The sequence below is a fragment of the Arthrobacter sp. TMN-50 genome (genome assembly GCF_054511125.1).
On the sequence record NZ_JBTNDG010000001.1, the window covers coordinates 288358 to 401927 of the forward strand.

Here is a 113570-nt window from a genome sequence, read left to right on the forward strand (position 1 = left end):
AGGGTGCTGATCACTCCAGGGACGTCTAATCCCCAGTGCAGTGGCGCTGCTCCGTTGAATTTCTCAATGACTTCGTCACGGGTCGGTGTAACAGGCCGCGGCTCCGCGGGTGGGGTCGATGGCAATGGATCGGGAGTGGGCGACGGTGTTTCCGTCAGCGCTGCGCTGGTAGTAGGTGGAGGGCTGGATGCCTGCGTTTGCGGAACTTTAGCTGCGCACCCGACCACGGTCATTCCGAGACTGGCAAGGATCAGCGCCCTACGCCCAGCGTCGAATTCCATCTGGCCTCCCTACTCGCGCAGCACCAAGACCAGGTTCGCCTGACCAATTTAGGGCCGGTCTGACCCCTCGGAACCCTGCCCCTGAGCGCCCTGCTCCTGGCTTCCCCCTGACGTGGCACCGTTATCCGGCTGGGTCACCCGGACACCATACTGGGGGCGCCCGTCCGGGAGGTCGCGAAACTGGCCGCGCCGCGGTCCGGAGTCTGAATCCTGCCCCGAGGTGTTTCCGCCCTGGTTGTTGATGCTTCCCGGAGCCGCCGCGGGCTCGGTGGTGCCGGATTGTTGGGTGTCCCGAATTGGCTGGGCGAGCGGATCCTGCCAGGCCGGCTGGCGTTCGGGCTGCTGACCGGGGGTTTGGGGACCTCCAGTGGGAGGCCCGGCAGGGGGTGCTGCCGGTGCCTGCCAACCCTGGGCGGGCCCGCCCGGATGCTGGGCCTGGCCGTTCATCGGCAGCCGCTGCAGCATGCGGCGGGCCTCATTGACCGATTCGGGCTCAACGATCACGTCGTAGCTCGTCGCGATGACCTGGCTGGTTGAGGTGAAGTCCCGCTTGCCGCGCTGGAACGCGTAGGTGATGACCCCGAACAGCAGCCAGAACACTGCGCCAAGCGCCATTGCCGTGACAATGGGGAGGTACGCACCGCCGTCGCCGAACAGGGTCAAGATCAGACCCACGAAAAACCCGAACCAGGCGCCGGTAGCCGCACTCGCCAGAGCCACCCGGGGGTAGCTGAGCCGTCCGGTAACCCGCTCGACAGTCTTTAGCTCGCTGCCGATGATGGATACCTTCTGGACCGGGAACTTGCTATCGGCAAGGTAATCCACTGCCTTCTGAGCGTCCAAATAAGCACTGTACCGTCCGACCGTCTCGCCTTTGGGCAGGATGCGGCCTTCATCCCGTGACGCCGTTCGACCAAGCACGTTTGTCATGGTCCCATTCTCGCCCACTTTGATCGGCCTGTGGGGACGTATCGCTCGCAGTGAACGAGACACCGGATTCGGCCACCCATCGAATAACACAGAACCAGCCGTTCCGAAGTAGCCTAGGCAGGTGAGCACTAACCCCACTCGCGTCTTCGTGGCGCGCCTGCTGGGCCTTGACGTCTTCGACCCCCTGGGCGACCGTCTGGGCCGACTCCGTGACGCCGTGGTCCTCGACCTTGGCCCCACCACGGCCCCCCAGGCCGTCGGCCTGGTCGTCGAGGTGCCAGGCAAGCGGCGGGTCTTCGTTCCCATGACCAGGGTCACCTCAATCGACTCCACCCAGATCATCTGTACCGGCCTAGTCAACCTGCGCCGCTTCGAGCAGCGCGGCGCCGAGATGCTCGTGGTCGGCGGCCTTTTTGACCGCAAGGTCACCCTCCGCGACGGCAGTGGCGAAGCGGTGATCGAGGACATCGCCATCGAAATGGATCGTGCCGGCGACTGGCACGTTTCACAGGTCTTCATCCGTCGCGGTGCGTCGTCGTCGGCCCTGCGCGGCCTCCGCCGCGGGGAACGCCTCATCGTCAACTGGCTCGACGCTTACCATGGCGACGCCGCTGAGCCGCAGGGGGCATCACAGTTCGTCGCCCAGCACGAGGACTTGAAGCCAGCAGACTTCGCCGACGCCCTGCACGAGATGAGCGACAAACGCCGAACCGAGATTGCCGGGGCACTGCAGGACGATCGGCTCGCTGACATTCTGCAGGAACTTCCCGACGACGACCAGGTGCAGATCATCTCCTCGCTCCACCGCGAGCGCGCCGCCGACGTGCTCGAGGAAATGGACCCGGACGACGCCGCCGACCTGCTCAATGAACTCCCCGAGGCCCAGAAAGAAGATCTACTGGCACTGATGGAACCCGAGGACGCCGATGACGTCCGGCGGCTCCTGCAGTACGACGAGGACACGGCCGGATCCATGATGACCACCGTCCCCGTCATCCTGCCTCCCGAAGCTACGGTGGCCGAGGCTCTCGCCCACGTCCGGCGCGAGGAGCTCACCCCCGCGCTGGCATCGTCAATCTTCGTGTGCCGCCCCCCGCTGGAGACACCGACGGGACGGTACCTCGGCGTCGTCCACATCCAGCAGCTGCTGCGGTTCCCGCCGCCGGAGCAGCTGGGCAACATTGTGGATACCGATCTGGAACCCGTAGGAGACCAGGCGAACATCAGCGAGGTGGCACGCATCCTCGCTACCTACAACCTGAACTCCCTCCCGGTGGTCAACGCCGAGGGACGGTTGGTCGGTGCTGTGACCGTCGACGACGTCCTGGACCACCTCCTGCCCGATGACTGGCGGGCTGCGAACGACTACCCGGGGCTGACGAAGGGAGCAACCAATGGCTGAGCGGATCAAGACCACTGCAACAGGGCTCGATACGCCCCGCGAGAGCCGTAAGCGGTGGCTGCCACGGCTCCGGCCCAACCCCGACCGGTTTGGCAGCGCCACCGAAAACTTCGCCCGGTTCATGGGCACCCCCCAGTTCCTGTTCTATATGACCGTGTTCGTTGCGCTCTGGCTCGCATGGAACTCGTGGGCACCGGGCGGGTTGCGTTTCGACAGTGCCGCCATCGGCTTCACTCTGCTGACCCTGATGCTGTCGCTTCAGGCCTCCTACGCGGCTCCCCTGCTGCTCCTGGCCCAGAACCGGCAAGATGACCGCGACCGGGTGTCCCTGCGGGAAGACCGGCATCGCGCCGAACGGAACCTCTCCGACACCGAATACCTGACCCGCGAAATCGCCGAGCTGCGCATCGCCCTCCGGGAGGTTGCCACCCGCGACTACGTCAGGTCGGAGTTGCGCTCGGTCCTGGAGGAGATCCTCGACACCGCCGAGGACAAGGACTCGACCCCCACCCCCACCCGGAAAGCACGCCGCAAGGGCGGCGAACCGACTGCTTCCCTTCCGAAAGTCCAGCTCAACCGGCCCGAGCGACTGTGACGTTGCGGGAAGACGTCGACCAGGCCCTGGCAACAGTGATCGATCCCGAACTGCGCCAACCGATCACCGAGCTGGGCATGGTCGCCAGCGTGGAGATCGACGACGGCGCAGTGACAGTCCAGGTGCTCCTCACCATCGCCGGGTGCCCGCTCCGCGCCACCATCACCCGCGATGTCGATGCCGCCGTCGGGGGCCTCCCCGGGGTCACCTCGGTAACGGTGCAGCTCGGGGTGATGACCCAGGAGCAGCGGGACCGGCTCAAAGAGCAGCTCAAGGGCCCTGCAGGCGCCAAAGGCATACCTTTCAATGACGAAGGCTCACTGACAAGGGTCTACGCGGTGGCCAGCGGGAAAGGCGGCGTCGGCAAATCCAGTGTGACAGTCAATCTTGCCGTCGCCATGGCCGCCCAGGGGCTCAGGGTGGGAATCGTCGACGCAGACGTGTACGGCTTTTCGGTACCGTCCCTGCTGGGTATCAGCCAGCCGCCGACCCGCGTCGATGAGATGATCCTTCCGCCGGTCGCCTACGACGTCAAGGTCATCTCCATTGGCATGTTCATCAGCGGCAACCAACCGGTCGCCTGGCGGGGGCCGATGCTCCATCGCGCGCTTGAACAGTTCCTCAGCGACGTTCATTTCGGTGACCTCGACGTCCTGTTTCTCGACCTGCCGCCTGGGACGGGGGACATCGCGATCTCCGTTGCCCAGCTGCTGCCCTCCTCGGAGCTGTTGGTCGTCACCACCCCTCAGACTGCGGCGGCCGACGTGGCCGAACGGGCTGGCACCCTCGCCAGCCAGACGGGGCAAAAGGTGACGGGAGTCATCGAGAACATGTCGTGGCTCGAGTTACCCGACGGAGAGCGGATGGAGCTCTTCGGGACGGGCGGCGGGCCGGCACTCGCGGGCCGACTGACCGAGGCTATGGGGTATCCGGTTCCGCTGCTGGGCAGCATTCCCCTGGAAATCGCACTCAGGGAAGGCGGCGATAGCGGGTCACCGATCGTGGCCGGGTCCAGCGACTCGACTGCGACACGGGAGCTCCGGAACATCGCGGGAACCCTGGCCCGCCGTCCGCGTGGCCTGGACAGTCTCCGGCTGAAGGTCAGTCCCAGCTAAGTCAGCCGATATCGCAGATGGTTGGGGGCTAGGTGGCTTCCAGATCGAACGGCGCCAACTGCCCGGCACCCAGATGAGGTGAGGATGCCACCGAGGGCACCGGTCGGGCGCTGGCTGGAGTGGCCGCCGGATTGGGTGTTGAGGCTGCGGGTGCCCCACCGCTGACCGGTTTGAACGCCTCCTGCACGTCGTCAATCAGGGCTTCCTTAATGATCCGGCGGGGGTCGTACTGGCGGGGATCAAGTTTGCGCCAATCCACATCATCAAGTTCCGGGCCCACCTCTTCGCGCAGCTGTTCCCGGGCGCCGGTCGCCATCCGGCGAAGGTCCTTGACCAACCGGCCCAGCTGCGCCGCATATTCCGGCAGCCGTTCCGGACCGAGAACCATGACGGCGATCACAGCCAGCAGCAAAAACTCGAGCCCGTTGATTCCTAACACGGAAGAAGACTACCGTTCCGCGCCGGCAGGAACTATTTGACTCACCGGTCCGAGGCTGGCTGCGCCAGTTTGTTGAGCCCGCGGAGGATCCTGCTCATGGGGTCGTCGGCGATCGGTTCGGTGGAGGCCAGCTGTGAGTGCTCGGCGAGCACCAGCTGGTTCACAGCCTGCGGGAGCTGGGCTGCTGGCAGACTCGAGATGACCGTGTAGGTCACGGATTGCGAATCGAGGACCACCTGCCACGAGTGGCCGGGATGCACCCAGATCTGGCGCTGCATTCCTCCGATTCGCTCGAAACCGTCGGCGACAACCGTGTTTTCCGTTTCGGCGTTGATGGGGGGCGATGTTATGGGTTCCCGCCCGTCGCCCAGTTTGCGTTGCTCGTAGATGGTGACGGTGTCGGCGCCGTCGTCGAGCACCAGCTTCAGCGCCGGGCGGCCGGCGACAGTGATGGCTTCAGCGCTCGCTACGGTGAAGCCCATCGCCGCCAGGTCGGGACAGTACCACCCATCGACCCTGAGCTTTTCGAGCTGGCTGTCATCAAGAAGTGAAGGAGTCTCGGGTGCCACCGACTGCCACCCAGCCATCAGGGACCCGTTCTGGCCGCTATTGACGAGGACATCGTTTTCTGATTCCGCGCCCAAAGCATAGGCACCCGTCAGCGTGGCGAGTGCCACCACTGCCAAGCCACCGGTGACGGCCATCGGCGTCCGGTGCCGTGAGGCGAACCCGGTCGGCCGATGCTCCGGCCTGTGCTGATGATTGATGAAGCTCAGGTCTGCCGGGCGGGAGTGGGGCCGGTCGGCGGTAGCTATGATCCGGTCGAACAAGTCGGCATCGGGGCGGGGAACTGCCGAATTTTGCAACTGGCTTCGGACGCGACGGTTCGCCTGTACGGTGGCCCAGCAGGAGGAACAGCGGGTGAGGTGCCGCTCCACCGCCCGACGGCGACCGGACGGCAACTCCCCGTCGACGAAATCAGCCAGCTGCCGCTTTGGATGTCGCATGGCTGCTAACGGGCACCCGCAATCCGGGGCAGTTTCAGGCGGGTGGTCTTGGCCGCGGAGAGCGCCGGGTCCCGATGGGCCAGTTTCTCTCTCAGCATGGTGCGGCCGCGGTGGATTCTGGAGCGGACGGTTCCCAGCTTAACGCCCAGGGCTTCTGCGACCTCGTTGTAGGCGAGGCCCTCCAGGTCACACAGGACCACAGCGGCCCGGAAATCAGGGGGAAGTTCTTCGAGTGCCGCCTGAACGTCAATGTCGAGGTTATTGAATTCAAAGCTGCGCTCAGGCCCAGGATGGTTACTCGGAAGACGGCTTTCGGCTTCGTCGGTCAGGCCATCGAACCTGATCCGGGTCTTGCGGCGTGCCTGGTCAAGGAACAGGTTGGTGGTGATGCGGTGCAGCCACCCGTCGAGGGTGCCCGGCTTGAAGTTTGCCAGTGACCGGAACACCCTGACAAAGACTTCCTGGGTGAGATCCTCGGCGTCGAACTTGTTGCCGGTCAAACGGTAAGCGAGGCGGTATACCTTCGGTGAGTGGACCACCACCACTTCTTCCCAGGACGGCGCGACCCAGGGTACGTCAGCATCTGCTGATCCGTCGGTCGCGGTTGAAGCGGCCACCGGTGTATGCGAAGTGGTCATCTTCTTCTCCTCCCACTGTGAGACGGGTTATCCCATCTCCCAGGTATTCGCGGCCACTGACGCGCCGGATGCCTGGAGCAAAAATACTGCCTTACCAAGCTGGGAGATCGCTGGATAGCTGGAGCGTTGCGGCCGGCGGAGCAGCCGTGCGGCCGCTCGGTTTCCCGACCCGCAACCAAGCCGCTTCCAATAGGGCGCTGGGCCTATACCCAGTAGGCTGGGTACGGAAACTGACGGCACGCAAGGATGTGGCTGTGCCGGTGTCACCTTCCCGGTGGCCACATGACATGAACGAAAAGACTGAGCGGTAGATATATGAGCGCGGACAAACAGAGCAGCTGGTCATACGCTGAGGGGCTCCCCGATGAGGATGAAGTGCTCCTACGCGCGCGCGACCGGTCCTACGAGTTAGGCGTCACCCCGGTGAGCACAGGGGTGGCAGCGGCTCTGACCGTCCTGGCGGCGTCATCGAAGGCCCAGACCGTCGTGGAAATTGGCGCTGGCGCGGGCGTGTCAGGCGTGTGCATCCTGCGCGGGTTGGGACCGCAGTCGGTCCTCACCACCATTGATTCCGACGTCGACCATCTGCGTGCGGCCCGGGAAGCTTACGCTGAGGCCGGGGTACCGGGAAACCGGACCCGGACGATTTCCGGCCGCGCTGCTGACGTGTTGCCGCGCCTGACGGACGCCGCCTACGACCTTGTCTTCATCGACGCGGACAAGGCCGGTCTCCCCCTGTACGCGCAGCAGGCCATCCGGCTGTTGAAACCGGGTGGCATGCTGATGCTGAACGATGCCTTGGACCAGGACCGGGTTGCCGACCCTGCCATCCGTGAGGAGTCGACCAACATTCTGCGTCAGGTTGGCCGGATTGTCCGCGATCACGATCAGTTGGTGTCCGCGCTGCTTCCCACCGGTCAGGGCCTGCTGCTCGCCGTTAAGATGCCGATCCCCCGCTGATTCCGGGGGGACCGGCGTCCGGTCTCGGGGTGTTCCGGGTGGCGGTCAACTATTCGGTAACGGTGAGGAGGCAGTCCTTGAGATTGCCGGCTTCCTCCGCGTTGAGTTCAACCACGAGCCGCCCGCCGCCATCGATCGGGACCCGCATGATCAGGCTGCGGCCCTCTTTGGTGACTTCCATCGGCCCATCGCCGGTCCGCGGTTTCATGGCAGCCATAAAGAGAATCCCTTCAAGTGTGCGCGCCCGGGATCCCCGGCCGCCCGTCAACGAAAATAAACGTCAGTTGCACGACGGCATGCTGGCCCCCGCGCATTGATCCACTTCCATTATCCCGTACAAGGGCGGACTGGGCGAATCGCGATGCGCTGTGGGTCACATCGAGCCTCGTAGCCAGCAGTCCCGCAGATGGTCGTTGACAAACCCCGTGGCCTGCAGCATTGCGTAACCGGTGGTGGGTCCGACAAACCGGAATCCGTGCCCACGCAAGGTCTTGGCCAGGGCCACCGACTCGGGCACCACCGCGGGCACATCGGTCAATTTTACCGGCGCCGGCCCGGACGCCGGACGATGCGACTCAAGGATGGAGGCGAGGCTTTCCCCGGTCGGCAGGTGCAGCAGGGCGCTCGCGTTATTGATGGTGGCGAGGATTTTTGCCCGGTTGCGAACGATTCCCGCATCCTGGAGCAGCCGTTCGACGTCGTCGTCATCGAACCCCGCAACCACTGAGGGATCGAACTGCCTGAATGCGGCGCGGAAAGCCTCCCGCTTGCGCAGGATGGTGATCCAGCTCAACCCGGACTGGAAGGCTTCGAGGCTGAGCCGTTCGAACAAGGCCGCCTCGCCTGTCACGGGGCGACCCCATTCCTCGTCGTGGTACGTCCGGTAGTCGGCACTCGAACTGGCCCAGTCGCAGCGCACCAACCCGTCCTCCCCACGGATTCCCCCCGCGCCGGTCACGGCCGGTCCTGGCAAGTTCGGCGGAGTTCGGCGATCGTCGCGTCCCGATCCGCGAGCGCTGCGGCCAGTGCCTCGAGCACCTCGTCCACCTGGTCCATCCGGTACCCACGGAGCGCCAGCGCAAAACGGATTTCGGCGACGTCGGCCGCTTCCGGGTCGGCCGGCAGCAACACTGCCGGCAACGACGGGGTCGGTTCGACCAGTCCGGTCAGTGGTCCCGACGCCGGCTTGTGGTGCGTCGTCCGGTCAGCCGCTGGCTGCCGCCCCATCACGGCGAAGGCCGAGGCGCCGAGCACCACTATTGCCACCAACACCAGGAAGATACTCACGGGATTAATCGTGCCAGAAAACTGTCATGGTGAGCGGTGGGATGCGGTGTCCGCCAGCACCAGGCGGACAGCCTCCGCCGGATCATCCACCAGGTGCACCAGATCCAGGTCTTTGGCGGAAATCATCCCGTTGGCGAGCAGACTGCCCCGCACCCACTCCCACAGCGGTGCCCAGAATTTGGTGCCGATCAGCACAATGGGGAAAGAGGTGACCTTCTGCGTCTGCACCAGCGTCATGGCCTCGAATAGTTCGTCAAGGGTGCCGAATCCTCCCGGCAGGACGATAAAACCCTGGGCGTACTTGACGAACATGGTCTTGCGGGCAAAGAAATACCTGAAGTTGATGCCAAGATCCACCCACTCGTTCATCCCCTGTTCGAAGGGCAGCTCGATACCGAGGCCTACTGACACCCCGCCAGCCTCGCAGGCCCCCTTGTTTGCTGCCTCCATCGCGCCCGGTCCGCCACCAGTGATCACCGCGTAGTTCGCTTCCACCAGGCGGCGGCCCACCTCCTCACCGATCGCGTAGAACGGAGAATCCCGTGGGGTGCGTGCCGAGCCGAACACACTGATCGCCGGGCCAAGCTCTGCGAGCGTGCCGAATCCTTCGACGAACTCGCTCTGGATGCGGAGGACCCGCCAGGGGTCGGTTTTGGTGAAATGGTTCCCGCTGCCGGAGTCCAGCAGGTACCTGTCGGATTGGGGTTCCTTGGTCTGCCCGCGGCGCAGCTCCACCTGCCCTCGTCGTCGGGACGGAGTGTGGTGGGCGCCGCTGCGTGCTGGACCGGAAGCGAACTCGTCTGTAGGCATCTCCCGAGCCTATCCGGCCTTCGCAACCCCTCTGGTCTTGGTTGCTCTTCCGTCACGATTTAACCATTCGGGGCGGCGATGCCTTGCCAGCGTCGATTCGTTCGCTAGATTCATGTCTATGACCAGTGATTTCGAAGCAAACTCGTCCGCGTCCGCTGCGCCATCATCTGAGACGCCACTTGTTTTGCTGAAGAACGTCAACAAGCACTTCGGCGACCTACATGTGCTGCAAAACATCAATCTTGAGGTTGCCCGGGGCGAGGTGGTGGTAGTGATCGGCCCGTCCGGTTCCGGCAAATCAACCCTCTGCCGCGCCATCAACCGCCTGGAAACTATCGACGACGGGGAGATCCGCATCGACGGCGTCAAACTTCCCGCTGAAGGCAAGGAGCTCGCCAAGCTGCGGGCCGACGTCGGGATGGTGTTCCAGTCCTTCAACCTGTTTGCCCACAAATCCATCCTCGAGAACGTGACGCTGGGCCCGGTCAAGGTCAAGGGCATGAAGAGCGCTGCCGCCAAAGACCTGGCGATGTCCCTGTTGAAGCGGGTGGGGGTCGATAACCAGGCCCAGAAACTGCCGGCTCAACTCTCCGGCGGCCAGCAGCAGCGGGTGGCAATCGCCCGCGCGCTGGCCATGCAGCCGAAGGTGATGCTGTTCGATGAGCCCACCTCGGCCCTCGACCCAGAAATGATTAACGAAGTTCTCGATGCCATGGTTACCCTGGCCAAGGAGGGCATGACCATGATCGTGGTGACCCACGAAATGGGCTTTGCCCGCAAGGCGGCTGACCGCGTGATTTTCATGGCCGACGGCCAGATCGTCGAGGAGGCCACCCCCGAAGAGTTCTTCACCAATCCCCAGAGCGCCCGCGCGAAGGATTTCCTCGGCAAGATCCTCGCGCACTAGCTCCGGTTTCCCACAAATTTTTCAGCAAGTTAGACGAACGCAAGGAGAAATCATGCGCAAGACCCGATACGCAGCAGCCGCCATGGCTGCCGCAGCAGCACTCACGCTTTCCGCCTGTGGCGGCGGCGATGAAAGCGGCGATACCGCTTCTGAAGCAGGCTCCGACAGCATCCGCATCGGCATCAAGTTCGACCAGCCAGGTCTGGGCTTCGATGAGGGCGGCGAGTACAGCGGCTTCGACGTCGACGTCGCCAAGTATGTGGCAGCAGAACTGGGCTACGAAGAAGACCAGATCGAATGGGTTGAGGCCCCCTCGGCAAACCGCGAGAACCTCCTGTCCACTGAAGAGGTGGACATGATTTTCGCTACCTACTCCATCACAGACGAGCGCAAGGAGACCGTCGACTTCGCCGGACCGTACTTCGTCGCTGGGCAGGACCTTCTGGTGCGCGCCGACGACGAGGAGATCACCGGGCCGGAGTCCCTCGCCGGCAAGAACCTTTGCTCGGTTGCTGGTTCCACTTCCGCTGCACGCATCAACGAAGAGTTCGGTGCTGACGCCAACCTGGTTGAGCAGCCCGGCTACGCGGAGTGCGTTTCCCTCATGGGCGGCGGTCAGATCGACGCCGTCACCACCGACGACATCATCCTGGCCGGCCTCGCCTCCCAGGAAGCCAACGCCGGTCAGTTCAAGGTTGTCGGCAACCCGTTCTCCGAAGAGAACTACGGAGTTGGCCTCACCAAGGGCAGCGACCTGTGTGAAGACATCAACGCCGCGATCGTCAAGATGATCGACGACGGTTCCTGGGAAGAAGCCATCACCTCCAACACCGAGGGCGCTGACTACACGTTCAACGCCGAACTGAACCCACCAGAACCTGCCGCCTGCGCCTAGGCTCTAACCGTTTCATGCCTTGGTGGGGCGGCCTCGCGGCTGCTCCACCAAGGCATTTCACCACCCCGAAAGAGGTGAACCATGGATAATTTCCTATCGCTCTTCGAGACGTACGACGTCGTTGGAGCGTTCTGGGTCAATATCCAGCTGACGTTTTGGGCTGCTATCTGGTCGTTCATTTTGGGTACCATCCTTGCGCTGATGCGCATCTCACCGATCGCGAGCCTGCAGTGGTTCGGTGCCGCGTATGTGAATATCTTCCGGAATACACCGCTCACGGTGATCATTGCGTTTGGCATCCTCGGGCTGTGGGGTCAGCTGAACGTTGTCCTCGCCGAAGATTTTGAACTGAACTTCCTCCGCCTGGCCATCCTTGGGCTGAGCATTTACCACGCGGCGTTCGTCTGCGAAGCGATCCGCAGTGGTGTGAATACGGTTCCGCTCGGGCAGGCAGAAGCCGCCCGCGCCATTGGGCTCAGCTTTCTGCCAGCGGCCCGCCTGATCATCCTCCCCCAGGCCCTCCGCGGGGCAGTTGCGCCGCTGGGTAACGTACTGATCGCCTTGACGAAGAACTCGACGGTGGCGTTTGCGGGATCGGTGATTGAGTCGTCGAACCTGATGAAGGAAATGATCGAGTTCCGCGGCGACCTGGTGATCCCCATCTTCTTTGTCTTCGCCCTGGGCTTCGTGATCATAGTGGTACCCATCGGTCTATTGACTACGTGGTTGTCTAGGAAACTGGCGGTGGCACGATGAGCGCGCAACAGGTCCTTTTCGATGCGCCAGGACCCAAGGGCAAACGGCGCATCCTGATCGGCAACATCGCCGGCGTTTTGCTGGTGATCGGCTTGCTCGGCTGGGTGGTGGCAGCCCTCGCCGGCCAAGGACAGTTCGAGCCCGCCAAGTGGACGCCGTTCCTTGAGTTGCGGACCTGGGAGTTCTTCATCCTGCCGGGACTGCTCAGCACCCTGAAGGCGGCGGCGGTGGCCGTGGTCACGTCCATCCTTTTCGGCCTGCTGTTCGGTGTCGGCCGCCTGTCCCACATCGCACCGGTGCGTTGGTTTGCCGGTCTCGTGGTCGAATTCCTGCGCGCGGTCCCCGTCCTGCTGATGATGATCTTCCTCTGGCTCGCGCTGGCGCAGGTCGACTTCATTGAGGACCCGATCTTCGTCGCAGTTGTGACAGCACTCACCCTGTACAACGGGTCAGTGATCGCCGAACTGGTCCGGTCCGGTGTGCATGGTCTTCCCAGGGGCCAGCGCGAAGCGGGCATGGCGATCGGCATGACGCCCGGCCAGTCGCTGCGGAGTATCGAAATCCCGCAGGCTCTGGTCGCGATGCTGCCGGCAATGGTCAGCCAGTTTGTGGTGATCCTCAAGGACTCGGCCCTCGGCTACATCATCGGCTACGCGGAGCTGCTCCAGTTCTCGCGCCGCCTCGGTGTCGGTGAAGGAAACCTGCTGCAGTCCCTGCTGATCGCGGCGTTGATCTTCATCCTGATCAACTTCGCCCTGTCCTTGGCTGCCAACAAGCTCTCCACCCTGCTGAGCTTCAGGACCGGCCGCAAGCTCAAGCCGGCCGGGGACCCGGAGCTGAGCGCAGCTACCCCGGTCAAGTAGCGCAGCCCGTCGCCGCCGCTGGTGCCGATGCGGCCTGGCAGGGACGGGGTACAACAGGAGGGCGGCGTTGGTGACCGGCTCCCGCCGGTTTGGTGGGTAATCTGGACTCGGGGTGCTCAACGATCCGATCACGACGCCGGTCGCCGCCCTCAGTGCGGCGGGTACCGGGTGCGTGCCAGCGGTGTCGGTGGGTACCGGGGTGGGTGCGCTGAGTAAGGGCTAGCTGAGCCAGGTCGTCAGGGCCCGCAGGCACTCCCTGATTTCGTCGGCGTTGACGTGCTCGTCGTCGGAATGCGCCAGCAGTGGGTCGCCGGGCCCGAAGTTCACGGCCGGGATGCCCAGCTCACTGAAGCGGGCGACGTCGGTCCAGCCGTACTTCGGTTTCGGCTGGGCGCCGACCGCGGCGACAAAGTCGGCCGCTGCTGGATGGTGCAGGCCGGGGCGGGCTCCCGCTGCAGCATCAGTGCGCTCAACGTCGTAGCCCTCCAGCACCGCCCGGACGTAAGCCTCGGCGTCGTCGGGCGACTTATCCGGCGCGAACCGGTAGTTGACCTCAACAACAGTCCGGTCCGGAATGACGTTGCCTGCCGTCCCACCGTTGATCATCACGGCGTTGAGGCTCTCGCGGTAGGCCAGCCCGTCCACGTCCACGGTGAGTGGTTCGTGGTCGCGCAGCCGGGCCAGGATGTCGGCTGCCGCGTGGATGGCGTTCTCCCCCATCCAGGCGCGCGCCGAGTGTGCTGCCCTGCCGGTGGTGGTGACGTTGAAGCGAGCGGTACCGTTGCAGCCACCTTCCACTGTGCCGTCGGTGGGTTCCAACAGCACCGCGAAGTCCGCGGCCAGCCAGTCCGGGAACCTGACGACCAACCGGCCCAGGCCGCTCAACGACGCTTCCACTTCCTCATGATCGTAGAACACGTAGGTAATATCCCGGGCAGGCCCGGTGAGGGCAGCGGCAAGCGCCAACTGAACCGCCACCCCGCCCTTCATATCGGTGGCACCTCGGCCGTAGAGTACGTCCCCCTCCCACGTGCTGGGCACAGTCCCCCGGGAGCCTGGGGCGCCGGGCAGGGGCACCGTATCCAGGTGGCCAGCAAGAATGACCCGTTCGGCGCGGCCGAGTGAGGTCCGCGCGACGATGGAATCGCCGTCGCGCACTACCTCAAGGTGGGGGCAGCCCTGCAAGGCGGTTTCGACGGCATCGGCGAGAGTTTCCTCGTTACCGGAGACACTTTCTATGTCGAGTAGTGATGCTGTCAGGAGAGCAACGTCGGCGGAAAGGTCAAGGCTGAGGGGAAGGGGTGCGGTCATGGATCCAGCCTATCGCTCGGTAGACTTGAGCCCATGACTGAACGAGCCACAGCCCTCACACCAGCCCATTCTGGCCCCCGCTCGGCCCACGGACTTGGTCTCGCCACGATCGACGCCAACGGGACGATCCTCGATGTGTGGTTCCCCCGGCCCGAACTCGGCGCCTCGTCCCAGGAAGATCTGAGGGCTTCCCTCGATGCCTTAGCCGGAGCCGACGAACTGCGCGGCACCAGTCAGCAGGTCATCGAAGTGCACGGGGACCTCGATGCTCCCCCGGCCGACGCCGCCGACGCCTACTTGCGCCTCCACCTCCTGTCCCACCGCCTCGCCGCACCGAATACCTTGAATCTCGACGGCGTCTTCGGGCTCCTAGCCAATGTGGTGTGGACCAACTTCGGCCCGTGCCCGGTCCAGGATTTCGAGACCACCCGTCTGCGGCTCCGCGCCCGCGGCCCAGTGGTCGTGTATGCGGTGGACAAGTTCCCGCGCATGGTGGACTACGTGGTGCCGGCAGGTGTCCGGATTGCCGACGCCGACCGGGTGCGGCTGGGTGCCCATCTGGCCGCAGGCACCACGGTGATGCATGAGGGTTTCGTCAACTTCAACGCCGGCACCCTCGGAGAGTCGATGGTTGAGGGCCGGATCTCTGCCGGCGTTGTCGTCGGCAACGGTTCAGACATCGGAGGCGGCGCCTCAATCATGGGAACCCTGTCCGGCGGCGGTAAGGAACGCGTCGCCATCGGCGAGCGGTGCCTCCTCGGTGCCCAGGCAGGCATTGGAATTTCCCTCGGCGATGACTGCGTCGTTGAAGCGGGCCTGTACATCACGGCTGGTACAAAGGTCACGCTCCCTGACGCACGAGTGGTCAAGGCCGTTGAGCTGTCCGGCGAGTCCTACCTGCTCTTCCTCCGCAACTCGGCGACCGGCGTCGTCGAGGCCCGTCCCCGCAGCGGCCACGGGATCGCCTTGAACTCAGTCTTGCACGCGAACTAGGGAGCTATGGCGTACACGAAGGCCGAGGCACGAAGGCATAGGCGGGTGAAGACGACCCTCGTTCTCGTGACTCTGGTAACCGTGCTCACTGGAGGCATTTATCTGGCCGTCAACCAGGTGAATTCCTCTGAGGTCCTGATCCGGGAGCGATGTACCGCCGTCGTCGGCGGTGACACCCACGAGCTTGGCCTTGAGCAGGCAGAAAATGCGTCGCTGATCGCCGGGGTGGCGGTAGCGCGAGGCCTTCCCGCGCGCGCCGCGTCGATCGCCCTGGCCACAGCGGTACAGGAATCCGGCCTACGTAACCTTGACTACGGTGACCAGGCCGGTCCGGATTCCCGTGGGCTCTTCCAGCAGCGTCCCTCGCAGGGCTGGGGCACCGACGATCAGGTACAGGACCCGCTGTACGCGGCCGGCGCCTTTTACGACGCGCTCGTGAAGGTGCCGGGCTACGAGTCGCTGCCCATCACCGAGGCGGCGCAAGCGGTGCAGCGCAGCGCGCTCCCTGATGCCTACGCCGACCACGAAGCGGCGGGGCGTGCATTCGCCTCGGCCCTGACCGGCAACTCCCCGGCCTCGCTGAACTGCGTCCTGCGCGGCGCTGATCAGACCGGCGACCCGGCCGCAGCCCAGGCAGCCGCCGAGCGGGTGTTCGGGCCGCTGGGAACGGCCGTGACCGACGAAGGGGGCCTCTCGTTTGAGGCCACCGGCACCCGTGGCTGGGCCACCGCCCAGTGGGCGGTAGCCAACGCGAAGGTGCTCCATATCGAGTCGGTGGCATTCGGCGGGCTGCAGTGGACCAGAGCAGGTCGCGGCTGGGACGCCGCTGAGACCGCCACCGGCACCCTGGTCATCCGGCTCGCCGGGGACCCCACAGCACCACCGGCAGCCTAAGCGAGCAGTTCCACCACCGGGCGTACGTAGCTGGCGAACGTCTGCTCGTCGTCGGGAAGCTCCTGACTCATGAGCAACGTGCCGGGCTCGACGAACCAGGCTCGCGGTTCGCTGAGCGGAAGCTCGACCACCTGCAGCGTGAACGCCCGGGCGTCCCTGCCCAACTCAAGCTCGCGCTCCTGGATCAGCTGCTCAAACGGATCCCGTGGCCTTGACCGGCCGCGACGCCGGGCCAGCGCCGTGTATTCGGCGACCCTGGCACCGGACCAATCCATCGCTGAGCCATAGTGCGCGTGGGCCAGGAGCTGCAGGGCTGGCAGTGACTCCAGTTCCGGGAAGTCCGGCGGCGTCGCCGCCGGTGGGGGGTCATTGCCCAGCAACTGGCGCCACCAGGTTTCCCATTCGATCCGCAGTACAGTCAGTCCCCCGGCCTCGTGCACCAGCTGGCCCGGATCGGCCCGCGGCACCGGCGGGGTCATCGGGGACACCAGCGGGACCCCCGCGGCGTCCAGTCCAAAGTCCAACCCCGCGGAATCCCGCAAGTACAGCGAAAACAGCATCACCGGGGAGGTGCCCACCACAATCTGCCACCCAGAACCACCGGAGGGCGTCATCCGATCAACCTTTCCGTCGAATCCGGCCCGGGCGTCCCGGGAAGGGTTCGGCTTACTCCTCAAGGGTAGACCGATCTCCCGCGACCCTCCAGCCGCGGACACCGCCAATCCGCAGCCAACAAACTAGGCTTGTCCTATGAAAATTCTGGTTACTGGCGGCAGCGGTTTCATCGGCTCCCATACGACGCTTGCCCTACTCGAAGCTGGCCACCAGGTGGTGGTGGTCGACAACCTGATGAACTCCTCCGAGACCGCGCTCCATCGCGTGAGGGAGCTGAGCGGGCAGGATCTGACCTTCCACAAGGTCGATCTCCTGGACGAGCGAGCGCTGACGGGGGTGTTCGACGCCGAGGCGGTCGACGCGGTCGTTCATTTCGCGGGGTTGAAGGCCGTGGGCGAGTCGGTGGCCCAGCCGTTGCATTACTACCACAACAACGTGGGCGGCACGCTGAACCTGCTCCGGGTGATGGATGCGGCCCAGGTGAGAACCCTGGTCTTCAGCTCCTCGGCAACCGTGTACGGGGCGTCCGAAGAGGTGCCGCTGATTGAGAAGATGCCCTTGGACGCCGTCAACCCCTACGGGCGCACCAAAGAACAGATTGAGGACATCCTGACCGATCTCGGTGCCGCTGACGGCCGCTGGAACATTGCCTTGCTCAGGTATTTCAACCCGGTTGGCGCCCATGAGTCGGGGCGGATTGGTGAGGACCCGACCGGGATTCCCAACAACCTGCTGCCCTTCGTGGCCCAGGTGGCGGTGGGCCGCCGGGAGAAGGTGATGGTCTTCGGCAACGACTACCCCACCCCCGATGGCACAGGCATCCGCGATTACATTCACGTGGTCGATCTGGCCGCCGGGCACCTGGCCGCCCTGGATTACCTCACCACCCACGCCGGCGTACACCGCTGGAATCTGGGCACCGGCAACGGGTCATCGGTGCTCGAAGTGCTCGCCGCGTTCTCGGCGGCGGCCGGGCATGATGTCCCCTACGAGTTCGCCGACCGCCGCCCCGGCGACGCGGCGGTGAGCTATGCCGACCCGTCGGCGGCGCTGGCTGACCTCGGCTGGTCGGCGCACCGATCGCTGCAGCAGATGTGCGAGGATCACTGGCGCTGGCAGAAGCACAACCCTCAGGGCTACGCGAACTAGCAAGTTGCCTGACGACGACGGCCGGTCACCTGCGCAGGTGACCGGCCGTAGTCGTCAACGGTGGTGCAGGCTAACGCGCTGGGTAGTTGCGCTCTGCTTCTCCTGTGTAGAGCTGGCGGGGGCGGCCGATCTTGGTCTGCGGGTCCTGCATCATCTCGCGCCACTGGGCAATCCAGCCCGGCAGGCGCCCAATGGCGAACAGCACAGTGAACATCTTCTCCGGGAAGCCCATCGCCTTGTAGATCAGGCCGGTGTAAAAATCCACGTTCGGGTACAGTTTCCGCTCAATGAAGTAGTCATCGGCGAGGGCCTTTTCTTCGAGACGCATCGCAATGTCGAGCAGTTCGTCGTTTCCGCCGAGCTTTCCGAGAATATCGTGGGCGGTGGCCTTGACGATGGTGGCGCGGGGGTCGTAGTTCTTGTAAACGCGGTGCCCGAAGCCCATCAGCTTCACGCCATCTTCCTTGTTTTTGACCTTTTCCATGAAGTCTTCGGGCTTCATACCCTTGCCCTGAATGTCCCGCAACATGTTCAGGACCGCTTCGTTGGCGCCGCCGTGGAGCGGACCGAACAGGGCGTTGATGCCCGCCGAAACCGAAGCGAACATGTTGGCGTGGGAACTACCGACCAGGCGCACTGTGGAGGTGGAGCAGTTCTGCTCATGATCGGCGTGCAGGATGAGCAGCAGGTCGAGTGCCTTGACCATCATCGGGTCCAGGTCGTATGGCTCGGCCGGCAGCCCGAAAGAAAGCCTGAGGAAGTTCTCGACCAGGTTCATCGAGTTGTCCGGGTAGAGCATGGGCTGCCCGATGGATTTCTTGTGCGCGTAGGCAGCGATGACCGGTAGCTTGGCCATCAGCCGGAAGGTGGAGAGCTCCACCTGTTCGTCGTCGAACGGGTCAAGTGAGTCCTGGTAGAACGTGGACAGCGCCGACACTGCCGAGGACAAGACCGGCATGGGGTGCGCGTCGCGGGGAAACCCGCCGAAGAAGCCTTTCAGCTCCTCGTGCAGCAGGGTGTGGCGGCGGATCCGGTCGTCGAAGGCTGCCAGTTCGGTGGGGGTAGGAAGGTTCCCGTAGATCAGCAGATAGGAGACCTCGAGGAAACTGGAGTGCTGGGCCAACTGGTCGATTGGGTAGCCACGGTAGCGCAGGATGCCCTGGTCGCCGTCAATGTACGTGATGGCCGACGTAGTGGCGGCAGTGTTCATGAAGCCCGGGTCGAAGGTGACGGCGCCGGTCTGCTTGAGCAGCTTCGAGACGTCGTAACCCTTGTTGCCTTCAGCGGCGTTGACCATCGGAAGGCTGAGTTTACCTCCGTCATAGTGCAACGATGCACCGTTCTGCTCGGTCATTGAACTCTCCTCCAGAAGTGGTGGCATGCATTGGCTGACGACGCCGTCGCACCTTCAGCTAAAACGCTACCGGTAGGGGTACCCCGAGCGCTAATCGGCCACCGGCGGACGCGGGCCATCCACTTATCGGCCTGCGGAGAGCCGTTCAACTGCCACATCGATACGTTCATCCGTCCCCGTCAACGCCACCCGGATGAAGCCGCGGCCGGCGTCGCCGTAAAAAGTGCCCGGCCCGACAATGATTCCGAGCGTGGCGAACCGTTCAACAGTGGTCCAGGTGTCTTCGTCGGCAGTGGCCCACAGGTAGAGGCCGGCTACCGAGTCTTCAATCCGCAACCCGAAGTCCTGCAGCGCGGGGATCAGCCGATCCCGGCGCCGCCGGTAGAGGTCCTTCTGGACCTGCACGTGCCCGTCGTCGTTTAACGCGGCGCGCATGGCCGCCTGAACGGGGAAGGGCACGATCATTCCGGCGTGTTTGCGGGAGTTCACCATGTTGGCGATCAGGTCGCTGTCGCCGGCGGTGAAAGCGGCCCGGTAGCCGGCCATGTTGGATTGTTTACTCAGCGAATAGACGGCCAGCAGGTTAGTGTGACTGCCACCATTCACGCGTGGATCCAATACGCTGGGCACCGCTTCACCGCCGCGCGCGCTGTCCCAGTCGCCCCAGCCTAGTTCGGCATAGCATTCATCCGAGGCGACAACGGCGCCGAGCGTCCGGGCGTCCGCCACGATTGCTCCCAGGTCGGCCACCGATAGCACCCGACCGGTCGGATTCGCTGGCGAATTCACCCAGACCAGGCGCACTCGCGATCGGGTGTCCTCGTCAAGGGCGGACAGGTCGTCAGCTGCCACGGCTGTGGCCCCTGCCAGCACCGCACCTATGTCATAGGTGGGGTAGGCGACGGTGGGGCGAACGACGACGTCACCCTCCCCCAGCCCGAGGAGGGTGGGAAGCCAGGCGACGAGTTCCTTGGACCCGACCGTGGGCAGGACGTCCTTCGGATCCAGGCCCGAGACCCCGCGGCGGCGGGAAAACCAGTCGCTGACCGCCGCCCTGAGCTCATCGGTGCCGTGGGTGGTGGGGTAGCCCGGGGCGTCGGCCGCGGCGGTCAACGCCTGCTGAATGACGGCCGGTGTGGGGTCCACGGGCGTGCCGATGGACAGGTTGACGGCGCCGCCGGGGTGTCGGTTCGCCTGTGCCACGTAAGGTGCCATGGCGTCCCACGGATAGTCCGGCAGCGCGATACCGAACTGGCGGTCGCCGTCGTAAGCGGTCATGCGTCCTGGTTCTGGGGCGGAAGCGCGGCGATGATGGGGTGGTCCTTACCGATATTGCCGAGCTTTGCGGCGCCGCCAGGCGATCCAATGTCGTCGAAGAACTCGACGTTGGCTTTGTAGTATTCGGCCCACTGGTCCGGGGTGTCATCCTCGTAGTAGATGGCCTCCACCGGGCAGACAGGTTCGCACGCGCCGCAGTCGACGCATTCATCCGGATGGATGTAGAGGGACCGTTCGCCTTCGTAGATGCAATCTACCGGGCATTCCTCGATGCAGGCCTTGTCCTTTAAATCCACGCACGGCTGTGCGATTACGTAGGTCACTTCCCACGCCTTTCCAGTTGGGGCTTTCGTTCCGTTTCCAGCTTAACCCAACCGTCCGGTGCAAGCGCATCGGGCGGTTGCGGTGACCTATGACCCCCGCCACTCCTAGCCCTGCCACTACGCTGGTCGAATGGACTCCCCCGCACAGCAGTTGATTGCCCTCCCCGTGGGCACTCGCGTGGTGGTGAGATATCGCGTCGATGGTGGGCTCACCGATGCCCTCGGCGAGCTGGTGCAGGTCGACCAGGAGACCTGCACGGTGCGGACCCGCCGGCACGGCGACGTCGTCGTACGCCTGGACCTGGTGACGGCTGCCAAACCCGTCCCTCCCCCGCCCGCGCGGCGGCCCCGGCGGTTCTAGCCCCCTATCCGCCAGCCGCAATTTCCCGCTGGAACTGCCCAGTCACTGGGAAGGTCTAGACAGTCCCAGCGGACGGGACTGATCAGTGGGAGCGTGTGCGGCGAGTGCCAGCCCGACCAACCGCAGGAACTCTTCCGGGTGATCGACGAGCAATGAGTAGGAGGCATGGAGTATCGGAACCCGGCCTATCATCAGAATGTTTCCGCGACGCCGATCCTCTTCGAAATCTGCTGTCCCGCTATGGTACCGACGGCCATCGGCCTCGACCCCCAGCACTTTCTCTACAACCAGGTCGATCCGTCCGACCCCCTTGATGTAGACCTGCGATTGGAAGCTGTACCCGGCACGCCGAAGGTGGTACTTGGCGACCGTTTCCAGAATTGATTGGGAAAACGGGTCAATTTGGTCGATGACTTTTCGGAGAGGAACGTCCCTCCGGCCTGCTGCCCGTTGCCGAAGTGCAGGGATACTCACTGCGCCCAGAACTACGGCGGATTCGACGATGCAGAGAGCATCCAACTCGGGAAGACAGCGCATGCACTGCACACAGATGTCCAGAGCCGTCAACGGTTTTGCCGAGCGGTGGACCTTGAACGTTCCGTGCAGCGCGTTTCCGTGATCGACACTGACATGAATCAGGGATGGTGGGCGGAGAATCCACAACCCGCGGTGCATCGCTTCGCTAACGCAGGCCAGGTCGGCGCCGGCGCACAGTGCGGTCAAGAGGGCCTGGTTTGCGTCAGGGAGGCAGTAGACACCCCGGCTTGGCTTTGCCAGCCGGCCAGCTGCGATTGCCGCGCTCAGCTGGTGAGAACTCACACCGTTGGACACAAGGTCCTTGCGCCGGGCAACCCCACCGCGGGAAGTCAGTAGGCTAAAAAGATCCATAGGTGACATGGTGCCCGAGCACGAGTATCCGACATCCGTTTAGCCGTGAGGATGTGGACAATTCCACTCGCCACCTTCGACTATCCCACCAGGCGCGTCCAGCCACTGGGAATGTCTAGACAATCCCGCTGGCTCCGCGTGGTCACTGGGATCTTGCGACGCGGGGCTACTGGGAAACCTCGTCGGGGAGCTTCTTCATTCCGAGGAACCCTCCGCCCAGCACCGGAATCGACGCCACAATGGTTCCGCCGACCCCGATCCACATGGTGGGAACGACGCCGAGCTGCTCACCAAGGACCCCGGCGAGGAGCCCGGCAATGGGCATGACGCCCCACACCACGAACCGAATCGACGCGTTCATCCGGCCGAGCAGCCGCGGCGGGCAGACCCGCTGGCGCATGCTGACCTGCATGATGTTGTACGCCAGGGCGCAGAAGGTCATTCCCGCTTCACCGGCAATCAGCAAAGCCAGGGCGGTTGGCTTCGACGGCGCGAGCGCAGCCAGCGGAACCAGCACCAGGAACGCGCTGCCAGTCAATGATGCCAAGGGAATGATGGTACCTTCGCCGATCCGCGCGGCAATCCAGGGGGTGGCGAAGGCACCGAAGAAACCGCCCACGGCGGCAACCGACAGAATCAGGCCCAGCGCTGCAGCCCCCAGGTCAAGGTCCCGCAGGATCAGTAGCGGCAACAGGGTGAAAACGAGCGACGCGAAGAAGTTGACGCCAGCTGTGCAGGCTGCGACCCGCCGGATCAGTTGGTGTCGCCAGACGAAGGTCAGACCTTCCCTGATTTCGACGGCGAGAGGGCGGCGGTCCACCACGGGCGTCTGCTGCTCCTGGTCCCGGGTCCGGGCGAGGAATACCGCTGACAGCAGGTAGCCTGCCGACTGGCCAATCACCAGCAGCGGCGCGCTGAACATCTGCAGCAACCCACCACCCACCGCCGGCCCGCCCAGGCGGGAGATCTGGGCAGTGGATTCCAGTTTCGAGTTTGCGCTGGGCACTTGGTCGCTGTTCACCAGCACGGGAACGTAGCTCTGGTAGGCCACGTCGAAGAAGACCGTTGCGATGCCCACGACCCCAGCCACCACGCACAGGTGCCAGATGGTGAGTACATCCATCCACCAGAGGAAGGGTATGGCCAGCATCGCCACCATCCGCACCAGGTCGGCCCCGATCATCACCCGGCGTTTGAGCCACCGGTCCACCCAGGCACCGGCCGGTAACCCGACTATCAGGAATGCCGCGGTTCCGCTGGCGTTGAGGACGCCGACCTCGAATTCGGACGCCCCCAGCAGAAGAACGGCGATGACCGGAAGGGCCAGATGACCCAGCTGGGTTCCGAATTGGCTGATGGTCTGCCCCGCCCAGAACCGAAGAAAGTTCCGGTCGCGCAGCAGGGACGGCGGCGGGGATACAAGCTCGGTGGTCACCGTCACAGTTTGAGGGTAGTGATTGATTGATGTCAATCACTACCCCCGTCTGACGTATCATTTAGGGATGGATACAGATGAGGATGTACAGGCGCGCGGCCGGGCGCTGAGCTCTCCCGTTCGGCTGCGGATCCTCCGGTTGTGCCTGCATAAGGGCAGAACCAACAAGGAAATCGCCGAGCTCCTTGACCTCAACCCGGCCACCGCACTGCACCATGTAAGGACTCTTTTGGCGACAGGGTTCCTCGCTGCCGAAGAACCCCGCACCGGGAACCGTGGCGCCAAGGAAATCCCCTACCGGGCTACTGGCCTATCCTGGCGCAGCCGGATTCCGAATGCCGCCCCAGTGCTGGTGGAAACGTTCCTGCAGGAAATTGACGGGCTGAGCCCCTCAGAAATTGATGTCTGGCGACTCGGTGTCCGCCTGAACGAAACAAACCGTTCCGAAATGATGCGTCGGATCCGCGAAATCCTTGAAGAATACGCGATCCGCGATTCGGACCTTGACGGCACAGCGACGTCCATCATGCTGGCGCACCACCTGGACCGCAGCGCAGACTAGCGCCGGTCTAGCTAGCGCGGACGGCCCGCCGGGGTCGCAGCACCCACCAGGACAGCATCGACGCGAGCACTGTCACGATCGCCAACCCAAACACCCAAATGCTTCCCGCAATAGCTGTGGGCAGCGGCGGGCTCATCCCCAGATCGGTCAGCACGAGGGGCTGATCCTCGCTGGCGGCGAACAACCCCACCACCAGGTAGGCAGTACCGCCCACGACGGGGCTCAGATACACGTTGCGGGCCCATAGGGCGGCGAATACCGCTGCACTCCCGGCCAGCAGCACTGCAGCTGCAGCACCGATCGGAAGCGTAACCCCCGGCATCTCCCACACCTGGCTATGCAACGCCGTCCCCAGGATGGCGACCACCAGGCCCAGCACCACTGACATCGCCAACGCCCACCAGAGAGACGACACCCTGGAATCGTGCGTTGCGCCGCGATCGGAGTGAGACCCCACCACGGCCTCCCCCGGACCGACGACGGCGGCAGGGCGCCGGGCGTCGTCGTCAGTCAGTTCCGGTGGAGTGTTCCGCATAGCTGTCGGAGACTAGACGCGTGCCCGTGAACGAGCCGCGCGCATCCGCTCGTTGGCGTCCAGGATCAGCTTGCGGATCCTGATCGACTCAGGCGTGACCTCGACGCACTCGTCTTCGCGGGCGAATTCCAGCGACTCCTCAAGGGTGAGCTTGCGGGGAGGGGTCAGGTTCTCGAAAGTGTCCGAGGAGGCTGCACGCATGTTGGTGAGCTTCTTTTCCTTGGTGATGTTCACGTCCATGTCGTCGGCGCGTGAGTTCTCGCCAACAATCATGCCCTGGTACACCTCGGAGGTTGGCTCCACGAAGAAGGAGCCGCGTTCCTGCAGGTTGATCATGGCGAACGGGGTAACGACTCCGGCGCGGTCCGCGATCATCGAACCGTTGGTGCGGTACTCGATGTCCCCGGCCCAGGGCTCGTAGCCCTCGGAGTAGGAAGCAGCGATGCCGGCGCCGCGGGTGTCCGTGAGGAACTTGGTGCGGAAACCGATCAGGCCACGGGCGGGGACGATGAATTCCATCCGGACCCAACCGGTGCCGTGGTTGGACATGTTGGTCATCCGGCCCTTGCGGGTCGCGAGGATCTGGGTGACAGCACCCAGGTATTCCTCGGGCACGTCGATGGTCATGTGCTCCATCGGCTCGTGCACCTTGCCATCGACCATGCGGGTGACAACCTGTGGCTTGCCGACCGTCAGTTCGAAACCTTCACGACGCATCTGCTCGACGAGGATTGCCAGTGCCAGCTCGCCACGGCCCTGTACTTCCCAGGCGTCGGGACGCTCAGTGGCCAGGACCTTCAGCGACACGTTACCGATCAGTTCACGGTCCAAACGATCCTTCACCTGGCGTGCGGTGACCTTGGCACCCTTGACCCGGCCTGCGAGGGGCGAGGTGTTGATACCGATGGTGACCGAGATGGCAGGATCATCGACGGTGATCAATGGCAGTGGCTGAGGGTTGTCGATGTCGGTCAGGGTTTCACCGATGGTGATGTCCTCGATGCCGGCGACGGCGACGATCTCGCCCGGTCCGGCGGAGTCGGTCGGAACTCGGTCAAGGGCACGGGTGGCCAGCAGTTCGGTGATCTTGACTGACTTCATCTCGCCGTTCTGGCGGGCCCAGGCCACGGTCTGCCCCTTGCGCAGGGTGCCATTGAAGATTCGCAGCAGGGCGAGACGGCCCAGGAACGGCGACGCGTCAAGGTTGGTCACGTGAGCCTGGAGCACGCCGTCCGGATTGTACCGGGGAGCGGGGATGTGCTCGATGATGGTCTGGAACAGTGGCTCCAGGTTGTCGTTCGAGGGAACTGTGCCGTCGGCGGGCTGCTCGAGTGAGGCGGCACCTTCGCGGGCTGCAGCGTAAACCACTGGCACGTTCAAAACCGAGTCGAGGTCCAGGTCGGGCACCTCGTCGGCGAGGTCCGAGGCGAGGCCCAGGAGGAGGTCCATTGATTCGCTGACCACTTCGTCGATCCGCGAGTCGGGGCGGTCAGTCTTGTTGACCAGCAGCACCACGGGAAGCTTCGCGGCCAGGGCCTTGCGGAGCACGAAGCGGGTCTGGGGCAGTGGGCCTTCAGAGGCATCCACCAGCAGGACGACGCCGTCGACCATGGAGAGACCGCGTTCCACTTCGCCACCGAAGTCGGCGTGGCCCGGGGTATCGATCACGTTGATGGTGATGGTTTCACCCTTGGCTGAGGGTCCGTCGTAGAACACAGTGGTGTTCTTGGCGAGGATGGTGATGCCCTTTTCGCGCTCAAGGTCGCCCGAGTCCATGACCCGGTCTGCCACGTCGCCGTGGGCGGCGAAGGAATTGGTCTGCCGGAGCATGGCATCAACCAGGGTGGTCTTTCCGTGGTCAACGTGGGCCACGATGGCAACGTTGCGGAGGTCGCTGCGAACAGCTGTGTTGCCTGTGGTTTCAGACATGCGTAATGACTCAATTCAGTAATCTTGAGGGGAATCTAGCGTTATGAGGACGGCGCCTGCTTTTATCAGTCTAAGCTCTCCGGAAAAAATGGCCTAACGCGGGACCTATTCCAGATCAAGATCGCAGGTCTTCGGCGTGTTTGCGGGGGACGCACAACGGCGGTTCACTCCCTGGGAGTGAACCGCCGTTGTAACCAGAGGGGCAGGCTATTTTTCTAGTGCGCTAGGACTTTTTCGAGCGAGAGAGCTTCCAGCGTCGTGGTGAACTGGTGCCCGTTGGCCCGGAGGCCTCTTCCAGATGGTAGTCCGCCAGCTGATCCTGGATCTGCTGGTCAACCCGATCGGACATGTGCTCGTTCACCTGGTCTGCAACAGCAATGCGCGCCTGGCGCCGCTGACCGCGCAGGACCTGCTGGTGCTCCTCATGGAAGGCCTTGGCCGTGGCCACGCACATGAGGATCATCACCACGCTGAACGGCAAAGCGGTCAGGATGGCGGCGGTCTGGATCGATGCCAGCCCGTCATCACCGACCAGGAGCAGGGCAATCGCCACAGCGGCGGCGGCCACAGCCCAGAAGGCTCGAACCCAGTGCTTGGGATCGGGATGCCCACCGGTGGAGATCATGCTCATGACCAGCGCGCCGGAGTCCGCCGAGGTAATGAAGAAGATCGCGATCAGGATAATTGCGCCGATCAGCAGGATCGGCCCACCGGGCAGTTCCGTGAGAAGCCCGAAGAGCGCATTGTTGGTGTCCACCGCTCCGTCTTCGCCAACCAGGCCACCGTTTCCGAAGAGCTCGCGGTAGAGGGCGGACCCGCCCAAGACTGAGAACCAGAGGAAAGTGAGCAGGGTAGGAACCAGCAACACGCCTGCAACGAATTCGCGGACCGTGCGGCCCTTGGAAATCCGGGCAATGAAGATGCCTACGAACGGGGCCCAGGAAATCCACCAGCCCCAGTAGAAGGTGGTCCAGGCTGATTGCCAGGCTTCGCCGTCGGCCCCGGCGAAGGCCAGGGTGTCAAAGGTCAAGCCAACGACGTTCTGCAGATAGTTACCGATTGACTGAACGAACTCACGGAGCAGGAACAAGGTGGGGCCCGTGAACAGGATGAAGAGCAGCAGCACGCCGGCAAGCACCAGGTTGGTGTTGGAGAGCCATTTCATGCCCTTGCCCACACCGGAGATGACCGACACGAGTGTCAGCGCCGTGATGCACAGGATCAATCCGATCTGGGTGAACTTGGTTGCCTCGACGATGTTCGCAGTATCGAGGCCAGCCGACATCTGAAGCACGCCGAGTCCCAGTGAGGTGGCAACGCCGAACAGGGTGCCGACCAGTGCGACGACGTCGATAGCGTCGCCCCACTTGCCCTTAACCTTGTCACCCAGGAGCGGTTCAAGTGTCCAGCGAATGGAGATGGGGCGGCCACGGCGGTGCACCGCATACGCGATGGAGAGACCTACCACGACGTAGATGCTCCACGCGTGAAGGCCCCAGTGGAGGAAGGTCTGGGTCAAGGCCTGCTGGGCCAGCTCAATGCCGGTTCCTTCGGCACCCGGCGGCGGCGAGGCGAAATGGTTCAATGGTTCGGCGACGCCCCAGAAGACCAGGCCGATCCCCATACCGGCCGCAAATAGCAGAGCGAACCAGGACATCAAGGAAAACTCTGGCCGGTCTTCGTCCTTGCCGAGCCGAATGTCACCGAAGCGGCTCAACCCCACCCAGAGGGAAAAGACCACGAACATCGCCACGATAGCGACGTAGTACCAGCCGAAACTGCTGATGACATTGGTCTGGATGGCCCCGAAGACTTCGGCAGCGGTGGAGGGAAGGATGAGTGCGAAGCCCACGAACACCACGATGAGCGCAGCGGCGGGAATGAACACATTCTTCGCGAGCTTGGAAGGCGCGATCGATGCCCCTTCCGTTGCGGGGCTTTTTGGATCGCCGGGTGGACTGTCGGTTGCCGGATTTCCGGACCTGAGGGACATTCGGGTAACTCCTCAAAGATTTCGATAAACTTCGGAATAGCTATTGACACATTGTCAAATTGGCAGTAGTACTTACCCCAGCCTACAGAAGTCAGCCCGCCAATGCACAAGAACCGACTTAACCAACTGACGACGACGGCCCTCCCCCAGCGAGAGGTGGGCCGCCGTCGTCAGTTGGTCGGAGGGCTGTATTACTCGGCTGACGCGAGCAGTTTCGCTCGCAACTCGCGACGTTCCCGCTGCTTCTCCGGGTTGGGCAGGGGCACTGCTGCAAGCAGCCGCTGGGTGTACGGATCCTGCGGTCGTCGAAGGATCTGATCCCGGGTACCCTGCTCTACAATCTTGCCGCGCCGCATGACACAGATCCGGTCCGACATAAGGTCGACCACGGCGAGGTCGTGCGTCACGAACAGGCACGCGAACCCGAGTTCCAGCTGCAGGTTTTTGAGCAGCTCCAGCACTGTGGCCTGCACCGATACGTCGAGGGCTGAGGTCGGTTCATCGGCCACCAGGAGTTTAGGCTTCAGGGACAGAGCACGGGCAATGCCGACGCGCTGTTTCTGGCCACCCGAGAGCTCGTGTGGATACCGGTTGCGGTAGGCACGCGGTAGTTCAACCTGATCCAGCAGTGTCTCGATCCGCTTCTGCAGATCGGCCCCCTTGGCTACCTTCGCGAGGAACATCGGTTCACCGATGCTCTCACCCAGAGGCAAGCGGGGGTTCAGGGAGGAAGATGGGTCCTGGAAGACCATTCCCACGTTGCGCCGCAGGTCAAAGAGCTCCTTGCGGCTGGCATTGGAGATTTCCTTGCCCGTGACAGTCAAGGACCCTTCGGCAACCGGCAGCAGACCGACAGCGGCACGGCCGATCGTCGTCTTACCCGAACCGGATTCGCCAACCAGTCCCAGCACCTCCCCCGGGTAGATCGCCAGATTCGCGCCTTCGACTGCACGAAATGCCGGCACCCGACCCTGCTTGGGGTACTCGATAGCCACATCCTTTAGCTGCAGGACCGCCGCACCCCGGCTGCTGTCAGCAGCACGTTCGGCCTCCTCTAGCCTCGCCTGGTTGGTGCGCTCGCGGCGCATCAGCTCGTCGTGGTCGACCGCCCGGAGCTCGGTTTGCGTTGCGGCGGCCAGGGCGGCGGTGATGTCAACCTCTTCGGCGTCGTCTCCGCCCTGACCCAGGTGTGGCACTGCTGCGAGCAGTTTGCGGGTGTACTCGTGCTGGGGGTTGTGGAAAATCTGGGCTGCCGTGCCCGCCTCAACGATCCTGCCCTTACTCATTACCACAATGTGGTCGGCGAGGTCGGCGACCACCCCCATATCGTGGGTGATCAGCACGATCGCGCTATTGAGTTTGCTGCGCAGGTTTCGCATCAAGTCAAGGATTTCGGCCTGCACTGTGACGTCAAGCGCCGTCGTAGGTTCGTCAGCGATCAGCAGCTTCGGGTCACAGGAGAGCGACTGGGCGATCATTGCGCGCTGTCGCTGTCCGCCGGAAAGTTGGTGAGGATAGGATTTGAAGGCCTTGTCTGGGTCAGGGAGCTCGACCATGTCTAGCAGCTTCAACGCCCGCTCTTTGGCTTCCTCCGGCGAGATTTCGTTGTGCAGGCGGAGCGTTTCGACAATCTGGAACCCAATCGTGTAGACCGGGTTCATTGCTGTCATGGGCTCCTGGAAAATGACCGCTACGTCCCGGCCACGGATCTGGCGCAGCTTGCTTCCGGTCAGGCCGAGGATTTCCCTGCCGTTGAGCTTGACGCTGCCGGTAGTACGACTGTTTTCCGGCAGCAACCCCAGCAGCGACATGGAACTGGCGCTTTTGCCCGAGCCGGATTCACCGACGATGGCAAGTACCTCACCAGCCCTGACCTCGTAGTTGAGGTCAATGGCAGCTGGCACCCAGACCTTGTCGACGCCATAGTCGACGCTCAAGCCTGCGACCTGAAGCACGGGAACGTCGCCCCGTGGTGTCTGCCCTGAATCCGAATTTTCGATGACGCCGTCGGTCATGATTCTGCTTTCCTTCCGCCCGTGGCTTGCCACATTTTGGTGATTAGTGAACTGGCCCGGGATCCTGAAACTATGTGGGTATGAGTAGCCCTACCAATGCAGCCAACCGGATCGTGTTTAGACCCCGGTTTGGCAAGTGGTTTGCGGGCCTGACCTGGGTGCTGGCCGCGATTGGCATCGTACTGTCGGTTGTCGGCGACGGTGTCGACGGTCTGGTCTCCGCCTGGCCGCTGCTTGCCTTGGCCTTTTTTGGCTGGCTGTTGTTCTGGTACCCCTCGGTAGTGATCGACGACGACGGAGTCACCCTCAACAACCCGCTGCGGTCCGTTTCGGTGCCGTGGGCCGCGTTGATTCACGTCGACACTAAGTTTGCGCTCACGCTGGTTACTGTCCGCGGCAGCCACACGGCCTGGGCGGCACCCGCACCCGGGGTGTGGGGTACCCACCGCGGAAAGCCTGAGCACGTCCAGGGCCTCCCCGAATCCAGTTACGGTCCCGCCCAGTCCGTCAGACCAGGAGATTTGAAAAACACTGACTCCGGAGCCGCAGCGTTTCTGGTGCGGACCCACTGGGCGGCGCTGGTCGAGCGCAACCTGCTGGATGTTGATGCCACCGAAACCACTGCGGTCGCCACGCGTTTCCACTGGATCGCCATCGGCTGCGCGGTCGTCCTGACTGCGGCGAATGTGATCGCCTTCTCCGTGGTCTAACCTGTGCCTCGGCACTTTAGGCCTCGGGCCGGTTGGGGTCGGAAATATCGCCGGAGTGCACTGCCTTCTTGGCGTTGAACTTCTTCTGGCGAGGGTCAAACGCATCCCTGAGACCATCGCCGATGAAGTTGATCGACAGACAGATCAGGATGATGAACAGGCCCGGCCACCAGAACAACCACGGTCGGGTATTGAACGCCTGCTGATTGTCGCTGATCAGGCTACCCAAGGAAATATCTGGAGCCCTTACACCCAGACCAAGGAAGGAGAGCGCGGATTCCAACAGAATCGCTGACGCCATCACCAGCGTGGTGTTGACGATGATCACCCCTACCGCGTTGGGAAGGATGTGCTTGAAAATGATCCTGGTATCAGATGCTCCGGCGATCCGGGCTGCGTCAACGAATTCACGCTCCCGCAGCGACAGAAATTCACCGCGAACCAGACGGGCAAGGCCGGTCCAGATGATCAAACCGACGAAGACGCCCAGCAGGATCACACCCGCACTGCCACCCAACACGTTCCGCAGGAATGTGCCGCTGCCGGTGAGGTTATTGCCAACACTGCCCAAGACGGCGGCGAGGATGATCAGGGGAATCACGATGATGACGTCGGTGAAGCGCATCAAAACGGCTTCAACCCAGCCGCGGAAGTACCCTGACACCCCGCCGATGATGACGCCGAGGATTCCTCCGAGGATACCGATGATGAACATGATCAGGAGGGAAAGCTGGGTGCCTCGCATGGTCATGGCAAAGAGGTCACGCCCCACGCGGTCCTGACCGAACGGATGGTCACCGAAGTCGAACGGCAACACCCAGGAGGGCGACCCGGTCGGCGTCGCCAAGGGCGGCGTGTCGGTGTAGCTCCACTTCCACCAACCCGGGATTCCGGCATAGCCGATCGAACTGAACGCCAGGATAACGACCAACACGAAGACGACCATGCTGATGACGGCCGCCGTGTTACCGAAGAAGCGCTTCCGGACGATCTGACCCTGGCTGAGGCCTATTGAACCATCTTTGGATTTCTTAGGCTTTACTTCTGCTGTGCTGCTCATGCTTTTACCCTCACTCGTGGGTCAAGTACCGAGTAGGCCAGGTCAGCAACCAGGTTGAAGACCAATGCCAGTATGCCGGTGATCAGGAAGACTCCCATGATGGGATTTGGGTCGACATTCCCGAGTGCCCCAACGAAGAGTTGCCCCATACCGCTGAAGGCGAAGACCTGCTCGGTGATGATCGCGCCACCGATCAGTCCGCCAATGTCGAAGGCGACCAGGGTCGCCAAAGGGATCAGAGCGTTGCGGAAAGCATGCCGCATCACCACGGTCCGCTCACCCAGACCCTTGGCGCGGGCCGTGCGGATGTAGTCCTGGTTCATGATCTCCAGCATGGACGCCCTTGAGTAACGGCTATAGCCAGCCAGGGAGATGAGCATCAGCGCAATCGTCGGTAGCAGGAGGTGGGTAAACGTGTCGATCCCCATGATCCAGAAATCGCCCTCAAGATTGGGGGTGGATGAACCAAGGGTTGCAATCGGCCTGCCACGGATCCTGTTGTTGTCTGAGTACAGGGGCCAGGACTGCATGAACCGGTCGAGCAGGATGGTGAATCCCATCAGGAATGCGGTCAGTCCGGCAGCGTTCATGCTCTGTCGGCGGTCGTAGCCGCCCATGACATAGCCGACGGTCACACCGACGAGCACCGTTGCTATGGCTAGCAGTACGATCATCAGCGGCGTCGCGAGATCGAGGAGAGGCTGGACGGCGAAGTAGGCGATCAACCCGATACCGACGGTGATCAGCGCCGAGTAGAGTGCCTTTCGGTTCTTGAGGCCAGCGGTCAGCAGGGTCACCCCGTAGGCGATTCCGACGCCGGCGATGGCAATGACGACAGGGCCGAACCCCGGCTGCAGGAACCAGCCGGTCAGATCCAGGAAAAAGAGGATCACTGCAGCGAAAGCAAACCCTGCCGCCGCTGCCGTGAGTCGCTTTTTGATCGTCCCCCGAGCCACCAGATACCAGACGAACGCGCTGACCAGGCTGGTGATAAGAATGGCAGTCAAGGGGATGTTGGGATCCGCGAGAAAGGTGTTAAAGCCAATGGCTCCGTATTCCTTCAGTAGGACCGCCACCCAGAAAATGGGGAGAGAGAAGAACAGGAAAGCCATGAAGGTCACCCCGTAGTCCAGCCCGCTGTATTGACGCAGCGCGGTGATGATGCCGAGGGAGATGCCGATCAAGATCGCGAGGACTGTGGCACCGGTGACCAACAGGATGGTCTGGCCCATGGCCCGGCCCAACAGTTGCGTCACTTCAATTCCTGCGATACTGCTGCCAAGGTCGCAGGTTGCGGCGAAGGGGATGAGGCAGCTTGCCGCCCCGCCGAGCCATTCGAAGTATCGAATCGGTGCGGGGACGTCCAGACTGAGTAGGTCCGTCCGTAATTGGATGAGTGTTTCCTTATTCGGTACGTTGCTCTCACGCAAATCCCGCAGGGGATCGCCTGACACTGCCGTCAGCAGGTACACGATAAAGGAAGCGCCCAACAGGATGAGAACGGCGGCAACTAAGCGGCGGACGATGTAGGTCACCATAGTTTTTAAGACCTCAATGTTAAGGTTCCGGGGATCACCCGGCGTTGTGGCAAAAGTGTAATGCACCTAACAGCCAGCAGGTATTTGGGGGATCTCAATCGCTTTGACCCGGAGGCGCGACTGAGAAGACTGTCTAGGCGCTAGAAAGCGCTGGAGCCAAATAGTCCGGCCCCAGCGCTTTCGTGTCTAGCGCATTAGGTCGTGGGTAGTGCTGCGTTACTCAGCGACTGTCCATTCCCAGAAGTTCCACCAGATACCCTCTTGGGTCGGGCTGAAGCCCGGACCTTCGATGGTGTCGGATGCAGCGTTGATGCCGATGGACTGGAAGAGCGGCAAACCAAAGCCTGTCTCGAACAGAATCGAATCGACAGCGATCTGAAGTTCCTGCTGCTTGGCTTCGTCTGTGGTGATGATCAGTTCGTCCATTGCGGTCTGCGCTTCTTCATCACAGAAACCGCTGTAGTTTGATCCGGAGTCGCAGCCGTACAGCTGGGGTACGCCCGTAACGCCGACGCCGACGCTCTGCCAGCCGAAGATGGTCGCGTCGTAGGTACCGGTACCGAGGGCGTTGCCCCATTCATTTCCGGGCAGGCCGCCGTCAACGATCTTAAAACCAGCCTGCGTGGCGCTCTCGGCGATCAGGGTGTAGGCATCGACGCGGTTCGGGTTCTCAGTGTTGTACATGATGCGTACTTCCGGGGTGGCACCGTCAAGCAGCTCTTTGGCCCCTTCGATGTCAACTTCGTCGTACTCAGCAGAGCCGTTTTCGGGAACTGCTGCCTCGTAGCCCGGGGTGCCGACATCGAAAATGTGCGAATCCCTGTGGCTGGCTTCGGGATCCAGCGCGGCGATGGTCGATTCGACGATCGCGTCACGTGGGACCGTCTTCATGAACGCCTTGCGGACGTTCTCGTCAGCGAAGACGCCACTGTAGTTAAGGTCGAGGTGGTCAAAGGAGAGCTCGTCGCCCTTGAAAATGTTGATGCCCTCGATGGCTTCGAGTGAGGTCAGGGTGTCGGCTGAAGCCTGAGGCTGGATGACATCGACGTCACCGTTCTGCAGACCCTGGACCTGTGCTGTCGCATCGCCGATGTAGCGAATGGTGATTTCGTCGAGCTGGGTTTCAGGACCCCAGGCATAGTCCTCGTTCTTCACCAAAGTAATCGACTGGTCAGGAACCATCGAGTCAACAATGTACGGTCCACTGGACAGATACATTGCAGGATCGTCGGGGAGGGTGGTGGTGTCGAACGAGGTATTCCAGATGTCGGCCACGGCCTGGATTTCTGGGCGATCCTGGGGATCCTCGGGATCGCCCTCTGGAGTACTTTGGATCAGCTCGATGAGCGCGGCCTCGTCTGCCAGGCCTCCTTGAGTTGCCACAACGTGGGCAGGCGAGTCGAGAAGGTTGAAGGCGATCTCCCAGTCCGCATAGGGCTCGGTGTACTCGATAGTGATGGACCTGCCATCTTCACTCAGTTCGGGAAGGACTGAGAGATCGAGTCCGGCAGTGCTGGCAGCCGAGAAATAGGTGGTACCGGTGGTTTCGTCTTCCTCGCCGCCCTCAACTGGCGCTTCATCGTCGAAGTACCCGGAGCTGATCGCCCAGGAGAGCATCAGGTCGCCGCCGTCGATGGGCTCGCCGTCGGACCAGGCAACACCCTCGTTGACGGTATAGGTCACCGTCAGGGGATCTTCGGAGACTATCTCGTAGGATCCGAAGTCTTCGTTCCGGATCACTTCAAGCTGATCGTCGATGTAATAGAAACCTGACTTGGTGAGGTACGCGACCTTGTTGTTGATGTCCACGTTGCCGGTGGCGCTGTCCGAGTTGAACGAGGTAAACGGGTTTACCTCGGCGACGCTGACAATCCCGCCGCCCGAGGCTCCCGGGTCCCCGCTAGCGTCTGGGTCAGCTGTGCCGTCGCCGCTATCAGTGCTGGCACAGGCGCTGAGTGCGAGTGCAGCAATTGCCGCGACTCCCACCGCTTTGGAAGTACGTCCGAAACGCATTCCGCCTCCTATTTCATGTTCTGGAAAAGAGCCCAATGTGGTTTTACAAAGGGCTGGCACACCATTCTTTGAGGAGTGGCGTGCCTCACATGTGTTGAATCCTAGGGGCAAACTGTTACAGAGAGGTGACATCGGGCTCATCGCAACCGTGTTGTTACCGAGATGCAACCAAATTTGATTTCTGCGTCCGCGGAGGGCCTCCAGGCAGACAGTGCCTACAGCTGCTTTGCGGCAGGACGTCAGCCGTCCGCCGGCTTCCACGGCCCCCACTGCTCGGCGCCGGGGACATCACCGCGGGTCCACCACTGCGTCCGGTACACCTCGCCCTCGAAGATCACGCGACGGCCCTCGGTATAAACCTCTTCCTTGTCCCAGGCCACGGGTTTGGCCTCCGCAGCCTCCTCGACAGACAGTGAGGGTGCAGCTGCCGGCGCAGCGCCCGGCGCCCGCGTGACTGGCGCCGCAGTTGGTGTACTGGGTGATTGGACCGCGGTCTCGGGCATCAGCCGGTCACGGGCCGCACCCTCGGGAGCTTCCCGCAACTTATCGGACAGCTCGGCGAAGAGCGAGCCGTCCCGGTTGCCCGCCAGATCCCACCACATGCCACCGCCGAGCCCCTTCTCCCTGATGTAATCGCTCTTGAGACGCACAGTTTCAGGGTTGTCATAGCTCCACCACTGGTCGCCGTCGAACCGCCAGGCCGCCGCAAGCTTCGGGTCGGTAAATTCCTTACCGACCTCGAGCAGTTCGTCGTAGTCCTCAAGACCGGGCTCCTCGCCGCCCGGCGCGGGTCCGGTCGCCGCACCCCACGGCTCCGCGGAGTCAGCACCCACCCAGCCCCTGCCGAACGCAGCGAGGCCGAGCCCGAGCTGGGCAGGATCGATTCCGGCATCGAGATAGGCACTCACTGCCTGGTCCACCGAAAAACGCTCACCGTCTGAGCGTGGATCTTCCGGATCGTCAAGGAGGTTTCCCTGATGGCCGGTGAGCCCCGGCTCCCACGTTCCCCAGAGGTCGTAGCCCTGGATGTTTCCGAAGTCCAGGTATTCGAACAGTTCAGGCTCGTTCCAGCCGCCGGCCTCGATCACCTCCGGATTCGCAGGAAGGAAGGCGCTCAGGGAATAGGAGGCTCCCGTGCTGGCCCCATAGGCGTCGAGTTGCTCCCGGAATTCCTGCAGCAGCAGCCGGAAGTTCTCGGCGTCGTTCTCGGCATCCACCCCATTCCCCTCGAGCCCGTTGTCGCTGCCGGGCCACTCCCAGTCGATGTCGATGCCGTCGAAGATACCGGCTGCAGCCCCGCTCCCTCCCCTGCCCTCGATCAGCGGAAGGTTTCCCTTGATGTACAGGTCGATGCAGGACGCAACGAGTGCCTTGCGGGATTCATCGGTTGCCGCGGCGCGTGAGAAGTTCTTCGACCAGGTCCACCCGCCAAGTGAGATCACCGCACGCAGCCCCGGGTTGGCAGCCTTCAGCTGCCGGAGCTGATTGAAGGATCCGGCCAGCGGCTGCTCTGCCGTGTCGCCGGTGCCGGCGATGGAGCCGGCGGCGTCGTAGGCCATGCCGTAGTCCGCCCATGCATCGGAGGCGCCGTCGGAACCGTCCGGACCGCTTCCTTGAGCCTTGTTGGCTTCGAAGCAGGTGAGCGTCTCGTGGTGGATGTTACCGAAGGCGTAATTGATGTGGCTCAGATTTCCAGCAGCGCCCGAATCCTGAAGAGTCTTCATGGAGTATTGACGCCCATAGACTCCCCACTGAGGGAAGTAGCCGACGCTCCGGTAGCCGTTGATTCGGGCCGGGGTGGTGGCGGGATCCTCGGCGCCGGTCTCCTCCGAGGGGTCCTGAAATGAGCAGGAGGCAATGCCACTGATTCCCAGCAGAGCCACGACCGCCAGGACGCCGATCCGCTGTGTCGGGCGCAGGCGCACTCGTTTCATTCTTTCCTCCGGCATGTGGGACCAGCGCCGGCAGGCAGCGGCCTCTCTAGGCTACGGTATGAAGCTTGCGGCGGCTGGATCCGAGTGGAAGGTTCGGCCTAATGGCGCGATGTACTCATGTTTCAATCCTGACTTCAGCCTCCCTCAGCAACTCAGGCGTCCACGTCGGCCAGACTGGGGTGCCGATGAGCACGCCGTGCTCAATCAAAGCACACGGACGAAATGGCTTGCGTGCGCTGCTGTTGTCGAGCACTTTGGTCACATCGGCGATCCGGATCGCCCCGCAGAGGAGCCCCCACAGACGCTCGTACCGTTCTCGGATCTTCTGCTCAGGCACCTCGTGTCCGCCGCGACGCACGCGCTCAAGGACGCGCTGGACGGTGAGCTCCACCGGGACGATGATCACATGAAGGTACACGAGGTATCCGGCATCTACGGCGTCTGAGACAAGATGAACCTTACTAGGGTGTGAAAACACAGTCTCCGAGATGAAAGACTTGCCGTCGGCGATCCGCTCGCGACGCTGCGCTTCGGCGATCTGCGCGGCCTCGGAGGCATGCGCGGCCTGTGCTTCGGGCCACAGCGAAGCGGCGATCTCGTCGGCATTGATAAACGGCAGGCCGGTCGCTGGCTTCAGGACATCACGAACATAGCTGAACTGCCCGGCACCGTTGGCTCCAGCCAGCAGATGCAGCAGCGGCATCAGCCGCGAGCCGGGTGAATGAGGAGGTTGCCGTCGTCGTCGACCTCTGAGTACGACTCGCCTGCGGCGGCGAACTGCGCCGCGTAGTCCAACTCATCTCGCCGCGCCGTCATGCGACTGACCCATTCCTCTCGGACAATGGCCTGTTCCTGCTCTCCGAGCGAGTCGTATGAACCCGTGCCTGCGAGGACCTGACTGATCGCACGATGGTTCACCCGCGGCGACATCTCCAACTCACGTCCGATGCGTGCCCAATGGGCAATCTGCTGAGGCACAGTTCGCGACGTAACGAGCGTCGCTGCAAGGGCGGACTCGTATACGTCCGTCGGAAGCCGGGTGGGCTGGCTTGTCCTAGTCATAGCTCATTGTAGCACCGTGCTACAGCTACGCTCAGCGACTGTAAACGTCGCGACGGTGGCCGACCGTGATCACGGCAACGACAAGAACGTTGTCGTCGACGGTGTAGATGATGCGGTAGTTCCCTACCCTGACTCGGAGCCCGGGTCGCCCCTGAAGCAACTTGGCCCCTGGTGGCCGCGGATCCTCCCCAAGAAGCGCAATCGCCCCGCGAATGCGGTCACGATCCTGATGATCGATGCGCCTCAGAGCACGAACTGCAGCAGGGCGCAGCTCGATTTGGTAGCTCATGTCCAGCCTAAATCTGCCTTCACCTGAGCCCAGGGGATATTTGGACCTTCCTCAGCTATTGCCTGGTCGAACGCAACAACATCTTCGGCGTCTTCGAGCGCCTCAAGCATCCGCTCATACTGCTCGGGGCTGACGACCACGGCGGCGCGCTGACCGCGCCGCTCGATAAATACGGCTTCGCTCTTCGACCGGGCAATGACGTCAGAAAGATGGTTGCGTGCATCCGCGACGCTGACAGTAGACATGTCTTCATTGTACATTTTGGTGACATTGATGTACATGAAGCAGCGAGTGGCCAGACTACGACGTCGGACAGCCCGTCCGACTGAAGAAAGCCCGCAAGAATTTATTTAGACGTTGAAGCGGAACTCGACCACGTTCCGTAGTCGAATAACCTCAGCGCATTTTCGCCGCTACGCCCGCGGCAGAGCCCGGCGTAGCGGCACGGTGATGGGCAGTGTCGGGTCGGCGTTGGCGGGTCTGGTCGTTGTTGCTGAGGTTGGCCTGGAGCTCATCCTGCCGTGCTCGGTGACCACTCAGCCGGCTGCTGCGATGCGTTGCACGAAGTCGTTCGCCCAGACGATGGCCTCTTCGGCGGTCGGCAGCAGGTCCAGGCCTTCAACTGCTTCCGCGTAAAGAGTGTCCCAATGTTCACCCGCGACGATAAGCGGCGGCCATGCCTGTTGCCGCCGGTAGTCGAAGAGCCGGATGCACGTCGCCGCGACCTGTCCGAGGTCGAGATCTTCGCCCTTGTCGAGGAGTTGGAGGTCAGCGAGGTCGCGGGCACGTTCACTGCCCTCAGCGGAAGCGGCGTGAAGCTTCTGTGCAACCTGATGGTCTGCGCGCATGACCGGCACCGGCTTCGGCGCTTCGAGGCCAACCTCGGTGAATAGCCCGGCCAGCTCGTCGGCGAGTTGGAACTCGGGTTTGTCGGCGTCGCCGATCTCGTTGTGACCAAGCTCGAACTTTACTGTGCACCACGGTCTGCCCCGATAGTCGAGCTTCACCTCGAAGGGCTGCATGACGTACGTCCTCGGAATGGCTGGCGGCCGGGGCGCGGCTTTCTCGACCAACCGACCGGTGAATCCGGCCCAGCCTTCCGCCAGTGCATTCTCGAACCCGATACGGAATTGAGTCAGCTTCTGAACCCGAGCGGCGTCGAGGTCCTTGGTGAACCGCGTCCCGCGCCCGTAACGCAGCGCCATCGCGCTTCCACCCTTGACTGCTCCCCCGGGGAGCATCTGGCCAACGACGACCAACGCCATACTGACCCTGCGACGCTGGGCCAATCCGTCGTCACCCTCAAGGTTGCGGATGCGCTGCTCCAAGGCGCGCACGCTCGTCGGCGTGCCGGTGTACTTCACGACTGCAGTCCTTTCCTCACTAGCTGCCACTCGGTGGTCGTCAACAGTCCTTCCGCCCGCGCCTGCTTAGTGGCATCCAATAGGCGTTCGGTCTCGATACGCCCACGGCACTCAAGGAGGGCATCGGCAACGGGTTGAGACTCAAGGCCCTCATAGAATGTCGTATGCACGTCGCCTCTTACCTGCGTCAGCTCAACGAATGTGGGCAGCTTCGGGCGCGCGCGCCGGCGAACTGCCACCTTGATCTGTCGAGGGTTCACATCGGCGAACCCGAACAGGGCCAAAACTGACTCACCATGGAGGTATGCACCCTCACCAGCGCGTAGGAGCGCCTCGGCGAACTGGTCGTACCGGCTAGGAGGAACATCCGGTACGCGGTACAGCCCGTACGCGACGTGCTCTAAGCCGCCTCGGGCAGCCAACTTGGGAAGCTCAACCGCCGGAACACCTTCCTCGACGGCTTCCCTAGTGGTCACATAACCGTAGTGATCGAGCGCTATCTCACGCACGATCTCCCGGTACTTAACCTCGGTAGCCACGTCACAACTATACCGAAGACGGTAGTGTTGTGACAAACACTTCGGTCCTCGCCCGCGCCCTGAGGCGGAACTCAGCTACACAGTGAATCTATATTCCACCACGTTCCGTAGCCAAATAACCTTTGAAGTCGCCGTAACGACCGACGTGCTCCGACCGCGGCCGCCGTTCCCGGGAAGCCGCGCGACTCTGCCGCGTCGCGTCACATGCGCCGGAAGCCATCCATCCTCTCGTGCAGGATGCGGATGACGTCGACGTGGTCCGCGCCGGGAACGTAAAAGACCACATGGCTGCCGATCGCGTAGCTCCGATATCCCGTGCGAATCTCGTCCCGAGCACGCCCGCGGCGAGGGTCGGCGGCGATGCGCTCGATCGCGCCTTGCAGCTCACGGATGTACTTCTCCGCCTGTCGGGTGTCCCAGCGCTCCTCGGTGAAGTCCCAGATCGACGAGAGGTCTCGCTGCGCGGCCGGCGTGAGCCGGCATTCACTCACGACATCTTCGCGGCAACGAAGGCGTCGAAGTCAAAGGCCTCCGCCTCGCCGCTAGCTTCGCCGGCCATGAGCGCGGCACGCAGCGCAGCGAGCTGGAGCTCCTGGTCTTCTAGCAGTCGCAGGCTGGCGCGGACTACCTCGCTCGCTGAGCGATACCGGCCGGCGTCGACCTGTTCGGCGAGGAAGTTCGCGAAGTGGTCGTCCAGGCTGATCGATGTGTTCGTTGCCATTAGGTCATCATACCAAGAATTGGTAATTTTGCGGTGAGACCACGTGTTCTGACGTCAGTTCTGCGCAAGGTTCCAGATGCGACTACACATTGAAGCGGAATTCAACCACGTCGCCGTCGGCCATCACGTATTCCTTGCCCTCAATCCGGACCTTGCCGCGGGACTTGGCCTCGGCCATGGACCCGGCTTCGACGAGGTCGGAGAAGGAGACTACCTCGGCTTTGATGAAGCCGCGCTGGAAATCGGTGTGGATAACACCGGCCGCCTCCGGCGCGGTGGCTCCCTTGGTGATGGTCCAGGCCCTGGTTTCCTTGGGTCCGGCCGTCAGGTAGGTCTGCAGGCCGAGGGTATGGAAGCCGACGTGCGCCAGTTGATCGAGACCGGATTCGCTTTGCCCATTCATTTCGAGCATTTCGCGGGCTTCTTCCTCATCGAGCTCCACGAGATCGGATTCGAGTTTGGCATCGAGGAAAATGCAGTCGGCTGGGGCAACAAGTTCGCGGAGTTCTGCTTGGCGTTCCCCGTTGCCCAGCACCGAGTCGTCAGCGTTGAAGACGTAGATGAAGGGCTTCGCGGTGAGCAGGCTCAACTCGCGAAGGTGCTCCATTTCCAGCTTGTCGCTCGCCACCGACGCGAAAATGGTGTCACCACGCTCCAGCACCGACTGCGCCGCAACCATGGCGGCGAGCTGCGCAGGTTCGCGCTTCTTGATCTTGACTTCCTTCTCGACCCTGGGAATTGCTTTCTCGAGGGTCTGGAGGTCAGCAAGGATCAACTCAGTATTGATGGTTTCCATGTCGGAGCGGGCATCGACCTTGCCATCGACGTGAATGACGTCCGGATCGTCGAAGACCCGGATGACCTGGGCAATGGCCTCGGCCTCACGGATGTTAGCCAGGAACTGGTTGCCCAGCCCCTCCCCCTCCGAGGCACCCTTGACGATACCGGCGATGTCCACGAAGGAAACGGTGGCGGGCAGTATCCGCTGCGACCCAAAAACTCCGGCCAGCTGTTCCAGCCGAGCATCGGGCAGGCTGACCACCCCCACGTTGGGTTCGATGGTCGCGAACGGATAGTTAGCCGCGAGCACATTGTTGCGGGTGAGCGCATTGAAAAGGGTTGATTTGCCGACGTTGGGCAGTCCGACGATGCCAATAGTAAGAGCCACGGAAATAGAGTCTACCGTTCACCCCCGCTTCCACCGCGCCGCCGGTGGTCAACCAAAATGTCGGTCGGGACTGACATGGTGGTGCCATGGACGGATTCATCGTGGTTGTGGTTATTTTGGCAATACTTATTGGTGGCATTCTTGGGGCTGCCGGCATGGCATGGGCCGCGCGGCCGAGGGTCCAGCGCCTCACCGAGGAACTTGACGACGTCGGCGAGCGGCTGGGCAGCACCAGCGCTGCGTTGGCCACCGCCTCAGCGGAAAATCGGATGCTCGTGACGCAGAATCGCGAGCTCACGAATCGCTCAACCGGTGACCAGTCGGTGCTGCAGGCCCTTGCCCCGGTTGCGGACAAACTGAATCACCTGCAGTCCCAGGTCGGGATCCTTGAACGCGATCGGGTTGAGCAGTTCGGACAGCTCGCCGAGCAGCTCCGCGAGGCTCGGCACTCGGATGCCCAGCTCCTCTCCACCACGCATTCGCTCACCGCTGCGCTGCGGAGTAACAGTGCACGGGGGCAATGGGGCGAGGTGCAGTTACGGCGGGTCGTCGAGGCAGCGGGCATGCTGCCTCGCGTCGATTTTCTTGAGCAAGCTACGATCACGCTGAACGCCGGCGCGAAAGATACGTCCGCCCGGCCGGACATGATCGTGCAATTGCCCGGTGGGAAGCAACTGGTGGTGGACGCGAAGGTGCCGTTGGCCGCTTTCCTCGACGCACAGGAGCTACCCGAGGGACCTGATCAGGGCAACTCTCCCAATCGGCGGGATGCGTTGCTACAACAGCATGCCAAGGCCCTCCGTGCCCACATCGATGCACTCGCCCGGAAACGGTATTGGCAGGGCGTAGACAACACCCCCGAACTGGTGGTGTGCTTCATTCCCGTGGAGTCGGTGTTGTCCTCGGCTTTGCATGCTGACCCCGGCCTCCTCGACTACGCCTTTACCCGCAATGTTGCCCTGGCATCCCCGGTATCGCTGCTGACCATCCTTAAAGGTGCGGCGTATAGCTGGCGCCAGGATGTTCTGACCGAGCATGCCAAAGAACTGTTCGAGCTATCCCGGCAACTCTATGATCGGCTCGGCACCATGGGCGAGCATGTGACGAAGCTGGGGAACTCCCTCAAGACCTCGGTAGAGAAGTACAACTCGTTTGTCGGGACGCTCGAATCCAGGGTGTTGCCAACCGCCCGGCGGATCAACGAGTTCGATTCAGCGTCACTAGCCTCGGCTCACCCATCGGAGACGTCGAACCCGTTGCGGGTCTCACCGGTGGAATCTACCCCCCGGTTGCTCAGCGCGGCCGAGCTACTCAACCCGAAAAACGAGGAATCCGACGACGATCGGCGAAGCGCCTAGCCGGACCAGCGACGTTGCGATGAGCCATCCGTCAGCGGTTGGGACGGGGGCCCCTGCCTCCGATTCCGCTGGTGGAATCTCCCATGGCTTTCAGCGTGGCGCGGATTTCCTTAGGCAGGGAGAAAATGATGTCTTCCTCCGCCGTCACCACTTCCTCGACGTCGCCATACCCGTACTCGGCGAGGAGGCGGAGCACATCCTGGACCAGGTTTTCGGGAACCGACGCACCGGAGGTCACGCCAACCGTTGCAACACCCTCGAACCAGCTTTCGTCCACCTCATTGGCGAAATCCACCCGGTAGGAGGCCTTGGCGCCGTATTCAAGCGCCACTTCTACCAGTCGAACAGAATTGGATGAGTTGGCCGACCCCACAACGATCACCAGGTCGGAACTCGGTGAGATCTTCTTGATCGCAGCCTGGCGGTTCGAGGTGGCGTAACAGATATCGTCGCTCGGCGGGTCCTGCAGGGTGGGAAACCGTTCCTTGAGAAGGTTGACCGTCAGCATCGTCTCATCCACGCTGAGCGTCGTTTGAGACAGCCAGATCACCCTGTCTGGATCACGCACCGTTACCTTGTCCACGTCCTCGGGACCGTTGACGATCTGGATGTGCTCGGGGGCTTCGCCAGCGGTCCCCTCAACTTCCTCGTGACCCTCGTGGCCGATCAGGAGAATATCGAAATCGTCCCTTGCGAACCGGACTGCTTCCTTATGAACCTTGGTGACCAGTGGGCAGGTAGCGTCGATCGTGCGCAGTCCGCGGTCCTCTGCGGACTGGATGACCGCTGGTGACACCCCATGGGCCGAAAAGACAACCAAGGCACCCTCAGGTACCTCGTCGTTTTCCTCGACGAAGATTGCTCCCTTTTCCTCAAGTGTGGTGACCACATGCAAGTTATGGACAATCTGCTTGCGCACGTACACGGGAGCACCGTAGTGCTCGAGCGCCTTCTCGACGGCGATCACTGCCCGATCCACCCCGGCACAATAACCACGGGGGGCAGCGAGCAGAACCTTACGTCCACCGAGGACGGGCTGCGCGGCGTCTATCTCCGCAGGCGAGCGCCGCCTTCGAGGTACTGAAGGCATGGGCACTGAAACTGCTGTGCTGGTCATCCCCCAATGCTAACGGCTGGAAGCCGTTCACCCCGAGGCGGCCGGCGGCTATCCGCTCAGAGCTAAGCCGCCCTCGTCCGCAGCACGCCACCGATCAGTCTTGCGGCTACGCCGATCACGAACAGCACCACCCCGACACCAACCACAGCCAAACAGAGCGGCTCGACGTTCGCCATGGACCGAGCCACCAGCCCGTCCTGAAAAAGCCCGGCAATCGAGCCGTCGGGTGTTCCACTTTCGGCCCGCACCCGATCCAGAATGCCGGGCACCGCACCTACGCCCGCCCAGTACAGCCCACCGAGTACTGCTGTCCCGAGACCCAGAAGGGCAAGGGTGGTGCCCCGCCGGTGGGCGAGCGCCAGCGCTAGCAAAGCGCTCACCCCGGCCCCGATCGCCAGCCCCGGCCACAGGCCGGAAACTGCCGTCAACTGCCCTAGGGATGCCTGGTGCGCGGGTGATCCAACCTCCACGAGAGTCTGCTCCGGCACCGGCACTTCCATACCAAACCCTGAACCCACCGCCTGAATGACGAGCGCAACCACTGGCGCCAGATCAAGCCTCAGTGGCTGGGGCGACTCCACACCGGTTGAGAGGGAGGCATCGGTGGGGAAACTCAGGTCATGGGATCGGCGAAGGGACTCGTCCCACGCTGCGGGATAGCCAGGTAACGCTGTCACGTTAGCTGCTGCGTCAGCTATCAGCGGCTCAATAATTCCTGCAACGGCAGGAGGGAGCCCGACATTGGCTATGGCTTCGTCAGCCAGAGCCGAGGTCAACTGGGCCTGAAAATCGGGATCAGCTCCGAGTGGTCCCGCCAATTCGACGAAGCCATCCGCCTGGACAATATTCCTGTCGATCCAGACTCCCGGTAGGGTCGCCCCAGCCAGCACGAGCGCAATGAGCGCAAAGATTGCCGAACCAATAGTCCGCATTGTTAGCCCCCGACTCGTTGTGAAAGAAGTATCGATTATGCCTTCACCCGCTGGACTATTCCTCCACACCGGGTCCGCGTGGACCCAATCGGGGGCGCAAGCTGATAAACATTAAGGGAACACGGCGGGTCCGCCTTGCAGTGTTCCCGCCACAAGTTGGGAGTGTCAACTGATGAATAATGACGGCGCAGCGCAGCCGCGCAACGCCTCCAACGGTCTGCGCGTGCAGGATCAGGACCTGATTGACGCGGGCCGAGCCCACCCCACCACGCTTCCGGCTACTGCGGCCGAAACGTCGGCCGAACGTCCCTGGCCACTTCACCTCCTCTCCGAGAAGCTGAAGGCCCATCTCGAGCGCGCCCCCGCCGCCTGGGTTGAAGGTCAGGTCATCGAGGTCAACCACAGGTCCACCATGTGCTTTATGACGCTGCGCGATGTTGACGCCGAGGTGTCGCTGCCCTTGACGATCCGGGCCAATGTGCTCTCCCGCCTTGAACTTCCGCTTGAGCATGGTTCGCGGGTGGTCGCTCAGCTGAAACCTGACTTCTGGCTCAAGACCGGACGGCTGTCCATGCAGACTTGGCAGATTCGACAGGTGGGCCTGGGAGACCTGTTGGCGCGCATCGAACGGCTTCGACAGTCGCTCGCCGCCGAGGGACTGTTCGCCGCACGGCTGCGCAAGCCCCTGCCGCTTCTCCCCCACCGGATCGGATTGATCACCGGTCGCGGGTCCGACGCCATGAAGGACGTCCTCCGCAATGCCAGTCTCCGCTGGCCAGCAGTCGAATTCGAGATCCGGGAAGTTGCTGTGCAGGGGGTGGGTTGCGTGGGCCAGGTGACGGCTGCTCTGGCCGAACTGGACGCTTTGCCCACCGTCGACGTCATTATCATCACCCGCGGCGGCGGCTCGTTGGAGGACCTGCTGCCGTTCAGCAGCGAAGAGATGGTTCGGGCAGTCTCAGCAGCGCGCACTCCCGTGGTCAGCGCCATCGGGCATGAGGCCGACCGACCCCTGATCGATGAGGTGGCTGACCTTCGCGCGTCCACCCCCACCGATGCCGCTAAGCGGGTAGTTCCCGACGTCGCCGAGGAATTCCAGCGGATTCGGCAGTCCCGGATGCAACTCTCGCGGGTCATCGACACCCTCGTTTCACGGGAGACGGAGCGGCTGGCCCATCTGCGGTCGCGGCCCGTGCTGGCGCAGCCCGAGGGAATGGTGTCGGTGCGGGTGGACGACGTCGAACGGTTGCGTGGGCGCGCGCGCCTTGCCGTCACCTCGGCGGTCGCACGCGACGTCGACCGGGTGCACCACCTGCGCACCCAGATCCGGTCCTTGTCGCCCCAAAACACCCTCGACCGCGGCTACGCGGTCGTCCAGTTGGAGGACGGATCCATCGCCCGGGACGCTGCCGCAACACCAACCGGAGCTCTCCTGAAAATCCGCCTGGCACGCGGCGAACTCGCCGCCTCGGCCCTCGCCGCAACCCACACCGCCCGGTCCACCCACCCTAAGGAAACCCCATGAGCCAGCCCCCAGGACCCACGACCGGAGACCAGGCGGCAGAGCCTGACGTCAGCGGGTTGTCCTACGAACAGGCGCGGGAGCAACTGGTGTCAGTGGTCAGCCAACTAGAGGCTGGCGGCGTGACCCTGGAGCGCTCCCTGGCCCTCTGGGAAAGGGGCGAAGCGCTGGCCGATCACTGCGAATCGTGGCTGGAGGGGGCCAAGAAGCGTCTCGCCGCGGCGCGGGACAAGGCCGAACAGGCAGGCTAACGGGATGCTCGCGAGCGGCCGGTCACGACTGCGCCAGCCGTACTTTCTCCGCCGCCACGTCGAAGGCGGCGGGCGGCCAACTAAGCTGCATCTCCTGGAGTGCGTCGATGATCAGCTGTTGCACCGCGATGCGGGCGTACCATTTCCGGTCCGCTGGGACCACATACCACGGCGCCTCTGGGGTGGCAGTACGTTCAATGGCTAGCTGGTAGGCCATCTGGTAATCGGCCCACAGTCCGCGTTCGTCGAGGTCGCTAACGTTGTATTTCCAGTGCTTGTCCTCCCGCTCGAGGCGGTCGGTCAGCCGCTTCTTCTGCTCTTCCGGACTGATATGGAGCATGACCTTGATGATGCGGGTTCCCGAGGCGATCAGGGACGCTTCGAAGTCGCGGATAGCGCCGTACCGTTCCTCTATCACCTTCGGTTCGGCCAGCCCGCGCACACGCTGGATGAGGACATCCTCATAATGGGACCGGTCGAAGACACCGATCATTCCCGGCCCAGGGAGTTGCTTTTTGATGCGCCACAGGAAATCGTGGCGTTTCTCCGCAGGGGTAGGGGTCTTGAACGCGTGATGCTTGACGCCCTGAGGGTCGACTGCGCCGACCACGTGGCGGACAATCCCACCCTTTCCTGCAGTGTCCATTGCCTGCAGGACTACCAGAAGCGAGATCTCGCTGCCAAACCTACTTTCGGCAAACAGTTTCGTCTGCAGCTCCGAGAGCTGGGCGCGCTCCTCGGCCAGCTTGATCTGCCCCATCTTCTTGCCGCCTGAGAACCCGGGGGTTGATCGGGGCAGGATCGACGCGAGATCAACGTCCGGCCCGGCAAGTAGTGTCTCAGTGGGGCTAGTCGTGAATGCTGAAGTAGACGGCACGGTGTCCTTCCAGGAGCGAGCTAGGGCTTGTAGGTACTCAGGAACTCAGCGAGCCGACCAATGGCATCCTCGAGGTCGGCGACGTTGGGTAGGGTGACCATCCGGAAATGGTCGGGGTTGATCCAGTTGAAGGCCCGGCCATGCGAGATCAGGATCTTTTGCTGCTTCAGCAGGTCAAGGGCAAACTGTTCGTCATCCTTGATCGGATACATCTCCGGGTCGAGCCTTGGAAACAGGTACAGGGCTCCCTGCGCCAGCTCGCAGCTCACCCCGGGAATATCGTTCAACAGCTGGTAGGCCTTGTCGCGCTGCTGTTTCAGTCGGCCCCCGGGCAAAATCAGGTCGTTGATACTCTGGTGCCCGCCCAGCGCAGTCTGGATTGCGTGTTGAGCAGGAACGTTGGCGCACAACCTCATGTTGGCCAGCAGGTTGATTCCCTCGATGTAGTCAGCTGCCTGGTGCTTGGGTCCGGTGATGGCCATCCAGCCACTGCGGAACCCGGCAATCCGGTAGGCCTTCGACAATCCGCTGAACGTCAGGCACAGGACGTCTTCCCCAGTGACAGTTGCCGCGTTGATGTGGACTGCGTCGTCGTACAGGATTTTCTCGTAGATCTCATCGGCGAAGATGATGAGCCCATGTTCGCGGGCCAGCTTCACCATCCCGTCGATGATGGAGCGGGGGTAGACGGCGCCCGTCGGGTTATTGGGGTTGATCAGCACAATTCCCTTGGTGCGGCTGGTGATCTTTGACGCCAGGTCCTCAAGGTCGGGCCACCAATGGTTGTCCTCGTCGCAGAGGTAATGCACGGCTGTCCCGCCGGCCAGGGACACTGACGCGGTCCACAGCGGGTAGTCCGGCGTAGGCACCAATACCTCGTCGCCGTTGTTGAGCAGGGCCTGCAGCGATAGGGTGATCAGCTCGCTGACCCCGTTGCCGAGGTATACGTCGTCGACGTCCATGTGGGTGAGACCGCGACTCTGGTAGTACTGCACCACAGCGGTCCGGGCGGAAAATATCCCGCGGGAGTCGCTGTAGCCCTGGGCCTTGGGCAGGTGGCGGATCATATCCACCAGAATGGCCTCCGGCGCTTCGAAACCGAAGGGCGCAGGATTACCGATGTTGAGCTTGAGAATCCGGTGGCCCTCGGCCTCCATGAACTTGGCGTGGTCGAGCAGCGGTCCCCTGATGTCGTAGAGAACGTTTCGGAGCTTGGTTGACTGCTTGAATTCTGCCATTTACACAGGATGCCACAGCCGAGCGGCGGGAGACGTGATTAGCGCCCGGCGGCGCCCGCCGCTCCGCTGTTCGGGACGGCCAATCGACTACCGATCCTCATCGTTGATGCCCCATCGCCAGGGCAATATCGACCAGACCCACCCGATCAAGGTCCGGCAGCTCCTCAAGATCCACCCAGGCAGCCCGATCGGTGGATCCATTCGCCTCGTGCCGCAGGAATCCTTCAACGGTGTGCGCCCGATAAACCACCCGCAGAGCATGCATCGGCCGGGTGGAGTTGGTCAGGCGATCGGACGCTGAAATGTGCAGGCTGTCTATTCCCAGCAGTTCATCCAGCGCGGCGGTGTAGCCGGTTTCCTCGAAAATTTCCCTGACTGCCGCGGTGGGCGCATCCTCGCCGAGTTCCAGACCGCCCCCGGGCAGCGTCCACCCGGTAGCGCCCGAGTCATTCCAGTGCGCCAGGAGAATCTTGCCGTCGTTGATAATCAGCCCGTAGGCTCCGACCCTTGTGTCCCAGGCAGCAGTCATGGCGCCAAGTCTAGCCAGCCGGTCAGGCAGCATGAACCCATACTTGACGTGGCACCGAAAAAGTTAACTACTTAACAGTATGGATCTTCGACAATCGACTGTCTTCAAGCTTCACCGGGCGACAACCCTGGTGAATAGGGTGTCGGATGAGTACCTCCACGCCCGCCACGGAGTCCGCTATGCACCGTTCCTGGTCCTGCTTGCCCTCCGTATCGCTGGCCCCTCCCCCCAGCAGGCCATCGCCCAATCGCTCGACGTGAGCCGGGCTTCAATCACGCAGCGCGTCCAACAGTTGAAGCAGCTGGGTCTAGTGGATGTCACTATCAGCACCAAGGATCAGCGGGCTAACGTAGTTGCCCTGACGATCTCTGGCCGACGCCTGACCGATGCGGCATGGCATGGGCTCGAAACGACGCTCGACGGCGTCGACGAGGGTCTCGACGACGCCGTCCTGCGGCGTCAGCTCGACCGTTTGATTGCCAACTGCACCGCGGCGCTGGATGACCACGCCAACTGAGCAAAGGATCCTCTGATGTTCCCCTCCCCCATTATCGCGGCGCCCATGGCCGGCGGGGTATCAACCCCGGCACTGGTCAGTGCAGTTGCGCGGGTTGGTGGCTTCGGCTTCCTGGCAGCCGGGTACAAATCGGCGGACGGCATGCGCGCAGAGATTGCTGCGGTTCGGGCCAGCGGCCTGCCCTTCGGGGTTAACCTCTTTGTGCCCGGCCCTCCGGCCAGCAACAGTGATGAGCTGCAGGCCTACCGAGACACCCTCCGCCCCCTTGCGGACCGTTATGGGGTGCCTCTCCCCGAACCCCGCTACGACGATGATGCCTGGGACTCCAAGATCGATTCACTGCTGGCCGAGCCGGTACCCTTCGTGAGCCTGACATTCGGCCTTCCCGACCGCTCGGTGATCAGAGCCCTCCAGGACCGCGGCACGGTGGTGATCGCAACAGTGACCCGCCTGCGGGAACTCCTTATCGCCCAGGACCGCGAGGTGGACGCCGCGGTCATCCAGCATGCCTCGGCTGGGGGACACAGCGCCGTTTTCGACGCTGGCACCGGCCCAGACGATTCCACCGTCGACGTCGCAGCCCTGACGGCTGACCTTATTCGACATGCGACCGTCCCGCTCATGGCCGCGGGCGGATTGACTGGTGGATCGGATATCCGACAGGTGCTCGCGTCCGGAGCGATCGCGGTGCAGCTGGGCACGTTGTTCGTGCGCACGCACGAGAGCGGCGCACGTCAGCCACATAAGGACGCGCTCGGGTCTCCAGACTTTCCTCGGACCGCGATTACCCGGGCGTTCAGTGGACGTCCGGCGAGGGGTCTGCAGAACCGGTTTATCAGGGAACATCGCGATGCCCCGCTGGGATACCCCGAGCTGCACCATGTGACAGCACCCCTGCGCGCCGCGGCAGGTGCAGCGAGGGACCCGGACGCTATGGCACTGTGGGCGGGCACCGGGTATCGCTCGGCCCCCGCGATCGGGGCGGCCGAGCTGGTTGGCCAGCTGTTGGCTGGGCTGGACCGCTAGGGTGGAGGTCAACCGCCGTCGTTCACAAGGAAGTGGCTTGCCCATGGCCGAAGACGCCGCACCTGAGTCATTCGCCCCCATCGCGCTTGCGCGGGACGCCCTGGTGCTTGATCAGACCGACCAACTGATCCTCAGAGAGCTGGTCGCTGACGCCAGGATGACCAACGCGCAACTCGCCGAACGGATTGGCGTAGCCCCCTCCACCGCTCTGCTGCGGACCCGCGCTCTCGTGGAGCGCGGCGTGATCAGTGGCTACCATGCACAGCTCGACTTCGCGGCGGTTGGCAGGGCGGTGCAGGCTATGGTCTCGGTACAGCTCAAGGGCCATAACCGCGAGGAGATCGATCGATTCACAGCGCGGGTTCCGAATTTGCCCGAGGTAGTGTCGACCTTCCATGTGGCGGGATCCGTGGACTATCTGTTGCACCTAGCGGTGCCCAGCACCGATGTCCTCAGGGACTGGGTCCTGGATCATCTGACGACCGATCCGGTGGTGGGACATACCGAGACCACCCTCGTGTTTGACCACCTGCCGGGCAATACCGGGGTGCTTCCGTAGCCTGGTGACTCGTGGAGCACCCCGCCGCGCAGCAAGGGAGCTGACGGTTGGGTTATAGCCGATTGATTGACCGCATCGCGGGGGAAGCGAATGTGCGGCGCAGGCTTACCGCTGCCAGCGTCAGGGAGGCGAGCGCTATCAGGCCAGCGAACCCTGCCACCGATAGATCTAGTCCCCACACCTGCACGGCCGCCCCCAGGCCAATTACCGGAAGGGCGCTTCCCAGGTATGTCATGACATACAGGGTGCTGATGATCTGCGCGTGCTGCGAGGTTTCCACCTGCAGGGATACCTCGTTAAAGACAATACGGAACGCCACGCCCTGCCCCGCGCCAGCGGCCACGCACGCCAGCACCAGGAGCGGCACGCTATTGAAGGCGCCAGCTACTGGGATCAGCGCGACCGCCACACCCAGCAGCGTCAATCCGCATCCTACGATGTGCCTGCCCCGGACCTTCATCAACTGACTGAGCGCAGACGCCGCCAGAACCAGAGCTGACAGCAGACCGATCAACGGTCGGGAATCAATCCCAGCCAGCGAGGCAAAGTAGGTGGGAGCCAGGCTGAGAGTGAATCCAAAAACGGCGAAGCTGAGAAACCCTACCGCTGAGGCGGCCCAAAAGGCTCGCCCTGCTGCCCTCGACACCGCGGGACGGCGTGGCCTCAACACGCTCAGCCGGGAAGCCTCCGAGGCTGAATGAATGGCCGGCCGTGCCTTCAGCGTCAACAGGGGAATCAAGAGCACTAGCAGCACCGCCGAATAAAGGGTGAACGGTGTGCGAGTGGGATCCGGGAGGAGGGACAACACACCACCAATCACCGGACCCGCCGCAACACCGCCGGCTGAAGCCAGGAGCGTAAACCGCGAGGCCCAATCCGGTCGATGAGGCAACAGATCGCGCAGCGCAGCCGAACTGGCACCCGTCGCCAAGGCCACCGCCGCACCCTGCAGACAGCGTCCCAGCACAAGCGTGGGCAAGGAGGAAGCAGCGGCAAAGACGCTGGCACCGGCAAACCCGATCACGATGGCGAGCACCAGGGCGGCGCGCCGACCCACGTGATCCGACCAATGGCCCACCAGGAGTAGGCCAATCACCAGCGTCACCACATAGGCAGAAAAGGCCACAGTGACCTCCAGTGGAGAGATGCCAAGTTCGACCTGCAGCAAAGGGTAAAGCGGCGTCGCGAGGTTCGCACCGATCAGCAACGTCGAGATCACCACCGCAGCAAGAATCAGCCGGCTCCTCACCGACGCATCCCAACTCCAGCGCGGCTTGTCGGATGGCTTCATCCGCAGCTCGCTGAGCACACTCACGCTAACTCCAGACAGTAGAACAAACAGCGCATATTTCCCTTATTCTCCGGCTTAGCGGTTAATGAGGATTACCTGAGAGAGTAAAATTGAACGAAATAGTCAATTTACTGTTCCGTTTTTGAAGGGAAGTGCTCGCGATGAGTAAGTTGGACCTCGTCGACCTCCGGCTCCTTCTGGAGCTAGTCCGCGATCCACGGGCTCAGATCGGGGAACTCAGCGACCTCCTCGGGGTGGCCCGCAACACTGCCCAATCACGGATTCGACGTCTGCTCCGCTCCGGAACTCTCAGGTCGAGCGGCCGGGAGCTCGATCTGGAGGCCCTCAGCTACGACGTCGCCGCCTTTGTCACCATCGAAGTGGCACACCGCGAACTCGACGGCGTCATCTCGGGCCTCCGCCGCCTCCATCAGGTGCTCGAGGTGCATGAGATTTCCGGACGGGGCGATATCTGGTGCCGGGTCACCGCGACCGACACCCATCATCTGCAATCCGCGTTGCGATCGATTCTCCGCATCAAGGGTGTAATCCGCACCGAGACGGTCCTTGCCTTGCACGAGCACATTCCTTATCGCACTGAACCGCTGCTGCGGATCCTCGCCGGGGAACTGTAATTTTTGGCCCAACTCTCATGTGCGTCTCATCTCCAGGGGGGATACTGAGACCATGAAGTCCTCGGTGCTCCCCGCCTGGTTGGTGGGTGCGGTGTGCGCCGGGGGTTTGGCAGCCGCCGGCGCGGGACTGGTTGGTGCCCTGCACGATCCCGTCCCCGAAGACCTCGGATCCTCGGTGGTCGAGATTTCCCCCTCCTCGCCGCCCCCGGCGCCAACCACCCCGTCGCCGTCGCCGTCGGACACTGCAGAGGCCGCGGACGACGGCGCCTCGTCTGATCCGGCTCCCCCACCAACATCGGATGCTCCCGCACCCCCGGAAGTCGTCCCCGCACCACTGCCGATTCCCGGCGGCGGTGACGACGGCTCCGACGACCTCCTGGATGACGACGGGGGCTTCTACGAAGGCTGGGATGACAACGGCGGTGACGACAACGGCGGTGACGACAACGGCGGTGACGACGACAGTGGTGACGGCGGCGGTGGCGATGGGGACGACTAAGCCGTTGCGCAGCCCAGGCGCGGACGTTCTTCGACCCTCATCCGACCAGCAGCCGCAAGCACCGGCCAGTCAGCCGCAACCCGCCTCCCGGTTTCCCCGCGCGGCCTTCGCGCTCAAAGCCGATCAGCCATCGACACCCGAGAGCCGGGACACCGCGGCGCCCTCTCCCCGGCGGGGGCAGCGCATGTGGGCGCGGATCATCTCAGCGCTGCGGGGTTATTGGACGGTCAGGACTCGGGTACTCGGCGCTGTGCTCGCGTTGTCTGCCCTGGGTTTGTTGGTGGCGGGCTCCGCCGCATACGCATTGCAACGTAGCGATATCAATGCCGATATGGATGATTCACTGGAACGCAACTTTCTCGAATTCGAGTCCCTCCTGGATACCGGCATTGACCCGACGACGCGCGAGGACTTCACCGAGGCCGAAGAGCTCATCTACGTTGCCATGCAGCGCACCCTCCCAGCGCCAAACGAAGGCATGTTGGGCATGCGAAACGGTGACGTGGTACTGCTCGCCAATCCTGCAGTGCAGCTTCGGCTTGAGGAGGACCGGGAACTGGTCGACTATATAGCCACCCAGGCGGACCAGTCGCGGGTGCGTGTCTCAAGCATTTCCACGGCCGAAACTACGTACCGTGCACTGATCGTCCCCATTCAGTTGTCGGCTGATTCCTCCCCCAGCCAATATGTTCTAGCCTTCGACGCGCGGGCCGAGCACAGGCAACTCAACCAGACCTTTGCTGCTTTTGCCCTGATCAGTTTCGGTACCCTGGTCTTCATCGGCGTAGTTGGCTGGCTGTTGGTCGGCAACCTTCTCCTGCCGATCCGACTGCTGCGTGACACCGCGCAACGCATCGGAGATTCGGACCTTTCGGAACGGATACCCGTGTCGGGCAACGACGATCTGTCGGAGCTTACCCGGACCGTCAACGCAATGCTTGAACGGCTCGAAGGGTCCTTTACCTCACAGCGTCAGCTTCTCGACGACGTCGGCCACGAACTGCGAACACCCATCACCATTGTGCAGGGACACCTCGAACTACAGGACTCCGGCGATCCCACCGATGTCGCCACAGTGCGTGGAATAGCCTTGGATGAACTGGATCGGATGCGGCTATTGGTGGATGATCTGGTCACGCTCGCCGGGATCACCCGGCCTGGATTTGTGCGCCAGGACCTGGTAGCTGTCGGACGTCTGACTGACGAGGTGCTGGATAAGGCGCGCCCCCTGGGATCCCGACGTTGGACCATCGATGCCCGGGCCGAATCCACCTGCCTCCTCGACTCCCGGCGAATTACCCAGGCGTGGCTGCAGCTCGTCGTCAACGCAGTGAAATTCTCGGGCGACGGGTCGACCATTGCAGTGGGCTCACGGCTGGACCCCAACGGCTTGGCGCTCTGGGTGCGAGATGAGGGAATCGGAGTTCCGGTGGAGGATCAGGGCCGAATTTTTGACCGGTTTGCGCGGGGCGCGCATGGTCGGCGGACCGAAGGTTCAGGTCTTGGCTTGACGATCGTCAATGCCATTGTCGGCGCCCATGGCGGTACGGTCCGCCTGGAATCCGTCCGCGGTAGAGGGTCCACATTCACCATGGTGCTGCCGCTCGATCAGCGGGCAACAGACAAATCAGAGGAAGTAAAAGATTGAGCCAGATCCTAATTGTCGAGGATGAGGACCGCATCAGCTCGTTTGTTGCAAAAGGACTACGGTCAGCAGGATACGCGCCAACTGTCGCCGACAACGGCAGGGACGGCTACCATCTGGCCCAGACCGGGGATTTTGAGCTGATCGTCCTGGACCTAGGGCTACCGGACCAGGATGGGTTCACGGTGTTGCGGCGCCTTCGGGAATCGAAGAACACCACACCGGTCATTATTTTGTCTGCCAGGAGTTCGGTCGACGACACCGTTGCGGGGCTGGAAGGCGGTGCCGACGACTACATGGCCAAGCCATTTCGATTCGAGGAATTGCTCGCCCGGGTGCGCCTGCGGCTGCGCCAGGAGACGCCCAATGGTGACAGTTCCGTGTTGACCCATCAGGATTTACAGCTCGATCTCCGGACCCGACGCGCTGCCGTCAGTGGCAAGGAAGTTGACCTGTCAGCGCGAGAGTTTGCCTTGGCTGAGGCATTTCTGCGGAACCCCGGACAAGTGCTGAGCCGCGAACAACTGCTCTCCCGGGTCTGGGGCTACGATTTCGATCCAGGGTCCAACGTGGTGGACGTGTACGTGCGTTATCTTCGGAACAAGCTCGGTGCGCAACGCTTCACCACTGTCCGAGGCATAGGATACCGGCTGACCTCGAACGAATCCTGAACGGTCCCAAACGCGAAAAAACGGCGGCGGCGGTGTTGGAACTCCGGAATGCTAGGGGAACACTCCGGAGTCCCGGCGACGAGAGCTGGTTCCAACACCGTGGACCGGCCCTGTAGTCGAATTAGCCTCCACTGGAGGCACTAGGAGCAGACGCGCCGCTGGCATCCGAATAGTTAGCGCCCCCTGTCCCGTCCGAGGGCGGAACCGGTGCTGGGGCCGGAACCACCACGGGCGCCGGGGCTGGTGCGGGCGCTGGGGCCGGGGCTAGCGCCGGGCCTGGCGCTGCGGCCGGCGCGGGGGCTGGGTCCTGCTCAGGCGCGGGAGCGGGCGTGGGCGACACCGGCGGCGACACTGATGCCGCGCTGACGGCCGTCGGCGCCGAGGCTTCGGTGGTGCGAGGCGAGGGAGATGGTGCAGGCGCGGGCGAGGGGTCCCCACTATCCGGGACGATGGCTTTTCTGTCGGCATCGTCGCTGGGCTGCCGACTATCGCCGGACGCCGTCCTATCGCCGGTGGACATCCCGACATCAGTCCGGTTGATGCTGGAGCCAAGATCCACGGGGGCGTGAGTGCTGTCAGCGACAGCGACGCCCAAACCGAGTGCCATTACGCTCAACGAGCCAGTGGCGATCCAGATGTTTCGCTTCTGCACGGTGAGGTCCTTTCTCGATCCACGATAAATGGTGCTACAGACCACTGTGCACGGCGATTGTGAGACGGAAAGGAGCTGACCATGAGAGATCTCTCACAATTGGTTAGCCCTGGAGTGCCAGCGCCTGATCGGCGAGGCTCTCCGCAACGGCGAGACGTTGCAGGGCGTCGGCCCGCCAGGAGGTCGGGTCTCGCTCCGTCGCTCGATGTTTTGCCCCGGCAACGAGGGTCAGCGCCACCCCCGCGGCGCGACCCCGGAGTGCTACCGGAGGCACTTCCCGATCAAAGGCCGCCAGGAAGCGCTGCAGAGCGTGCGGGATATGGACGTAGCGGCTATCCACGGCGGGCAGTACCGCCAGGTGTCCGATGAAGCAGGCCAAATCATCCACCAACAGCCCGGGGCCGAGGGCATCGACGTCGAGCAGTCCTGAAACGCGCCCACTGGTCACAAGAAGGTTTGCCTCGTAGAAGTCACCATGCGAGGGAACTCTGGGACCGGCATCTACCTCTGTGACCAGCCGGTGTACCTTCGCGGCAAGGGCCGAGATCCTCGACTCTTCGCTGGGCAGCACGGCTGCCGCTGCCCGGGCATAATCCTTGACGCGCGCGGCCCATGCCGGACGCTCCGGGAGTTGCATCGCCCCAACAGGGATTTTCCGGAGCAGGTCCACAAGGGTTCGGGGCTGAAGCGATCGCGCCCCGTCACTCATGAGCAGTTCGGCCAGCGGCGTGCCGGCCGCCGGGTGCATCGCCAGGACATCGCGGGCTGGCACCCCAATCAATGCTGGCGCTGGGATGCCCGCACCGATCAATAGCCGATGGCGCCCAGCGAGCTGGGCGCCCTGCCCGCTGCGAAGCACCTTGAGGTAGCGGCGCTCGACGCCGAAATCAGCGGTCAGGACTGCCCGGCGGAGCGGCCGGTAGCTGACGGTCGCGAGGTCGGGCAGTGTCGCGTCCGAAGGTTCAGCAATCTGGACGCCAGCGAAGAGCGCGCTACCCACTGAGGCGGCATCGCAAGCCCAGGACAATCCTGGCAACAGTGGGTCGTTGGGGTGCCGCCACACGGTGAGCGTGGTGCCGCCGTCGGGACTGCTGAGTTGGACGGTGGCTGGGGTGTTCGCTGGCACCAGGGCCGTACTGATGCACAGGAACTCGGTGGTGGCGAGACCGTTTTCCGCGTCCGTCTGGACCTGGTAGATACCGGTTGCCCCGGCCCCAGGACGGTGGTGGACCTGGACCAGCGACCAACTGATGGGCTGCTTGCCAAGGGTCGCCAGGGCAAGGCGTAGTGGTTCGGCGGCGCCGTCGCCTTCCAGCAAACGCAGTTGCTCGGCTTCGGCCCTGGAATTGGGTGTGGAGGGATTAGGCCCGGCGACGCTGCAGGACGTCATCCAGGTTCATCCTGCCGGTGGTGGGACTGGCGGCAGAGCTGCCCGATGAATGGTCTGCGTCGTCGACCATTGGCGCAGTGGCGCCCTGCTTGAGGGAAGTCTTTGACTGGGCTTTGGGTGCCTCGGGAAGTTCAAGGGGTGCTGGAGCCTGCCGTTCAGCTTTCGCTGCCGCAACGTACATTGGTTTGGGGACCTCAACGGGCTGCCATGGTGTCCCGGCCGGCTGGGCTGAGGCTTCGGCAGCCGCGGCTGGTGATCCGGCGGCTGACGGGTTAGCAGCAACGGCGAGGGCCGCCTGTCGAAGTTCGGTGGCCGTGAGGTTTGACGCTGTGGCCGACCGTTTGGCGGCTGCTGGAGTCTCGACGTCGACTGGGCCTGAACTCTCGGCGTCGAAAAGGCTGGTTTCGGGGCGCGGCGTCTGAACGACGCTGGTGGCGTGGGTGGTATTTAAACGAGCTGACATCGCGTCGGCGAAGGCAGCATCAACCTTCCGGCGCCGGTCCCGAATGGCGAGGAGGCGAAGACCCGCTACGGCGAGCAGGAACACAAGAAAAGCTACGACAGGCATGGAGCCTGGGACGACGGACAGCACCGCGAGAGGAATGCAGACGACTGCCGCCAGCAGCGCAACGGCGCCCACGATGGCTACCGAGGTGCGGTCACGCCGGATATTGAACGAGGCTCGCTCCGCCTGGCTGGTGCTGGATGTGCCAGTCCTACGGGCATGGTAGGCGTCGTTGCTGTGTCCGGACATTTCCATGATGCTCCCCTGAGAGACTTGACTCTCGGCTGTTGCGGGCGGAACTAGGGCAGAGGTGGCAACCGGCTCGACCAGCAATGCTGGCCTGCGGATACGAAGAACGTAGGGGGCAACCCAGATCAGCCAGAGACCGACGATTGCGGCAAGCACCACCGAGCTGTTCATAGAGAAGTCCACGTCTAAAACGGTAGGGCGTTTACCCTGCTCAGGAGAGTATTGCCGGGGGTGTGTCGTCGCCGGGACGGCGCACACCCGGTGCGCTGGGACCCAACGACTGATGCTTCAGCCACCGAGCCAGCAATCCTTCGGGCACCTCGTCATGAGTCACCGCGAAACTCCGGTGGTCGGCCCACTGCCCGGCGATGTGCAGATAGCTTCGGCGCAGGCCTTCATCGCGGAAACCGAGCTTCTCCACCACTCGGAGACTTGCCGCATTCTCTGGTCGGATGTTGATTTCCATCCTGTGCAGGCCCAAGCTTTGGAAGCAGTAGTCGGTGACCAGGGCGACGGCGGTCGGAGCGATCCCCCGGCCAGCGCGTCGGCGATCCACCCAATATCCGAGCGTGGCGCTCATTGCCGATCCCCAGACAATTGTCGACACCGTCAGCTGGCCGACAATCACCGTTTCGCGGTGGTAGGGGCCGCGTTCCGTGATGAGAAACGGGAGGCCGGTGGCATCCCGCGCCTGCTTCCTAAGCGACCGCACCATCTCCGGGTAACTGGGCAGATAGCCCCCCGGAGCGGGATTGGAGGCCTCCCAGGGAGCCAGCCACTCGGCGTTGTGCTGCCGGACGGCCGACCACTCCTTCTTGTCCCGAAGGCGGACGGGCCGGAGCACCAGGTCACCAGTCTCGAGGGTCACCGGCCAAGTGAATTGCCCGTTCATTGGCTTGGGCTAGTCGTCCAGGGTGTGGGTAAAGCTCTTCAGCCACGCCTGAAGGTCGGGGCCGAGGTCCTCGCGCTCCGAGGCCAGCGTGACCACGGCCTTGATGTAGCTGAGCTTGTCACCGGTGTCGTAGCGTCGTCCACGGAACACCACGCCGTAGACACCCGAACCCTCGCCGTCTGCAGCGGCGAGCGTCTGCAGCGCATCGGTCAACTGGATTTCCCCGCCACGGCCTGGGCCGGTGGTTTCCAGAACATCGAAAACCCGGGGGTGCAGCACATACCTGCCGATGACAGCAAGGTTTGACGGCGCCTCATCGATGGCTGGCTTCTCGACCAGCTCGCTGACCCGGACGTAGTCTTCGCCGTCGATGGCGGAGATGTCAGCGCAGCCGTAGGCGCTGATTTGGTCCGGATCAACCTCGATCAAGGCAATCACTGATCCGCCGGTCTTTTCCTGTACCTCAATCATGGTCTGCAGCAGGACATCGCGCTCGTCAATGAGGTCATCGCCCAGCAGGACGGCGAACGGCTCCTTGCCGACATGCAACTTCGCCCGAAGTACAGCGTGCCCTAGACCCTTCGGGTCACCCTGGCGCAGGTAGTGAATGTCCCCGAGTTCGGAGGGGTATCGCACTGCTGCCAGCTTCTCAAGATCGCCCTTGGCCTCGAGCGTCTGCTCGATGAAGGGCACCCTATCGAAGTGATCCTCGAGGGAGCGCTTGTTTCGCCCGGTGATCATGAGAATATCGGTCATTCCAGCATTGACTGCCTCCTCGACGACATACTGGATGGCTGGCTTGTCCACTACCGGAAGCATTTCTTTGGGCATCGCCTTAGTGGCGGGAAGAAAGCGCGTGCCAAGTCCCGCAGCGGGGATGACAGCCTTGTTCACTCGTGAGGTCATGACACCACCCTACATAACGGCAGTGCACTGGTAGCGCCACACCGGCGGACGCCACCGGCGCGCTGGGCATCGGTAGAGTGTTCGGGTATGGAACCCACCACCCCCGCAGGGCTCAAGGAAGCGGCCCGGCAGCGGTTCCGGGCCGCACGTCAGGCGATGTCCCCGCAAGACCGCGCGCTCGCCGCCGCCGGCCTGCAGCGGCAGGTCTCTGACTGGTTGCTGGACCAGCCGGGCACGGCGTCCGGGGGGCTGGTGGCCGCCTACCTGTCGATGGCCCCGGAACCTGGAACGCTCCCGCTTCTTGAGACGCTCATCCGGGAGGGGCTGGACGTCGTCGTACCGATCTGCGAACCGGGTTATCAGCTTTCATGGTGCAGGTGGCGCCCCGGCGTCGACCTGCGTCGTAGTCCCCGTGCGCCCCTGCTTGAACCGGTAGGACAGCGCTTTCACTATGCCGAACTGCTTGAAAGCTACGGCGGGTTCGCCCTTCTCCTGGTGCCGGGCCTCGCCGTCGACCAGAGCGGCACCCGGCTCGGCCAGGGGGGCGGCTACTATGACCGGTTCCTTGCGCAGCTGCGGTCAGCGGTGCCGGACGTCCCGGCAACGGCCTACCTGTACGACCATGAACTGTTGCCGGAACAGACTCTCGCCTCCACAGCACTGGACATGCCGCTCATGGGAGCCTTCACCCCGTCCGCGTTCCACCGGATCGGGCACGGCAGTGCAGCGGTGTAGACTTGGCACTCGGGACCCTAGAGTGCCAGCCGATACCGGCTTGGGTGATCAAGCCCCAAACTTTTTAGCTTGTCCAGGAGGATTCCTTTGCCTACATACGCTTACGCCTGTAGAGACTGCGACCACGCTTTCGACGTCCACCAGGCCTTCTCTGATGACTCACTGACTGTGTGCCCATCGTGCGAGGGCTCGCTGCGCAAGAAGTTCAACAGCGTAGGGGTCGTCTTCAAGGGGTCAGGGTTCTACCGCAACGATTCCCGCGACAGCAAAAAGTCAATTGATGTGGGCGCCAGCGGCTCTGGCACAACCACGGGGGCGTCGTCCGACTCATCCGCCAAGGGTTCCGACGGCGGAAGCAGTACACCGGCCGCCGCCAAGGATGCTGCGCCCGCGGCAAACAAAGCAGCAAAGAACCCGGCTCCGACAACAAAGACCACCGCCGCCGCCAGCTAGGACTATTCCTCCACCGCGACGGGTTCTGCGGCGTGTTGTCCACATAGGCATCCCGGCTCCACCGCCGTCGCCTCCAATGTCCTAGCGTGGGTGGATGGCACCCGGAACCGATCCCCAGCGGCGCATAGGGCCACGACAGTTCCTCCGTCGGTTCGTGTTTCGCAACCGGCGGTTGTTGGCAGCCCTGCTGTTGTGCCTGGCCGCTGCGGTCACGGTTGAGGCATTGGTCCCGGCAGAACAAACACTGGTGAGTGTGGTCGCGGCTGCCGAGGATCTGCCGGTTGGCCGAGTCCTGACTGCCGATGACCTGACTACCCTGAACCTGCCACCGGAGGCTGCCCCGTCGACATCGTTCGCCGATCCCGGCGCTGTGGTAGGGGAACAGCTCGCCACTCCCCTACTGCGCGATACAGTCCTTGCACCGACGTCCTTCGTGGGACCCGGGCTTCTCACCGGTGCCCCAGCCGGGACGGTAGCCGTACCGGTGCGTCCGGCCGATCAGTCGACAGTCCGGTTAGTGTCGCCAGGCCAGCATGTGGACGTGGTGCTCAGCTCAGGGAACGGCTTTGAGGTTCCGGCAACGGCAACGGTGATCGCCAGCGGGTTGCCGGTGCTGTGGACCTCAACCTCAACAGAGGGCAGTACGCCAGCGGCCTGGCCCGGCAATGCTGGCGGTGAGGGACTGGTGGTGGTGGCCGCCGACCCGTCCTACGCAGCCGCTCTGGCAGGGTCGTCCAGCAGCGGTCAGGTCCACCTTGTGTTGACCGCCCCGCCAGCTGAGTCAGCGCTGCCCTGAGGTGCCCGGTTCCAGTCACCATTCCGGAGCGGGCTCCTCAATCCCAGTGCGGCGGGCGCTGATCCTTCAACCACGCTTCATGAGAATCGTCGCCCTCACCCCAGGAGCGCGCTTCATCCTCAGCGGCGCGCTTGGGGAGCACGCTGTCGGATGAGGAAGATCCAGCTGGGCCCACTGCCGTAGTCCCTTCGGACTCCGGGCGAGGTGGCCCCTGACTCTCCTGAACGGTCCCGCTCATGTTCGTCCTGCCCTCCTTATGCCGGCCATTCCCTGACACCTCAGCGAGGCCCAGGTAGCTACCGATCAGGTCGGCGCATCCGTTCGGATCGGTGAACACTTCAATGGTCCAGAGGGGCATGTACCGCCAGCCCATCCGTTCGAGCAACTGAGGGCGGAGCCTGCTTCGTTCCCGAACGGTCATGGTTCGGTACCGCTCGGTTCCGTCCGATTCGATGGCCATAGGCGGTGCCTGCGAACCGGTAACGATCTCGGTGTAGGACGATACGGCGGGCTGGGCAGCATCCGGTCCCGCTGTGGCAACAATGTCGAGGACCCCGTCGTAGTGATCGAACACTTGGGCGCCGCGGTCACGGAGGCGGTTCACCAGGTCGGCGACCAATGGGTCTGGGTTCACTGCGTGTGCGGTCTGCTCCGGCAGGGTGGGGACCTCCCCGGCCGGGTCAGTACCTGGCTCGCCCAACTCGCGCTCAAGCAAGCCGTAGAAGTCCAGGGCACCGTGCTCGAGCCTGGTTGGATCCAGATCCGTAGGCAGGAAACAGGTCACCACATGGAGCTGGTGGCGCGCCCTTGTCATGGCCGTCACGAAGCGCCCCCGGCCGTCGGGGCCGGACAGCTGACCGAAGTTGTGCAGTGCCCTGCCGTGGGGAGTCCTGCCGAATCCCAGGGAAAAGATCACGCAATCCCGGGTGAGTCCTGCGGCGCGTTCAACGGGCACTACCCGGAAGGATTCCCGGCCGGGAGCGAAAAAGTCGGCCGCCCACGGGAGGTCGGCCATTCGCTGTCTGATGGCCTGGCCAACGCGCCCCGCGTGGCGGGCACTGGCGGTGACGACGGCCAATGAGCTGCTGGGACGACGACGAATGTGTTCAAACACCAGGTCCACAACGTGGCTAACCTCGGCGGCAACGCTTTCCACCCCGGCCTGGTCGGCACTGGGCATCCCGGTGCCGTCTGGCAGATAGTCAACGGAAAGAGTCCGCCCCGTGCCGGCGACTTCGGCTCCATGCGGTAGCCGTGAGAGTCTGCCGTCGTAGAAGGTGTCACTGAGGTACCCGGTCAGGGCCTTGTCGACCCCGCGGTACACCTCGCTCAACGCTATGGTCGGAAGGGTAGTAGAGAGCGCGGAATAGGCGCTGGTCAGCTGGTCAGTGGCTGGCGCGGACTCAGCTCCCGCACCCACGTTGAAGGCCTGCGGACCACCGAGCCGGTCATCGCCGAAAGCGACGATCTGGCTTCCCCGCGCCAGGGCTGGAACAGCCGACTGCAGGGAAATGGATTCCGCGTCGAGGATGATGACCGCATCGAAGGTCTTGTCTGCCGGTAACACCATCGGCAACATGAGTGGGCTGGCAGCCCAGACCGGCATCAGCGCGGTCACCAGGTCATCGTCCTGCGCGCTAAGCCCCGCGAGGTCAAGCGTCCCGGTGCGGAGCAACTCCTTCAGTTTCTCGGCCTCGGCCGGGCGCGCCGCCAGAGCGGTGCGCCACCGTTCGGCAAGGGCAAACCGGAGCCGGCCAGGGCCGGAAGCGATATGCGCGTTGTCGGCCAGCCGATAGTCAGCTTCCAACCGGCGGAGGCTTTCGCCGTCGGACATTGCAAGATAGTCGTCGCCGCTGATCATCGCGTCGAGTGCCGACTGCCACCACGCGAGTTCCAGTTCGGATCCCACCTGCCGCGCTTCCACCTCGCGGCGGGCCAGGTCGTCGAGCAATTCACCCAGTCCGTGCTCCCGCATCTCGTCAAGGAGGAGCGTGCGCTCCGGGAGAGTGGCGAGGGTCTGCTTGTCCTTGGCGAGCTCGGCCAGGCGGTAACCGAGGTCGTCCAGCGGCATGGTGGCGAGATCAACATGACCGGGAGTGGTGGAGAGCACCTGGGCGAGCTCTTCCAACTCCCGCCGGATCTTGTGATGGAAACTGTTGATTTCGGCGAGACCGGTGGGTACCGCGGGGTGCCGTTCGGTAGTCGCGTAGCGGGTCCAAAGCGTCCGCTGTTGCTGGACTTCCACCAGGGACGTATGCAGGTCGGCTATGTGCACTCCCGGGCGCACATATTCCTTGGCTACCCGGCGCAGCCGTGAGCGGGTCATCGAACTCATCTCAATGGCCCGTTCGCGGCGCCAGGACGACGACGCAGTGGCGGTGATGAGGTCGGTGACCGGACGGTCAAAGATATCCGGTGTGAACTTGTCGAGGCTGGCCCTGACTGCGGCGAGAAGTTCCAGCTGTTCGCCCCACTCGGTGAACGAGCTTCCAAGGCTGATCTGGGAATGATCGGCTACGCGTAGCACTTTGTCGCGGAGCAACGGAATATCGCGTGCGAGGTCAACGGCCAGCTGGTGCGCGCGTTCGGTTTCTTTGCGGTTCAGCAGTTTCGCCCCGTACCAGGGGCTGTCGACGGCTGAGGCGCTGAAACTGCCGAGCTCGGCTGCCCTGCGGAGCCTGCCCGCCAGTTCGGCACGGTCGGGGATACTGTCCATCACGCTGCGCAGCAGGCGCACAGTGGTTGCCGGCGCGGGGTTCAGCGAAGTGAGCTCGGCGAGGGACTGCATGGCCTGGTAGGGAGAGCAACCCCAACGGCTGCGCACATTGTGCAGCGATTTCACATGATCCTGCAGCTGGTGACGGTGATCCACGAGGGTCTGGTGCAGCCCGTCCAGCTCGGGCCGGGTGGCCTTCTCATTCCGCACAATTGCGCGGATCAGTTGGTCTTTCAACTGCTGTTCGTTGATGTTGGCGTTGAGTTGCAGGACCAACGACCCGAGGTTGAGCGTGTCGAGTTCCTGGACCACCTCGTTGAGGGTGCCGCGGCGCTCCGCCACCACCAGCACGCTTTTACCCTGCTCGACTAGCGCTGCAACAGCGTTGAGCGCCGTCTGGGTTTGTCCCGAGCCGGGGGGCGCTGACACCACCAGGGAGTGTCCCTGGGCAATCTGGTCCAGCACTCGCTGCTGCGCGGAATCTGCGTCCCTGATCAACAGCTCTTCGGCTGGGTGGCGTTCGTCGATTGGGGTCTCGGCGGCCGGGATAGTGGGGACGATTGGCGCAGCGTGCCCACCCTTGGCCGCATCCATCAGCGCGGCAAGGACCGGATGGTCAGGGCGGATGGCCGGGTCGTCGGCAATATCCGCGAGATCTGCGAAGGTGGACACCAGCAGATGGTGCTCGATTGCCATCCCCCGCACCCCTTCGGTGAGCGCGCGTAGCCGGTCTAGAACTGGCAGCGGATCAAACCTGGCGGTGCCGTAGGCAAGTTTGGCCACGGCCTCAGCGTCGAAGGTCACTCCCTGGGCAGAGCGCAGGTGGCGCACCAGGGCGGGGTTCAACCGGGCGTGCTCGGTGAGCTGGAGCTCATAGTCATCCTGGGACGCGTGCACCGTCAGCGACACGGCGGTCAGGAGCACGGGTGCTGTCAACGATTCGGGCCTGCCGTCGTCGTCGACGGTCCGCCATGCGGCGGTGCCTGCCGCCAGGTACCCGACGTCGATTCCCCGCTCGGTGCCGAGCTCGTAGATCTTCGCCCGCAGCACTCGGCCCGCCTTCATCGCTGCCGCGTACTGGCCCGGGTCGCGGAGGAGCGTCGAGAGTCGAGTGCGGCGGCCCGCGAGCAGTTGGGCCAGCCCCGAAGGGTGAGCGTGGGTCAGATCAATGTTGTTGGACGCGGCCGCCGAGAAGTGGAGCAGGGTGTCAGTGCCCGCATGAGTGCCGAGCTGCTTGAGCCACGGCACCAGGAAGTTCCCAGCGGAATCCCCGGGGTCCTGCACTGACACGGTGGTCTCCTTTTCTGCGGTTATTTTCGACGATCTCGACCAGAGGGGCATGTCTTCCAAGCTATCGGACAAGGGGCGTCCGGGCGGGGCCGCAACACCGGAAACGGGTAAATACCCGTAGCCGACGACGGCCGCAGCCCGGCTACTCCCACTCGATGGTGCCGGGCGGCTTGCTGGTGATGTCCAGGACCACCCGGTTCACTCCGTCAACCTCGTTGGTGATCCGGTTTGAAATCCGGGCCAGCAAGTCGTACGGCAGACGTGACCAGTCAGCGGTCATCGCGTCCTCGCTTGAAACGGGGCGCAACACAATCGGGTGACCGTAGGTACGGCCGTCGCCCTGCACCCCGACGCTGCGGACATCAGCCAGGAGGACAACCGGCATCTGCCAGACGTCGTTATCCAGTCCCGCGGCGGTCAGCTCGGCCCGCGCGATGGCGTCGGCCCGCCGCAGTAGGTCCAGCCGCTCCTGGGTGACGTCGCCGACAATCCTGATCCCGAGACCTGGACCGGGGAACGGCTGGCGGCCGACGATTTCGGCGGGAAGCCCCAGCTGTGCTCCGACGGCGCGGACCTCATCCTTGAAGAGCGCACGGAGGGGTTCCACCAGTTCAAATTGCAGGTCCTCGGGGAGCCCCCCGACGTTGTGGTGGCTTTTGATGTTTGCGGCTCCCTCGCCGCCGCCGGATTCGACCACATCCGGGTAGAGCGTTCCCTGCACCAGGAATTTGATCTTCTCGCCGTGCGCCTGTGCCTGCGCAATGATCGCCCGCTCGGCTTCTTCGAACGCGCGAATGAACTCGCGACCGATGATCTTGCGCTTGGTTTCCGGGTCGCTGACCCCGGCGAGCGCGTCGAGGAAACGCTTCTGTTCGTTGGCTACGTGCAGGTTTACTCCGGTGGCTGCGACGAAGTCACGTTCCACCTGCTCGGCTTCACCTTCGCGCAGGAGCCCATGGTCAACGAAAACACAGGTCAGCTGGTCTCCCACCGCGCGCTGTACCAGTGCGGCGGCAACGGCGGAATCCACGCCCCCTGAAAGCCCGCAGATCACGCGGGCGTTACCCACCTGCGCCCGGATACGTTCCACCTGCTCGTCGACAATGTTGCCGGTTGTCCAATTCGCTTGGAGGCGCGCACCCTTGAAAAGGAAGTTCTCCAGCACTTGCTGCCCGTGTGCTGAATGCTTCACCTCGGGGTGCCATTGCACTCCGAAGAGGCGCCGCTCCTCGTCGGCGAACGCGGCCACCGGAGCTCCCGCGGTACTGGCCAGGACCGCGAATCCCTCGGGGGCTGACTGCACGCTGTCGCCGTGGCTCATCCACGCGTTCTGATGCTCGGGGATGCCGTCGAGCAGTGAACCGCTGGCACCGGTCGCGGCGACGTCGGTCGAGCCGTATTCCCGGAGTCCGGTCTTGGCGACCGTGCCGCCGAGGGCTGAGGCCATCGCCTGGAAGCCGTAGCAGATGCCCAGCACAGGCACGCCAGCTGCGAACAACTCAGGATCGATCCGGGGCGCTCCCTCAGCGTAGACACTTGAGGGGCCGCCAGAGAGGATGATCGCCAACGGGTTCTTCGCCAGGAGTGCTGCGGTGTCCAGGGTGTGTGGCACCACTTCCGAGTACACGTCTGCGTCTCGGACCCGGCGGGCGATCAGCTGGGCGTACTGGGCGCCGTAGTCCACCACCAGTACCGGCCGGTGGCCGGTCTCTGAATTCTTCTCGACGGAGTCAGCGGTGGAGTCGGCAATGCCTGAAATTCCGGGTCCGGGTGCGGGAATAGTCACCCGTCAACAATAGTCGCCGTCGGCCCCCGACCGCACATTACGACGAGCCCAGCAGCTCCTAGTACCGTGAGGCAGCTTCGGGGTGGGCGGCGAGTTCGCTGTCAACCTGACGGTGGATCCGGCGTTCGACGATGAAGGACAGCAGCGGCACCACCCCGCCGAGAGCCATCAGCAGGAACTGTTTGAAAGGCCAGCGCATCATTTGCCACAATCGGAAGTCGGCGATCAGGTACACCACGTACATCCACCCGTGCACGATCAGGACGGTGGTGGAGAAGTTGAATCCGGCCGCGGTGTCCGAGAATTCCTTGTCGGTAAGTGAGAACAGCCCCTCGGGGCCACCGATCATGATGTGCGACTGCATCCCGTAGGCGGCAATCATCTCCACCACCACCAACAGCAGCATGACGCCGGTAGCGTAGGCGAGGACCTTGTAGAACTTCACCGCCGAGAGGATCTGGGCGTGGGTGCCACCGAACCGCCGCTTGGGTTTTTTGGCGGTACCGGGACCGCCGCCTGCCGGGCGGTTAACGTCGGGGGTGCTCACTGTCGTACCTCATTCGTCGTTGGTTGGTGCTCAAGTGCGGTGTCATCCTCCGCCGCTTCCTGGGTGCGACGGTAATCGTCGGCTACCAGGCGCCACCAGAGAAAAAAGGCAAACCCGGCGAAGACAAACCATTCGACCGCGTAGAAAATGTTCAGCCAGTTCAGCGGAGTGTCCTGCGGCTGCGGGCCCACTGTGACGGCCTCCAGTGGCGCCTGCGGGACCTGTTCGACACCGTTGACGGTCGTGGCTGATGACACCACAAACCCGGCGAAAATTGGTCGGTCCCACCGGTTGGTCAGTTCCGCCGTCGCCAGCATGGGGATCTGCCCCGCCACCGCTCGCTCAGCGACCGGGCCCTCAGCGGGCAGTAAACGACCCACCACAACACCGGGCCCCGCCAGGTCAGGCACCCCGCCAGCTGCCGCGGCGTCCTGAACCCAGCCGTGAACCACCGGGATGACTGGGATCACCGCCTGGGAGTCGGAGCCCACCACCGGATTAGTGGCGGCGTCGTCGACGGCGAACGCCGATACCAGCCAAAACCCCCGCCGCTCCCCCTGCAGCCGGTTCTGGACGAGCACCGTCGTATCCGCGACGAATTCGCCGTCCATGGTGACCATTTGGTCGGCGATCGGCGCGGTCATTGGAATGCCAGGGCTGAACACGTCAGTCAACTGCCGAACCTGCTCGGTGGTACTCGCGGGCGGAGGCGCGTCGCCCGTGGAACTGGAGAATTGCCATTGGCTCAAAAGCACAAAGACCGCCGCAATCACCATGGCGAGGATCAACGAAAGGATCCAACGGGGTTTCAGCGCGGTTTTGAGCACCTCTTAACGGTACTTCGTCACCCTGTAGAAAACCGAATGCCCCAGTGAAACCAGGAACGCTTCCCACCGCGACCAAGTGATTGGGAAATGCCTATCACTTAGTGCAAAAGCGGCTAGGATGGTTGATCGTGCGCTCCTATCCCTATCCAGACCCCGGATCACCCGACCTCAGATCCCCCTCCCGCTATCTGCTGTGGCTGGCATCGAAGCAGAAAGCCACCCTGCTCGCCGGGGTGCTGTTCGGCACCGTCTGGATGGTCGCCCAGGCGGTGATGCCCTATGTCCTCGGCCGGGCCATCGATGAAGGGGTGGTGGCGGGGAACTTCAGCCGTCTGCTCCTCTGGGTCGGGGTTTTGATCGGCTTGACCATCCTGCAGGCAGTCGCCGGAACCCTTGAGCACCGCACGGCCATCAGCGGGTGGCTCCAGGCCGCTTTTCTCTCCATCCGGCTGATCGGGTACAAGATCACCCGCACCGGCGACGCGCTGCCGAAGAAGCTGTCCACCGGCGAAGTGGTTTCCACTGCCGCATCAGATGCCACCCGGCTCGGCGAAATCTATGCGGTATCGGCACGGCTCGCAGGCTCGGTGATGGCCTGGTTGGTGGTGTGCGTGCTCATCGAACAAACCTCCCTGCTGCTCGGGATCATCGTCCTCGTTGGCGTCCCCGCCTGCTGCGGCCTCCTCCTTTTTGTGGTCCGCCCCCTGCAGGCCCGCCAACGCGAACAACGTGAGGCGTCGGGCAAGATGACCGCCGTCGGCGCCGACACCGTAGCGGGGCTGCGGGTGCTGCGCGGGATCGGCGGCGAGCACATCTTCGTCAACCGGTACCGGGAACGGTCAGCCAAAACCAGGGATTCCGGGATCCGGGTCGCCTACTCCCTGGCCGATCTTGAAGCGTCACAGGTGTTCATTGCCGGTGCCTTCAGTGTCTTGTTCACCTGGGTCGGCGCCAACCTCGCGCTGTCGGGCGAGATCGAGCCGGGCCAACTGGTGGCGCTCTACGGTTACTCGATCTTTCTGATGACACCCATTCGAGCAGCAGCCGACAGCGTGGCCCGGTTCATCAGGGCCCATGTCGGCGCCCGGAAGATCATCGCCGTCCTCGTCGTCGAACCGGATGTGAATGACCGGGTGACTACCCTCCCAGCCCCACCCCCCGGTTCACCCCTGCATGACGCCCGCACCGGCGTCGTGATCCACCCCGGCCGGATGACAGCCGTGGTCTCGGTGGATACTGCGGCGTCGGCCGACCTGGCCACCAGGTTGGGCCGCTTCGAGGACGAAGTGCTCGAGCTCGCCGAGGTCCGCTGGGGGGCCGAGCCGCTGCAACACATCGCCCTGCAGGACATCCGCCGCCGGATTGTGGTCAGTGAGGCGAATCCGCAGCTGTTCAGCGGCTCGCTGCGCTCCCAGTTGGACCCACAGTCGAAGCATGACGACTCACGGATCCTCGCCGCCCTCGATGCCTCCAGCGGGCTGGACATCCTGGATGGTGTCGACGAGGGCCTCGATCACGAGGTGACTGAGCGCGGCAGGGGCTTCTCCGGTGGCCAGCGTCAGCGTCTCGTCCTCACCCGGGCACTCTTAACCGAGGCCGAGACCCTGGTCCTGATCGAACCGACCAGCGCCGTCGACGCTCACACTGAATCACGGATTGCTGCCCGGCTGAAGGGCGTCCGCGGTGGGGCCGATCAGACCACGGTGGTGGTCACCGCCAGCCCCCTCATGCTGGGCGTGATGGACCACGTGGTCTACCTCGAGGGCGGGCAGGTCGCCGCCGAAGGAACGCACCAGGACCTGCTGTCCAGCCACCCCGCCTACCGAAACGTGGTTATCCGAAGTGAGTGAAACAACTGTCGGCACTGATACGTCGGGGAAACTTCCCGTCGCCGAGCCAGCCCAGGTCCGCGCCGAAGCCGCGCGACTGATCAGGCACCACCGCGGCGGGCTCTCCCGCGTCGTCGCCCTCTATGTGGGTTCCGCAATCGCCGGACTGGTGGGTCCGGTGCTGCTCGGGCGGGTCGTGGACGCCGTCGTCGACGGAACCACCTCCGACTACATCGCCACTATTGCCCTGCTCATGCTCGCGTTCCTGGTTGTTCAGGCGGTCCTGCGGCGTCTGGCGGTCCGGGCCGGCATGATCTTCGGCGAAACGGTCTTTGCTGAGCTGCGCGAGGATTTCATGGAACAGGTCACCTCGCTGCCCCTGTCAACGGTGGAGAAAGCGGGGACGGGCGACCTGGTCTCCCGCACCACCAACGACGTCGATGCCGTCTCCCACACCGTGCGCTTCGGTGTCCCCCAGGTGGTGGTGTCCATCGTGACCATCCTGCTCACCACTGGAGCGGCCGTCATCACCTCGCCGGTGTTGGCCCTCGCCCTCCTTGTCGGCCTCCCCGTGCTGTACCCGGTAACCCGGTGGTACCTCAAGCGCAGCTCGGCCGGCTATCAGAAGGAGCGGGAAACCTACGCCGAGGTGAACGGCTCGATCACCGAGACCATCGAGGGTGCCCGGACCGTCGACGCCCTGGGACTCGGCGCGCTGCGCCGCGACCGCATCGACGGAGCATTGAGCGGCAGCTACCGCGCCGAGCGGTACACCCTCTGGCTTCGCACGGTCCTTCTTCCGGCAGCCGACTTCGCCTTCTGGCTGCCCGTCGCCGGGGTGCTGCTCTGGGGCGGCTGGCTCGCATCGCTCGACGTCGTCACCCCGGGCGTCGTCGCGACCGTCGCGCTGTTCGCTGTCCGCCTCATCGACCCGGTGGATCTCCTGATCATGTGGACCGACGAAATTCAGGTGGGCGCCGCGTCGCTGGCGCGCATCGTCGGGATCAAGGCGGTGCAGCCTGATCGGCACGCCACCGATCATGAACCATTGAACGAGGACATCCTGGTCTCCAAGGCACGGTACGCCTACCGGCCCGGGCACGACGTGCTGCACGGTGTTGATCTGGAGCTCCGCCGCGGTGAGAGGCTGGCGATGGTCGGTCCGTCGGGTGCGGGCAAATCGACGCTGGGACGGCTCATCGCCGGGATTCACCCGCCGACCGCCGGCGCGGTCACCGTGGGAGATGTGCCACTCGTGGACCGCCCGCTTAACGCGCTGCGCCGCGAGGTGGCACTCGTCACCCAGGAGCACCACGTGTTTGTCGGCACGCTGGCCGACAACATCCGGCTCGGCAAAGACGACGCGACAGCGCCCGAGCTAGAGCAGGCCCTGGACGACGTCGGCGCCCTCGGCTGGGCCCGCGCCCTGCCGCTTGGCCTGGAGACCGAGGTCGGGTCGGGTGCTCACGAGCTGACACCGGCCCAGGCACAGGAGCTGGCGCTCGCGCGGCTGGTCCTCGCCGACCCGCACACCCTCGTGTTGGATGAGGCGACATCGCTCATCGACCCGCAGGCTGCCCGCGATCTCGAGCGCTCACTCAACGCGGTCTTGGAGGGCAGGACCGTCGTCGCTATCGCGCACCGGCTGCATACCGCTCACGACGCCGACCGGGTCGCGGTGGTCGAAAATGGCAGGATCACCGAGCTGGGCTCACACGACGAGCTGCTTGCCCTGGACGGCTCCTATGCGGCGCTCTGGAAGTCCTGGCGCTCGGAGTAGTCTGCGGCGATTGGTCGGGCGATTGGTCGGGCGATTGGTCGGGCGATTGGTCGGGCGATTGGTCGGAGGTTTGGTCGGAGGTTTGGTCGGAGCAGGGATCGAGAACAACATTCGTTGCTGAGCGGGTCTGATGCCGGTCTCTGGGTGAGCAACGTGGACCGGCGGGGTCAGCCCAGACGAGCGGGAGGGAAAGGTCGCCCACCGATGTCTAGTTCCCTCACCGAATCCGCGACAACTGCGAAGGACAGAACCGAGCCCTCAGTGGTCGAAAAAGACGAGGGTCGAGTTGATCAGCTCGGCAATCACTTCCGTGTCATGGGCACGCCGCAGCGACTCCCTGAAATTTTCCTTGAAGAGTGAGCGAGCAAGGGTGGCCAGCACCTCAAGGTGTTCGGAAAAGGACTGCGCTGGGGTGGCGATTAGCAGGATGAGGGTGGCCGGGCCGTCGACAGCACCGAAATCGAGGCTGTGACCGTATTTGGTGACCCCAACCGCGATGCTGGTCTGGGTCACGTACTCGCTACGAGCGTGGGGCAATCCCACCCCACCGGGCAGACCGGTGGCCATCTGGTGCTCCCGGGAATTGACCTGTGTCAGAAATCCTTCGAGCTGCGAAATACGCCCATTCTCAAATAGCCGGGTAGCCAGCTGGGTTGCCGCCTCTTCCTTCGAGGCGGCAACCATTTCCAGAATCACCAGTTCAGGGATGGTCAGTTTGGCGTCGTGATATTCAAGAGAACGCTCGGTCACAGTAGACCTCTCGCGGGTTGCGTTGGACAGGCGGCGCGGTGTCCGAACCGCTGTCCTAGCTTAGCGGCACAATATCTTCGACTCCCATCCGCGCGCTGTCGGCCAGGATGTCGTCGGGCTGTTCCTGGCTCAACCGCTCGGCAGCTACCCGCGCGAGGTAGTGCTTGACCTCGCGGTCAATCTGGGCGTCGCTCCACTCAAGGAAGGGCGCCATCAGGGCGGCGACGGCCGGGGCGGCCGACACGCCGCGGTCCCAGGACTCAATGGAAATCCTGGTCCGGCGGGTGAGCACGTCATCAATATGGCGCGCGTTTTCATGGGTGACCGCGTACACCACCTCGGCGCCCAGATAGTCGTCCGCCCCGGGCAGCGGCTCGCCGAGCTCCCGGTCCTCACGGATCAACGCAAGGACGTCCTCGGCGTGGCTTCCGTAGCGCTGCAGGAGATGCTCCACCCTGGCCACGTGGACTCCTGAACGTTCGGCCAGCCGGGCCCGCCTGTTCCAGGCGGCCTTGTATCCCTCGGCTCCCAGCAGGGGGACGGTCTCGGTGCAACTGGCGGGCACCCGTTCGTCGAGTGCCCTTGTCGCCTCATCGACCGCGTCCTTGGCCATCACCCGGTAGGTGGTCCACTTGCCTCCAGCTACCACCACGAGACCAGGAACAGGGTGCGCCACCACATGTTCGCGGGAGAGCTTGGCGGTGGAGTCGCTCTCGCCAGCCAGCAGCGGCCGGAGACCCGCGTAGACTCCTTCGACGTCTTCCCGGGTGAGCGGGCGCCGCAGCACCTTGTTGACGTGCTCGAGAATGTAGTCGATGTCTTTGGAGGACGCTGCGGGGTGAGCCTTATCCAGGTCCCAGTCGGTGTCAGTGGTCCCAATGATCCAGTGCCGCCCCCAGGGGATGACAAACAGGACCGATTTTTCGGTGCGCAGGATCAAGCCGACTGTGGACTGGAAGCGGTCCCGTGGAACCACCAGGTGGATCCCTTTCGAGGCGCGGACCTTCATCTGACCCCGGTCAGTCACCATCGCCTGCGTCTCGTCGGTCCAGACTCCCGTTGCATTGATGACCTGTTTGGCGCGAATGTCGAACTGCTCGCCGGATTCCTGGTCTTTCACCCGGGCACCGACCACCCGCTCCCCCTCCCGGAGGAAGTCGACAACAGTCACCCGGTTGGCCACCTTGGCGCCGTAGTGCCCGGCGGTGCGCACCATATTGACCACATACCGGGCGTCGTCCACCTGCGCATCGTAATAGCGGATCGAGCCCACCATTGCGTCGTTCTTCAGGCTGGGCGCTGCCCGCAGGGTGCCGCGGCGGGAGAGGTGCTTGTGCATTGGGACTCCCCGGGAGTTACCGGAGGTCATGCCCATCGTGTCGTAGAGCAGGATGCCTGCGCCGACGTAAGGGCGTTCAAAGAAGCGCCGGGTCAGCGGGTAGAGGAACGGCACGGGGCGGACCAGGTGAGGGGCAATCCGCTGGATCAGGAGGCCGCGTTCTTTCAGGGCCTCTTGCACCAGGGCAAAGTCGAGCATCTCAAGATACCGGAGGCCGCCGTGGATCAGTTTCGAGGACCGCGAGGACGTGCCCGAGGCCCAGTCCCGGGCCTCGACCATTCCCACGTCGAGTCCACGGGTTACGGCGTCGAGCGCTGAACCGGCGCCGACGACGCCGCCGCCGACAATCAGGATGTCCAGTTCTTTGCCGGACTCCGAGGTGGCTTTCAACGCTGCAATCGCGTCTTCACGGTTCTTGGGGCTCAGTACACCTGATGACATGGCGGCGATCCTTCGTCGGGTCCGATACTACGTCCCCCAACCTTAGCAATCAGCCGTTGGAAATGTAGGGGGAAAGGACCACTTCCACCCGCTGAAACTCCTTCAGATCCGAGTACCCGGTAGTGGCCATGGCCCGGCGCAAGGCGCCGATCACGTTGGAGGTCCCGTTGGTGTGGTGGGAGGGGCCCCACAACACCTCTTTGAGCGGACCGACCGTGCCGATATTCACCCGGTCACCGCGGGGAAGCTCATCGTGGTGGGCTTCCTGGCCCCAGTGCCAGCCCTTGCCGGGAGCTTCCTCGGCCCGGGCGAGCGCGGAACCAAGCATGACGGCGTCGGCGCCCATTGCGATGGCTTTGACAATGTCGCCACTGGCGCCCATTCCGCCGTCGGCAATTACATGCACGTAGCGGCCACCAGACTCGTCCATGTAGTCACGCCGGGCTGCTGCCACGTCGGAGATGGCCGAGGCAAGGGGAGAGTGGATGCCGAGGGCGCGGCGCGTCGTCGTCGTCGCTCCCCCGCCAAACCCGACCAGCACCCCGGCAGCGCCGGTGCGCATCAGGTGCAGCGCTGGGGTGTATCCTGCGGCCCCGCCAACGATGACTGGGACGTCAAGTTCGTAGATGAACTGTTTCAGATTCAAGGGCTGATCGTTTTTTGAAACGTGCTCGGCAGAGACTGTGGTGCCGCGGATCACGAAAATGTCGACTCCCGCGGCCAGCACGGTCTTGTAGAACTCCTGGGTGCGCTGCGGTGTCAGCGACCCCGCCACGGTGACGCCTGCCTCCCGGATTTCGGCGAGCCTGCTGGTGATCAGGCCCTCCTGAATGGGGGCGCTGTAGATTTCCTGCATCCTGCGGGTGGCAGTTGGGCTGAAGTTCTCGGTGCTGAGGCCAGCGATCTCGTCAAGGACGGGTTGCGGGTCCTCATACCGGGTCCACAAACCCTCAAGGTTGAGCACCCCGAGACCGCCGAGGCGACCCATGGCGATGGCGGTCGCCGGCGACATGGCGGAGTCCATCGGCGCTGCAATGACTGGCATCTCAAACTGGTACGCATCAATCTGCCACTGCACCGACACGTCATACGGGTCGCGGGTGCGGCGGGACGGGACCACCGCAACGTCATCGAGCGAATACGCCCTGCGTCCGCGCTTGCCTCGGCCAATTTCTATCTCGTTAGTCACCCCCCAAGGTTATCCCAGGGGAGCAGACCGGGGGTCCTCGGCGGTGACACAGAGCCTTCCCGACCCTCAAGGTGCTAAGCGTGCTTTCTTTTTCAGCGCAAAGGGGACTAGGGTTGAAGGCGTCCGGGACGCGGGAACCGGTACGGTCCTCGTCCATCGACCTCCACCACTGAAGGAAGTATCCACATGCAGGAGCTGGAGCAGTGGCCCACTGGAAGGCTGCTAACCACGGCCGCACGTCTGGTCGATCACGCCTGGAACGCGGGCCTGGTAGATCTTGGTCTCACCCACGCTGGTTACACCGCGCTCCGCGTGCTGGAAGATCAGGGCCCGATCAACCAGACACGGCTTGCCCAGCTGATTCGCGTGCAGAACCAGACCATGGGCAAGACCATCGAGAAGCTGCAGGCCAATGGGTATGTTTACCGCGTGCGGGGCGAGCTGGACCAGCGGATCCAGATGGTCTCGCTATCCGATGCAGGCAAGAACGCGCTGGCCAGCGCGCAGACCATCGAGCAAACGCTGATTGTTGGCGGCGGGCTCCTGTCGGAAACCCTGCGCGCGGAACTGCGTAACCTGATTGAAGAGTTGGGCGCCGGACGCGCTCGCGGGCCTCAGACCGTCAGCTAACCGCTCATCTTTCAACGTAGACTGCCCTGTGCAAGAGAGTTTCGAACACAATTGTCGAAAGGTACGGGCGATGGGCGATAAGAGCAGGCTTTCACCGGAGCAGTCGTTTCCGGCAGATCTGGCACCCCTGGAGGACAGCCAGGTAGAGGTTCTCAACAGCAAGATCAACCGCCAACTGGATCTCGAATATGTTGAGGACCATGAAGTCGATCCCGAAACTGAGTCCCGCTACGAAGAGCTGAAGGCCGAGCTCGACTACCGGGCGGCCGAGGACAAAGTGCCGCCAGCGGATGGGCGGGGCGCCCTCGGGTCTTCGACCCATGAGCCGAAGGATAAGGCTCCCGCCTGAGTCCTCAGCTCACGTCCTGGTGGTGGGGTGGGGATCCAGACCCAATTGGCTTTCAAACATCCTGAAATACCGACCCCGGAGAGTTACCAACTCAGCGTGCGTACCGGACTCCGCCACCTGGCCCTCCTCCAGCATGTAGATGACGTCGGCCTTTTCGATAGTCGCAAGCCTGTGGCTGATAGCGATGATGGTGTGGTCTTTATCGGCAAAAAGCCTGCTGAAGATCCGGTGTTCGGCCAGGGCGTCAATTGCCGACGTCGGCTCGTCCATCACAATGAACGGGGCGCCGCGGTAGAAGTTGCGTGCCATGGCGAGGCGTTGCCATTGTCCGCCGGATACCCCGCTCCCCTTGCGCCCCTTGGGGTCTTCCAGCCAGTTGCTGACGAAGCTCTCGAACCCGTTCGGTAGGCTTTGGATGAAGTCGTTGGCTTCCGCATCGTGTGCCGCGCGCTCGACGCGGACGTCATCCCTGGGCTGGGACACGTCCCCGAAGTAAATGTTGTTGGCCGCCGTCGCAAACTCATACTTCAGGAAATCCTGCGACATGACCGCGAGATGCTGGTGCCAAGCCCTGATATCGATGGTTGTGAGGTCCTTTCCATCCACGAGCACCCGGCCGGACTCCGGCTGGTAGAGCCCAGCCAGGATCCTGATGAGCGTCGATTTTCCTGCCCCGTTTTCCCCGACGATAGCTATGTGCTGGCCAGCCGTGATGGTCAGGGAAACGCCTTTGAGAACCTGGGTGTTCCCTCCGGTGTACGTGTACGTGATGTCCTCCAACCGAACCTCGGTGGGCGGCTCCGGGATGGCCACGCCGCCTCCGGTCGCCACCGGATACTTCATGAAATCCTCGTAGTCCTTGAGGTTAGCGAGGTCCTCATCGATGGAGCTGAGCGAGCTCACGAGCGCATTCGCGGTGGTGAGGGCCCGGCTGACTATCTGCTGAATGTAGAGGAACTGTCCCACGGGCTGGGTGCGGGCGATAATCTGCCCGACCACCCAGATCAGGGCCACCACTTCGGCACCGTATTGCAGGGCGTCGGCGAGCAGCTGTTTAGGGATGTAGCGTTTCTGGAATTCGAGGCGGCGCAGTTCGTCGGCGTCGCGCAGCCGGGAGCGCAGGTCCATCAGATACTCCACTATGCCGTACAGCCTCATCTCGGCAATGTGTTGCGGGCGGATCAGGTTCGTTTCGATTAGCCTGCGCTGCCGCCGTGAATCCACCTGGGTATTCCAGTGGGCCATCTGCTCGCGGGAGAGCTTGAACTGCAGATAAACGCTGGGAATGACCGCAATCAACACGACCAGAGCCACCCACCAGCTGACCAGCAACAGCGCCCCGATGGCCAATACCACCGAGGCTAGCTGGGTGAAGATTGCCGCAATGCGGTCCAGAACCCTTGCATAGGAATCCGAGAAACGTTTGGCCCGGTCGTAGAGGTCAACGGTGTCCTTATCGTCATACCGCCAAAACTCGAGGGAGAGGAATCGCTCATACATCAGGTCTCCCACCACGGCGCCAACCCTGAAGCTCATCACCTGTTGGATGTACCGGTCCACGCTGGTGAACGCACCCCAGAACAGGCCCAGGCCCGCGGTGATCAGGACATAGACCACTGCCCGTTGGCCTGCGTCGGGGCTCCCCACGTAGGCCTCTGCGAGGGCAGTGGTGGTCAGCGCAGCAAAGTAGGTGGTCACCAACGGCAGGACCGCTGCTATCAATGAGCCCAGGACCTTCATCACGACGGCGCCGGGTGAGGCGTTGAAGCTTACCTTCAGGACCTGCCCCACGGCCCGTGCGTAGGGGCCGATCGACAGCCTCGGCCGCGGAGCGCGCGGAGGTCGAAGCTCACTATCGGTCATGGATTCCGCCGGTCATGACGCCTGGGCCCAGGCGTTACTTGGTGCCGTAGTTGGGGGCCTCGACGGTCATCTGGATGTCGTGTGGGTGAGATTCCTTCAGCCCAGCCGAAGTGATGCGCACAAACTTGCCCTTCGCCTTCAACTCCCCGATGGTACGTGCACCGGTATAGAACATGGTCTGGCGTAACCCACCCACCAACTGGTAGGCCACCGACGCCAGCGGACCGCGGTAGGCAACCCGCCCCTCGACGCCCTCGGGGATCAGCTTGTCATCGCCCGTGACGTCCGCCTGGAAATAACGGTCCTTGGAGTAGGAGGTGTTTTTGCCGCGGGTCTGCATCGCACCCAAGGATCCCATGCCGCGGTACGTTTTGTACTGTTTGCCGTTGACGAAAATCAATTCGCCGGGGGCTTCTGCGGAGCCAGCCAGCAGGGAACCCAGCATCACGGTATCGGCTCCGGCGACGAGCGCTTTGCCGATGTCGCCCGAGTACTGGAGGCCGCCGTCGGCGATCACTGGCACACCGGCAGGGATTGCTGCCTTGGCCGACTCGTAGATAGCGGTGACCTGGGGCACTCCGACACCAGCAACGACCCGGGTGGTGCAGATCGAGCCTGGACCGACACCCACCTTGATGCCATCCGCGCCAGCATCGATTAGCGCCTGCGCGCCGTCCCGGGTGGCTGCCTGGCCACCGATGATGTCGACGTGGGCGAGGGACCGTTCGGCTTTGAGCCGGGCTACCATCTCAAGGACGCCGGTGCTGTGACCGTTGGCGGTGTCGACGAAGAGCGCGTCAACACCAGCGTCGACCAAAGCCATGGCGCGCTCCCAGCCGTCGCCGAAGAAACCGATCGCCGCGCCGACCCGGAGCCGGCCCTCATCGTCCTTGGTGGAGAGCGGGTACTGTTCGGCTTTTGTAAAGTCCTTAACCGTTATCAGTCCGCGGAGAACGCCGTCGGTGTCTACTAGCGGGAGTTTCTCGATCTTGTTTTTGGCCAGCAGACCGATCGCATCTTCCCCGCTGATCCCGACCTGCCCGGTCACGAGCGGCATGGGTGTCATGACGGCGCGGACCAGGCGGTGGGGCCATTCGTGTTCGGAGACGAACCGGGTGTCGCGGTTCGTGACGATCCCCAGCAGCCGGCCGTCGTCGTCGACCACCGGCAGACCGGAGACCCGGTAGTGTCCACACAGCTCGTCGAGTTCGGCCAGGGTGGCGTCGGGGCCAATGGTGACGGGGTGGGCAATCATGCCGGATTCGCTGCGCTTGACCCGGTCCACCTGCTCGGCCTGATCCTGGATGGAGAGGTTCCGGTGAATGACGCCGAGACCACCCTGACGGGCCATGGCAACGGCCATCCTCGCTTCGGTGACGGTGTCCATGGCCGAGGACAACAAAGGAGTCTTGACGGTGATGCGCTTGGAGACGCGCGAGCTGGTGTCGGCTTCCGACGGAATCACGTCGGTGAGGCCGGGCAGGAGCAGGACGTCGTCGTATGTCAGCCCAACGAATCCGAAGGGGTCGTGGGTTTCGTCACGCTGGGACGGGTGGCTCACTGCGTCGCCTCTTTCTCAGATGGTCTTTCGGTAGCAGCTGGCCGAGGGATGGTCGGACTGCCAGACTCTAATCCTAAAACGATTGCAGGGTGCACCCTATTCCGGGAGCGTGCAGTTGGACACAACTGTAGTCACGACGAAAATCCCGAGTAAAAGATGGTCCGCAAAAGCTCTCATTGGTTGTGGGGCCTCCGGGGCTCGCTGACCACTCATGACAGCACCCCCGGTCCACAGACCGGGGGTGCTGTCATGCCGAGCGGCACTAGTACCTCTGGAGGATTAGTGGCTGTGACCCTCGTCGTCGTCGGTCTCAGGCTTCTCGACCACGAGTGTTTCGGTGGTGAGAATCAGGGCCGCGATGGATGCCGCGTTCCGCAGCGCGGAGCGAGTGACCTTTACGGGGTCGATGATCCCGGCGTCAACCAGGTTCTCGTACTCGCCGGTGAGAGCGTTGAAGCCGTGTCCTGGCTCCAGCTCCTCCACCCGGTGCACCACAACGTAGCCTTCGTGTCCAGCATTTTCGGCGATCCAGCGCAGCGGCTGAGCCAGTGCACGGCGGACCAGGTTGATGGCAGTTGCGGCGTCGCCTTCAAGGGCGAGTACCGACGCATCGGTATCTAGTGCCTTCGAGGCGTGGATCAGCGCGGCGCCGCCGCCAGCGACGATGCCCTCGTCGAGTGCGGCACGTGTCGCTGACACGGCATCCTCGATGCGGTGCTTCTTTTCCTTGAGCTCAACCTCGGTGGCTGCGCCAACCTTGATGACTCCGATGCCTCCGGCCAGCTTGGCCAGGCGTTCCTGAAGCTTCTCACGGTCCCAATCGGAATCGGTGCGCTCAACTTCCGCACGGATCTGGGCGACGCGGTCTGCAACATCGGACTCGCTACCGATGCCGTCGACAATGGTGGTGGTGTCCTTGGTGACGGTGATCCGGCGTGCCGAACCCAGCACTTCGAGACCCACCTGGTCTAGCTTGAGGCCGAGGTCAGGCGAAACCACCTGAGCGCCGGTCAGCGTGGCGATGTCCTGGAGCATGGCCTTGCGGCGATCACCGAAGCCCGGCGCCTTGACCGCAACGACGTTCAGCGTGCCGCGGATCTTGTTCACCACGAGGGTGGACAGCGCTTCGCCGTCGATATCCTCAGCGATGATGAACAGCGGCTTGCCCGCCTGCAGCGCCTTCTCCAGCAGCGGGAGGAATTCCTGCAGCGAGGAAATCTTGCCGGAGTTGATCAGGATGAGTGCATCTTCGAGCACTGCTTCCTGACGCTCGGCGTCGGTGATGAAGTAGGGGCTGAGGAAGCCCTTGTCGAACTGCATGCCCTCGGTGAGGACCAGTTCGGTCTGCGTGCTTGAGGACTCTTCGATGGTGATGACGCCATCCTTGCCGACCTTCTCGAAGGCTTCAGCGATCAGCTCGCCGACCTCGGAGCTCTGAGCTGAGATGGAGGCGACGCTGGCGGTCTGCTGACCGACAACTTCGCGGGCGTTCTCGAGCAGGCGGGCGGCTACGGCCTCAATGGAGACCTCGATGCCGCGCTTGAGCTGCGAGGGGGCAGCGCCGGCCGCAACGTTGCGCAGGCCTTCGGCGACCAGTGCCTGTGCAAGCACTGTGGCGGTGGTGGTTCCGTCGCCAGCAATGTCGTTGGTCTTGGTGGCCACTTCCTTGGCGAACTGTGCGCCAAGGTTCTCGAACGGGTCGTCCAATTCGATCTCGCGGGCGATGGTCACGCCGTCGTTGGTGATCGTGGGGGCGCCCCACTTCTTGTCGAGCACGACGTTGCGGCCGCGGGGGCCGAGCGTCACCTTGACGGTGTCAGCTAGCTTGTTGACTCCCGCTTCCAGTGCGCGGCGTGCAGCGTCATCAAACTTCAACTGCTTTGCCATGATGTGTTTCCTCTTCCATTGTGCAAATTCTGCATGTGCAATACCTGGTACTGCTGGTGGTCTTGGTGCGTCTTCACGCACCGACGAGAGAACCCCGGCCTGTGTGGCCGGGGTTCTCTCGGGACGAACTACTTAACGACGATCGCCAGAACGTCGCGGGCCGAAAGTACAAGGTACTCCTGGCCTGCGTGCTTGACTTCGGTTCCGCCGTACTTGGAGTAGATGACAATGTCGCCTTCGGCTACATCGACAGGAACGCGGTTTCCGTTATCGTCAACGCGGCCTGGGCCTACTGCAACAACTTCGCCCTCCTGGGGCTTTTCCTTGGCAGTATCCGGGATAACCAGACCCGAAGCAGTGGTCTGCTCGGCTTCCAGTGGGCGGACAACAATACGATCCTCAAGAGGCTTAATAGAGACCGACACGCGGACCTCTCCTTCGCTTGGGTGACAAATGGAATTAAGGCCTTCGGCTGGCGCTGACCGTCGTCGCGGTGCCGGCTCACGCTTCCCTGAAGGAGTTAGCAACCTCATGGTGAGAGTGCCAAGTCTGACTTTATGCATTGGTTAGCACTCGGTCAAGGTGAGTGCCAGATTGCGCTCGCAGCGCAGCGTGCTTCTGCGGTGTTGCCTAGGGGTTCACGTCGCGGATGATCGCAGCCCGGCCCAGCCCTGCGGCCATCCCGACGACGACGGCGAGGATCGCAGACAGGGCAACGCCCGTCCCGGGAAGTATCAGGGCCGTCGTTGCAGCGGCCAGGCCCGCGAAGACCAGCGGCGCCGCAATAAAAGCCGCCACGAGGAGGCTGACCACCATGGTGAAACCCCAGATCGTCACAGCCCCTGAGTTCGGGCCGGTGATTTCGCTGACCGTACTGAAGATCAGGGTGGAGAGCCCCCAGGCACCGAAGGTCACCAGCTAGCCCCTCAGGAAGGCATGCGGGCCGAGGACCACCCGCGGGCCGGCGAGTCCCGGCTTCTCCCCGTATCGGCGCAGCAGGATGGCGTCGTTGTCGGGGCGCTCGTACCGGTGCTGGCCATCCCCACTGTCCATGGTTGAACATTAGTCCTTCCGTCCTGCCCATCGGGGAGGGTGTTTCGGTGGGCAGGCACGTTCATGCCCGCCGAAAGCCACCTCCCGGTGAGCAGCCGCGCTTCGACGCGGTTACATTCCGCCCCGTAGACTGGGGAGCTGGCCTTCAATGGCCCTCCCATCATCTTTCGAAAGCAGTTTCGTGACCCAGCAGGTACAGGCCTCAGCCCGGAGCCACAGCGGCATCGCCCAGGAGGCTTCCCGCCGTCGGACGTTCGCCGTCATTTCGCACCCCGACGCCGGCAAGTCGACGCTGACCGAAGCCCTCGCCCTGCACGCCAGGGTGATTGGCACGGCCGGTGCCACCAACGGCAAGGAAAACCGCAGGGAAACGGTCTCCGACTGGATGCAGATGGAGAAAGACCGCGGCATTTCCATCAGCTCCACGGCGCTGCAGTTCTCCTACCGCGACACTGTCATCAACCTGCTGGACACTCCTGGCCACTCGGACTTCTCCGAGGACACCTACCGCGTGCTCGCCGCCGTGGATTGCGCTGTCATGCTGATCGATGCTGCCAAGGGTCTCGAGACGCAGACCATGAAACTCTTCGAGGTTTGTCGGCAACGCAACATCCCGATCATCACCGTCATCAATAAGTGGGACCGGCCCGGCCTGGATACCCTCGCACTGATGGATGAGATCACCGAACGCACCGGGTTGATTCCCATGCCCCTGACCTGGGCGGTCGGTATTGCCGGGGACTTCCGCGGCGTCTGGGACCTGCAGCGTGATGAATTTGTCCGGTTCACCCGCAAGAATGCTGGCGCCTCCCTCGCCATCGAGGAGCACCTCACGTCCGCCGAGGCACTGGCCCAGGAGGGCGACGCCTGGACCGACGCGCTGGATGAAGCCTCACTGGTGATCGAATCGAACCAGCCGTTCGACAAGGAAAGTTTCCACGCCGGCACCGGCACCCCCGTCCTGTTTTCGTCGGCTGTCCTGAATTTTGGGGTCCAGCACATTCTTGACACCCTGGTCGATCTGGCACCCGCGGCCGGGCCGCGCAAGGACATCAACGGCGACGCCCGCCCGGTGGACGCACCATTCTCCGGCTTCGTCTTCAAGGTGCAGGCCGGCATGAACCGTGCCCACCGCGACCATGTGGCGTTCATCAGGGTGTGCTCGGGCGTCTTCGAGCGCGGCATGGTAGTCACCCACGCCAACTCGGGCAAGACCTTCGCCACCAAGTACGCCCAGCAGTTATTCGGCCGCGAACGGGAGGTAATCGACGAAGCCTGGCCTGGCGACGTTGTCGGGCTGGTCAACGCGTCGGCCCTGCGCATGGGTGACAGCCTCTATGTTGAGGAGCCGGTGGAGTATCCCCCGATCCCGCTCTTCAGCCCCGAGCATTTCCGGGTGGCCCGGTCCAAGGACCCCAGCCGGTTCAAGCAATTTCGGCGTGGGATCGAGCAGCTTGGCCATGAGGGCATCATCCAGGTGCTGCGCTCGGACCTCCGCGGCGATCAGGCCCCGGTGCTGGCGGCCGTGGGCCCCATGCAGTTCGAAGTGGTGGCGGACCGGATGGAGCACGACTTCAGCGCCCCCATGCGGATGGAGCCTCTGCAGTACTCGCTGGCACGCCTCACCACCCACGATGCGCTAGCAGCGCTAAGCGCGATCCGCGGCACCGAGGTGTTGATCCGGTCCGACGGCGAGTACCTCGCCCTGTTCAACGACATCTGGGCGCTCCGCCGGGTGGAGAAGAACTCACCGGAGATTACCCTGAGCACCATCGGCACTGATGCCGGGGATTCCCGGGGCTACTGAGATGGCCGACGGCGCCGCCTCCGCTGCCCCGGACTTGATCGCACCGCTGTTGACGCCTGCCGGTTGGGAGCTGCTCAATTCGCTTGAGCCCTACGACGAGGCCGACTCCCTCCGGCTGGGCACGGCTCTACGGCGGGCCGGTCATGATCCGTCGATCATCTCGGCCGCCCTCACCCAGTCCCGACTCCGGGCCAAGGCTGAAACGAAATTTGGGCCGTTCGCTGCCCGCATGCTGTTCACCACCGCTGGCCTGGAGCAGGCCACCCGCCTGGGGGTGGCAGCCCGTCACGCCGAGCGGTATGTCACTGCGGGCCTGACGCGGGTCGCCGATCTGGGCTGCGGGATCGGCGCCGACGCGATTGCTCTGGCGAGCCTGGACCGGGAGGTGACCGCTGTGGAGATTGACGAAACCACCGCGGCGGCCGCGACAATAAATCTTATGCCCTGGCCCAATGCAACGGTGGTGGGCGGCGATGCTGAGTCATTCGACCTCACCGACTACGACGGCGTGTGGCTGGACCCGGCCCGCCGGACCACCTCGACCTCGGGCACCACGAGACTCTTCGACCCCGAGGCATTCTCTCCTCCCCTGTCATTCGTCGAGAGGCTCGCCGACAGCGGCACCCCGGTCGGCGTGAAGCTAGGCCCGGGGATCCCGCACGGCGCCGTGCCGGCTGGCTGCGAGGCGCAGTGGGTTTCGGTGGACGGCGACGTCACCGAGGTGACCCTCTGGTTCAATTCCCTCAAACGGCCCGACGTGCGCCGTTCAGCGCTCGTCATCAGCTCACACGGGGCCGCCGAACTCACCAGTGCAGCAGATTTCGACGACGAAGCCCGCCCCCCGGTCGGTGCTCCGGAGGGGTACCTGTATGAACCGGACGGCGCGGTGATCCGCGCGGGTCTGGTGGCCGACGCCGCGCGCCAATTAGGCGGCCATCTACTGGACCCGCGGATTGCCTACATTTGCGCGCCGAACCTACAGGACACGCCGTTTGCCCGCGCTTACCAGGTGATCGATGTAATGCCGTTCAACGTAAAGGCCCTTAAAATCTGGGTGCGGGAGAACGGGATCGGCGTGCTCGACATCAAGAAGCGCGGGACCTCGGTCACGCCGGAGGAACTGCGCCGACAGCTGCTGGCGGGGTCGGGCAAGAACCGTAAGACCTCTGCAAAGAAGAAGGCCACCCTTGTCCTAACCCGGATCGGCGACGACCGGGTGGCGATCGTCGTCGAGCCGGTAACCGGCTAGTACCTCCCTCTCGCCGTATGGTGGGCATCCGCTGCGCTGGAGCCGCGCGACGTCGTCGCCCGTTTTGATGAGCAACCTCGACATTCGAGGCCACAATTTCCTGCCCCGCTGGCTCGTTTCACGCCCCCGGTCCAGATAGCTCACCACAACAGGCCGCCACGGGCGCCGGTGGGCACAGGTCCGCCGAAAAATGTCGGTGCCGGGTGGAACAGTCAAGCCATGGAAGCGAACACGCCCTGTATCGAGATCATTTTGCGAACGTTCCTTGCGGACGTCAGTATGGGCCGGAGCCACTATGTTGGCGCCCGGTACTGCCGGGTGCTGGAGCACCTGTGCCACTACCTGGAGACGGTCGACGCCAACGCGGTACTGGGCACCGAATCGGGGACCTTGCTTGCCGCGGAGCGTGAGTTCCACCCACGCGGTGCATTTCTCCGGCTGTTCACCGTCGACGATCTGGTCTTCTGCCTGCCGGGCTTCCTCGACAACAGGTGACTGATGGCGAATCCGACGGATTCGCGTACTCAGGTCAGCTTGACCGACCGGCTGCTGCGCTGGGTTCGGCGCCGCTACCCGGACGACATGTTCTACTGCGCCTGCGGGATCCACGAGTGCACTGAGGCGATCAGACGTGCTCGACGGCAAATGCGGCGATGAGGCCTGACGGTGCGCAGCTCCTCAGGCCGATCCCCGCCACATCACCGACGTCTCCAGCACTTCCGCCGGGCTCGGTAACCCCCTGATCTGGGCCAGCACCAGCTCCGCCGCCCGCTTGCCCAGGAGATCCGCAGGCTGCCTGACGGTCGACAGTTGCGGCCTGCACCGCAGCGCCCAACTGCTGTCATCGAAGCCGACAATCCCGACGTCATGAGGAACTTGGCGGCCGCTTTCCTGGAGGGCTGTCATTGCCCCGGCGGCCACAGCATCGGATGCGGCAAAGACGCCGTCGAGATCAGGCCGACGCCTCAGCAGTTCCTGCATTCCCTCCAGCCCGAACCCGTACGTGTACAGCGGGTACTCCACCACCAGTCCGGGATCGAACAGGTCCCCCATTGCGGTTTTGAACCCGGCAAGCCGGTCCTGGCCTGAGTCACGATCAAGCGCGCAGGCGATCATGCCCACCCGGGTGCGCCCGGTGCCGAGCAGCCGGGCGGTAATCGCCTCGGCCGCCGCTGCGTTGTCGATAGCAACGTACGGAATGTCGGGGATCCCCGGGGGGTGTCCGACGAAAGCCGCTGGCACACCAAGATTCTTGACCGCCAGTGCTATGGGGTCAGACGCCCTCGCCGAGACAATCACCGCACCGTCCACGAGGCCGCCCTGGAGATAATCGGCAACCCTGCGGCTGTCCCGTTCGGAGTCGATGATGAGGGAGACCATCTGGTAGTCGGCGGCAGACAACACGGCGTTGGCCCCCAACAGGATCGACCCGATGTTGGGGTCTTCAAACAGTAGCGAGTGAGGTTCATGGATGATCAGTCCGATGGCCCCGGATTGCTGACGGACCAGATTCCTGGCCATCGAGTTCCGCACATAGCCGACCCGGAGGATCGCCTCCTCCACGGCGAGTTTAGCGTCCTCGGACACGTAGCGTTCCCCGTTAACCACCCGCGACACCGTTCCCCGGGACAGCCCGGCCGCCGACGCAACATCGTTGATGGTTGCCCTGCGGATGCGCGTGCGCGTTGACTCCATACCTGTACTTTAGCCGAGCATTTATCTGCCCCCCGCGGGTCGCTCCGCCTCCGCCACGCACCCGCCGCCCGGTAATGTCGTTGACAATCAAATGTGATGTGGATTACTCTGGGAACGTTCACAGAATCTCGATGGCGAGCTCGCTTGTTCGGATCTGGGAGCGTTCACAGAGCGCGCCTGACTCCACGGTTTCCCTCGACTTGAACGTTCACGACCGACAACGAGGAGCCGGGTTGAATTCAAGCACCACCAGCGTCACAGACCTCTCCGGTGCCGGAGATCTGGTCTACGGCTGCGACTACAACCCCGAGCAATGGGATCCCGCCATCTGGCCAGAGGACATCCGGCTGATGAAGGAGGCGGGCGTCAACCTCGCCGCCATCAACATCTTCGGCTGGGCCGAGCTGGAACCCGCCGACGGCGTCGTCACCTTTGACCGACTGGACGAGGTCATCGGGCTGCTTCATGCCAACGGCATTTCGGTAAACCTTGGGACCGGCACCTCGTCCCCTCCCCCCTGGCTGACGACCCTGCACCCGGAGATCCTCCCGCAAATGGCTGACGGCACCCGTCGGTGGCCCGGCGGTCGCCAGGCGTGGTGCCCCAGCTCGCCGGTGTTCCGTAAGCGCGCTCTCGCGCTGGTTGAGCAGGTGGCGCGACGGTACGGCAGCCATCCCGCGGTGACCGTGTGGCACGTCTCCAACGAACTGGGTTGTCACAACGCCCTGTGTTACTGCGATATCTCGGCCGCAGCGTTCCGCCTTTGGCTGGAGGCCCGCTACACCACAGTCGAAGCACTCAACCTTGCCTGGGGGACTTCCTTCTGGAGCCAGCGCTATTCGGACTGGGCCCAGATCCTTCCCCCGCGGGCCACCATTTCGGCCCTTAACCCCACCCAGGAACTCGACTTCCAACGGTTCAGTTCCGACGCGTTGCTCGACTACTACCAAGCCGAGGCCGCGGTGATCAGGAGCCACAGTTCCATCCCCATCACCACCAACTTCATGGTTGCCGCCCACATCCGCAACCAGGACTACTGGACGTGGGCCCCTGAGATGGACATCATCGCCAATGACCATTACCTCGATCACAGGCTCAACGCGCCCCTGGCCGAGCTGGCTTTCGCCGCCGACACCACTCGCGGGCTCGCTCAGGGCCAGCCCTGGCTGCTGATGGAACACTCCACCGGCGCGGTGAACTGGCAACCCCGCAATGTTGCCAAGGGCCCGGGCGAGATGATCCGCAACTCGCTCGGACATCTGGCCCGTGGCGCTGACGGCCTCTGCTTCTTCCAGTGGCGCGCGTCGCTGCAGGGCAGCGAGAAGTTCCACTCCGCGATGCTCCCCCACGCCGGTACCGATTCGCAGACCTGGCGCGACGTCGTCGCCCTTGGCTCGTCTCTTGGGAAATTGCGTGAACTGGCGGGAACCACGGTGCACGCCGACGTGGCGATTGTCTTCAGCTGGGAGGCATGGTGGGCCCACGATCAACAGTCGCACCCGTCGGGCGACGTCAGCTACATCGACCAGGTCCACGCTTCCTACACGGCGCTGTGGGAAGCCGGACTCACTGTCGACGTCGTTGCGCCGGGCGCCCCCCTCTCCCGCTACAAGCTGGTGGTGGTTCCGAACCTGTATCTGATCCGGGATGAACATGCGGCCGTCATCAGGGATTTTGTCGACGACGGCGGGTCCGCCTTCATCACCTTCTTCAGCGGAATCGTTGACGAGAACGAAAGGGTGCGGCCCGGTGGGTACCCGGGAGCGTTCAGGGACCTGCTGGGCATCCGCTCGGAGGAGTTCTTCCCCCTCGACCCAGCGCATCCACTCACCCTCGACAACGGATCACCAGCCACCCTCTGGTCCGAGGCGCTCCGCCTGACCACGGCCGAAGCCATCCTGAGCTACGCCACCGGCAGCCACGTGGGAACGCCAGCGGTGACCCGCAACCACCAGGGCGCCGGTGAGGCCTGGTATGTCGCGACGGTGCTGGACGGAGGCGTCCTCAAGGACCTGCTGCTGCGCGCTGCGGTGACCGCCGGCGTGGTGCTCCCTGACATGCAGTCGGGTCTGGAGTCAGTCACCCGGCGCGGCAACGGCCACGAGTACGTCTTCCTCATCAACCACACCACCGAGGACCACAAGCACCGGGTCAGCGGCCTGGAACTGCTGACTGACGAGGCCGTGACTGGCGTCGTCGTCGTTCCCGCCGGCGCAGTCCGCGTCGTTCGCACCACACCAGAAATTCCGGACACCCACGGCCCAGCCCGGGGCCGAAAGGATGCAGGTTATGACAGTCATTAGCACTCCGGCCGAGGCACCGAAGGCGCCCCAGGTCGCGAGGAAGAACCGTTCGTCGGGGGCGCAGCGCCGCGCCGTCGCCCTGTTCATCGCGCCGTTCGGGCTCCTGTTCCTCGCCTTCTACGCCATTCCGATCGTCTACGCGATTGTGCAGTCGCTGCTCACTGTGGAGCGCGAGGGCACGTTCGGCGCACCCCGCCAGGTTTTCGGTGGACTCGTGCAGTACGAGCAGGTCTTTCAGGACAGCGCATTCTGGGCCTCGGTGGGCCGGGTGATGCTGTTCGGCGCCGTGCAGGTGCCCATCATGCTGGGGCTCGCGCTCTTGTTCGCCCTGCTGCTCGACTCACCCCTGTTGAAAGGAAAGAAGTTTTTCCGGCTCGCGTTCTTCGCCCCCTACGCCGTCCCGGGAGTCATCGCCGCCATCATGTGGGGGTTCCTTTACTCGCCGTCACTCTCACCCTTCGGCGCGGTGACATCGAACATCGACTTCCTGTCAGCGAACCTCGTGCTCTGGGCCATCGCCAACATTGTGACCTGGGTGTATGTCGGCTACAACATGCTCATCATTTATGCGTCACTGCTGGCGATCCCCACCGAAATCTACGAGGCCGCCCGGCTCGACGGCGCAAGCAACATCCAGATCGCGTGGCGCATCAAGATCCCCCTCGTGATCCCGGCGATCATCCTGACGGCGGTCTTCTCGATCATCGGCACCCTGCAGCTGCTCGCCGAACCGCAGACGCTGCGAAGCTTCAGCTCGGCGATCAATAGCACGTTCACGCCGAACCTCGCGGTCTACACCACCGCATCAGTGCCGAACTACAATCTCGCCGCAGCGTTTTCAGTGGTCCTGGCACTCGCCACGTTCATCCTCTCCTTCGTCTTCCTGAAGTCGACCCAGCGGAAGGTTACCCAGTGACGGCAGCCCCAGTCACCGCCCCCAAACGCCCACGCGGTGGAGGACCAACACCACCCCGGGATGACACCGCACGCGGACCCCGGCAGAGCATCATGTCGCGCAGCGCCGCGATGCTCATCATGGGGGTCTTCACCCTCTACTTCCTGACCCCCATCTGGTGGCTCCTCACCACGTCAACGAAAACCGGCAGCGAAATCACGTCGACCGCACCCCTGTGGTTCACGGCGAACTCATTCGGAACGTTCTTCGACAATCTGGGGCGGCTGTTCACCTACGGCGACGGACTGTTCGGCCGGTGGCTCCTGAACTCGGCCATCTATGCGGGGATCGGGGCCCTGATCGGCACCGTCATTGCTGCGATGTGCGGGTACGCGCTCGCCAAGTACGAGTTCAGGGGACGCGAGGCGATCTTCAACATCGTGCTCAGCGGTGTCCTTGTCCCCGCGACGGCGCTGGCCCTCCCCCTCTTCCTGATTTTCAGCCAGGCCAATCTGACGAACACCATGTGGGCGGTGTTCCTGCCCAGCCTGGTCAGCCCGTTCGGCGTCTACCTGGCACGGATTTATGCGGCGGCCAGCGTCCCCGGGGAATTGCTTGAGGCAGCGAGGCTGGACGGATCGGGCGAAATCCGCACCTTCTTCACGGTGTCGACCCGCCTGATGGCTCCCGCCCTGGTCACCATTTTTCTCTTCCAATTCGTGGCGATCTGGAACAACTTCTTCCTCCCGCTCATCATGCTCCGCGACCAGGTGCTCTTCCCGGTCACCCTGGGTCTCTACGCGTGGAACAGCCAGATCAGCCAGATCCCCGAGCTGCGGTCCCTGGTGATCGTCGGCGCCCTCGTCTCGATCCTCCCGCTGATCATCGCGTTCCTCGCCCTGCAACGTTTCTGGAGCAGCGGACTCGGCGCTGGGGGCGTCAAATAGCACACAGATTTTCACAATCAGCACCACCTGGTGGGGGGGGGGGCGCCCCCCCCCCCACTGCACTACCACCGATAGGAAAGACAATGCGCGCGCACTACGGAAAAGTCACCGCGGCCTTTGCCATCTCTGCGCTGGCTCTCACCGGTTGTTCAGCCGGCGGGGACAGTTCGGGCGGCGGGGCCGAAGCGGCACCCTGCGAGGCCTCTGACGGGCCCGTCGAGCTGACCTTCACCACCTGGGTTCCAGGCATGGACCAGGTGGTCGAACTGTGGAACGAGGAAAACCCGGACATTCAGGTCACCGTCCAGACCGGCCCCAACGGCAACTCCGGCACCTACCAGAACTTCTTCAACCAGATCCAGGCCGGCAACGCACCCGACCTCGGCCAGATCGAATACGACGCCCTGCCGAACTTCCGTGTCCAGGACGGGCTCGAGAACATCGCCGAGTGCGCGGGCGTCACGGAGGCCGCCGACCAGTTCGTTGACTGGACCTGGGGGCAGACCACCTTCGGCGAGGAGGGTTCCGTCTACGCCATCCCGCAGGACAGCGGCCCCATGGCCATGTACTACCGCGCCGATCTCTTCGAGGAAGCTGGCATTGAGGTTCCCACCACCTGGGAGGAGTATGCGGTTGCCGCCGAGCAGATCAAGGCGGAGGGCTCCTACATCACCAACTTCCCCAAAACTGACGTCAACTGGTTTGCGGGCATGGTCTGGCAGAACGGCGGCCAATGGTTCGCTAACGACGGCGAGAGCTGGGACGTCAATCTGACCAGCCCCGAGTCCGAGGAGGTCGCGACCTACTGGCAGGATCTGCTGTCCGAGGACCTCGTGTCCACCCTCCCGTCCTTCTCGGATGAATGGAATGCCTCATTCAACGAGGGGCAGCAATGGACCTGGGTCTCGGCTGTCTGGGGCGCCACCACCCTTTCCGACGGCGCACCCGACACTGCCGGCAAGTGGGCTGTTGCCCCCATGCCGCAGTGGGAAGCAGGCGGAGAGACCGCCGGCAACTGGGGCGGCTCCTCCACTGCGGTGCTGAAGGGCTCGGAACACCCAGCCGAGGCAGCGCAATTCGCGTTGTGGCTCAATACCGATCCCGAAGCCCTGGCGCTCGCCAATGAGCTCGGTGGACTGTATCCGGCGGCGAAGTCGGCAACCGAGCTCGAGGCCTTTGCAGGCGGCGTCGAATTCTATGACGGACAGCAGATCTACGATGTCTTCGCCGAAGCGTCAGCGAATGTAGATCCCAACTTCACCTGGGGCCCCACCATGACCCAGACCTACACGGATGTCTCCGACGGTTTCGGTGCAGCGATTGGCGGCTCCGGCACGCTGATGGATGCGTTGGCTGAAGGCCAGCAGCAAACCATCGACGCGCTGAAGGCCCAGTCCATTCCGGTCGCAGAATAGGTAGCTAACCCTCCCCGCAGGACCGAATCCCGGGGCTGTGGAGGGGCATGGACGCCCATGTCCCTCCACAGCCCCATTCAGCGGGCAGGGGCGACCGACCGCAGGAACCCGGTGGTCACCCGGGTAAGCATCCGCCGGGCGTCGTCGTCGGAAACCGTGGGGTCGCCGTCGCCGAAAATAGACCGGTAGGCACCAAACTGGCTATGTTCCATCCCATCAATTTCGACGACGTCGGCGTCGCCCGCTGATACCGCGAGCCGCTCCCGCACCACCTCGGTGGGAACAATCTCATCCTTACTCCCGGTCACCGCCAGCACCTCAAGCGCCGGCACATCCGTCAGGACAACATCACGTTCGGGGAACGCCGCCCACAGCAAGAGCCCCTCAAAATCCGGGTGGGTGTCGGCATAGCGCGCCGCCGTGATCCCGCCCAGCGAATGGCCGCCGATCCACCAGGTGTCCACCGCAGGTTCCGCAGCGATAATGTCCTGCGCGGCATCGTCCCGGAGCGAGGCGAACCCGAACGGCATCTTGGCCAGGTACACGGCTACCCCCGTGGCGTCAACGATCGGTGCCCAGGAAGGCAGGTAGGCATCGGCTACGGTGCGTGCTCCAGGGTAGAAGATCATCGCGGTCTCCGCCGTGCCGTCAGCCGGCAGTAGGGCGATATAGCCCTCCCGGTCTATCACCCGCACCGCCGGGTCAGCCCGGACCGCCGCCACCTCCGCCTCTTCGACGGGCGACGGCGTCAGCAGAACCGCAGCGGCAGTGCCGAGGCTGACCACGAGCCCCAGCAGCGTTGTCAGCAGCACGCGGCGGAGCCGTCTGCGCTTCGGCTGGCGGGCGGGGGTGGACATCATTCAAGGGTACGCTCGGCCCCTTGCTGGGGGCGGCGTCAGCACCCGGTCCCGGCGGCGTATCCGGCCGTCTCAACGGGCAAGCGTCCGGGTGCCGGTGCAGCACCCGTCAGGACGTCGAGGACGGCGGCAAAGGTTCCCGGCGTGTTTCCGTAGGCAGCAATCTTCACGGGTGCGTCCACGGCCGTCAACCACCAGGGCGCATCAAGTGCGACGGCGATTCCGGCGGGCGCCGCACCGCCTCCGGCGCCGACCAGGGACACCGTCGTCCCTCCTGGTCCCACGGTGACGCCACGTTCACCAGCGGCCTCGGTGAAGCGCTGCCGGTCGGTTTCCGTCCCGCCCACCAGTGAGGCGGTGCCGTTCAACAGATCCCCCTCACACTGCCCGGTAAGCAGGGTGATTGCCGCCGCGGATGCCGCAGCGCTGGCCCCGGTCTGCTCCCCGGGCGCGGCGGTGACCGCGTCGGTTGCCAAATCTGCCTGCCACAACATCAGGGTGACCACCCGGGTGGCGGCTTCGATCAGTCGTTCGCTGGGAAGGCTACCGTCGTCGATGGCCGCGACGATTCCCGCGTGGGCGGCGTAGGTGTCGGTGGGCATCAGAAGCAGATCGGCTCCTGCTGCAAGGGCCCGGGTGGCGGCCTGCCCGCCGGGGTAGAGCTGTTCCACTGCCGCCATGTTCAACGCATCAGTGGCTACTACCCCGTCGAAGCCCAGACCGCGCAGCGCCGCATAGTTGGGAGCCGACACCGACGACGGCACCCCCGGGTCCAGCGCCTCCACGGCAATATGGCCCATCATCATGACGGGCACTCCCGAATCGACCGCTGCCTCGAAGGGAGCCCAGTCGCGGCCCTGCAGGTTCTCGAGGGTCGCGGTCTGGACGGGCAGTTCGAGGTGGGAATCGGCCGGCACTGAACCGTGCCCGGGGAAGTGCTTCACACTGGGCAACACCCCAGCTTCCAGCATCCCGGTCACCGCGGCGGTCCCCAGTTCGCCGACCAGGACCGGATCATCCGAGTAGGCCCGTGCGCCGATTGTCGGGTCGTCCGCTCCCGTCGTGACGTCCACCGACGGCGCATGGTTCATGGTGAAGCCGAGTCCCGCCAGCTCGGAGTTCATCGCCGTCATGGACGTCTCGACGAGTTCCGGGTCACCCGCGGCACCGTAGGTCATCGGCGTCGGCCAGCGGGTCAAAGGCCCGCCGAGCCGGGCTACCTGCCCGCCTTCCTGATCCACGGAGATGACCGCTGGCCAGGTCCTGCCGTCCTCGGCTACTGCCGCCGCCAGTGATCCGGTCACGGCTGCCATGGCCATGGGATCCACCGCACCGTCAGCGGAGAGCGGCACGTTATCGCCCATGATGATGCTGCCCGCGAGGTGCAGGTCCCTGATCGCTTGTTCCTGGCTGGCAGGGTCGGTGCCCGCGTAGAACCCCACGATCACCTGCCCGGCCCGCTCCTCCGTGGTCATTGCGCCAACGGCAGCGGCGGCGTCGTCGTAATTCTGCGAACTTGGCCCCCAGGGCAACGAGTCTCTGGCTGCCGGTGACGCCGACGGTTCGGGCGACGCTGACGGTTCGGGCGACGACGACGGACCGGTCTCAGCGATGGGGGTGCCGCCGCCATTTCCGGCGGGGGTACAGGCCGTCACGAGCAGGAGAGCGAGAACCGCTAATCCTGTGAGGCGTAAGCCTCGACGGCGTGTTTGATTCCCAGTGTTCGCCCGGTGGGCTGCGCTTTTCACTGTATCGATGCTACTCCTGCTCTAATATTGGGACAGTTCTCTTCCGCGGATGACGTGATATCGAGGCAGAATTTTCCAGTAGTCCGGTACCGGTCAGGAGCCAGCCCATGAAGATCGAATTCGCACAGTCAGCACAGTCCACGCTTGGCGTGGAATGGGAACTCGCCCTGGTGGACCGTTACAACGGCGAGCTGGTGTCGGTGGCCAATCAGGTCCTGCGTGGGGTGGCAGCCAACCACCCCGAGTTGCAGGAGGATGAGGAACACCCGCACATCAAGCAGGAGCTGCTCCTGAACACGGTCGAGTTGGTGACGGGGATCTGCCACACGGTGGCCGACGCGAAAGCCGACCTGTCCCGTTCCCTGGCGGCCGTCCGTGAGGTCACCGATCCGATGGGCGTTGAGCTCTTCTCCGCTGGGTCGCACCCGTTCAGTGTGCCGCGGTCCCAGCCGGTAACCGATAAGGAGCGCTACTACAAGCTGATCGACCGCACCCAGTGGTGGGGCCAGCAGATGGTCATTTATGGGGTTCATGTGCATGTGGGGCTCGACCACCGGGACAAGGCGATGCCGGTCCTCGACGGTCTGGTGAACTATGTGCCGCATTTTCAGGCCCTGTCGGCGTCGTCCCCGTTCTGGGGAGGCGAAGACACCGGCTACGCGTCGCAGCGCGCCTTAATGTTCCAGCAGCTACCCACGGCCGGGCTACCCTTCCAGTTCCCGAACTGGACGGAGTACGAGTCCTACGTGCAGGACATGTTCACCACGGGAGTGATCGACGCGGTGAACGAGATTCGGTGGGATGTGCGCCCGGTGGGAAACCTGGGAACCATCGAGATGCGGGTGTGTGACGGGCTGTCCACCCTCGAAGACGTCGGGGCGATTGCCGCGCTGACCCAGTGCCTGGTCGACGAGTTTTCCGCCACCCTCGACAACGGCGGGACCATCCCCACCATGCCGCCCTGGCACGTGCAGGAAAACAAATGGCGTGCGGCCCGGTACGGGATGGAGGCGATCATCATCCTTGATGCCAAGGGCAACGAGCAACTGGTCACCGAGCATCTGGTGGAGGTGCTTGATCGGCTGCAGCCGGTAGCGAAAAAGCTGGGCTGCGTCGAGGAACTCGGCGACGTGGAAAAGATTCTTTCCCGCGGCGCCGGCTATCAGCGTCAGCGCCGGATAGCAGCCGAGCACGACGGCGACCTCAGCGCCGTCGTCCTCGACATGGTGGCGCAGCTTCGCCAGTAGCCCCCACACCGCACCCGGGATTGAGAACTTTAGGCGTAGACGCTGGTGACGGGCAGCGAGGAGTCGGTCGCGAAGCGCAGCCCGGTGGGTTCTCCGCCGTTCATCACGATCTGGGCCCCCAGTGCCGCCACCATTGCACCGTTGTCGGTGCATAACGACAGTGGCGGGACCGTCAGGGTGATTCCCGCGGCCGCGCAACGCTGGGCGGTCAGGGTCCGCAGCCGCGAGTTGGCCGCCACCCCGCCGCCGAGCAGCAGGTTGGTGATCCCGTGCTCACGGCACGCCAGCACCGCCTTGGAGGTAATCACGTCAACGACGGCCTCCTGGAAGGACGCGGCGATGTCGGCGACCGGGAGGTCGACGCCGTCGGCCTCGTACTGCTCCACGCAGCGGGCGACGGCAGTTTTCAGGCCGCTGAACGAAAAATCGTACCGATGCGGTCCGGGCTGTTCGGCCGTCCCCAGGTATTTTGGCTGCGTCAGCCCCCGCGGGAAGCGGATCGTTTTCGGATTGCCCGCCGCGGCGAGACGGTCGATCGCCGGGCCACCCGGGTAACCCAGGCCCAGGATCCGGGCCACCTTGTCGTAGGCTTCACCAGCGGCGTCGTCGATGGTGCACCCCAGCAGATCGACGTCGGAGGCGAGGTTGTTGACCCGCAGGATCTCCGTGTGTCCACCCGAGACCAGCAGGGCCCCAAGATTCGGGGGAAGACCCTTCGGGAACGCCGAGCCCAGCACGCCCACACCCACATGGGCCACGAGGTGGTTCACGGCGTACAGGGGTTTACCCGTGGCGAGCGCCAATGCCTTCGCCGCGGAGACTCCCACCATCAGCGCGCCGGACAATCCGGGGCCGGAAGTCACGGCGATGGCATCGATCTCCGCCAGCGCGACGTCGGCGTCGGCGAGCGCCTGCCGTAGGGTCGGCACAAACGCATCGAGGTGTGCCCGGGAAGCGATCTCCGGAATCACACCCCCAAACCGGACATGTTCATCCATTGACGACGACACCGTATTGGTAAGCAAGTGCGTCCCGCGGACGATGCCGACGCCGGTCTCGTCGCAGGACGATTCGATGCCAAGGACCAGCGGATTATCACGGTTCACAGAATCAACCTCATCACCCAGGCGTCGACGCCGTCGCGGTAGTACTTGCGCCGGGTGTGAATGTGCTCGAATCCGGTCAGGGTATACAGTTTCTGCGCCCGGGGGTTGTCGGCCCGCACCTCGAGCAGCACCTCGGTGGCGCCGCGGTGGCGGGCTTCGGCCAGCAGTTCGGTTAGCATCGCGGTCCCGATACCCTTCCCTTCGCATTCGGGGAGGACGCCGATTGTCTGGATATCAGCCGTCGTGTCAATGCACATCACTCCGGCGTAGCCCACCAGCCGGCCCTCGCTCTCGGCGAGAAGGTAGCGGCGTGTTTCGGTCTGGGACACCTCATCGAGGAACATTTCCAGCGGCCAGGCGTCGATGGGGAACAGTTCCACCTCAAGCCGTGCGACGGCGGGAACGTCAGCGAGCAGCAGGTCGCGCAGGGAGAAGCTCATGCGGTGGCCCGCTTCCGGGGGCCGGGAACCCGCGCGTCGGACTCCCGCAGGTAAAGCGGTGTCGTGTCCAATAGCTTCAGCCCTGCGGAGAGCCTGCGGTACGCCGAGCGTCCCAGGGCTGCTGCCGACGGGTGGACGTCGGTGAACCCCTCCACGCCGGCCAGCGCCTCGGGGTACAGTCCGGCGCCTTTCCCATAGGCGGGAAGGTTAGGGAGCGACGTCGGCGCGCCAACCTGTGGGCCTGCCGTAAGAGCAGGGACGCCGCCGTCGGCGCGGTAGCTGGCCCAGTAGACCTCTTTCCGCCGTGCGTCGGTGGCGATCAGGAAATCCCCGGATACGGCGTGCGCACCAGCGTCCTCGGCGATCGAGTCGAGGCTCATCACGCCGTGCAGGGGCACCTCCCAGACGTAGGCGAGAGTCCTGGCCGTGGCCAGGCCAGCACGCAGCCCGGTGAAAGGTCCCGGCCCAACGCCCACCACGATGGCGTCGAGGTCCACTCCGGCGACATTCGCGTCGGCCAGCAGGTCAGCGACGGCGGGGGCAAGCACCTCCGCGTGGGTCCGGGTGTCCTCGGTGGCGAACTGTCCAATGACGACGCCGTCTCGCACTAGCGCGGCACTCGCCGCGGCGGAGGTATCGAGGGACAGAATCAACATCCTGCCAGCCTAATCCAGCGCCGCGACGGCGGGCGGCGTATTCGCCCAGCGAGGACCGAAGCCCTCGATGAGCACCCGCCGAGGCTCGTCGTCGTCGTAGAGCTCGCCGTCATCGTCAAGTCCGCCGTCCTGTTCCGGGCTACCAGCACGCGAGGGTCGTTCAAGGTGAATGTTCAGGCGGCTCTCCGCCAGGTGCTCCACCCGCCCGGCACCCCATTCCACCACGGTGACGCCCGAGTCCATGCTGGATTCCAGGTCGAGGTCATCAATGTCGGCGGGAGACTCGAGCCGGTAGGCGTCGGCGTGCACCAGTGCGGGCCCGCCGGTGAGGGACGGGTGCACCCGGACCAGCACGAAGGTGGGTGAAATAATGCCCGACCGGACACCCAATCCCTGACCCAGGCCCTGGGTGAAGGTGGTCTTTCCCGCACCCAGGCTGCCGGAAAGGATCAGCAGGTCCCCGGCGACGAGGTCAACACCCAAGGCAGTCGCGAACCGCTGCAGCTCAGCCGCCGACTGGACGGTGAAGCTGCGCTTCCACTGCTGCGTGTCCGTGGCGTTACTGGTCTGCACTGGCGACTGTCCCGTTCAGGTAGGTGCGCGGGACGCGCCCGCTGATCCGTGTCACGATTTCGTAGTTAATGGACCGGCTGGCGGCGGCCCAGTCGTCGGCGCTGGGTTCCGTCGGGCTTCCACCAAACAGGACTGCGGGGTGCCCCAGGGGGCTCCGGTCGGTGCCGACAATCCCGGTGATCTGGAGGTCTATCACCAGCTGATCCATCGCGATCCGGCCGACCACCGGATACTGGCGACCCGCCACCAGTACCGGCGCTCCGGTGGCGACCCGGGGGACGCCGTCGGCGTAGCCCACCGGGATCAGGGCCAGGGTGGTGGGCTGCGTGGTGCGGTAGGTGAGGCCGTAGGAGACTCCCTGACCGGCGGGGACTTCCTTGCAGCTGGCCACCGACGTCACAAACCTCATCGCCGGACGCAGACCCAGAGCCGCCGAACTCTGGCCATGGAACGGTGAGAGCCCGTAGATGCCGAGCCCCACCCGCACCAGGTCGAAGTGGGTGTCGGGGCGGGACAGTGCGCCGGGGGTGTTGGCGAGGTGCCGGAGTTCGACGTCGACGCCGGCATCCTCGGCTACCGCCACCGCCTCACGGAAGCGGCGGATCTGGTCGTCGGTTTCGTGGCGCTCCGGTTCGTCGGCTACAGCCAGGTGGGAGAAAATCCCGACCACCCGGAGGAGCCCCTCTTCCTGCTGCTCCAGTGCCCGGCCGATGAGCGTGTCCCACTCTTCCGGCGGGCAGCCGTTGCGGCCCAGCCCGGTGTCGATCTTCAACTGAACCCGCGCGGGCCGTTCCTGTAGCCGGGCGGCCGCCACCACGTAGTCCAGCTCCCACCCGGATACGCCAATGTCGATGCCGTTCCGGATTGCGGCCCCAAAGTCGGACTCGACCGTGTGCAGCCAGGCGAGAATGGGGGCTTCGATGCCTGCCTCGCGGAGGTTGAGAGCCTCGGAAATGTGGGCGACCCCCAGCCAGGAGGCGCCCGATTCCAAAGCGGCGCGGGCCACCTGCAGCGCCCCGTGCCCGTAGCCATCGGCCTTGACCACTGCCATCAGGCGGGCCGGGCTGACGACGTCGGCAATGTGCCTGACGTTGTGGCGCACCGCGTCCAGATCTATCTCCACCCGCCGTTCAACGACCGGGGGATCAGTTAAGAAACTCACCGCTCTATTCTGTCATTCCCGCGCAGACGACCGGTTCGCGGCAAGTCACGCGCGGCCGGATCACGCGTCGGACTGGTGGGCGATGGTCGCCGAGGCCCGACGCACTGCCTCCAGCGGGACTCCCGAGACCAGGTGCTCGAGGAACTCGTAGCGCCTCAGCCACTGCTTGCGGACCTTGTCACGGGATTCGCTCATCCGGTGCCACCAGTCCGCGATGTCCCCCCACCCGGGTGCGGCAAGGGACCCGCCAACCTCCTGCACCGACAGGGCGGCACACAGGTTGGCGAACCGTAACCGGTCCGCCAGGGAGAACCCGGCCAGGTCACCCATCACAAACGCCGCGCCGAAGCAGTCGCCGGCACCGGTGGGGTCATAGGCTTTCACCGGCAGCGCGGGCACCCATTCCTCCTCACCCGTCAGTGAGTCGATGGCAATAGCCCCCTGCTGCCCCACCGTGACCACCGCCACCGGTACCCGGTCGGCGAGCGCATACAGCGCTGCCCAGGGGTCATCGGTGCGGGTATAGGCCATCGCCTCACTGTCGTTGGGCATGAACGCGTGAAAATACTGCAGCGTATCCAGGGCACTCCCCGACCACTGCCCGGTCGGATCCCAGCCCACATCACCGAACAGCCTGGTTCCATTGGCCTGTGCAGCGAGGGCCCACGGCTCCAGCTCCGGTTCAACGCTGACGACGGCGGCCCGGCACCGTGGCGGCGGGTCACCCACCAGCTCGGTGGCCGAGGCCGGTGACGGATGGCCATGAGTAACCATCGAACGGTCGCGCTGCACCGACAGGGAGACGGTCACCGGTGAATGCCAGTTCTCGAAAGTTCTCGACCGGGACAGGTCAACGTGCTCCTGATCGCGCAGGATTCCCTTGTTGTAGTCACCGTACCCGTCGTCGCCGAACGCGGCTGAGAGCGTAGTGCGCAACCCGAGGCGGCTCGCCGCGATCGCCTGGTTGGCCACGCCGCCGGGGCAGGATCCCATCCCGTCGGCCCAGACCTCGGTGCCGGGGGTCGGCAGCTGCTCGAGGCCGGTAAAAACAATGTCGAGGAAGACCGATCCGCTGAGTAGCAGGTCGAACTCCGGGTCGGACGCGGAGCGGCTGACAGCCAGAGGATCAAAACGGTGCGCGGTACCCATGTACGGCACAATACTCTTAGGCTCCCGGCGCGCAGCATCCCTGTGACGCAGAGGTCTCTGTGGCGGACACCGAACGCCAGCGCAGGACACACCGACTCCCTGGAGGGTTTCATGAAACTGGTCATAGTGGGCGGCGGTGGCTTCCGGGTGCCCCTGGTGTACCGGGCACTGTCAGCGGGGCAGTTCGCGGGGGTGATTGATCAGGTGGCCCTGCACGATTCGGACCCGGACCGGTTGACGGCGATCTCCCGGGTGTTGCAAGCCATGCCGCTGCCCGCTGGCTCAGACCGGCCCCAGCTCGCGGCCACAGCCGATCTCGATGCGGCCCTGGCCGGAGCCGACGTCGTCTTCGCCGCCATCCGAAGCGGGGGCGCTGCGGGCCGGGTACTCGACGAGCGTGTCGCACTGGATGAGGGTCTGCTGGGGCAGGAGACGGTGGGCGCAGGCGGGATCTCCTACGCGCTGCGGTCGGTACCGCAAATGCTGGCAGTCGCCGAATCCATGCGGCGTGTCTGCCCCACCGCCTGGTTGATCAATTTCACTAACCCGGCGGGCATGGTGACCAGGGCGGTTCAGACTATCCTTGGCGATCGGGCGATTGGGATTTGCGACTCGGCATCCGGACTCGTGTCTCGGTCCGCCGCTGCAGCCGGCGTGCCTCTGCTGGAGGGTTCGCTCAGCGGCGTCGACTATGTCGGCCTGAATCACCTCGGCTGGTTGCGGGGTCTGACGCACGACGGCGTCGACCGGCTCCCAGCGCTGCTGGCCGACCCGTGGCGCCTCGCCTCCTTCGAGGAGGGCAGGGTTTTTGGGCCGGATTTGCCGAGACTCCTGCGTGCGGTGCCCAACGAGTACCTGTTTTATTACTACTACCATCGTGAGGCAGTGCGGGCTTTGGCCGGCGCCGCCGAAACCCGCGGCGTGTTTCTGCACCGCCAGCAGGAACAGCTGTACGCCGAGTTGTTGACGACACCCGAACCGTTCGCCAGCTGGGAGGGGGCGCGGTTGGCCCGCGAGGAGGGTTACCTCGCGGAGGCCCGTCCGGAGGCGGAGGAGCGCGACGAGTCCGACCTGGCCGGTGGCGGGTACGAGCGGATCGCCCTTGCGGCGATGCGGGCGCTGCTGACGGGCGAGGCCGCCGAGTTGATCGTTAACGTGCGCAACGGGGGTGTTCTCCCCGCGTTGCCGGCGGACGCCGTCGTCGAACTTCCTGCCCATCTGGACCGGACCGGCGCAACGCCGCTACCCACCGGCGCCCTCACCCCGCATCAGCTGGGTCTGATGGCACAGGTGCTGGCCGTGGAGGAAGCCGTGGTCCAGGCTGCGGTGCACGCCGACCGTGATTCGGCGTTGCGGGCGTTCCTGCTGCATCCGCTGATCGACTCGGCCCACGCTGCTTCGCGGCTGCTCACAGGGTATGAGCGGGCGTTCCCTGCTCTGGCCGCCTTCTGGAACCAGCCCGCAGCGCGTAGGTGAGCTACAGGTCCCTGAACATGATGCGCAGGCCCACAAAGCCCTCAACCGGGTGCCTGAACCCCCCTGGAATGGTGGTGAGGGTACGCATGCCCAGCGATTCCCACAACCGGACCGCCCGGGTGTTCGTTTCCACCACCGCGTTGAACTGCATCGCGCGGTAGCCCTGTACCCGAGCTTCCGCAAGGACGTGCTCGGCCAGCAAACGGCCGACGCCCCGGCCGCCGGCGTCGGCCGCCACCATGAAACTCGCGTTGGCTACGTGCGATCCGCCGCCAGCACGGTTCGCATGCAGCTGAGCCGTACCGACGACGACGCCACCGAGACCGATGCCGCCGACACTCGCAACTCCGGAGCCAGTTGTCTCGGCAACGTACACCCGCATCGTCGGGTCGGCGGGGGCCAGCCATTCGGCCCGGGCCTGCGCCTCGCCCATCCCGGGGTCCCAGCAATACGTTTCACCGGCACGCACCACCGGCTCCATGATGGCCCAGAGGGCCGGCCAGTCGTCATCGGTGGCAGACCGGACGCCCAGCCCAGCGGCGTCGGACATCGGGTTACGCGTCGAGAGCCTTGGCCCACAGGTTGATGTCCGACTCGACGGCAAACTCATCGATGGCCGTCAGCTCATCCTGGCTGAAGTCGAGGTTCTTCACTGCGGCAAGGCTGTTCTCCAACTGCGAGACGCTCGAGGCGCCAATCAGCGCCGACGTGATGGCACTACCCTTGGACTGCTCCCGCAGGATCCAGGCAATCGCCAGCTGCGCCAACGACTGCCCACGGCCCTGCGCGATGGAGTTGAGTCCGCGTACCCGGCGCAGGTTGTCCTCCGAAAGGTGGGCTTCGGAGAGCGACTTGTCGGACGCTGCCCGCGACCCCTCGGGGATGCCGTCGAGATAGCGGTCGGTCAGCAGTCCCTGGGCCAGTGGTGAGAACGCGATCGATCCGACACCCTCCTGCTCCAGCACCTCCGGGAGGTTGGGGGTACCATCCTCCACCCAGCGGTTGAGCATGGAGTAGGAGGGCTGGTGGATCAGCAGCGGCGTGCCAAGGTCCCGCAGGATCGCGGCCGCCTCAACAGTCTTCTCCGGCGAATAGGACGAAATACCCGCGTAGAGAGCCCGGCCCGAGCGCACAGCCGTGTCCAGAGCGCCCATGGTCTCTTCCAGCGGGGTGTTGGGGTCTGGTCGGTGGCTGTAGAAGATGTCCACGTAGTCCAGGCCCATCCGGTTCAACGACTGGTCGAGGCTCGCCAGCAGGTACTTCCGGGATCCCCACTCACCGTAAGGTCCCGGCCACATGTCGTAGCCAGCCTTGCTGGAAATGACCAGTTCGTCGCGGAACGGCGCAAAATCGTCCTTGAGGTGGCGCCCAAAGTTGGTTTCGGCGCTCCCGGCTGGTGGCCCGTAGTTGTTCGCCAGGTCGAAATGAGTGACGCCAAGGTCGAAGGCGCGGCGCAGGATGTCGCGCTGCGTCGCGAACGGCTTGTCATCCCCAAAGTTGTGCCAGAGGCCCAGGGACACTGCGGGCAACTGCAGGCCGCTGCGGCCTACCCTGCGGTAGGGCATTGAGTCGTAACGGTCATCGGCGGGATGGTAGGTCATGGTCTCTCCTAGGTCTTGGGGCAGGTTTTTGGGGCAGTGCGATGTGGCGTCGGGCTCAGCCGAGGATGGCTGATCCGCGGGGTGGCAGCGTCAGGCGTCCGGCCTCCAACGCCTCACCCGGAACGCTCGAGAGCAGGACACGCGCCTCGTCCACGTCGATGGTGCGCTCGTCGTCGGCCAGGTTGACGACGACGACGGTCCCCCCACGGCGGATGGCCAACCACTTCTCGGGCTCCCTGAACTCCACCGACACGGCGGTGAAGTCCGGGTTCGACAGGTCGGGGGTCTCGCGGCGGAGCCGGATCAGGTGTCGGTACAGGTCCAGGAGGCGGGCGTGGTCGCCGGTCTCGACCTCTGCCCAGTCCAGCTTGGCCGACGCGAACGTTGCCGGGTCCTGCGGGTTGGGTACCGTGTCGGCGTCCCAGCCCATCCGCTCGAACTCACGCAGGCGGCCTTCGGCGGTTGCTTTGCCCAACTCCGGTTCGGGGTGGGAGGTGAAGAAGGGCCACGGAGTGGAGGCACCGTATTCCTCCCCCATGAACAGCATCGGGGTGAAAGGCCCGGCGAGATTCAACACGGCCGCCTGGGCCAGCTGCGCATAGCTCACCGTTGCGCCCATCCGGTCGCCGGCCGCCCGGTTGCCGATCTGGTCGTGGTTCTGGGTGCAGACCACCAGTTGGTGGGCCGACACCAGGGCCGGATCGATGGGACGCCCGTGCCCGCGTTCCCTGAAGGACGAGTAGGTTCCGTTATGGAAGAACCCGTGTTCCATAACCTTGGCCAGGGCTGCCACGGAGTCGAAGTCCTCATAGTAGCCGGTGGTTTCACCGGTGACATTGACGTGTACGGCGTGGTGGAAGTCGTCGCTCCACTGCCCGGCGAGCCCGTAACCTCCGGAAGTCCGCGCCGTGATGAGCCGCGGATTGTTCAGGTCGGACTCGGCGATCAGGAACAGGGGTTTGCCCAGTTCCGTGGCACACCGGTCGGTTTCCTCCGCAAATTCTTCAAGAATATGGGTGGCGCGCTCGTCGTGCAGGGCGTGCACCGCGTCCAGGCGCAGACCGTCAACGTGGTAGTCGCGGAACCACATGAGGATGTTATCCAGGAGGTAGCGCCGGACCTCATCGGAGAGGGGCCCGTCAAGGTTGAGGGAGTCACCCCAGGTGTTGGCTTTGCCCTCCGTCAGGTAGGGGGCGAACTGGCCGAGGTAGTTGCCGCTGGGGCCGAGATGGTTGTGGACCACGTCCTGGATCACGCCGAGGCCCCGCTGGTGCGCTGCGTCGACGAACCGCTGGTACCCGGCGGGTCCGCCATAGGTTTCCTGCACGGCGAACCAGAGAACGCCGTCGTAGCCCCAGTTATGGGTGCCGTTGAAGGCGTTGACCGGGAGCAGCTCGACGTGTTGCACGCCGAGCTCCACCAGGTAGTCAAGCTTCTCGATCGCCGCGTCGAAGGTGCCCGCCGGGGTGAACGTCCCGATGTGCAGTTCGTAGATCACTCCCCCGTTGAGCCCGGGTGAGACCCAGGAGCCGTCCTGCCAGGAGTGGGCGCCGGGGTCGAAGGTCCGGGAGAGCCCGTGCACGCCGTCGGGCTGGCGGCGGGATCGCGGGTCGGGGATCGGCGTCGTGGCGCCGTCCACCAAATACCCGTAGTCGGTACCCGCGGATCCCGACGGTGGCGCGTCGGCGGTCCACCAGCCGCCGTCGGCCTGGATCATGGGTGTGGTGGCACCTCCTGCCGTCAGCGACAGGGTGGTGGCTTTGGGCGCCCAGACGTCGAACGGGTTTCTCATGATGGGTCCTCCTTGACGAGCAGTGCCACTGGGTAGGTCTCGAAAATGGTTCCGGCCGGGACCGGGCCGCCGGAGAACGACGCCCCGGTAATGGCGCAGCTGTACTGGCCCTCCGGCAGGACGACGGCGGTTCCCTGCCAGCCGCCCCGCCGTTCCAGGCCCAGCGGCAGCCGGGTGACCAGGGTGAGCGCTCCACCGCGGTCGAACGCAAACACGTGGTCGGCCGCCTCACCGGTCGTGGCGATGGCGGTGTACCCGTCGAACAATTCGGGGCGGTCGCGGCGCAGTTTCAGCGCCCGCGAGACGACGAGGAGCTTCGCTACCGCCGACTCGTCGATGGCGGGCAGCGCGCCGAAGGCCAGATTGACCAGCGACTGCTTTCGAGCCTCGAAGTCCACCGGCCGGCGGTTGTCGGGGTCCACCAGCGAGTCTTCCCAGAATTCCGAGCCCTGATACACGTCAGGCACGCCCGGCATGGTCAGCTGCAGCAGCTTGGCGCTCAGCGAGTTGGACCAGCCGTAGCCCTTGATCTTCGCCACCAAATCGGTGATCAGTGTGGTGACGGCCGGGATGTCGTAGGCGGCGTCGACCGCGGCGTGCATGCGCTCCTCGAAGGCCTCGTTGGGCGCCGTCCAGTGGGTGCTTGAGTCGGCTTCGCGGGAGGCCTTTTCCACGTAGGCGTGGGCCCGTTCGCGGCTCAGCGGCCACGCACCGATCATGGCCTGCCAGAGCAGTGAGGAGAAGGCCGGGTCGCCCAGGGGTTCCGCGTCGTCGAGTTGGCCAATAATTCGAGCCCACTCGTCGGCCATTTCGGAGAGCACGCTGATCCGGGCGCGGGTGTCCTCGCTGCGTTTGGTGTCGTGGGTGCTGAGCGCTGTCATGGACAGTGGGTTGTCGCGCTGGCGCCGCAGCAGCCGGTTGTGCATGTCCACCGGGTTGATCGAGAAGACCGAGGGGTCGGCGCCCACCTCGTTGAGGGACGTCAGCCGGTTGTACCGGTAGAACGCGGTGTCCTCGACGCCCTTGGCCATCACCATGCCGGAGGTCTGCTGGAACCGGATGGCCAGTTCCGTGAGAATCGCATCGGGGTCGGCCAGGTACGGGTTCAGCAGTCCGTGCAGTGCGGTCAGGGTGACGGCCAGGTCGGGGCGATGCACCTGGGCTGAGACGACGGCGTCGTCGAGGTATTCGGCGCCCCCGGGGAGGTAGCTCCGGTAGACCGGGAAACACGCCAGTAGTTCGGCGATCGCGTCGGCAGCGTCCTCGGGATCGAGGCCCGCATCGGCAGGAACCAACCGGGTCAACCGCAGCACCTCGGATCGGAGGATGCCGTCGGCGATCCCCCGCTTCGTGCCGTGGATCATCGAATGGAAATCCTCGGCTGGGGCGATGCGTTCGAGCGTGGCCTGCCCGGCCGGGTCAACAAACAAGCGGTCAATATCAGCGAGTGCGTCATACCCGGTGGTGCCCTCGCTGGCCCAGTCGGCGGGCAGGGTCTCCCCCGGCTCGAGGATCTTCTCGACCAGGACATAGGCCCCGCCGGTGAGCTCGCGGAGCCGGTCCAGGTACCCGGCGGGGTCGGCGAGTCCGTCCGGATGATCGATCCGGAGCCCGTCCACCAGGGACTCCTCAAACCAGCTGCGAATCTCGCTGTGGGATTCATCAAACACGCGGGGTACTTCGACGCGGAGGCCCGCCAGGGTGTTCACGCCAAAGAAACGCCGGTAGTTCAGCTCGCTGTCCGCTCGACGCCAGTTCACCAGCTCGTAATGCTGGCGGGCGTGCACAGCCTGGGCCGTGTCGCCGGTTTCGTAGCTGCCGTCGGCGATCGGGAAGCGGTGGTCGTAATACCGCAGCTCCCCGCCGTCGAGCTCCAGGGCAGCCAACTCATCATCGCCGTCGCCGAGGACCGGGAGGCGGATTTTCCCACCTGCCGCCTCCCAGTCGACGTCGAAGGCCTCGGCATAGGGCGAATCCTGCCCGCCCTTGAGCAGCGCGGACCACCAGGGGTTCTGCGCGGGGGTCTGCACCCCCAGGTGGTTCGGCACAATGTCCACCAGCACCCCGAGCCCCGCCGCGTGCGCGGCGTCCGAGAGCGCCACAAAGGCGTCCCGTCCGCCGCGCTCCGGGTCAACAGCCGTGGGATCGGTGACGTCATACCCGTGCCCCGACCCCCGTTCAGCGGTCAACACCGGCGACAGATACACCCAGTCCACGCCGAGGTCCCGCAGGTAGGGCACCACCGCCGCGGCAGCCCTGAGGTCGAACTCGGATCGGATCTGCAACCGGTAGGTCGACTTCGGGGTCCTCATGCATGTACTCCTGAACTGGTGCTGATGGGTAATGCCTGCTACTGCGGGGCCGGTGGTCTGGAACCCTGGCGGTTAGGCGCCGCCGGGCTGGTGTGCGTTAGCCAGGACTGCCAGTGACGCTGCCACCGAGTGGTCAAGATCCTCGGTTTCGGCGTGGGCACGCAGCACCACCATTGATTTGGCTTCAAGGGTGATGGTGGCTTCAGCCGGAATGGCGTCCGAGTCGGCGAACTTACCGGCAGTATCGATGACCTCGTCCCAGGCCGGAGCGTACTCCTGCTGCGGGAGGGTGAAATCGACCGGCTCGTCGCTGGCGTTGAAGAGCAGCAGGAAGTTCTGGTCGGTGATCCGCTGTCCGCGGGCGTCACGGCCCGAGATGCCCTGTCCGTTGAGGAACACGCCGATGGATCGACCGAAACCGGTGTCCCAGTCCTCGGGCGCCATCACGGAGCCGTCGGTGCCCAGCCATACGATGTCCGGCAGCACCTCGCCCTCGCCGCGTCGGACGGGCCGGCCGTCGAAGAAGCGGCGACGGCGGAAGGTTGGGTGTTCCGACCGCAGCCGGTTCACTGCGGCAGTAAATTCGAGCAGCGGCTGGTCCACCTGATCCCAGTGAATCCAGCTCAGCTCGGAGTCCTGGGCGTACGTGTTGTTATTGCCCTGCTGGGTGCGTCCCACCTCGTCACCGTGCAGCAGCATCGGGACGCCCTGCGAGAGCAGCAGCGTGGCGATGAAGTTGCGCTGCTGACGGACCCTGAGGGTGTTGACTTCGGGGTTGTCGGAGGGTCCTTCCTCGCCGCAGTTCCAGGAGCGGTTGTGGGTTTCGCCGTCGTTGTTGTCTTCACCGTTGGCGTCGTTGTGCTTCTCGTTGTAGGACACGAGGTCGCGAATGGTGAAGCCGTCGTGGGCGGTGACAAAGTTGATCGACGCGACCGGCCGGCGGGCTGACTGCTCGTAAAGGTCTGCTGAGCCGGTCAGGCGTGAGGCGAACTCGCCCAGGGTTGATGGCTCTCCGCGCCAGAAGTCGCGCACCGTGTCGCGGTACTTGCCGTTCCATTCGGTCCACTGGGGTGGGAAGTTGCCCACCTGGTAGCCGCCAGGTCCAACGTCCCATGGCTCGGCGATGAGCTTCACCTGCGA

110 protein-coding genes (1 of these 110 running past the window's edge) are annotated in these 113570 nt (G+C 64.0%); 41 read left to right on the forward strand and 69 right to left on the reverse strand.

All coding sequences use genetic code 11. The features are described from left to right. Positions 1-329 precede the first annotated feature (329 nt). Positions 330-1211 (reverse strand): general stress protein, encoded by an 882-nt coding sequence (locus tag ACX80A_RS01340; RefSeq protein WP_459257888.1) that lies wholly within the window; start codon positions 1209-1211, stop codon positions 330-332. A 121-nt stretch (positions 1212-1332) separates the two neighbouring features. On the opposite strand from ACX80A_RS01340, the gene ACX80A_RS01345 reads away from it, so the two are divergent. From ACX80A_RS01345 to ACX80A_RS01355, 3 genes are read left to right on the forward strand one after another with little or no spacing between them, the layout of a single operon-like run. After that, a complete protein-coding gene (locus ACX80A_RS01345; RefSeq protein WP_459257890.1) occupies positions 1333-2613 on the forward strand; it encodes a magnesium transporter MgtE N-terminal domain-containing protein in 1281 nt (426 codons plus the stop codon). Beyond that, complete coding sequence (locus ACX80A_RS01350) at positions 2606-3208, forward strand: DUF1003 domain-containing protein (RefSeq protein ID WP_459257891.1); 603 nt, start codon at positions 2606-2608, stop codon at positions 3206-3208. Before ACX80A_RS01345 ends, ACX80A_RS01350 begins: the two co-directional genes overlap by 8 nt. 2 nt (positions 3209-3210) lie before the next feature. Next, positions 3211-4323, forward strand: coding sequence for an Mrp/NBP35 family ATP-binding protein (locus tag ACX80A_RS01355; RefSeq protein ID WP_459257892.1), 1113 nt, complete (start codon positions 3211-3213; stop codon positions 4321-4323). Positions 4324-4351: 28 nt separating this feature from the next. Here ACX80A_RS01355 and ACX80A_RS01360 read toward each other — a convergent pair whose 3' ends face one another. The 3 genes from ACX80A_RS01360 to sigE are packed head-to-tail and all read right to left on the reverse strand — an operon-like array spanning position 4352 to position 6407. After that, a complete protein-coding gene (locus ACX80A_RS01360; protein ID WP_459257893.1) occupies positions 4352-4762 on the reverse strand; it encodes a twin-arginine translocase TatA/TatE family subunit in 411 nt (136 codons plus the stop codon). Positions 4763-4803: 41 nt separating this feature from the next. Further along, positions 4804-5769, reverse strand: coding sequence for an anti-sigma factor family protein (locus ACX80A_RS01365; RefSeq protein WP_459257895.1), 966 nt, complete (start codon positions 5767-5769; stop codon positions 4804-4806). A gap of 5 nt (positions 5770-5774) precedes the next feature. Continuing rightward, the gene (sigE, locus tag ACX80A_RS01370; protein WP_459257896.1) at positions 5775-6407 is read right to left on the reverse strand and encodes an RNA polymerase sigma factor SigE; all 633 of its coding nucleotides are present in this window, start codon (positions 6405-6407) and stop codon (positions 5775-5777) included. A 315-nt stretch (positions 6408-6722) separates the two neighbouring features. On the opposite strand from sigE, the gene ACX80A_RS01375 reads away from it, so the two are divergent. After that, positions 6723-7367: an O-methyltransferase gene (locus ACX80A_RS01375; protein WP_459257897.1), complete on the forward strand. Its 645-nt coding sequence runs from the start codon at positions 6723-6725 to the stop codon at positions 7365-7367. Between the two features lie 49 nt (positions 7368-7416). Here the strand turns inward: ACX80A_RS01375 and ACX80A_RS01380 are convergent, their stop codons facing one another. From ACX80A_RS01380 to ACX80A_RS01395, 4 genes are all read right to left on the reverse strand, one after another. Beyond that, positions 7417-7584, reverse strand: a complete 168-nt coding sequence (locus ACX80A_RS01380) for a DUF3117 domain-containing protein (protein WP_019481646.1) — start codon at positions 7582-7584, stop codon at positions 7417-7419. A 156-nt stretch (positions 7585-7740) separates the two neighbouring features. After that, a complete protein-coding gene (locus ACX80A_RS01385; protein ID WP_459257900.1) occupies positions 7741-8325 on the reverse strand; it encodes a DNA-3-methyladenine glycosylase I in 585 nt (194 codons plus the stop codon). After that, the gene (locus ACX80A_RS01390; RefSeq protein WP_459257901.1) at positions 8322-8654 is read right to left on the reverse strand and encodes a DivIVA domain-containing protein; all 333 of its coding nucleotides are present in this window, start codon (positions 8652-8654) and stop codon (positions 8322-8324) included. Before ACX80A_RS01390 ends, ACX80A_RS01385 begins: the two co-directional genes overlap by 4 nt. 24 nt (positions 8655-8678) lie before the next feature. Continuing rightward, positions 8679-9464, reverse strand: coding sequence for an LOG family protein (locus tag ACX80A_RS01395; RefSeq protein ID WP_459257902.1), 786 nt, complete (start codon positions 9462-9464; stop codon positions 8679-8681). Positions 9465-9582: 118 nt separating this feature from the next. Between ACX80A_RS01395 and ACX80A_RS01400 the strand changes: the two genes are divergently transcribed. From ACX80A_RS01400 to ACX80A_RS01415, 4 genes are all read left to right on the forward strand, one after another. Next, positions 9583-10371 carry an amino acid ABC transporter ATP-binding protein gene (locus tag ACX80A_RS01400; protein ID WP_459257904.1) on the forward strand — a complete coding sequence of 263 codons (789 nt, stop codon included), beginning with the start codon at positions 9583-9585 and terminating at the stop codon, positions 10369-10371. 52 nt (positions 10372-10423) lie between these two features. Beyond that, the gene (locus ACX80A_RS01405; protein ID WP_459257905.1) at positions 10424-11266 is read left to right on the forward strand and encodes a glutamate ABC transporter substrate-binding protein; all 843 of its coding nucleotides are present in this window, start codon (positions 10424-10426) and stop codon (positions 11264-11266) included. Positions 11267-11347: 81 nt separating this feature from the next. After that, the gene (locus ACX80A_RS01410) at positions 11348-12022 is read left to right on the forward strand and encodes an amino acid ABC transporter permease (protein WP_459257907.1); all 675 of its coding nucleotides are present in this window, start codon (positions 11348-11350) and stop codon (positions 12020-12022) included. Continuing rightward, the gene (locus ACX80A_RS01415) at positions 12019-12885 is read left to right on the forward strand and encodes an amino acid ABC transporter permease (protein ID WP_459257909.1); all 867 of its coding nucleotides are present in this window, start codon (positions 12019-12021) and stop codon (positions 12883-12885) included. Before ACX80A_RS01410 ends, ACX80A_RS01415 begins: the two co-directional genes overlap by 4 nt. Positions 12886-13104: 219 nt before the next feature. Here the strand turns inward: ACX80A_RS01415 and dapE are convergent, their stop codons facing one another. Next, the gene (gene dapE, locus ACX80A_RS01420) at positions 13105-14196 is read right to left on the reverse strand and encodes a succinyl-diaminopimelate desuccinylase (protein WP_459257911.1); all 1092 of its coding nucleotides are present in this window, start codon (positions 14194-14196) and stop codon (positions 13105-13107) included. A 33-nt stretch (positions 14197-14229) separates the two neighbouring features. Here dapE and dapD point away from each other — a divergent pair, with 33 nt between their 5' ends. Further along, positions 14230-15189 carry a 2,3,4,5-tetrahydropyridine-2,6-dicarboxylate N-succinyltransferase gene (gene dapD, locus ACX80A_RS01425; RefSeq protein ID WP_459257912.1) on the forward strand — a complete coding sequence of 320 codons (960 nt, stop codon included), beginning with the start codon at positions 14230-14232 and terminating at the stop codon, positions 15187-15189. A gap of 6 nt (positions 15190-15195) precedes the next feature. Next, a complete protein-coding gene (locus ACX80A_RS01430) occupies positions 15196-16083 on the forward strand; it encodes a hypothetical protein (RefSeq protein ID WP_459257913.1) in 888 nt (295 codons plus the stop codon). Here ACX80A_RS01430 and ACX80A_RS01435 read toward each other — a convergent pair. Beyond that, entirely contained in the window at positions 16080-16697 is a 618-nt protein-coding gene (locus tag ACX80A_RS01435; protein ID WP_459257914.1) for a hypothetical protein, read from the reverse strand. The genes ACX80A_RS01430 and ACX80A_RS01435 overlap by 4 nt on opposite strands. 136 nt (positions 16698-16833) lie before the next feature. Between ACX80A_RS01435 and galE the strand changes: the two genes are divergently transcribed. Then, positions 16834-17847: a UDP-glucose 4-epimerase GalE gene (galE, locus tag ACX80A_RS01440; protein ID WP_459257915.1), complete on the forward strand. Its 1014-nt coding sequence runs from the start codon at positions 16834-16836 to the stop codon at positions 17845-17847. 70 nt (positions 17848-17917) lie between these two features. On the opposite strand, the gene ACX80A_RS01445 is transcribed toward galE, so the two are convergent. The 3 genes from ACX80A_RS01445 to fdxA all read right to left on the reverse strand — a co-directional run bounded on the left by ACX80A_RS01445 (position 17918) and on the right by fdxA (position 20802). Beyond that, entirely contained in the window at positions 17918-19201 is a 1284-nt protein-coding gene (locus tag ACX80A_RS01445) for a citrate synthase (RefSeq protein WP_459257916.1), read from the reverse strand. Positions 19202-19324: 123 nt separating this feature from the next. Beyond that, entirely contained in the window at positions 19325-20479 is a 1155-nt protein-coding gene (gene dapC / locus ACX80A_RS01450; protein WP_459257917.1) for a succinyldiaminopimelate transaminase, read from the reverse strand. Further along, positions 20476-20802 (reverse strand): ferredoxin, encoded by a 327-nt coding sequence (fdxA, locus tag ACX80A_RS01455; protein ID WP_459257918.1) that lies wholly within the window; start codon positions 20800-20802, stop codon positions 20476-20478. Before fdxA ends, dapC begins: the two co-directional genes overlap by 4 nt. Positions 20803-20932: 130 nt before the next feature. Here fdxA and ACX80A_RS01460 point away from each other — a divergent pair, with 130 nt between their 5' ends. Then, the gene (locus ACX80A_RS01460; protein ID WP_459257919.1) at positions 20933-21163 is read left to right on the forward strand and encodes a putative acetyltransferase; all 231 of its coding nucleotides are present in this window, start codon (positions 20933-20935) and stop codon (positions 21161-21163) included. Between the two features lie 42 nt (positions 21164-21205). Here ACX80A_RS01460 and ACX80A_RS01465 read toward each other — a convergent pair whose 3' ends face one another. After that, entirely contained in the window at positions 21206-22051 is an 846-nt protein-coding gene (locus ACX80A_RS01465; protein ID WP_459257920.1) for an AbiEi antitoxin N-terminal domain-containing protein, read from the reverse strand. Between the two features lie 166 nt (positions 22052-22217). Then, positions 22218-23486, reverse strand: a complete 1269-nt coding sequence (locus ACX80A_RS01470) for an MFS transporter (protein ID WP_459257921.1) — start codon at positions 23484-23486, stop codon at positions 22218-22220. Positions 23487-23553: 67 nt separating this feature from the next. Here ACX80A_RS01470 and ACX80A_RS01475 point away from each other — a divergent pair, with 67 nt between their 5' ends. Beyond that, the gene (locus ACX80A_RS01475; RefSeq protein ID WP_459257922.1) at positions 23554-24048 is read left to right on the forward strand and encodes an ArsR/SmtB family transcription factor; all 495 of its coding nucleotides are present in this window, start codon (positions 23554-23556) and stop codon (positions 24046-24048) included. 7 nt (positions 24049-24055) lie between these two features. Here the strand turns inward: ACX80A_RS01475 and ACX80A_RS01480 are convergent, their stop codons facing one another. The 4 genes from ACX80A_RS01480 to ACX80A_RS01495 all read right to left on the reverse strand — a co-directional run bounded on the left by ACX80A_RS01480 (position 24056) and on the right by ACX80A_RS01495 (position 30520). Beyond that, positions 24056-24583 (reverse strand): hypothetical protein, encoded by a 528-nt coding sequence (locus ACX80A_RS01480; protein WP_459257923.1) that lies wholly within the window; start codon positions 24581-24583, stop codon positions 24056-24058. A gap of 12 nt (positions 24584-24595) precedes the next feature. Further along, positions 24596-26512 (reverse strand): translational GTPase TypA, encoded by a 1917-nt coding sequence (gene typA / locus ACX80A_RS01485; protein WP_459257924.1) that lies wholly within the window; start codon positions 26510-26512, stop codon positions 24596-24598. Positions 26513-26735: 223 nt separating this feature from the next. Further along, entirely contained in the window at positions 26736-28505 is a 1770-nt protein-coding gene (locus ACX80A_RS01490) for a BCCT family transporter (protein ID WP_459257925.1), read from the reverse strand. Between the two features lie 191 nt (positions 28506-28696). Further along, positions 28697-30520, reverse strand: a complete 1824-nt coding sequence (locus tag ACX80A_RS01495; RefSeq protein WP_459257926.1) for an ABC transporter ATP-binding protein — start codon at positions 30518-30520, stop codon at positions 28697-28699. A gap of 80 nt (positions 30521-30600) precedes the next feature. On the opposite strand from ACX80A_RS01495, the gene ACX80A_RS01500 reads away from it, so the two are divergent. Beyond that, positions 30601-31230, forward strand: a complete 630-nt coding sequence (locus ACX80A_RS01500; protein ID WP_459257927.1) for a PH domain-containing protein — start codon at positions 30601-30603, stop codon at positions 31228-31230. Positions 31231-31246: 16 nt separating this feature from the next. Here ACX80A_RS01500 and ACX80A_RS01505 read toward each other — a convergent pair whose 3' ends face one another. The 13 genes from ACX80A_RS01505 to ychF form a co-directional block, all read right to left on the reverse strand. Beyond that, positions 31247-32290 carry an ABC transporter permease gene (locus tag ACX80A_RS01505; RefSeq protein ID WP_459257928.1) on the reverse strand — a complete coding sequence of 348 codons (1044 nt, stop codon included), beginning with the start codon at positions 32288-32290 and terminating at the stop codon, positions 31247-31249. Next, on the reverse strand, positions 32287-33828 hold the full coding sequence (locus ACX80A_RS01510) for an ABC transporter permease (RefSeq protein ID WP_459257929.1): 1542 nt from the start codon (positions 33826-33828) through the stop codon (positions 32287-32289). Before ACX80A_RS01510 ends, ACX80A_RS01505 begins: the two co-directional genes overlap by 4 nt. A 216-nt stretch (positions 33829-34044) precedes the next feature. Then, complete coding sequence (locus tag ACX80A_RS01515; protein WP_459257930.1) at positions 34045-35841, reverse strand: ABC transporter family substrate-binding protein; 1797 nt, start codon at positions 35839-35841, stop codon at positions 34045-34047. Positions 35842-36080: 239 nt separating this feature from the next. Next, positions 36081-37775 carry a glycosyl hydrolase family 18 protein gene (locus ACX80A_RS01520; RefSeq protein ID WP_459257931.1) on the reverse strand — a complete coding sequence of 565 codons (1695 nt, stop codon included), beginning with the start codon at positions 37773-37775 and terminating at the stop codon, positions 36081-36083. Positions 37776-37890: 115 nt separating this feature from the next. After that, positions 37891-38478, reverse strand: coding sequence for a zeta toxin family protein (locus ACX80A_RS01525; protein WP_459257932.1), 588 nt, complete (start codon positions 38476-38478; stop codon positions 37891-37893). Beyond that, positions 38478-38837, reverse strand: a complete 360-nt coding sequence (locus tag ACX80A_RS01530; protein ID WP_459257933.1) for a TA system antitoxin ParD family protein — start codon at positions 38835-38837, stop codon at positions 38478-38480. Before ACX80A_RS01530 ends, ACX80A_RS01525 begins: the two co-directional genes overlap by 1 nt. Before the next feature lie 31 nt (positions 38838-38868). Further along, complete coding sequence (locus tag ACX80A_RS01535) at positions 38869-39126, reverse strand: type II toxin-antitoxin system RelE family toxin (RefSeq protein WP_459257934.1); 258 nt, start codon at positions 39124-39126, stop codon at positions 38869-38871. Further along, complete coding sequence (locus tag ACX80A_RS01540) at positions 39123-39371, reverse strand: type II toxin-antitoxin system Phd/YefM family antitoxin (protein WP_459257935.1); 249 nt, start codon at positions 39369-39371, stop codon at positions 39123-39125. Before ACX80A_RS01540 ends, ACX80A_RS01535 begins: the two co-directional genes overlap by 4 nt. 291 nt (positions 39372-39662) lie before the next feature. Next, positions 39663-40490, reverse strand: coding sequence for a nucleotidyl transferase AbiEii/AbiGii toxin family protein (locus ACX80A_RS01545; RefSeq protein ID WP_459257936.1), 828 nt, complete (start codon positions 40488-40490; stop codon positions 39663-39665). Beyond that, on the reverse strand, positions 40487-41029 hold the full coding sequence (locus tag ACX80A_RS01550) for a type IV toxin-antitoxin system AbiEi family antitoxin domain-containing protein (RefSeq protein WP_459257937.1): 543 nt from the start codon (positions 41027-41029) through the stop codon (positions 40487-40489). Before ACX80A_RS01550 ends, ACX80A_RS01545 begins: the two co-directional genes overlap by 4 nt. Before the next feature lie 200 nt (positions 41030-41229). After that, a complete protein-coding gene (locus ACX80A_RS01555) occupies positions 41230-41520 on the reverse strand; it encodes a type II toxin-antitoxin system RelE/ParE family toxin (protein ID WP_459257938.1) in 291 nt (96 codons plus the stop codon). Continuing rightward, entirely contained in the window at positions 41517-41750 is a 234-nt protein-coding gene (locus ACX80A_RS01560; protein WP_459257939.1) for a type II toxin-antitoxin system ParD family antitoxin, read from the reverse strand. The genes ACX80A_RS01555 and ACX80A_RS01560 overlap by 4 nt, the downstream gene beginning before the upstream one ends. Positions 41751-41832: 82 nt before the next feature. Beyond that, complete coding sequence (ychF, locus tag ACX80A_RS01565) at positions 41833-42918, reverse strand: redox-regulated ATPase YchF (RefSeq protein WP_459257940.1); 1086 nt, start codon at positions 42916-42918, stop codon at positions 41833-41835. An 86-nt stretch (positions 42919-43004) separates the two neighbouring features. Between ychF and ACX80A_RS01570 the strand changes: the two genes are divergently transcribed. Further along, on the forward strand, positions 43005-44276 hold the full coding sequence (locus ACX80A_RS01570; protein ID WP_459257941.1) for a DNA recombination protein RmuC: 1272 nt from the start codon (positions 43005-43007) through the stop codon (positions 44274-44276). Between the two features lie 31 nt (positions 44277-44307). Here ACX80A_RS01570 and ACX80A_RS01575 read toward each other — a convergent pair whose 3' ends face one another. After that, positions 44308-45393, reverse strand: coding sequence for a 4-hydroxy-3-methylbut-2-enyl diphosphate reductase (locus ACX80A_RS01575; protein ID WP_459257942.1), 1086 nt, complete (start codon positions 45391-45393; stop codon positions 44308-44310). Between the two features lie 62 nt (positions 45394-45455). Continuing rightward, positions 45456-46325: a hypothetical protein gene (locus ACX80A_RS01580; protein ID WP_459257943.1), complete on the reverse strand. Its 870-nt coding sequence runs from the start codon at positions 46323-46325 to the stop codon at positions 45456-45458. 172 nt (positions 46326-46497) lie between these two features. Here ACX80A_RS01580 and xseA point away from each other — a divergent pair, with 172 nt between their 5' ends. Continuing rightward, positions 46498-47850: an exodeoxyribonuclease VII large subunit gene (gene xseA, locus ACX80A_RS01585; RefSeq protein WP_459257944.1), complete on the forward strand. Its 1353-nt coding sequence runs from the start codon at positions 46498-46500 to the stop codon at positions 47848-47850. Continuing rightward, positions 47847-48098 (forward strand): exodeoxyribonuclease VII small subunit, encoded by a 252-nt coding sequence (locus ACX80A_RS01590; RefSeq protein WP_459257945.1) that lies wholly within the window; start codon positions 47847-47849, stop codon positions 48096-48098. The genes xseA and ACX80A_RS01590 overlap by 4 nt, the downstream gene beginning before the upstream one ends. Positions 48099-48120: 22 nt before the next feature. Here ACX80A_RS01590 and ACX80A_RS01595 read toward each other — a convergent pair whose 3' ends face one another. The 3 genes from ACX80A_RS01595 to ACX80A_RS01605 all read right to left on the reverse strand — a co-directional run bounded on the left by ACX80A_RS01595 (position 48121) and on the right by ACX80A_RS01605 (position 50742). After that, positions 48121-48975: a PPK2 family polyphosphate kinase gene (locus tag ACX80A_RS01595; RefSeq protein WP_459257946.1), complete on the reverse strand. Its 855-nt coding sequence runs from the start codon at positions 48973-48975 to the stop codon at positions 48121-48123. A gap of 20 nt (positions 48976-48995) precedes the next feature. Continuing rightward, positions 48996-50213: a pyridoxal phosphate-dependent aminotransferase gene (locus ACX80A_RS01600; RefSeq protein WP_459257947.1), complete on the reverse strand. Its 1218-nt coding sequence runs from the start codon at positions 50211-50213 to the stop codon at positions 48996-48998. A gap of 97 nt (positions 50214-50310) precedes the next feature. Then, entirely contained in the window at positions 50311-50742 is a 432-nt protein-coding gene (locus tag ACX80A_RS01605) for an NUDIX hydrolase (protein ID WP_459257948.1), read from the reverse strand. A gap of 79 nt (positions 50743-50821) precedes the next feature. On the opposite strand from ACX80A_RS01605, the gene ACX80A_RS01610 reads away from it, so the two are divergent. From ACX80A_RS01610 to ACX80A_RS01620, 3 genes are read left to right on the forward strand one after another with little or no spacing between them, the layout of a single operon-like run. Further along, on the forward strand, positions 50822-51259 hold the full coding sequence (locus ACX80A_RS01610) for a MarR family winged helix-turn-helix transcriptional regulator (RefSeq protein ID WP_459257949.1): 438 nt from the start codon (positions 50822-50824) through the stop codon (positions 51257-51259). Between the two features lie 15 nt (positions 51260-51274). Then, positions 51275-52285: a nitronate monooxygenase gene (locus tag ACX80A_RS01615; protein WP_459257950.1), complete on the forward strand. Its 1011-nt coding sequence runs from the start codon at positions 51275-51277 to the stop codon at positions 52283-52285. 43 nt (positions 52286-52328) lie between these two features. Next, positions 52329-52844, forward strand: coding sequence for an Lrp/AsnC family transcriptional regulator (locus ACX80A_RS01620; protein ID WP_459257951.1), 516 nt, complete (start codon positions 52329-52331; stop codon positions 52842-52844). 52 nt (positions 52845-52896) lie between these two features. Here the strand turns inward: ACX80A_RS01620 and ACX80A_RS01625 are convergent, their stop codons facing one another. After that, positions 52897-54159 (reverse strand): MFS transporter, encoded by a 1263-nt coding sequence (locus ACX80A_RS01625; protein WP_459257952.1) that lies wholly within the window; start codon positions 54157-54159, stop codon positions 52897-52899. A gap of 137 nt (positions 54160-54296) precedes the next feature. Between ACX80A_RS01625 and ACX80A_RS01630 the strand changes: the two genes are divergently transcribed. From ACX80A_RS01630 to ACX80A_RS01650, 5 genes are all read left to right on the forward strand, one after another. Further along, positions 54297-54770 (forward strand): Lrp/AsnC family transcriptional regulator, encoded by a 474-nt coding sequence (locus ACX80A_RS01630; protein ID WP_459257953.1) that lies wholly within the window; start codon positions 54297-54299, stop codon positions 54768-54770. Positions 54771-54822: 52 nt separating this feature from the next. Continuing rightward, positions 54823-55269 carry a hypothetical protein gene (locus ACX80A_RS01635; protein ID WP_459257954.1) on the forward strand — a complete coding sequence of 149 codons (447 nt, stop codon included), beginning with the start codon at positions 54823-54825 and terminating at the stop codon, positions 55267-55269. After that, on the forward strand, positions 55193-56917 hold the full coding sequence (locus tag ACX80A_RS01640; protein WP_459257955.1) for a sensor histidine kinase: 1725 nt from the start codon (positions 55193-55195) through the stop codon (positions 56915-56917). Before ACX80A_RS01635 ends, ACX80A_RS01640 begins: the two co-directional genes overlap by 77 nt. Continuing rightward, the gene (locus tag ACX80A_RS01645) at positions 56914-57585 is read left to right on the forward strand and encodes a response regulator transcription factor (protein ID WP_459257956.1); all 672 of its coding nucleotides are present in this window, start codon (positions 56914-56916) and stop codon (positions 57583-57585) included. The genes ACX80A_RS01640 and ACX80A_RS01645 overlap by 4 nt, the downstream gene beginning before the upstream one ends. A 329-nt stretch (positions 57586-57914) precedes the next feature. Further along, positions 57915-58154 carry a hypothetical protein gene (locus tag ACX80A_RS01650; protein ID WP_459257957.1) on the forward strand — a complete coding sequence of 80 codons (240 nt, stop codon included), beginning with the start codon at positions 57915-57917 and terminating at the stop codon, positions 58152-58154. A 186-nt stretch (positions 58155-58340) separates the two neighbouring features. On the opposite strand, the gene ACX80A_RS01655 is transcribed toward ACX80A_RS01650, so the two are convergent. Genes ACX80A_RS01655 through galU form a run of 4 tightly spaced genes read right to left on the reverse strand, consistent with a single transcriptional unit; the run spans position 58341 to position 62179 of the window. Further along, entirely contained in the window at positions 58341-59627 is a 1287-nt protein-coding gene (locus tag ACX80A_RS01655; RefSeq protein ID WP_459257958.1) for a phosphotransferase, read from the reverse strand. Beyond that, positions 59599-60564, reverse strand: a complete 966-nt coding sequence (locus ACX80A_RS01660) for a hypothetical protein (protein WP_459257959.1) — start codon at positions 60562-60564, stop codon at positions 59599-59601. The genes ACX80A_RS01655 and ACX80A_RS01660 overlap by 29 nt, the downstream gene beginning before the upstream one ends. Before the next feature lie 28 nt (positions 60565-60592). Further along, the gene (locus ACX80A_RS01665; protein ID WP_459257960.1) at positions 60593-61273 is read right to left on the reverse strand and encodes a GNAT family N-acetyltransferase; all 681 of its coding nucleotides are present in this window, start codon (positions 61271-61273) and stop codon (positions 60593-60595) included. Between the two features lie 9 nt (positions 61274-61282). Then, a complete protein-coding gene (galU, locus tag ACX80A_RS01670) occupies positions 61283-62179 on the reverse strand; it encodes a UTP--glucose-1-phosphate uridylyltransferase GalU (protein ID WP_459257961.1) in 897 nt (298 codons plus the stop codon). An 87-nt stretch (positions 62180-62266) separates the two neighbouring features. Here galU and ACX80A_RS01675 point away from each other — a divergent pair, with 87 nt between their 5' ends. The 3 genes from ACX80A_RS01675 to cpaB all read left to right on the forward strand — a co-directional run bounded on the left by ACX80A_RS01675 (position 62267) and on the right by cpaB (position 64163). Continuing rightward, positions 62267-62914 (forward strand): 5-formyltetrahydrofolate cyclo-ligase, encoded by a 648-nt coding sequence (locus tag ACX80A_RS01675; protein WP_459257962.1) that lies wholly within the window; start codon positions 62267-62269, stop codon positions 62912-62914. Positions 62915-63001: 87 nt separating this feature from the next. Further along, on the forward strand, positions 63002-63367 hold the full coding sequence (locus ACX80A_RS01680) for an FmdB family zinc ribbon protein (RefSeq protein ID WP_459257963.1): 366 nt from the start codon (positions 63002-63004) through the stop codon (positions 63365-63367). Between the two features lie 94 nt (positions 63368-63461). Further along, the gene (gene cpaB, locus ACX80A_RS01685) at positions 63462-64163 is read left to right on the forward strand and encodes a Flp pilus assembly protein CpaB (RefSeq protein WP_459257964.1); all 702 of its coding nucleotides are present in this window, start codon (positions 63462-63464) and stop codon (positions 64161-64163) included. A 37-nt stretch (positions 64164-64200) separates the two neighbouring features. Here cpaB and ACX80A_RS01690 read toward each other — a convergent pair whose 3' ends face one another. From ACX80A_RS01690 to ACX80A_RS01705, 4 genes are all read right to left on the reverse strand, one after another. Then, positions 64201-68220 carry a DUF4011 domain-containing protein gene (locus ACX80A_RS01690; RefSeq protein ID WP_459257965.1) on the reverse strand — a complete coding sequence of 1340 codons (4020 nt, stop codon included), beginning with the start codon at positions 68218-68220 and terminating at the stop codon, positions 64201-64203. Positions 68221-68311: 91 nt separating this feature from the next. Next, a complete protein-coding gene (guaA, locus tag ACX80A_RS01695) occupies positions 68312-69919 on the reverse strand; it encodes a glutamine-hydrolyzing GMP synthase (protein WP_459258343.1) in 1608 nt (535 codons plus the stop codon). Between the two features lie 94 nt (positions 69920-70013). Further along, positions 70014-70502: a DUF3817 domain-containing protein gene (locus ACX80A_RS01700; protein ID WP_459257966.1), complete on the reverse strand. Its 489-nt coding sequence runs from the start codon at positions 70500-70502 to the stop codon at positions 70014-70016. Continuing rightward, a complete protein-coding gene (locus tag ACX80A_RS01705; RefSeq protein ID WP_459257967.1) occupies positions 70499-71329 on the reverse strand; it encodes an SURF1 family protein in 831 nt (276 codons plus the stop codon). The genes ACX80A_RS01700 and ACX80A_RS01705 overlap by 4 nt, the downstream gene beginning before the upstream one ends. Positions 71330-71457: 128 nt before the next feature. Here ACX80A_RS01705 and ACX80A_RS01710 point away from each other — a divergent pair, with 128 nt between their 5' ends. Together ACX80A_RS01710 and ACX80A_RS01715 are read left to right on the forward strand one after the other, a co-directional pair. Next, entirely contained in the window at positions 71458-73179 is a 1722-nt protein-coding gene (locus ACX80A_RS01710) for an ABC transporter ATP-binding protein (RefSeq protein ID WP_459257968.1), read from the forward strand. Further along, entirely contained in the window at positions 73172-74938 is a 1767-nt protein-coding gene (locus ACX80A_RS01715; protein WP_459257969.1) for an ABC transporter ATP-binding protein, read from the forward strand. The genes ACX80A_RS01710 and ACX80A_RS01715 overlap by 8 nt, the downstream gene beginning before the upstream one ends. A gap of 258 nt (positions 74939-75196) precedes the next feature. On the opposite strand, the gene ACX80A_RS01720 is transcribed toward ACX80A_RS01715, so the two are convergent. From ACX80A_RS01720 to ACX80A_RS01730, 3 genes are read right to left on the reverse strand one after another with little or no spacing between them, the layout of a single operon-like run. Beyond that, positions 75197-75688 (reverse strand): PTS sugar transporter subunit IIA, encoded by a 492-nt coding sequence (locus tag ACX80A_RS01720; RefSeq protein ID WP_459257970.1) that lies wholly within the window; start codon positions 75686-75688, stop codon positions 75197-75199. A 55-nt stretch (positions 75689-75743) separates the two neighbouring features. Beyond that, the gene (locus tag ACX80A_RS01725) at positions 75744-77468 is read right to left on the reverse strand and encodes a glycerol-3-phosphate dehydrogenase/oxidase (protein ID WP_459257971.1); all 1725 of its coding nucleotides are present in this window, start codon (positions 77466-77468) and stop codon (positions 75744-75746) included. Positions 77469-77517: 49 nt separating this feature from the next. Continuing rightward, a complete protein-coding gene (locus ACX80A_RS01730; protein WP_459257972.1) occupies positions 77518-78657 on the reverse strand; it encodes a GuaB3 family IMP dehydrogenase-related protein in 1140 nt (379 codons plus the stop codon). Positions 78658-78843: 186 nt separating this feature from the next. On the opposite strand from ACX80A_RS01730, the gene ACX80A_RS01735 reads away from it, so the two are divergent. Both ACX80A_RS01735 and ACX80A_RS01740 read left to right on the forward strand, forming a co-directional pair. Then, a complete protein-coding gene (locus tag ACX80A_RS01735) occupies positions 78844-79287 on the forward strand; it encodes a MarR family winged helix-turn-helix transcriptional regulator (protein WP_459257973.1) in 444 nt (147 codons plus the stop codon). 70 nt (positions 79288-79357) lie between these two features. Beyond that, on the forward strand, positions 79358-79636 hold the full coding sequence (locus ACX80A_RS01740; RefSeq protein ID WP_459257974.1) for a hypothetical protein: 279 nt from the start codon (positions 79358-79360) through the stop codon (positions 79634-79636). Between the two features lie 9 nt (positions 79637-79645). On the opposite strand, the gene ACX80A_RS01745 is transcribed toward ACX80A_RS01740, so the two are convergent. The 6 genes from ACX80A_RS01745 to ACX80A_RS01770 form a co-directional block, all read right to left on the reverse strand. Continuing rightward, entirely contained in the window at positions 79646-81499 is a 1854-nt protein-coding gene (locus tag ACX80A_RS01745) for an ABC transporter ATP-binding protein (protein ID WP_459257975.1), read from the reverse strand. Between the two features lie 34 nt (positions 81500-81533). Then, the gene (gene guaB, locus ACX80A_RS01750; protein ID WP_459257976.1) at positions 81534-83060 is read right to left on the reverse strand and encodes an IMP dehydrogenase; all 1527 of its coding nucleotides are present in this window, start codon (positions 83058-83060) and stop codon (positions 81534-81536) included. Positions 83061-83339: 279 nt separating this feature from the next. Beyond that, positions 83340-84947, reverse strand: a complete 1608-nt coding sequence (gene groL, locus ACX80A_RS01755) for a chaperonin GroEL (RefSeq protein ID WP_459257977.1) — start codon at positions 84945-84947, stop codon at positions 83340-83342. A gap of 128 nt (positions 84948-85075) precedes the next feature. Continuing rightward, positions 85076-85372, reverse strand: a complete 297-nt coding sequence (groES, locus tag ACX80A_RS01760; RefSeq protein ID WP_026531894.1) for a co-chaperone GroES — start codon at positions 85370-85372, stop codon at positions 85076-85078. Positions 85373-85577: 205 nt separating this feature from the next. Next, positions 85578-85862 carry a hypothetical protein gene (locus tag ACX80A_RS01765; protein ID WP_459257978.1) on the reverse strand — a complete coding sequence of 95 codons (285 nt, stop codon included), beginning with the start codon at positions 85860-85862 and terminating at the stop codon, positions 85578-85580. 3 nt (positions 85863-85865) lie between these two features. Continuing rightward, positions 85866-86000: a hypothetical protein gene (locus ACX80A_RS01770; RefSeq protein WP_459257979.1), complete on the reverse strand. Its 135-nt coding sequence runs from the start codon at positions 85998-86000 to the stop codon at positions 85866-85868. 148 nt (positions 86001-86148) lie between these two features. Here ACX80A_RS01770 and ACX80A_RS01775 point away from each other — a divergent pair, with 148 nt between their 5' ends. The 3 genes from ACX80A_RS01775 to ACX80A_RS01785 all read left to right on the forward strand — a co-directional run bounded on the left by ACX80A_RS01775 (position 86149) and on the right by ACX80A_RS01785 (position 89551). Then, positions 86149-87807, forward strand: coding sequence for a peptide chain release factor 3 (locus tag ACX80A_RS01775; RefSeq protein WP_459257980.1), 1659 nt, complete (start codon positions 86149-86151; stop codon positions 87805-87807). Then, positions 87782-89056 carry a class I SAM-dependent methyltransferase gene (locus tag ACX80A_RS01780; RefSeq protein ID WP_459257981.1) on the forward strand — a complete coding sequence of 425 codons (1275 nt, stop codon included), beginning with the start codon at positions 87782-87784 and terminating at the stop codon, positions 89054-89056. Before ACX80A_RS01775 ends, ACX80A_RS01780 begins: the two co-directional genes overlap by 26 nt. 219 nt (positions 89057-89275) lie before the next feature. Continuing rightward, the gene (locus ACX80A_RS01785) at positions 89276-89551 is read left to right on the forward strand and encodes a hypothetical protein (RefSeq protein ID WP_459257982.1); all 276 of its coding nucleotides are present in this window, start codon (positions 89276-89278) and stop codon (positions 89549-89551) included. Between the two features lie 183 nt (positions 89552-89734). On the opposite strand, the gene ACX80A_RS01790 is transcribed toward ACX80A_RS01785, so the two are convergent. Continuing rightward, the gene (locus ACX80A_RS01790; protein WP_459257983.1) at positions 89735-90751 is read right to left on the reverse strand and encodes a LacI family DNA-binding transcriptional regulator; all 1017 of its coding nucleotides are present in this window, start codon (positions 90749-90751) and stop codon (positions 89735-89737) included. A gap of 233 nt (positions 90752-90984) precedes the next feature. Between ACX80A_RS01790 and ACX80A_RS01795 the strand changes: the two genes are divergently transcribed. The 4 genes from ACX80A_RS01795 (at position 90985) to ACX80A_RS01810 (ending at position 96311) form a co-directional block, all read left to right on the forward strand. Continuing rightward, positions 90985-93054 carry a beta-galactosidase gene (locus tag ACX80A_RS01795; protein WP_459257984.1) on the forward strand — a complete coding sequence of 690 codons (2070 nt, stop codon included), beginning with the start codon at positions 90985-90987 and terminating at the stop codon, positions 93052-93054. After that, the gene (locus ACX80A_RS01800; RefSeq protein WP_459257985.1) at positions 93032-93970 is read left to right on the forward strand and encodes a carbohydrate ABC transporter permease; all 939 of its coding nucleotides are present in this window, start codon (positions 93032-93034) and stop codon (positions 93968-93970) included. Before ACX80A_RS01795 ends, ACX80A_RS01800 begins: the two co-directional genes overlap by 23 nt. Before the next feature lie 92 nt (positions 93971-94062). After that, positions 94063-94896, forward strand: a complete 834-nt coding sequence (locus ACX80A_RS01805) for a carbohydrate ABC transporter permease (protein ID WP_459258344.1) — start codon at positions 94063-94065, stop codon at positions 94894-94896. A gap of 83 nt (positions 94897-94979) precedes the next feature. Beyond that, positions 94980-96311, forward strand: a complete 1332-nt coding sequence (locus ACX80A_RS01810; RefSeq protein ID WP_459257986.1) for an ABC transporter substrate-binding protein — start codon at positions 94980-94982, stop codon at positions 96309-96311. A 77-nt stretch (positions 96312-96388) separates the two neighbouring features. Here ACX80A_RS01810 and ACX80A_RS01815 read toward each other — a convergent pair whose 3' ends face one another. Together ACX80A_RS01815 and ACX80A_RS01820 are read right to left on the reverse strand one after the other, a co-directional pair. Next, positions 96389-97168 (reverse strand): alpha/beta hydrolase, encoded by a 780-nt coding sequence (locus ACX80A_RS01815; protein WP_459257987.1) that lies wholly within the window; start codon positions 97166-97168, stop codon positions 96389-96391. A gap of 38 nt (positions 97169-97206) precedes the next feature. Further along, on the reverse strand, positions 97207-98823 hold the full coding sequence (locus ACX80A_RS01820; RefSeq protein WP_459257988.1) for a glycoside hydrolase family 3 N-terminal domain-containing protein: 1617 nt from the start codon (positions 98821-98823) through the stop codon (positions 97207-97209). 200 nt (positions 98824-99023) lie between these two features. Here ACX80A_RS01820 and ACX80A_RS01825 point away from each other — a divergent pair, with 200 nt between their 5' ends. Next, complete coding sequence (locus tag ACX80A_RS01825) at positions 99024-100163, forward strand: glutamate--cysteine ligase (protein WP_459257989.1); 1140 nt, start codon at positions 99024-99026, stop codon at positions 100161-100163. A gap of 29 nt (positions 100164-100192) precedes the next feature. Here the strand turns inward: ACX80A_RS01825 and tsaD are convergent, their stop codons facing one another. From tsaD to ACX80A_RS01855, 6 genes are read right to left on the reverse strand one after another with little or no spacing between them, the layout of a single operon-like run. Continuing rightward, a complete protein-coding gene (gene tsaD / locus ACX80A_RS01830) occupies positions 100193-101269 on the reverse strand; it encodes a tRNA (adenosine(37)-N6)-threonylcarbamoyltransferase complex transferase subunit TsaD (protein WP_459257990.1) in 1077 nt (358 codons plus the stop codon). After that, the gene (gene rimI / locus ACX80A_RS01835) at positions 101266-101709 is read right to left on the reverse strand and encodes a ribosomal protein S18-alanine N-acetyltransferase (RefSeq protein WP_459257991.1); all 444 of its coding nucleotides are present in this window, start codon (positions 101707-101709) and stop codon (positions 101266-101268) included. The genes tsaD and rimI overlap by 4 nt, the downstream gene beginning before the upstream one ends. Further along, complete coding sequence (gene tsaB, locus ACX80A_RS01840) at positions 101706-102365, reverse strand: tRNA (adenosine(37)-N6)-threonylcarbamoyltransferase complex dimerization subunit type 1 TsaB (RefSeq protein ID WP_459257992.1); 660 nt, start codon at positions 102363-102365, stop codon at positions 101706-101708. Before tsaB ends, rimI begins: the two co-directional genes overlap by 4 nt. A 9-nt stretch (positions 102366-102374) precedes the next feature. After that, complete coding sequence (gene tsaE / locus ACX80A_RS01845) at positions 102375-102938, reverse strand: tRNA (adenosine(37)-N6)-threonylcarbamoyltransferase complex ATPase subunit type 1 TsaE (protein ID WP_459257993.1); 564 nt, start codon at positions 102936-102938, stop codon at positions 102375-102377. Further along, positions 102925-104100 (reverse strand): alanine racemase, encoded by a 1176-nt coding sequence (gene alr, locus ACX80A_RS01850; RefSeq protein ID WP_459257994.1) that lies wholly within the window; start codon positions 104098-104100, stop codon positions 102925-102927. Before alr ends, tsaE begins: the two co-directional genes overlap by 14 nt. A gap of 60 nt (positions 104101-104160) precedes the next feature. Next, positions 104161-105249, reverse strand: a complete 1089-nt coding sequence (locus ACX80A_RS01855; RefSeq protein WP_459257995.1) for a carbohydrate kinase family protein — start codon at positions 105247-105249, stop codon at positions 104161-104163. A gap of 111 nt (positions 105250-105360) precedes the next feature. On the opposite strand from ACX80A_RS01855, the gene ACX80A_RS01860 reads away from it, so the two are divergent. Further along, entirely contained in the window at positions 105361-106725 is a 1365-nt protein-coding gene (locus tag ACX80A_RS01860; protein ID WP_459257996.1) for a family 4 glycosyl hydrolase, read from the forward strand. 1 nt (position 106726) lies between these two features. On the opposite strand, the gene ACX80A_RS01865 is transcribed toward ACX80A_RS01860, so the two are convergent. The 5 genes from ACX80A_RS01865 to glgX all read right to left on the reverse strand — a co-directional run. Continuing rightward, positions 106727-107275, reverse strand: a complete 549-nt coding sequence (locus ACX80A_RS01865) for a GNAT family N-acetyltransferase (RefSeq protein WP_459257997.1) — start codon at positions 107273-107275, stop codon at positions 106727-106729. 4 nt (positions 107276-107279) lie between these two features. Next, a complete protein-coding gene (mgrA, locus tag ACX80A_RS01870) occupies positions 107280-108326 on the reverse strand; it encodes an L-glyceraldehyde 3-phosphate reductase (protein ID WP_459257998.1) in 1047 nt (348 codons plus the stop codon). A gap of 55 nt (positions 108327-108381) precedes the next feature. Next, positions 108382-110118 carry a malto-oligosyltrehalose trehalohydrolase gene (gene treZ / locus ACX80A_RS01875; protein WP_459257999.1) on the reverse strand — a complete coding sequence of 579 codons (1737 nt, stop codon included), beginning with the start codon at positions 110116-110118 and terminating at the stop codon, positions 108382-108384. Then, on the reverse strand, positions 110115-112430 hold the full coding sequence (gene treY / locus ACX80A_RS01880; RefSeq protein WP_459258000.1) for a malto-oligosyltrehalose synthase: 2316 nt from the start codon (positions 112428-112430) through the stop codon (positions 110115-110117). The genes treZ and treY overlap by 4 nt, the downstream gene beginning before the upstream one ends. Positions 112431-112502: 72 nt before the next feature. Next, on the reverse strand, positions 112503-113570 hold the end of the coding sequence (glgX, locus tag ACX80A_RS01885) for a glycogen debranching protein GlgX (RefSeq protein ID WP_459258001.1). The gene runs 1113 nt beyond the window's last position; the window shows 1068 of its 2181 coding nt (coding positions 1114-2181); its start codon lies off the right edge, out of view — the gene reads right to left on this strand; its stop codon occupies positions 112503-112505.

Excerpts from the sequence above, each read along its gene's own strand:
- ACX80A_RS01395 (WP_459257902.1), bottom strand. The coding sequence starts at position 9,464 with ATGCCTACAGACGAGTTCGCTTCCGGTCCAGCACGCAGCGGCGCCCAC.
- ACX80A_RS01435 (WP_459257914.1), bottom strand. The coding sequence starts at position 16,697 with ATGACGCCCTCCGGTGGTTCTGGGTGGCAGATTGTGGTGGGCACCTCC.
- galU (WP_459257961.1), bottom strand. The coding sequence starts at position 62,179 with ATGACCTCACGAGTGAACAAGGCTGTCATCCCCGCTGCGGGACTTGGC.
- treZ (WP_459257999.1), bottom strand. The coding sequence starts at position 110,118 with ATGAGAAACCCGTTCGACGTCTGGGCGCCCAAAGCCACCACCCTGTCG.
- ACX80A_RS01800 (WP_459257985.1), top strand. The coding sequence starts at position 93,032 with ATGCAGGTTATGACAGTCATTAGCACTCCGGCCGAGGCACCGAAGGCG.
- ACX80A_RS01580 (WP_459257943.1), bottom strand. The coding sequence starts at position 46,325 with ATGCGGACTATTGGTTCGGCAATCTTTGCGCTCATTGCGCTCGTGCTG.
- ACX80A_RS01690 (WP_459257965.1), bottom strand. The coding sequence starts at position 68,220 with ATGCCCCTCTGGTCGAGATCGTCGAAAATAACCGCAGAAAAGGAGACC.
- ACX80A_RS01475 (WP_459257922.1), top strand. The coding sequence starts at position 23,554 with ATGGATACAGATGAGGATGTACAGGCGCGCGGCCGGGCGCTGAGCTCT.
- ACX80A_RS01620 (WP_459257951.1), top strand. The coding sequence starts at position 52,329 with ATGGCCGAAGACGCCGCACCTGAGTCATTCGCCCCCATCGCGCTTGCG.
- ACX80A_RS01495 (WP_459257926.1), bottom strand. The coding sequence starts at position 30,520 with ATGACCGACGGCGTCATCGAAAATTCGGATTCAGGGCAGACACCACGG.
- ACX80A_RS01500 (WP_459257927.1), top strand. The coding sequence starts at position 30,601 with ATGAGTAGCCCTACCAATGCAGCCAACCGGATCGTGTTTAGACCCCGG.
- ACX80A_RS01725 (WP_459257971.1), bottom strand. The coding sequence starts at position 77,468 with ATGTCATCAGGTGTACTGAGCCCCAAGAACCGTGAAGACGCGATTGCA.
- cpaB (WP_459257964.1), top strand. The coding sequence starts at position 63,462 with ATGGCACCCGGAACCGATCCCCAGCGGCGCATAGGGCCACGACAGTTC.
- ACX80A_RS01560 (WP_459257939.1), bottom strand. The coding sequence starts at position 41,750 with ATGGCAACGAACACATCGATCAGCCTGGACGACCACTTCGCGAACTTC.
- ACX80A_RS01380 (WP_019481646.1), bottom strand. The coding sequence starts at position 7,584 with ATGGCTGCCATGAAACCGCGGACCGGCGATGGGCCGATGGAAGTCACC.
- ACX80A_RS01460 (WP_459257919.1), top strand. The coding sequence starts at position 20,933 with ATGGACTCCCCCGCACAGCAGTTGATTGCCCTCCCCGTGGGCACTCGC.
- ACX80A_RS01490 (WP_459257925.1), bottom strand. The coding sequence starts at position 28,505 with ATGTCCCTCAGGTCCGGAAATCCGGCAACCGACAGTCCACCCGGCGAT.
- ACX80A_RS01375 (WP_459257897.1), top strand. The coding sequence starts at position 6,723 with ATGAGCGCGGACAAACAGAGCAGCTGGTCATACGCTGAGGGGCTCCCC.
- mgrA (WP_459257998.1), bottom strand. The coding sequence starts at position 108,326 with ATGACCTACCATCCCGCCGATGACCGTTACGACTCAATGCCCTACCGC.
- dapC (WP_459257917.1), bottom strand. The coding sequence starts at position 20,479 with ATGACCGCTTACGACGGCGACCGCCAGTTCGGTATCGCGCTGCCGGAC.
- ACX80A_RS01815 (WP_459257987.1), bottom strand. The coding sequence starts at position 97,168 with ATGTCCACCCCCGCCCGCCAGCCGAAGCGCAGACGGCTCCGCCGCGTG.
- ACX80A_RS01340 (WP_459257888.1), bottom strand. The coding sequence starts at position 1,211 with ATGACAAACGTGCTTGGTCGAACGGCGTCACGGGATGAAGGCCGCATC.
- ACX80A_RS01610 (WP_459257949.1), top strand. The coding sequence starts at position 50,822 with ATGGATCTTCGACAATCGACTGTCTTCAAGCTTCACCGGGCGACAACC.
- ACX80A_RS01570 (WP_459257941.1), top strand. The coding sequence starts at position 43,005 with ATGGACGGATTCATCGTGGTTGTGGTTATTTTGGCAATACTTATTGGT.
- ACX80A_RS01740 (WP_459257974.1), top strand. The coding sequence starts at position 79,358 with ATGGGCGATAAGAGCAGGCTTTCACCGGAGCAGTCGTTTCCGGCAGAT.
- ACX80A_RS01520 (WP_459257931.1), bottom strand. The coding sequence starts at position 37,775 with ATGAAACGAGTGCGCCTGCGCCCGACACAGCGGATCGGCGTCCTGGCG.
- treY (WP_459258000.1), bottom strand. The coding sequence starts at position 112,430 with ATGAGGACCCCGAAGTCGACCTACCGGTTGCAGATCCGATCCGAGTTC.
- ACX80A_RS01805 (WP_459258344.1), top strand. The coding sequence starts at position 94,063 with ATGTCGCGCAGCGCCGCGATGCTCATCATGGGGGTCTTCACCCTCTAC.
- typA (WP_459257924.1), bottom strand. The coding sequence starts at position 26,512 with ATGTCTGAAACCACAGGCAACACAGCTGTTCGCAGCGACCTCCGCAAC.
- ACX80A_RS01505 (WP_459257928.1), bottom strand. The coding sequence starts at position 32,290 with ATGAGCAGCACAGCAGAAGTAAAGCCTAAGAAATCCAAAGATGGTTCA.
- ACX80A_RS01480 (WP_459257923.1), bottom strand. The coding sequence starts at position 24,583 with ATGCGGAACACTCCACCGGAACTGACTGACGACGACGCCCGGCGCCCT.
- groL (WP_459257977.1), bottom strand. The coding sequence starts at position 84,947 with ATGGCAAAGCAGTTGAAGTTTGATGACGCTGCACGCCGCGCACTGGAA.
- ACX80A_RS01615 (WP_459257950.1), top strand. The coding sequence starts at position 51,275 with ATGTTCCCCTCCCCCATTATCGCGGCGCCCATGGCCGGCGGGGTATCA.
- ACX80A_RS01735 (WP_459257973.1), top strand. The coding sequence starts at position 78,844 with ATGCAGGAGCTGGAGCAGTGGCCCACTGGAAGGCTGCTAACCACGGCC.
- ACX80A_RS01780 (WP_459257981.1), top strand. The coding sequence starts at position 87,782 with ATGCCGGGGATTCCCGGGGCTACTGAGATGGCCGACGGCGCCGCCTCC.
- ACX80A_RS01785 (WP_459257982.1), top strand. The coding sequence starts at position 89,276 with ATGGAAGCGAACACGCCCTGTATCGAGATCATTTTGCGAACGTTCCTT.
- ACX80A_RS01600 (WP_459257947.1), bottom strand. The coding sequence starts at position 50,213 with ATGGCAGAATTCAAGCAGTCAACCAAGCTCCGAAACGTTCTCTACGAC.
- galE (WP_459257915.1), top strand. The coding sequence starts at position 16,834 with ATGAAAATTCTGGTTACTGGCGGCAGCGGTTTCATCGGCTCCCATACG.
- ACX80A_RS01400 (WP_459257904.1), top strand. The coding sequence starts at position 9,583 with ATGACCAGTGATTTCGAAGCAAACTCGTCCGCGTCCGCTGCGCCATCA.
- ACX80A_RS01630 (WP_459257953.1), top strand. The coding sequence starts at position 54,297 with ATGAGTAAGTTGGACCTCGTCGACCTCCGGCTCCTTCTGGAGCTAGTC.
- ACX80A_RS01575 (WP_459257942.1), bottom strand. The coding sequence starts at position 45,393 with ATGACCAGCACAGCAGTTTCAGTGCCCATGCCTTCAGTACCTCGAAGG.
- ACX80A_RS01510 (WP_459257929.1), bottom strand. The coding sequence starts at position 33,828 with ATGGTGACCTACATCGTCCGCCGCTTAGTTGCCGCCGTTCTCATCCTG.
- ACX80A_RS01675 (WP_459257962.1), top strand. The coding sequence starts at position 62,267 with ATGGAACCCACCACCCCCGCAGGGCTCAAGGAAGCGGCCCGGCAGCGG.
- ACX80A_RS01540 (WP_459257935.1), bottom strand. The coding sequence starts at position 39,371 with ATGTCTACTGTCAGCGTCGCGGATGCACGCAACCATCTTTCTGACGTC.
- ACX80A_RS01865 (WP_459257997.1), bottom strand. The coding sequence starts at position 107,275 with ATGTCCGACGCCGCTGGGCTGGGCGTCCGGTCTGCCACCGATGACGAC.
- ACX80A_RS01590 (WP_459257945.1), top strand. The coding sequence starts at position 47,847 with ATGAGCCAGCCCCCAGGACCCACGACCGGAGACCAGGCGGCAGAGCCT.
- rimI (WP_459257991.1), bottom strand. The coding sequence starts at position 101,709 with ATGAGCTTCTCCCTGCGCGACCTGCTGCTCGCTGACGTTCCCGCCGTC.
- ACX80A_RS01365 (WP_459257895.1), bottom strand. The coding sequence starts at position 5,769 with ATGCGACATCCAAAGCGGCAGCTGGCTGATTTCGTCGACGGGGAGTTG.
- ACX80A_RS01525 (WP_459257932.1), bottom strand. The coding sequence starts at position 38,478 with ATGCCGCTGCTGCATCTGCTGGCTGGAGCCAACGGTGCCGGGCAGTTC.
- ACX80A_RS01430 (WP_459257913.1), top strand. The coding sequence starts at position 15,196 with ATGGCGTACACGAAGGCCGAGGCACGAAGGCATAGGCGGGTGAAGACG.
- ACX80A_RS01535 (WP_459257934.1), bottom strand. The coding sequence starts at position 39,126 with ATGAGCTACCAAATCGAGCTGCGCCCTGCTGCAGTTCGTGCTCTGAGG.
- ACX80A_RS01855 (WP_459257995.1), bottom strand. The coding sequence starts at position 105,249 with ATGGGTACCGCGCACCGTTTTGATCCTCTGGCTGTCAGCCGCTCCGCG.
- ACX80A_RS01530 (WP_459257933.1), bottom strand. The coding sequence starts at position 38,837 with ATGACTAGGACAAGCCAGCCCACCCGGCTTCCGACGGACGTATACGAG.
- ACX80A_RS01655 (WP_459257958.1), bottom strand. The coding sequence starts at position 59,627 with ATGACGTCCTGCAGCGTCGCCGGGCCTAATCCCTCCACACCCAATTCC.
- tsaB (WP_459257992.1), bottom strand. The coding sequence starts at position 102,365 with ATGTTGATTCTGTCCCTCGATACCTCCGCCGCGGCGAGTGCCGCGCTA.
- ACX80A_RS01445 (WP_459257916.1), bottom strand. The coding sequence starts at position 19,201 with ATGACCGAGCAGAACGGTGCATCGTTGCACTATGACGGAGGTAAACTC.
- ACX80A_RS01860 (WP_459257996.1), top strand. The coding sequence starts at position 105,361 with ATGAAACTGGTCATAGTGGGCGGCGGTGGCTTCCGGGTGCCCCTGGTG.
- ACX80A_RS01790 (WP_459257983.1), bottom strand. The coding sequence starts at position 90,751 with ATGGAGTCAACGCGCACGCGCATCCGCAGGGCAACCATCAACGATGTT.
- ACX80A_RS01410 (WP_459257907.1), top strand. The coding sequence starts at position 11,348 with ATGGATAATTTCCTATCGCTCTTCGAGACGTACGACGTCGTTGGAGCG.
- ACX80A_RS01415 (WP_459257909.1), top strand. The coding sequence starts at position 12,019 with ATGAGCGCGCAACAGGTCCTTTTCGATGCGCCAGGACCCAAGGGCAAA.
- ACX80A_RS01605 (WP_459257948.1), bottom strand. The coding sequence starts at position 50,742 with ATGACTGCTGCCTGGGACACAAGGGTCGGAGCCTACGGGCTGATTATC.
- xseA (WP_459257944.1), top strand. The coding sequence starts at position 46,498 with ATGAATAATGACGGCGCAGCGCAGCCGCGCAACGCCTCCAACGGTCTG.
- ACX80A_RS01515 (WP_459257930.1), bottom strand. The coding sequence starts at position 35,841 with ATGCGTTTCGGACGTACTTCCAAAGCGGTGGGAGTCGCGGCAATTGCT.
- ACX80A_RS01745 (WP_459257975.1), bottom strand. The coding sequence starts at position 81,499 with ATGACCGATAGTGAGCTTCGACCTCCGCGCGCTCCGCGGCCGAGGCTG.
- ACX80A_RS01635 (WP_459257954.1), top strand. The coding sequence starts at position 54,823 with ATGAAGTCCTCGGTGCTCCCCGCCTGGTTGGTGGGTGCGGTGTGCGCC.
- dapD (WP_459257912.1), top strand. The coding sequence starts at position 14,230 with ATGACTGAACGAGCCACAGCCCTCACACCAGCCCATTCTGGCCCCCGC.
- ACX80A_RS01665 (WP_459257960.1), bottom strand. The coding sequence starts at position 61,273 with ATGAACGGGCAATTCACTTGGCCGGTGACCCTCGAGACTGGTGACCTG.
- ACX80A_RS01465 (WP_459257920.1), bottom strand. The coding sequence starts at position 22,051 with ATGGATCTTTTTAGCCTACTGACTTCCCGCGGTGGGGTTGCCCGGCGC.
- ACX80A_RS01810 (WP_459257986.1), top strand. The coding sequence starts at position 94,980 with ATGCGCGCGCACTACGGAAAAGTCACCGCGGCCTTTGCCATCTCTGCG.
- ACX80A_RS01775 (WP_459257980.1), top strand. The coding sequence starts at position 86,149 with ATGGCCCTCCCATCATCTTTCGAAAGCAGTTTCGTGACCCAGCAGGTA.
- dapE (WP_459257911.1), bottom strand. The coding sequence starts at position 14,196 with ATGACCGCACCCCTTCCCCTCAGCCTTGACCTTTCCGCCGACGTTGCT.
- ACX80A_RS01770 (WP_459257979.1), bottom strand. The coding sequence starts at position 86,000 with ATGGACAGTGGGGATGGCCAGCACCGGTACGAGCGCCCCGACAACGAC.
- ACX80A_RS01350 (WP_459257891.1), top strand. The coding sequence starts at position 2,606 with ATGGCTGAGCGGATCAAGACCACTGCAACAGGGCTCGATACGCCCCGC.
- ACX80A_RS01825 (WP_459257989.1), top strand. The coding sequence starts at position 99,024 with ATGAAGATCGAATTCGCACAGTCAGCACAGTCCACGCTTGGCGTGGAA.
- sigE (WP_459257896.1), bottom strand. The coding sequence starts at position 6,407 with ATGACCACTTCGCATACACCGGTGGCCGCTTCAACCGCGACCGACGGA.
- ACX80A_RS01405 (WP_459257905.1), top strand. The coding sequence starts at position 10,424 with ATGCGCAAGACCCGATACGCAGCAGCCGCCATGGCTGCCGCAGCAGCA.